82 protein-coding genes (1 of these 82 cut by a window edge) are annotated in these 84368 nt (G+C 71.6%); 43 read left to right on the forward strand and 39 right to left on the reverse strand.

The genetic code is table 11. From position 1 onward, the window contains the following. Both M8H82_RS08995 and M8H82_RS09000 read left to right on the forward strand, forming a co-directional pair. On the forward strand, positions 1 to 762 hold the 3' portion of the coding sequence (locus tag M8H82_RS08995; RefSeq protein ID WP_250071968.1) for an acyl-CoA dehydrogenase family protein. The gene continues 390 nt to the left of window position 1, outside the view; 762 of the gene's 1152 nt are visible here — the last part of the coding sequence; its start codon lies off the left edge, out of view; it ends in the stop codon at positions 760 to 762. Then, complete coding sequence (locus M8H82_RS09000; protein WP_250071969.1) at positions 762 to 1817, forward strand: Zn-dependent alcohol dehydrogenase; 1056 nt, start codon at positions 762 to 764, stop codon at positions 1815 to 1817. The genes M8H82_RS08995 and M8H82_RS09000 overlap by 1 nt, the downstream gene beginning before the upstream one ends. Here the strand turns inward: M8H82_RS09000 and M8H82_RS09005 are convergent. Then, positions 1733 to 2803: a GlxA family transcriptional regulator gene (locus tag M8H82_RS09005; protein ID WP_250071970.1), complete on the reverse strand. Its 1071-nt coding sequence runs from the start codon at positions 2801 to 2803 to the stop codon at positions 1733 to 1735. The genes M8H82_RS09000 and M8H82_RS09005 overlap by 85 nt on opposite strands. Before the next feature lie 38 nt (positions 2804 to 2841). Between M8H82_RS09005 and M8H82_RS09010 the strand changes: the two genes are divergently transcribed. Then, positions 2842 to 4182, forward strand: a complete 1341-nt coding sequence (locus tag M8H82_RS09010) for an MFS transporter (protein ID WP_374211634.1) — start codon at positions 2842 to 2844, stop codon at positions 4180 to 4182. A gap of 130 nt (positions 4183 to 4312) precedes the next feature. Here M8H82_RS09010 and M8H82_RS09015 read toward each other — a convergent pair whose 3' ends face one another. The 4 genes from M8H82_RS09015 to M8H82_RS09030 form a co-directional block, all read right to left on the reverse strand. After that, positions 4313 to 4906 carry a flavin reductase family protein gene (locus M8H82_RS09015; RefSeq protein WP_250071971.1) on the reverse strand — a complete coding sequence of 198 codons (594 nt, stop codon included), beginning with the start codon at positions 4904 to 4906 and terminating at the stop codon, positions 4313 to 4315. A gap of 104 nt (positions 4907 to 5010) precedes the next feature. After that, a complete protein-coding gene (locus M8H82_RS09020) occupies positions 5011 to 5832 on the reverse strand; it encodes an enoyl-CoA hydratase/isomerase family protein (protein WP_250071972.1) in 822 nt (273 codons plus the stop codon). Continuing rightward, positions 5825 to 8059, reverse strand: coding sequence for an acetate--CoA ligase family protein (locus M8H82_RS09025; RefSeq protein ID WP_250071973.1), 2235 nt, complete (start codon positions 8057 to 8059; stop codon positions 5825 to 5827). The genes M8H82_RS09020 and M8H82_RS09025 overlap by 8 nt, the downstream gene beginning before the upstream one ends. Positions 8060 to 8304: 245 nt before the next feature. Then, positions 8305 to 9498, reverse strand: coding sequence for an NAD(P)/FAD-dependent oxidoreductase (locus tag M8H82_RS09030; protein WP_284048670.1), 1194 nt, complete (start codon positions 9496 to 9498; stop codon positions 8305 to 8307). A gap of 168 nt (positions 9499 to 9666) precedes the next feature. On the opposite strand from M8H82_RS09030, the gene M8H82_RS09040 reads away from it, so the two are divergent. The 4 genes from M8H82_RS09040 to M8H82_RS09055 all read left to right on the forward strand — a co-directional run bounded on the left by M8H82_RS09040 (position 9667) and on the right by M8H82_RS09055 (position 12476). Then, on the forward strand, positions 9667 to 10113 hold the full coding sequence (locus M8H82_RS09040; RefSeq protein ID WP_250071974.1) for a DoxX family membrane protein: 447 nt from the start codon (positions 9667 to 9669) through the stop codon (positions 10111 to 10113). Then, positions 10113 to 10547, forward strand: a complete 435-nt coding sequence (locus M8H82_RS09045; RefSeq protein WP_250071975.1) for a Zn-ribbon domain-containing OB-fold protein — start codon at positions 10113 to 10115, stop codon at positions 10545 to 10547. Before M8H82_RS09040 ends, M8H82_RS09045 begins: the two co-directional genes overlap by 1 nt. 356 nt (positions 10548 to 10903) lie before the next feature. Continuing rightward, complete coding sequence (locus M8H82_RS09050; protein WP_250071976.1) at positions 10904 to 11512, forward strand: GNAT family N-acetyltransferase; 609 nt, start codon at positions 10904 to 10906, stop codon at positions 11510 to 11512. An 88-nt stretch (positions 11513 to 11600) separates the two neighbouring features. Further along, positions 11601 to 12476 (forward strand): GNAT family N-acetyltransferase, encoded by an 876-nt coding sequence (locus M8H82_RS09055; protein ID WP_250071977.1) that lies wholly within the window; start codon positions 11601 to 11603, stop codon positions 12474 to 12476. A gap of 10 nt (positions 12477 to 12486) precedes the next feature. Here M8H82_RS09055 and M8H82_RS09060 read toward each other — a convergent pair whose 3' ends face one another. Then, complete coding sequence (locus M8H82_RS09060) at positions 12487 to 13146, reverse strand: pyridoxal 5'-phosphate synthase (RefSeq protein ID WP_250071978.1); 660 nt, start codon at positions 13144 to 13146, stop codon at positions 12487 to 12489. Between the two features lie 10 nt (positions 13147 to 13156). Continuing rightward, positions 13157 to 13582, reverse strand: coding sequence for a pyridoxamine 5'-phosphate oxidase family protein (locus M8H82_RS09065; protein ID WP_250071979.1), 426 nt, complete (start codon positions 13580 to 13582; stop codon positions 13157 to 13159). A 137-nt stretch (positions 13583 to 13719) separates the two neighbouring features. Between M8H82_RS09065 and M8H82_RS09070 the strand changes: the two genes are divergently transcribed. After that, complete coding sequence (locus M8H82_RS09070) at positions 13720 to 14916, forward strand: esterase-like activity of phytase family protein (protein ID WP_250071980.1); 1197 nt, start codon at positions 13720 to 13722, stop codon at positions 14914 to 14916. Here the strand turns inward: M8H82_RS09070 and M8H82_RS09075 are convergent. Then, entirely contained in the window at positions 14913 to 16064 is a 1152-nt protein-coding gene (locus M8H82_RS09075) for an acetyl-CoA acetyltransferase (protein WP_250071981.1), read from the reverse strand. The two genes, M8H82_RS09070 and M8H82_RS09075, sit on opposite strands and share 4 nt — an antisense overlap. A gap of 79 nt (positions 16065 to 16143) precedes the next feature. Here M8H82_RS09075 and M8H82_RS09080 point away from each other — a divergent pair, with 79 nt between their 5' ends. Both M8H82_RS09080 and M8H82_RS09085 read left to right on the forward strand, forming a co-directional pair. After that, entirely contained in the window at positions 16144 to 17331 is a 1188-nt protein-coding gene (locus tag M8H82_RS09080) for an acyl-CoA dehydrogenase family protein (RefSeq protein ID WP_250071982.1), read from the forward strand. Beyond that, positions 17328 to 17804, forward strand: a complete 477-nt coding sequence (locus M8H82_RS09085; protein ID WP_250071983.1) for a nitroreductase family deazaflavin-dependent oxidoreductase — start codon at positions 17328 to 17330, stop codon at positions 17802 to 17804. Before M8H82_RS09080 ends, M8H82_RS09085 begins: the two co-directional genes overlap by 4 nt. Here the strand turns inward: M8H82_RS09085 and M8H82_RS09090 are convergent. Next, the gene (locus M8H82_RS09090) at positions 17799 to 18404 is read right to left on the reverse strand and encodes a LysE family translocator (RefSeq protein WP_250071984.1); all 606 of its coding nucleotides are present in this window, start codon (positions 18402 to 18404) and stop codon (positions 17799 to 17801) included. The genes M8H82_RS09085 and M8H82_RS09090 overlap by 6 nt on opposite strands. Positions 18405 to 18486: 82 nt before the next feature. On the opposite strand from M8H82_RS09090, the gene M8H82_RS09095 reads away from it, so the two are divergent. Next, complete coding sequence (locus M8H82_RS09095; protein ID WP_250071985.1) at positions 18487 to 18939, forward strand: Lrp/AsnC family transcriptional regulator; 453 nt, start codon at positions 18487 to 18489, stop codon at positions 18937 to 18939. 130 nt (positions 18940 to 19069) lie between these two features. Here the strand turns inward: M8H82_RS09095 and M8H82_RS09100 are convergent, their stop codons facing one another. Then, positions 19070 to 19717, reverse strand: a complete 648-nt coding sequence (locus M8H82_RS09100; protein WP_250071986.1) for a TetR family transcriptional regulator — start codon at positions 19715 to 19717, stop codon at positions 19070 to 19072. A gap of 122 nt (positions 19718 to 19839) precedes the next feature. Here M8H82_RS09100 and M8H82_RS09105 point away from each other — a divergent pair, with 122 nt between their 5' ends. The 3 genes from M8H82_RS09105 (at position 19840) to M8H82_RS09115 (ending at position 23715) form a co-directional block, all read left to right on the forward strand. Then, positions 19840 to 20559, forward strand: a complete 720-nt coding sequence (locus tag M8H82_RS09105) for a VOC family protein (protein ID WP_250071987.1) — start codon at positions 19840 to 19842, stop codon at positions 20557 to 20559. A 163-nt stretch (positions 20560 to 20722) separates the two neighbouring features. Beyond that, the gene (locus M8H82_RS09110; protein ID WP_250071988.1) at positions 20723 to 23056 is read left to right on the forward strand and encodes a PQQ-binding-like beta-propeller repeat protein; all 2334 of its coding nucleotides are present in this window, start codon (positions 20723 to 20725) and stop codon (positions 23054 to 23056) included. A 164-nt stretch (positions 23057 to 23220) separates the two neighbouring features. Beyond that, positions 23221 to 23715, forward strand: coding sequence for a hypothetical protein (locus M8H82_RS09115; protein WP_250071989.1), 495 nt, complete (start codon positions 23221 to 23223; stop codon positions 23713 to 23715). A gap of 6 nt (positions 23716 to 23721) precedes the next feature. Here the strand turns inward: M8H82_RS09115 and M8H82_RS09120 are convergent, their stop codons facing one another. Genes M8H82_RS09120 through M8H82_RS09130 form a run of 3 tightly spaced genes read right to left on the reverse strand, consistent with a single transcriptional unit; the run spans position 23722 to position 26063 of the window. After that, a complete protein-coding gene (locus tag M8H82_RS09120) occupies positions 23722 to 24495 on the reverse strand; it encodes an enoyl-CoA hydratase/isomerase family protein (RefSeq protein ID WP_250071990.1) in 774 nt (257 codons plus the stop codon). After that, the gene (locus tag M8H82_RS09125; RefSeq protein ID WP_250071991.1) at positions 24492 to 24908 is read right to left on the reverse strand and encodes a Zn-ribbon domain-containing OB-fold protein; all 417 of its coding nucleotides are present in this window, start codon (positions 24906 to 24908) and stop codon (positions 24492 to 24494) included. The genes M8H82_RS09120 and M8H82_RS09125 overlap by 4 nt, the downstream gene beginning before the upstream one ends. 6 nt (positions 24909 to 24914) lie before the next feature. Continuing rightward, complete coding sequence (locus M8H82_RS09130; protein ID WP_250071992.1) at positions 24915 to 26063, reverse strand: lipid-transfer protein; 1149 nt, start codon at positions 26061 to 26063, stop codon at positions 24915 to 24917. A gap of 85 nt (positions 26064 to 26148) precedes the next feature. Between M8H82_RS09130 and M8H82_RS09135 the strand changes: the two genes are divergently transcribed. Beyond that, a complete protein-coding gene (locus M8H82_RS09135) occupies positions 26149 to 27699 on the forward strand; it encodes a FadD3 family acyl-CoA ligase (protein WP_308293240.1) in 1551 nt (516 codons plus the stop codon). A gap of 33 nt (positions 27700 to 27732) precedes the next feature. On the opposite strand, the gene M8H82_RS09140 is transcribed toward M8H82_RS09135, so the two are convergent. Continuing rightward, on the reverse strand, positions 27733 to 28185 hold the full coding sequence (locus M8H82_RS09140) for a phospholipase (protein WP_250071993.1): 453 nt from the start codon (positions 28183 to 28185) through the stop codon (positions 27733 to 27735). A 227-nt stretch (positions 28186 to 28412) separates the two neighbouring features. On the opposite strand from M8H82_RS09140, the gene M8H82_RS09145 reads away from it, so the two are divergent. Next, positions 28413 to 29078, forward strand: coding sequence for a DUF5701 family protein (locus M8H82_RS09145; protein WP_374211635.1), 666 nt, complete (start codon positions 28413 to 28415; stop codon positions 29076 to 29078). 99 nt (positions 29079 to 29177) lie between these two features. Here M8H82_RS09145 and M8H82_RS09150 read toward each other — a convergent pair whose 3' ends face one another. Next, the gene (locus M8H82_RS09150) at positions 29178 to 29378 is read right to left on the reverse strand and encodes a hypothetical protein (protein ID WP_250071995.1); all 201 of its coding nucleotides are present in this window, start codon (positions 29376 to 29378) and stop codon (positions 29178 to 29180) included. A 222-nt stretch (positions 29379 to 29600) separates the two neighbouring features. Beyond that, on the reverse strand, positions 29601 to 32555 hold the full coding sequence (locus tag M8H82_RS09155; RefSeq protein ID WP_250071996.1) for a BTAD domain-containing putative transcriptional regulator: 2955 nt from the start codon (positions 32553 to 32555) through the stop codon (positions 29601 to 29603). 201 nt (positions 32556 to 32756) lie between these two features. On the opposite strand from M8H82_RS09155, the gene M8H82_RS09160 reads away from it, so the two are divergent. The 6 genes from M8H82_RS09160 (at position 32757) to M8H82_RS09185 (ending at position 40173) form a co-directional block, all read left to right on the forward strand. Continuing rightward, positions 32757 to 33983, forward strand: a complete 1227-nt coding sequence (locus M8H82_RS09160; protein ID WP_250071997.1) for an amidohydrolase family protein — start codon at positions 32757 to 32759, stop codon at positions 33981 to 33983. Further along, a complete protein-coding gene (locus M8H82_RS09165; RefSeq protein WP_250071998.1) occupies positions 33980 to 34894 on the forward strand; it encodes an LLM class F420-dependent oxidoreductase in 915 nt (304 codons plus the stop codon). Before M8H82_RS09160 ends, M8H82_RS09165 begins: the two co-directional genes overlap by 4 nt. Positions 34895 to 34904: 10 nt before the next feature. Continuing rightward, positions 34905 to 35675 carry an SDR family NAD(P)-dependent oxidoreductase gene (locus M8H82_RS09170; protein ID WP_250071999.1) on the forward strand — a complete coding sequence of 257 codons (771 nt, stop codon included), beginning with the start codon at positions 34905 to 34907 and terminating at the stop codon, positions 35673 to 35675. Positions 35676 to 35788: 113 nt separating this feature from the next. Further along, positions 35789 to 36907 carry an LLM class flavin-dependent oxidoreductase gene (locus M8H82_RS09175; protein ID WP_284048671.1) on the forward strand — a complete coding sequence of 373 codons (1119 nt, stop codon included), beginning with the start codon at positions 35789 to 35791 and terminating at the stop codon, positions 36905 to 36907. Positions 36908 to 36997: 90 nt separating this feature from the next. Further along, positions 36998 to 38731: an amidohydrolase family protein gene (locus tag M8H82_RS09180; protein ID WP_250072001.1), complete on the forward strand. Its 1734-nt coding sequence runs from the start codon at positions 36998 to 37000 to the stop codon at positions 38729 to 38731. Next, positions 38728 to 40173: an aldehyde dehydrogenase family protein gene (locus M8H82_RS09185; RefSeq protein ID WP_250072002.1), complete on the forward strand. Its 1446-nt coding sequence runs from the start codon at positions 38728 to 38730 to the stop codon at positions 40171 to 40173. Before M8H82_RS09180 ends, M8H82_RS09185 begins: the two co-directional genes overlap by 4 nt. Position 40174: 1 nt before the next feature. On the opposite strand, the gene M8H82_RS09190 is transcribed toward M8H82_RS09185, so the two are convergent. After that, on the reverse strand, positions 40175 to 40567 hold the full coding sequence (locus tag M8H82_RS09190; RefSeq protein WP_250072003.1) for a nitroreductase/quinone reductase family protein: 393 nt from the start codon (positions 40565 to 40567) through the stop codon (positions 40175 to 40177). A gap of 121 nt (positions 40568 to 40688) precedes the next feature. On the opposite strand from M8H82_RS09190, the gene M8H82_RS09195 reads away from it, so the two are divergent. Beyond that, positions 40689 to 41459 (forward strand): endonuclease/exonuclease/phosphatase family protein, encoded by a 771-nt coding sequence (locus tag M8H82_RS09195; RefSeq protein ID WP_250072004.1) that lies wholly within the window; start codon positions 40689 to 40691, stop codon positions 41457 to 41459. Here M8H82_RS09195 and M8H82_RS09200 read toward each other — a convergent pair. Then, on the reverse strand, positions 41456 to 42967 hold the full coding sequence (locus M8H82_RS09200) for a CehA/McbA family metallohydrolase (RefSeq protein ID WP_250072005.1): 1512 nt from the start codon (positions 42965 to 42967) through the stop codon (positions 41456 to 41458). The two genes, M8H82_RS09195 and M8H82_RS09200, sit on opposite strands and share 4 nt — an antisense overlap. Before the next feature lie 68 nt (positions 42968 to 43035). Between M8H82_RS09200 and M8H82_RS09205 the strand changes: the two genes are divergently transcribed. The 3 genes from M8H82_RS09205 to M8H82_RS09215 are packed head-to-tail and all read left to right on the forward strand — an operon-like array spanning position 43036 to position 47131. After that, positions 43036 to 43884, forward strand: a complete 849-nt coding sequence (locus M8H82_RS09205; RefSeq protein WP_250072006.1) for an LLM class F420-dependent oxidoreductase — start codon at positions 43036 to 43038, stop codon at positions 43882 to 43884. A 38-nt stretch (positions 43885 to 43922) separates the two neighbouring features. Beyond that, entirely contained in the window at positions 43923 to 46508 is a 2586-nt protein-coding gene (locus tag M8H82_RS09210) for a bifunctional FO biosynthesis protein CofGH (RefSeq protein ID WP_250072007.1), read from the forward strand. Between the two features lie 59 nt (positions 46509 to 46567). Continuing rightward, complete coding sequence (locus M8H82_RS09215) at positions 46568 to 47131, forward strand: hypothetical protein (protein ID WP_250072054.1); 564 nt, start codon at positions 46568 to 46570, stop codon at positions 47129 to 47131. Positions 47132 to 47148: 17 nt separating this feature from the next. Here M8H82_RS09215 and M8H82_RS09220 read toward each other — a convergent pair whose 3' ends face one another. Then, positions 47149 to 47646, reverse strand: a complete 498-nt coding sequence (locus M8H82_RS09220; RefSeq protein WP_250072008.1) for a DUF2165 domain-containing protein — start codon at positions 47644 to 47646, stop codon at positions 47149 to 47151. Positions 47647 to 47734: 88 nt separating this feature from the next. Between M8H82_RS09220 and M8H82_RS09225 the strand changes: the two genes are divergently transcribed. Next, on the forward strand, positions 47735 to 50767 hold the full coding sequence (locus M8H82_RS09225) for a tetratricopeptide repeat protein (protein WP_250072009.1): 3033 nt from the start codon (positions 47735 to 47737) through the stop codon (positions 50765 to 50767). Here the strand turns inward: M8H82_RS09225 and M8H82_RS09230 are convergent. Genes M8H82_RS09230 through M8H82_RS09240 form a run of 3 tightly spaced genes read right to left on the reverse strand, consistent with a single transcriptional unit; the run spans position 50755 to position 51958 of the window. Beyond that, positions 50755 to 50943, reverse strand: coding sequence for a DUF397 domain-containing protein (locus tag M8H82_RS09230; protein ID WP_250072010.1), 189 nt, complete (start codon positions 50941 to 50943; stop codon positions 50755 to 50757). The two genes, M8H82_RS09225 and M8H82_RS09230, sit on opposite strands and share 13 nt — an antisense overlap. A 17-nt stretch (positions 50944 to 50960) precedes the next feature. Beyond that, positions 50961 to 51149, reverse strand: coding sequence for a DUF397 domain-containing protein (locus tag M8H82_RS09235; RefSeq protein ID WP_250072011.1), 189 nt, complete (start codon positions 51147 to 51149; stop codon positions 50961 to 50963). Continuing rightward, positions 51146 to 51958, reverse strand: coding sequence for a helix-turn-helix transcriptional regulator (locus M8H82_RS09240; RefSeq protein ID WP_250072012.1), 813 nt, complete (start codon positions 51956 to 51958; stop codon positions 51146 to 51148). Before M8H82_RS09240 ends, M8H82_RS09235 begins: the two co-directional genes overlap by 4 nt. 325 nt (positions 51959 to 52283) lie before the next feature. Between M8H82_RS09240 and M8H82_RS09245 the strand changes: the two genes are divergently transcribed. The 3 genes from M8H82_RS09245 to M8H82_RS09255 all read left to right on the forward strand — a co-directional run bounded on the left by M8H82_RS09245 (position 52284) and on the right by M8H82_RS09255 (position 54802). After that, positions 52284 to 53042 carry a helix-turn-helix domain-containing protein gene (locus M8H82_RS09245; protein ID WP_250072013.1) on the forward strand — a complete coding sequence of 253 codons (759 nt, stop codon included), beginning with the start codon at positions 52284 to 52286 and terminating at the stop codon, positions 53040 to 53042. Between the two features lie 101 nt (positions 53043 to 53143). Further along, entirely contained in the window at positions 53144 to 53491 is a 348-nt protein-coding gene (locus M8H82_RS09250) for a DUF6247 family protein (protein ID WP_250072014.1), read from the forward strand. A 195-nt stretch (positions 53492 to 53686) separates the two neighbouring features. Next, positions 53687 to 54802 carry an ADP-ribosylglycohydrolase family protein gene (locus M8H82_RS09255; protein ID WP_250072015.1) on the forward strand — a complete coding sequence of 372 codons (1116 nt, stop codon included), beginning with the start codon at positions 53687 to 53689 and terminating at the stop codon, positions 54800 to 54802. Here M8H82_RS09255 and M8H82_RS09260 read toward each other — a convergent pair. Together M8H82_RS09260 and M8H82_RS09265 are read right to left on the reverse strand one after the other, a co-directional pair. Next, a complete protein-coding gene (locus tag M8H82_RS09260; RefSeq protein ID WP_250072016.1) occupies positions 54787 to 56355 on the reverse strand; it encodes a sodium:solute symporter family protein in 1569 nt (522 codons plus the stop codon). The two genes, M8H82_RS09255 and M8H82_RS09260, sit on opposite strands and share 16 nt — an antisense overlap. 126 nt (positions 56356 to 56481) lie before the next feature. Further along, positions 56482 to 57267, reverse strand: coding sequence for an SDR family oxidoreductase (locus M8H82_RS09265; protein WP_250072017.1), 786 nt, complete (start codon positions 57265 to 57267; stop codon positions 56482 to 56484). Between the two features lie 77 nt (positions 57268 to 57344). Here M8H82_RS09265 and M8H82_RS09270 point away from each other — a divergent pair, with 77 nt between their 5' ends. Beyond that, complete coding sequence (locus M8H82_RS09270; RefSeq protein WP_250072018.1) at positions 57345 to 58184, forward strand: hypothetical protein; 840 nt, start codon at positions 57345 to 57347, stop codon at positions 58182 to 58184. A 28-nt stretch (positions 58185 to 58212) separates the two neighbouring features. Here M8H82_RS09270 and M8H82_RS09275 read toward each other — a convergent pair whose 3' ends face one another. Together M8H82_RS09275 and M8H82_RS09280 are read right to left on the reverse strand one after the other, a co-directional pair. Beyond that, positions 58213 to 60057, reverse strand: a complete 1845-nt coding sequence (locus tag M8H82_RS09275) for an MFS transporter (RefSeq protein WP_250072055.1) — start codon at positions 60055 to 60057, stop codon at positions 58213 to 58215. A 197-nt stretch (positions 60058 to 60254) separates the two neighbouring features. Beyond that, positions 60255 to 62780, reverse strand: a complete 2526-nt coding sequence (locus M8H82_RS09280) for a D-alanyl-D-alanine carboxypeptidase (RefSeq protein WP_250072019.1) — start codon at positions 62778 to 62780, stop codon at positions 60255 to 60257. Between the two features lie 218 nt (positions 62781 to 62998). On the opposite strand from M8H82_RS09280, the gene M8H82_RS09285 reads away from it, so the two are divergent. From M8H82_RS09285 to M8H82_RS09295, 3 genes are all read left to right on the forward strand, one after another. Then, a complete protein-coding gene (locus M8H82_RS09285; protein ID WP_250072020.1) occupies positions 62999 to 63754 on the forward strand; it encodes a GPP34 family phosphoprotein in 756 nt (251 codons plus the stop codon). 327 nt (positions 63755 to 64081) lie between these two features. Next, complete coding sequence (locus M8H82_RS09290; protein WP_250072021.1) at positions 64082 to 64939, forward strand: helix-turn-helix transcriptional regulator; 858 nt, start codon at positions 64082 to 64084, stop codon at positions 64937 to 64939. Between the two features lie 217 nt (positions 64940 to 65156). Then, positions 65157 to 65348, forward strand: coding sequence for a DUF397 domain-containing protein (locus M8H82_RS09295; protein ID WP_250072022.1), 192 nt, complete (start codon positions 65157 to 65159; stop codon positions 65346 to 65348). A gap of 148 nt (positions 65349 to 65496) precedes the next feature. On the opposite strand, the gene M8H82_RS09300 is transcribed toward M8H82_RS09295, so the two are convergent. From M8H82_RS09300 to M8H82_RS09310, 3 genes are all read right to left on the reverse strand, one after another. Next, positions 65497 to 66366, reverse strand: a complete 870-nt coding sequence (locus tag M8H82_RS09300) for a MerR family transcriptional regulator (protein ID WP_250072023.1) — start codon at positions 66364 to 66366, stop codon at positions 65497 to 65499. 62 nt (positions 66367 to 66428) lie between these two features. After that, positions 66429 to 66938, reverse strand: coding sequence for a glutathione peroxidase (locus M8H82_RS09305; protein ID WP_250072024.1), 510 nt, complete (start codon positions 66936 to 66938; stop codon positions 66429 to 66431). Between the two features lie 663 nt (positions 66939 to 67601). After that, entirely contained in the window at positions 67602 to 68600 is a 999-nt protein-coding gene (locus M8H82_RS09310) for an ArsR family transcriptional regulator (RefSeq protein ID WP_250072025.1), read from the reverse strand. A 95-nt stretch (positions 68601 to 68695) separates the two neighbouring features. Between M8H82_RS09310 and M8H82_RS09315 the strand changes: the two genes are divergently transcribed. Continuing rightward, positions 68696 to 69892 (forward strand): MFS transporter, encoded by a 1197-nt coding sequence (locus M8H82_RS09315; RefSeq protein ID WP_250072026.1) that lies wholly within the window; start codon positions 68696 to 68698, stop codon positions 69890 to 69892. 88 nt (positions 69893 to 69980) lie between these two features. After that, positions 69981 to 71627: a cellulase family glycosylhydrolase gene (locus M8H82_RS09320; RefSeq protein WP_250072027.1), complete on the forward strand. Its 1647-nt coding sequence runs from the start codon at positions 69981 to 69983 to the stop codon at positions 71625 to 71627. A 100-nt stretch (positions 71628 to 71727) separates the two neighbouring features. On the opposite strand, the gene M8H82_RS09325 is transcribed toward M8H82_RS09320, so the two are convergent. Continuing rightward, positions 71728 to 72567, reverse strand: a complete 840-nt coding sequence (locus M8H82_RS09325) for a helix-turn-helix domain-containing protein (protein ID WP_250072028.1) — start codon at positions 72565 to 72567, stop codon at positions 71728 to 71730. Between the two features lie 112 nt (positions 72568 to 72679). On the opposite strand from M8H82_RS09325, the gene M8H82_RS09330 reads away from it, so the two are divergent. Further along, on the forward strand, positions 72680 to 73276 hold the full coding sequence (locus tag M8H82_RS09330; protein WP_250072029.1) for an NADPH-dependent FMN reductase: 597 nt from the start codon (positions 72680 to 72682) through the stop codon (positions 73274 to 73276). 19 nt (positions 73277 to 73295) lie between these two features. Here the strand turns inward: M8H82_RS09330 and M8H82_RS09335 are convergent, their stop codons facing one another. Then, positions 73296 to 73649: a hypothetical protein gene (locus M8H82_RS09335; protein ID WP_250072030.1), complete on the reverse strand. Its 354-nt coding sequence runs from the start codon at positions 73647 to 73649 to the stop codon at positions 73296 to 73298. Positions 73650 to 73953: 304 nt separating this feature from the next. On the opposite strand from M8H82_RS09335, the gene M8H82_RS09340 reads away from it, so the two are divergent. Then, positions 73954 to 74349: a DUF5994 family protein gene (locus M8H82_RS09340; protein ID WP_250072031.1), complete on the forward strand. Its 396-nt coding sequence runs from the start codon at positions 73954 to 73956 to the stop codon at positions 74347 to 74349. A gap of 12 nt (positions 74350 to 74361) precedes the next feature. On the opposite strand, the gene M8H82_RS09345 is transcribed toward M8H82_RS09340, so the two are convergent. Beyond that, positions 74362 to 74613: a hypothetical protein gene (locus tag M8H82_RS09345; protein ID WP_250072032.1), complete on the reverse strand. Its 252-nt coding sequence runs from the start codon at positions 74611 to 74613 to the stop codon at positions 74362 to 74364. A 183-nt stretch (positions 74614 to 74796) separates the two neighbouring features. Then, positions 74797 to 75369 carry a DUF4232 domain-containing protein gene (locus M8H82_RS09350; RefSeq protein WP_250072033.1) on the reverse strand — a complete coding sequence of 191 codons (573 nt, stop codon included), beginning with the start codon at positions 75367 to 75369 and terminating at the stop codon, positions 74797 to 74799. A 472-nt stretch (positions 75370 to 75841) separates the two neighbouring features. Here M8H82_RS09350 and M8H82_RS09355 point away from each other — a divergent pair, with 472 nt between their 5' ends. Further along, positions 75842 to 77200, forward strand: coding sequence for a helix-turn-helix transcriptional regulator (locus M8H82_RS09355; protein ID WP_250072034.1), 1359 nt, complete (start codon positions 75842 to 75844; stop codon positions 77198 to 77200). 297 nt (positions 77201 to 77497) lie between these two features. On the opposite strand, the gene M8H82_RS09360 is transcribed toward M8H82_RS09355, so the two are convergent. After that, positions 77498 to 77905, reverse strand: a complete 408-nt coding sequence (locus M8H82_RS09360; protein WP_250072035.1) for a hypothetical protein — start codon at positions 77903 to 77905, stop codon at positions 77498 to 77500. 35 nt (positions 77906 to 77940) lie between these two features. Continuing rightward, the gene (locus M8H82_RS09365; RefSeq protein WP_250072036.1) at positions 77941 to 78696 is read right to left on the reverse strand and encodes a GntR family transcriptional regulator; all 756 of its coding nucleotides are present in this window, start codon (positions 78694 to 78696) and stop codon (positions 77941 to 77943) included. A 54-nt stretch (positions 78697 to 78750) separates the two neighbouring features. Between M8H82_RS09365 and M8H82_RS09370 the strand changes: the two genes are divergently transcribed. Next, positions 78751 to 79227: a UTRA domain-containing protein gene (locus M8H82_RS09370; RefSeq protein ID WP_250072037.1), complete on the forward strand. Its 477-nt coding sequence runs from the start codon at positions 78751 to 78753 to the stop codon at positions 79225 to 79227. A gap of 33 nt (positions 79228 to 79260) precedes the next feature. Here the strand turns inward: M8H82_RS09370 and M8H82_RS09375 are convergent, their stop codons facing one another. The 3 genes from M8H82_RS09375 to M8H82_RS09385 all read right to left on the reverse strand — a co-directional run bounded on the left by M8H82_RS09375 (position 79261) and on the right by M8H82_RS09385 (position 81104). Beyond that, positions 79261 to 79704: a hypothetical protein gene (locus M8H82_RS09375; protein ID WP_250072038.1), complete on the reverse strand. Its 444-nt coding sequence runs from the start codon at positions 79702 to 79704 to the stop codon at positions 79261 to 79263. Positions 79705 to 79751: 47 nt separating this feature from the next. Then, positions 79752 to 80390 carry a hypothetical protein gene (locus M8H82_RS09380; RefSeq protein WP_250072039.1) on the reverse strand — a complete coding sequence of 213 codons (639 nt, stop codon included), beginning with the start codon at positions 80388 to 80390 and terminating at the stop codon, positions 79752 to 79754. Between the two features lie 387 nt (positions 80391 to 80777). After that, positions 80778 to 81104 (reverse strand): hypothetical protein, encoded by a 327-nt coding sequence (locus tag M8H82_RS09385; protein WP_250072040.1) that lies wholly within the window; start codon positions 81102 to 81104, stop codon positions 80778 to 80780. A gap of 223 nt (positions 81105 to 81327) precedes the next feature. Here M8H82_RS09385 and M8H82_RS09390 point away from each other — a divergent pair, with 223 nt between their 5' ends. Both M8H82_RS09390 and M8H82_RS09395 read left to right on the forward strand, forming a co-directional pair. Then, positions 81328 to 81828, forward strand: a complete 501-nt coding sequence (locus M8H82_RS09390; RefSeq protein ID WP_250072041.1) for a YfbM family protein — start codon at positions 81328 to 81330, stop codon at positions 81826 to 81828. A 695-nt stretch (positions 81829 to 82523) separates the two neighbouring features. After that, positions 82524 to 82745: a hypothetical protein gene (locus tag M8H82_RS09395; protein WP_250072042.1), complete on the forward strand. Its 222-nt coding sequence runs from the start codon at positions 82524 to 82526 to the stop codon at positions 82743 to 82745. A gap of 275 nt (positions 82746 to 83020) precedes the next feature. Here the strand turns inward: M8H82_RS09395 and M8H82_RS09400 are convergent, their stop codons facing one another. Further along, positions 83021 to 83494: a Pycsar system effector family protein gene (locus tag M8H82_RS09400; RefSeq protein WP_250072043.1), complete on the reverse strand. Its 474-nt coding sequence runs from the start codon at positions 83492 to 83494 to the stop codon at positions 83021 to 83023. 298 nt (positions 83495 to 83792) lie between these two features. Here M8H82_RS09400 and M8H82_RS09405 point away from each other — a divergent pair, with 298 nt between their 5' ends. After that, positions 83793 to 84074 (forward strand): hypothetical protein, encoded by a 282-nt coding sequence (locus tag M8H82_RS09405; protein ID WP_250072056.1) that lies wholly within the window; start codon positions 83793 to 83795, stop codon positions 84072 to 84074. The last annotated feature ends 294 nt before the right edge of the window (positions 84075 to 84368 follow it).

The raw sequence follows: 84368 nt of genomic DNA on the forward strand, positions 1-84368 counted from the left end.
ACCATGGCCGTGCGGGACGCGCACGGCGGGTACCGCGTCACCGGCCAGAAGATCTGGACGTCACTCGCGCACGAGGCGGACTGGTGCTTCGTGCTGGCCCGTACCGAGCCCGGCTCCCGGCGCCACCAGGGGCTGAGCTTCCTTCTCGTGCCGATGGACCAGCCCGGCCGCATCGACGTCCGGCCCATCCGGCAGCTGACCGGCACCAGCGACTTCAACGAGGTCTTCTTCGACGGAGCGCACGCGCGCGTGGAGCACGTCGTCGGCGGCGAGGGCCAGGGCTGGCGGGTGGCGATGCGCCTGCTCGGGGTCGAGCGCGGGGTGTCCACGCTGGCCCAGCAGATCGGCTTCGCACGGGAGTTGGAGCGGGTCGTCGGGGTCGCGGTGGAGACGGGCGCGGCGGCGGACCCGGTCCTGCGGGACCGGCTCGTGCGGTTGTGGGCCGAGCTGCGCACGATGCGCTGGAACGCCCTGCGCACCCTGGGCGGCGGCGGGGACGCGGGCGCCTCCAGCGTGGCCAAGCTGCTGTGGGCCGGGTGGCACCAGCGGCTCGGGGAGGTGGCCGTCGCGGTGCGGGGCGCCGGGGCGGCGGTCGGGCCGGCCGACTGGACGCCTTCCGCGCCGTACACCCTCGACCCGCTGCAGCATCTGTTCCTCTTCTCCCGGGCCGACACCATCTACGGCGGCTCGGATCAGGTGCAGCGCACGATCATCGCCGAGCGGGTGCTCGGTCTGCCCAGGGAGCCCAAGGGGGTCGTCTGATGCGCGCAGTGCTGTTCGACGGGAAGCGGGCCGAGGTCGTGGACGACCTGGAGGTGCGGCAGCCGGGGCCGGGCGAGGTGCTGGTCGCCGTCGCGGCGGCGGGGCTCTGCCACAGCGATCTGTCCGTGGTGGACGGCACCATCCCCTTCCCCGTTCCGGTGGTGCTCGGCCACGAGGGCGCGGGGGTCGTCGAGGCCGTGGGGGCGGGGGTCGCGCATGTCGTGCCCGGGGACCACGTGGCGCTGTCCACCCTCGCCAACTGCGGGGCCTGCGCGGACTGCGACCGGGGGCGGCCGACCATGTGCCGGCAGGCGATCGGGCGGCCCGGGCAGCCCTTCCTGCGGGACGGGAGCCCGGTGTACCAGTTCGCGTCCAACTCCGCCTTCGCCGAGCGGACGGTGGTCAAGGCCGTACAGGCCGTGCGGATTCCGCGGGAACTGCCGCTGGTGTCCGCCGCGTTGATCGGGTGCGGGGTGCTGACCGGGGTGGGGGCCGTGCTCAACCGGGCACGGGTGGACCGCGGGGACACGGTGGTGGTGATCGGGACCGGGGGAATCGGGCTCAATGTCATCCAGGGCGCGCGGATCGCGGGCGCCCTGCGGATCGTCGCCGTCGACTCCAATCCGGCCAAGGAGGAGATGGCCCGCCGGTTCGGTGCGACCGACTTCCTGACCTCCGTCGAAGGGGTGCGGGACCTGCTGCCCACGGGCGCCGACCACGCCTTCGAGTGCGTCGGACGCGTCGAGCTGATCCGCGCGGCCGTCGATCTGCTCGACCGGCACGGCCAGGCCGTCCTCCTCGGCGTGCCCCCGGCCGCCGCCGAGGCGTCCTTCCGCGTCTCCGACCTCTACCTGGACAAGTCGATCCTGGGCTGCCGCTACGGCTCCGCACGCCCGCAGCGGGACATCGCGCTCTACGCCGAGCTGTACCGGGCGGGCCGGCTGCTCCTCGACGAACTGGTCACCCGGACCTACCCGGTCGAGGACTTCGCGAAGGCGGCGGCCGACGCGGAGGAGGGGCGGGTGGCCCGGGCGGTGCTCACGTTCTCGGCCTGACGGAAGGTCCGCCGGTAGGCCGTCGGCGTCACCCCGAGCGCCGCCTGCACGTGCTGCCGCATCGACTGCGCCGTACCGAAGCCCGCGTCCCGGGCCACCTGGTCCATGGACAGGCCGGTGGTCTCCAGCAGTTGCCGGGCCCGCTCCACGCGCTGCTGGGTGAGCCACTGGCCGGGGCTGACCCCGACCTCCTCGCGGAAGCGGCGGGTGAAGGTCCGCACCGACATGGCCTCCCGCGCCGCCATGTCCCTCAGCTGGATCGGCTCGTGCAGCCGGCCCAGCGCCCAGGCGCGGGCCCCGGTCGTCGTCGCCTGCTGGGGGTCGGGGACCGGGCGGTGGATGTACTGCGCCTGGCCGCCGTCGCGGTGCGGGGGGACGACCGTGCGGCGGGCGATGTCGTTGGCGACGGCCGTGCCGTGGTCGCGGCGGACCATGTGCAGGCACAGGTCGATGCCGGCGGCGACACCCGCCGAGGTCAGCACGTCGCCGTCGTCGATGAACAGGACGTCCGGGTCGACGTCGACGGCCGGGAAGAGGCGTTGCAGCTGGTCGGTCTCCGCCCAGTGCGTGGTGGCCCGGCGTCCGTCGAGATACCCGGCGGCGGCGAGGACGAAGACGCCGGTGCAGATCGAGGCGAGCCGGATGCCGGGGCGGATGTGGGCGAGCGCCGCGGCCAGCTCCTCGGTGAGCACGCCCTGCTCGAAGACCGGGCCGAGTTCGTAGGAGGCCGGGACGATCACCGTGTCGGCGGTGGCCAGGAGTTCGGGGCCGTGCTCGACCATGACGGCGAAGTCGGCGTCGGTGACGACCGGTCCCGGGGGCCGGACCGAGCAGGTCAGGACCTCGTACAGGTGCCGTCCCCGGGCGTCCTTGGGGCGGCCGAAGATGCGGTGCGGGATGCCCAGCTCGAAGGGGAGCAGGCCGTCGAGGGCGAGCACGACGACACGGTGGGGCCGGAACTCGGGTGCCTGCGGGCCACGGCTCATGGCCCGATCCTAACGAACGCTGACCTTCGGGCCACTCGATGGGGCTGATCCCGGACGCGATCATCTACGACGTGAACCGGACAACCGAGATCGCGGCCACCGCCGAGGACATGCCGACCCGCCGCAGGCGCCGCATCCACCGCGCCTGGTTCGTCGCCGCCGTCACCTTCGTGACGATCATCGGCGCGGCCGCCTTCCGTTCCCTGCCCGGGCTGCTCATCGACCCGCTGCACGAGGAGTTCGGCTGGTCGCGCGGCACGATCAGCGCGGCCGTCTCCGTCAACCTCGCGCTCTACGGGCTGACCGCGCCCTTCGCGGCGGCGCTGATGGACCGCTTCGGCATACGCAGGGTCGTGGCGGTCGCGCTGACCGTGATCGCCGTCGGCTCCGGACTGACGTACTGGATGACGGCGGCCTGGCAGCTGCTGCTGTGCTGGGGTCTGCTGGTGGGTCTCGGCAGCGGTTCCATGGCGCTGGCCTTCGCGGCGACCGTCACCAACCGCTGGTTCACCGAGCGGCGCGGACTGGTCACCGGCATCCTCACCGCCGCGTCGGCCTCCGGCCAGCTGATCTTCCTGCCGCTGCTGGCCTGGATGGTCGACGAGCACGACTGGCGCCCGGCGGCCGTGACGGTGGCGCTGGCGGCTCTCGCGGTCGTCCCCTTCGTCTGGCTGCTGCTGCGCGACCACCCGGCGGACGTCGGCCTGAAGCCGTACGGCGCCACGGAGTTCGTGCCGAAGCCGCCGCCCGTCACGGGCGCCGCCCGCCGTGCCGTGCGGGTCCTCCTGGACGCGGCCCGCACCGGCCCCTTCTGGCTGCTCGCCGGCACCTTCGCGATCTGCGGCGCCTCCACCAACGGCCTGATCCAGACCCACTTCGTGCCCGCCGCCCACGACCACCACATGCCGGTCCAGGCCGCGGCGTCGCTGCTCGCCATGATCGGGGTGTTCGACGTCATCGGCACGATCGCCTCCGGCTGGTTCACCGATCGCTACGAGGCGCGGCGGCTGCTGGCGGTCTATTACGCGTTGCGGGGCGTCTCGCTGCTGTTCCTGCCGATGCTGCTGGCGCCGAGCGTGCGGCCGCCGATGGTCTTCTTCATCGTGTTCTACGGGCTCGACTGGGTGGCCACGGTGCCGCCGACCGTGGCGCTGTGCCGGGAGCACTACGGGGAGGACAGCGCGATCGTCTTCGGGTGGGTGCTCGCTTCCCACCAGGTGGGGGCGGCGCTGGTGGCCTTCCTGGGCGGGGTGGCCCGGGATGTCTTCGGGTCCTACGACGTGGTCTGGTACGCGTCCGGGGCGCTGTGCGCGGCGGCCGCGCTGATGGCGCTGGTGATCCGGCGGCGGCCCGGAGGCGCGGTGCCGGCGGTCGCGTGACGGGTCCGGGGCGCCCGGGTATCTGCGGCCCGGAGCCGTGTGCCGGGGGCCCCTTGTTCAGGTGTTCAGGGGAAGCGGCCTCCGTGCCGCAGGGAGGCGGCCGCCATGTCGCAGGGAGGCGGCCGCCGGGTCAGAGGAAGCGGCCTCGGTGGAACAGCAGCGGCGGCGCGTCCTCCTCGGGCGCCCCCAGCGCGTCCACCCGGCCTACCACGATGAGGTGGTCGCCGCCCGTGTGGACGGCGTGGACCGTGCAGTCGACCCAGGCGAGGGCTCCCGCCAGACGCGGTGAGCCGGACACCGGTGCCGCGTCGTGGGCGACCCCGGCGAACTTGTCGCCGCCGCTGACCGCGAAGCCGCGGCACAAGTCGCCCTGGTGCGCGCCCAGGACGTTGACGCAGAAGACGCCCGCGCGGGCGATGCGCGGCCAGGTCGTCGACGCCCGGCCGACCATGAAGGCGACCAGGGGCGGGTCGAGGGAGAGGGCGGAGAAGGACTGGCAGGCGAAACCGGCGGGGGAGGCCTCGCCGTCGGCGGCCGGTGAGGTGACAACGGTCACCCCGGTCGCGAAGTTCCCGAGCACCCGCCGGAACTCCGCCTGCCCGACCGGCGCCCGCTCGTCCTCGCCGACACACCGCAACTCCGGCCGCGGCAGCGGCTCCACGCGCGGGGCGTCGGCCGACCTGAGATAGCGGACGGCGGCTGCGGCCATCCCTGCGTGTCCCATCACACGGACCATTAGATCTGATGGCCCGTCAGATCGGAAGGTGTGGGGATCCTCGGATCCGGACGCCTTGGGCTTGTGACGCCGGGCCGATCCGAACCGGGGGGTCAGCGCCCCCGGTACACAGGACTTCTCCGCTCGATGAAGCTCGCCACGCCCTCCTGGGCGTCCCGCGTCGTCATGTTGATCTCCTGCGCCGCCGCCTCCGCCGCGAACGCGGCAGCGCGGTCGCTGTCGAGGGAGGCATTGAGGAGCTGCTTCGTCAGCGCGAGGGCACGGGTGGGGCCGGCCGCCAGGCGCTCCGCCCAGGCGCGGGCCGTCTTCTCCAGCTCCGCGTCCGGGACGACCCGGTTGACCAGCCCGAGCCGTTCCGCGTCCGCCGCGGTCAGCGCGTCGCCGAAGAACATCAGCTCCTTCGCCCGCTGGGGTCCGATCAGCCGGGGCAGGAGATAGGCGCCGCCGCCGTCGGGGACGAGACCCCGGCGGACGAACACCTCGACGAACCGGGCCGATTCCGCGGCGAGCACGAGGTCGCAGGCGAAGGCCAGATGCGCGCCGAGGCCCGCCGCCGTGCCGTTCACCGCGGCGATCACGGGTTTCTCGCAGTCGAGGACGGCGGAGATCAGTCGCTGGGCACCGAGCCGGAGCATGCGGGCCACGTCGCCGGGGATCCGGTCGCCGGTCGTGCCCGCCGCCCGCAGGTCCGCGCCCGCGCAGAAGCCGCGGCCGGTTCCGGTGAGCACGACCGCTCCGACCGCCGCGTCCGCCGACGCCTCGGCGAGCAGGTCGATGAGGCGTTCTCGCTGGTCAGGAGTAAGGGCGTTGAGGGTCTCGGGGCGGTTGAGCGTGATGCGGCAGACCCGGTTGTCAGTGGCGTGCGGTACCAATGACTCAACGGCATTTCCGGGCACACGGGGGGATTCAGTCATGTTCGCGACACACCGCCAGCGCGTCCAGCGCCACCGCGCCCTGCCCCCGCTCCAGCACCATCAGCGGGTTGATGTCCAGCTCCGCCAGCTCGTCCCCCAGCTCCAGCGCCATGCGCTGCACCCGCAGGACGACCTCGACGAGCGCGTCCGTGTCCGCGGGGGGCCGCCCCCGGACCCCGTCGAGCAGGGCCCGCCCGCGCAGTTCCCGGAACATGTCCCGCGCCTGCTCCTCCCCGAAGGGCGGCACGCGTACGGCGGTGTCGCGCAGCAGCTCGACCAGCACCCCGCCGAGCCCGACGGTCACCGTGGGCCCGAACAGGTCGTCGTGCGTGACACCGACGACCATCTCGACGCCCCGCTCGACCATCTGGCAGACCAGAATGCCGTCCAGGGAGACGTCCTCGTAGCGGGCGATGTCCGTCAGCTCCCGGTAGGCGTCGCGGACCTGGCTGGCCGAGGTGAGACCCACCTTGACCAGGCCCAGCTCGGTCTTGTGGGCGATCCGCGCGCCGGACGCCTTCATCACCACCGGGTAGCCGACGAGGCCGGCCGCCCGTACGGCCGCCGCCGCGCTGGTCACCAGCTGCTCGCGCGGTACGCGAATGCCGTACGCCCGCAGCAGCTGCTTCGCCGCGTGCTCGCTCAGCTGCTGTCCCGGGCGCATCAGGGCCTGCGCCTTGCGGAAGGAAGGGGAGGGGGTGCGCGGGGCGCGGTCGAAGGGGGAGCGGTAGGCCGCGGTGAAGCGATGGTGGTCGAGGTAGGCGCGGACGGCGGTGATGCAGTTGGCGACCGTGCGGAAGGTGGCCACCCGGGAGGAGCCCAGCAGGACCTCGCGGTAGGCGGGTTCGGTGCCGACGGGCGACCCCCACACCACGCACACCAGCTTGTCGGTGTGCTCGGCCGCGTCGACCAGGTCCTTCACCAGCCGGTCGCTGAGGGGCGGGAAGGGCCCGGTGACCGGGCAGATCAGCACCCCCACCTCCGGGTCGTCGAGCAGGGCGTCGATGATCTTCCGGCCGCGTCGGTCGCCGACCGGATGCCCGCCGTTGTCGACCGGGTTGGCCACGCTCAGATAGCCGGGTATCCACTGGTGCAGCTCGGCCTGCTTGGCCTCGGACAGCACCGGCAACCGCAGTCCGGCCTCGGTCGCCAGGTCCGCGAAGTGCGCGCCTGTGCCGCCCGAGATCGAATAGACCACGACGCCCTCGGCGCGCGGGGGCCGCGCCCGGGCCAGCAGGGTGGCGGTGTCCTGGAGTTCGTCGAGACCGTCGACGCGGATCACCCCGTACTGCCGCATCGCCGCGTCCACCACCGCGTCCGCGCCGGTCAGCTTGCCGGTGTGCGAGGCGGCCGTGCGGGCGCCGGTCTCGGTGCGGCCCACCTTGACCGCGACGACCGGCACCCCGCGCCGTGCGGCCCGGTCGGCGGCGAGGAGGAAGGAGCGGCCGTCCTTCAGGCCCTCCACATAGCAGGCGATGGCGCCCACCTCGGGGCGCTCGGCGAAGTAGGAGAGGAAGTCGGAGGTCTCCAGGTCGGCCTCGTTGCCGGTGGGCGCCCAGTGGGAGAGGCGCACGCCGAGCTGCTGGAGGGCGAAGACGGGCCGGCCCTGGTGCCCGGACTGCGTGATCAGGGCGATGGCGGGTCCTTCGAGGTCGGTGCGGATCTCCTCGAAGGCGTTGAGGTTGGTGTTCGGGCCCAGCAGCCGCAGCCCGGACCGCTCGACGGCGGCGGCGAGCCGGGCCTGCGCGGCGGCGCCCTGCGCACCGGTCTCCGCGAAGCCGGAGGCGAAGACGACCGCGAACTTCACCTTGGCCTCGGCCAGTTCCTCGATCACCGGAAGGGGGTCGGCGACCAGCAGTACGGCGAGATCGACCTGCTCGGGCAGGTCGGCGACGGAGGGGGAGCAGGGGATGCCGAAGACGGACGGGCGGTTCGGGTGCACCGGGTGGAGCCGGGCGCCGACCCGTTCGGACCAGGCGAGCAGTTGCCGGGTGACACCGGTGTTGGGGCGGCCCTCGGCGTCCGAGGCGCCGATCACGGCGACCGACTCGGGGCGGAAGAAGCGGTCCAGATCGGGGACGTCCGCGTACAGGGGACGGCCGCTGACGTCGAGATCGTCGACCTCGGCCGGCCGGCCGTGGACGGCGGGCCCGGGCTGTTCACCGCAGGCGATGACCCGGGTCCGTCGGGAGTCGGTGGTGAGGGTGCCGTGGGTTGATCCAAGCATCGGTCCGCCCGCTCCTGTGTGACAGCGATTAACTGACGCAGTGTCAGATTACTGAACTGACACTCCGTCAGGAATGGCTGTGCAGGCAAAGTTGAACGGAGGGCCGACCCGCGGACCGCCCGTCAGGGTCCTGCGGACCGGCCGTCAAGCCCTCTCGGACCGGCCGTCAGGCTCCTGCGGACCGGTAGTCAAGTGCCCTCGGACCGCCCGTCAAGCCCCCTCGGGCCTCCGGTGGACCGAGCGTCTCAGGTGACGGGCAGTCGGGACAGGCGGTCTCCGGCCCTCTTCGCCACGGCCTTCGCGATCCTCTCGGCGTCCATGGCGAGTTCCCGCAGCATCCCGCTGATCGGGTTGGTGAAGCCGGTGAAGTACAGGCCGGGGGCGTGGGACGGGGTGCGGGCGCCGTGGGCGACGGGTCTGCCGCGGTCGTCGAGGACGTCGAGGTGGCCGACCAGACCCTCCAGGGCGCGGACGTAGCCGGTCGCGGCGATGACCGCGTCCGGTTCGAGGAGGGTGCCGTCGGCGAGGGTAACCTTGCCGTCGTCGAAGCGGTCGACGGCGGCCACCACTTCCACCCGGCCCGTGCGTACGGCGTCGATGAGGCCCACGTCCTGCACCGGGACGGCCCCTTCGAGCACCCGGCTGTACAGGCCGGTGTCCGGGCGGGGCAGCCCCTGCGCCGACAGGTCCGGCACGCTCAGCCTCGCCAGCGGGCGGGAGAGCCGGTCCACCAGGCCGACCGGCAGGCGCCGGCACAGCACGCCCGAGTACTGGGCGGCCCAGCCGGCCGTGGAGCGGCGCACGATGTGCGGGACGGTGCGCACCGACAGCCGTACCCGGGAGGCGCCGCCCTCGACCAGGTCGACGGCGATCTCGGCGCCGGTGTTGCCGACGCCGACGACGAGGACGTCACGGCCGGCGTAGGGCCGGGGGCTGCGGTAGGCGGAGGCGTGCAGGAACTCGCCGGTGTAGGTGTCGCGGCCGGGCCAGTCCGGGAGCCGGGGGGTGTGGTTGTAGCCGGTGGCGACGACCACCGCGGCGCCGGTCAGTTCGCGGCCGCCGGTGGCGTGCAGGAGCCAGCCGTCGCCGTCGGGCGCGCGGTCGACGCGGGAGACCTCGACGCCGGTGACGATCTCCAGCTCGTGGTGCTCGGCGTACTTCTCCAGGTACCGCACCACGTCGTCCCGGGACACCCAGCGCCCGAACCGCCGGGGTATCGGCAGCCCGGGCAGGGACGAGAGGCGGCGGGTGGTGTGCAGGCGCAGCCGGTCGTAGTGGCCGCGCCAGGAGGCGCCGACGCGGTCGGACTTCTCCAGGACGACGGCGCGTATGCCCCGGGCGCGCAGGGAGTACGCGACGGCGAGCCCGCCGGGACCGCCGCCGATGACGTACACCGGGCGGTCCGCGTCGGCTGGTGAGTGCGCTGTGGAGTCGGCCATGAGCGCGAGCGTAATCACGCACCCCGTTGATGGGTCTCGGTCAAGACCGGAATTGGTTGCGGATTGATCACGCCTGTGGGGGGAGTGGGTGGGACCGGTGGCGTAGGGCGTCCGGTGACGAGCGGAGGGGGTTCCCGCGCGGCGACTGTCTGACGTACCGTCAGATCCATGGACACGATCTGGCTCAGCGGCGCGGAATGGCTGGCCGTGCTCCGCACAGGCCTCGGCCTGTGGTGGCTGGAGAGCTGGCGGCACAAGGACAAGAGGACCTGGTTCGAGGGCGGCGGTATCGCCTGGGCGGCGGACGTGGCGGCCAAGCACCGCTGGACCGCCGTACGTTCCGGCTTCGACGTGGTCGTGGCGCCCCGCCCGCGGATCATGGCGTACGTGGTGGCCTACGCCGAACTGGCCCTCGGGCTCGGCCTGATCGCCGGTTTCCTGACCCCCGTCGCCCTGGTCGGCGGGCTGCTGCTGAACGTCGTCTACTTCACGCTGATGATCCACGACTGGGCCGAGCAGGGCCAGAACGCGATGATGGCGCTGATCTCCCTGGTGGCCCTGTTCGGCATGTCCTGGCAGACCTGGTCCCTGGACAGCGCGCTGGGGCTCTTCTGATGGCGGCCCGGGCGCGTCATGACCTTCCCGAGCCCGACGCCTTCACCCGCCCCTACTGGGAGGCGGCGGCCCAGGGACGCCTGCTCCTGCGTCGCTGCCGGGACTGCCGCCGGGCCCACCATTACCCGCGCGAGTTCTGCCCGTACTGCTGGAGCGAGGACGTGGTCTGGGAGACCGCGAGCGGCCGGGCCGCGCTCTACACCTGGTCGGTCGTCCACCGCAACGACCTCCCGCCCTTCGGGGAGCGCACCCCGTACGTCGCCGCCGTCGTCGACCTGGCCGAGGGTCCCCGGATGATGACGGAGATCGTGGAGTGGACGGGGCCGGCGGGACAGCCGCCGCTGCGGGCCGGGATGGAACTGGAGGCGGACTTCCGGGACGGGACACCGGTGTTCCGGCCACGACCGTCCACACGCCCTGCCCCCTCACGCTGATCCACCCGCGCCCGCCCGCACGCCGTGCCCCCGGTGATCGACCCCCCGCCCGCGCGAGCCTCGTCGTACCCGGCGCAGGGGTCCACCCGGGCCCTCGCCGCAAGCCGTGGCTCCCACGGTGAACCACCCGCGCCCGCGCGAACCCCGTCGTACCCGCCGCTGATAGTCATCCGCGCCCGCCCGCAAGCCAAGGCCCCCCGGTGATCTACCCGCGCCCGCCCGAGCCTCATCGCACCCGCCCCGGTGATCCACCCGCGCCCGCCCAGGTAATCCCCCCAAGCCCCGCCCTACCCCCCAAGCCCCGCCCTACCCCCCACCCCCATGCGCGCCGACGGGCAACCGGTTTCAATGGCCGCATGGCCCTCGACGATCGGCGTTACAAGGCGGCGCGCCTTCCCGACCTGCGGACCCCGGAGCTGTGGCTGCGGCCCTGGGATCCGGGGGCGGACGACGATGTCGAGGCCTGGCTGCGGGGGCGGGCGGATGCCGAGTTCCGGCGGTGGAACACCCCCCTGCGGACCGCCACGGACGAGGAGAGCGCGCGCGAGCAGCTCCGGGCGGCGGCGCGGAACGCGGCGGAGGGCGGGGCGGCGCCGTACTGCATCGCGGACCCGGTGACCGGGCGGCCGCTCGGGCACATCGGCGTCAACGCGATCGACCGCGTGATGAACACGGCGCGCGTCGGCTACTGGGTCCTGCCCGAGGCGCGCGGCCACGGCGTCGCGACCCGCGCCCTCGCCCTGGCGACGCGCTGGGCGCTCACCGATCTGGGCCTGTACCGCATCGAACTCGGTCACGCCGTGGGGCACGATTCCTCCTGCCACATCGCCGAGCGCTGCGGGTTCCGGTACGAGGGAACCCTGCGCGGCGCCATGTGGGAGGCCGGCCGGCAGGACGCCTACCGGGACGCGCACCTGCACGCGCGGCTCGCCGACGATCCGGATCCGGATCCCGACGCGTCATGAGGACGAGACTCTAGCGTCGATGTGACGGCCGTGTTGTTCACCCCGACAAAGCATGGCCAAGTCCCGCACAGAGGCGGGATCATGAGACATGCGCTCGGACGACTGGTACGTCACCGAAGACCTCGACCGCTTCCTGGGCCACGCCGGTGGCTTCCTGCGGTCGCGCCCCGACCTGCACACCGTCGCCCTGACGGTGACGGAGTCACTGCGCACGCGCGGCCTGCGCGCGTACGGCGGTGACGAGCCGCCCGTGTTCGGGGTGATGGAACGGGACGGTCAGGTGCGCGGAGCCTATTTCCGCACCCCGCCCTACCGGCTCAACGTCACCCCCCTCACCGCCGACGAGACCGACGCCCTCGCCGCCCATCTGGTCGCCATGGGCCACTCGGTACCGGGCATCATCGGCACCCGCGAGACGACCGCGGGCTTCATCCGTTCCTGGCAGCGGCACACCGGCGCGACCTCGGCCCTGCGCCAGCGCCAGCGGCTGTACCGGCTCGGCATGCTGATGATGCCGCAGCCGGTCCCGCCGGGAGCGGCACGCGTGGCGGGCGAGAAGGACCGGGACCTGCTCATCCGCTGGTACGGCGAGTTCACCGAGAGCGTCGGCGATCTCGCGGCCTCGGAGGTCGAGGCGTGGGCCGACCACCGCATCGCCTACGGCGGCGTCACCCTCTGGGAGGACGCCGACGGCACCCCCGTCTCCATGTGCGGGGTGACCCCGATGGTCGCGGGTCAGGTCCGGATCGCCCCCGTCTACACCCCGCCCCACCTGCGCGGACGCGGATACGCCGGCGCCGTGACGGTCGAGGCCAGCCGCGCCGCCGTGCGCGCCGGGGCGGAGGAGGTCCTCCTGTTCACCGACCTGTCCAACACGACCACCAACGTCCTCTACCAGCGGCTCGGCTATCGCGCGGTGGCCGACTTCGAGGTGCACGACTTCTCGGGCGGCGCGGTCCCGTAGGCCCCCGGGGCTAGGGCCAGAGCAGTTCGCGGGCCCAACCGCCGTCGGTGCGGCGGTAGTTCAGCCGTACGTGCCGCCGCTGCTGCTCGCCCTGGAAGAACTCCACCTCCTCCGGGAGCAGGCGGTAGAGGGTCCAGGTGGGGACCGGGACGTCCGGTTCCCGGTGGGCCCGCGCCCAGGCCTCGGCCGAGACGCGCGCCAACTCGGGCAAGGAGCCCAGCACTTCGCTCTGCCGGCCGGTGAGGGCCGCCGCCAGCGCCCCCGTCGACCGGGCGTGCAGATCCGCCTGGCTGTCGGTCGACGCGGCCGCCGTCACCGGCCCCCGCACCCGCACCTGCCGCCCCAGCACCGGCCAGTAGAAGCCCAGCGCGGCGAACGGCCGTGCCGCGAGCTGCCGCCCCTTGGCGCTGCTGACGTGCGTCGCGAAGGACCAGCCGGACGCGTCCGCCCCGTGCAGCATCACGGTCCGTACGTCCGGCCTGCCCTCCTCGTCCGACGTCGCCAGCGACATGGTGTGCGGCTCGGTCTGCCCCGCCGCGACCGCGTCCGCGAACCAGCTCGCGAACAGCGGCAGCGGCTCGGCCGGCGCCGACTCCGGGTCGAAGGGCGGCAATGCGGTCACCTCCGGGTCCCACACCCGCAGTGACCTCAGCAGATCATGAAGTTCCATGCACCGATTGTCAGACGGATCCCAGGTCCGAGGAGACCCAACGCTCGGGCCGCATCCGGACGATCACCTGCGTGCCGTGGTTCTTCCAGGCGAAGTCCACGTACCCGTCGACCTTCTCCGCGGGCAGGTACCGGGCCGAGATCTCCCGCAGGTCGTCGATCGTCGCGGGCACCGTCTCCACGACCGGGCCCTCCACCGACACGTACCGGATCGTCGGCTCCAGCCGGTCCACCATCAGCGAGTACCGGCCCGCCGCGCTGATCAGCTGGTTCTTCCGGGAGTCCAGGCCGGTCATGATCCACACCTTGCCGTCGTCCTCGACCTGGTACCAGATCGGCACGGTGAGCGGGCCGCGTCCCTCTCCGGCGTGCACCGACAGGGCGGCGACATGGGGTTCGGCGAGGAACTGCTCGCGCTCTTCGCGGGTCAGGGCCATCTTCGGTCTCCTCCTGCGCATCGACGAGTCGTCCTGTGCTGTGGTGCACAACGAAGGCCGACGGGTACCTGTTCCCCACCGGCCGGCGTCGCCTGCCGTTGTCCCGTACGTCACCGAGCGTCCCTACCGTGCCCGCCATGAGAAGAACCGCGATCATGCTCAGCGCCGTCGCCCTGACGGCCGCCCTCGCCGTGCCCTCCGCGCTCGCCGGCGAGCGGCACACCGACTTCGGGCGGGCCACGCTGACCGGCTGGGCCTCGCTCCCGGCCGAGACGTTCGTGCCGGGCAGCGAGCCGTCCGGTGCCGCGATCGGCGCGGGGCCGTTCAACGGCATCTCCGCGCCCTTCGCCGACCAGCCCGTCCAGGGCTTCTCCGGCATCGTGAACCGGCACGACGGCACCTATGACGTGCTGTCGGACAACGGCTACGGCGGAAAGGCCAACAGCGCCGACTTCCTGCTCCGGGTCCACCGCGTCGAGCCGGACACCCGCACCGGCGCGGTCGAGGTGCTCGGCGGTTTCCACCTGACCGACCCCGACCACAAGGTGCCGTTCGCGCTGACCCGCGCCGACCGCACCCTCACCGGCGCCGACTTCGACGTCGAGTCGATCGTGAAGGCGTACGACGGCACGTACTGGATCGGGGACGAGTTCGGCCCCTTCCTGCTGCACTTCTCGCGCACCGGCAAGCTGCTGGAGGCGCCGATCCCCCTGGAGGGCGTCAAGGCACCGGAGAACCCGTACCTGAACGGCGGCACGCCCACCCTCGGCGGCAGCAAGGGCTTCGAGGGCATGGCCCGTTCCGTCGACGGCCGGTACCTGTACCCCCTGCTGGAGGGCACGGTCGCCGGCGACACCCCCGGTGACCTGCGCTTCAACCAGTTCGACCGGAAGGCCGGGAAGTACACCGGCAAGCGCTGGACGTACCGGCTGGAGTCCCCGGCCCATGCGATCGGTGACGCCATAGCCGTCGACAAGCACCGCTTCCTCGTCATCGAGCGGGACGGCGGCCAGGGCGAGACGGCCCGGTTCAAGCGGATCTACCTCGCCGACACGCGGGACCGCAACGGCGACGGCGCCATGGACAAGACCCTCGTCGCCGACCTGATGGACCTCGCGAACCCGAGGAAGCTCGGCGGCTTCGGCACGACCTTCACCTTCCCGTTCCAGACGATCGAGGACGTCGTCCTGCTCGACGACCGCACCCTCGCCGTCCTGAACGACAACAACTTCCCCTTCTCCTCCGGCCGTACGGCAGGCAAGGCGGACGACAACGAGTTCATCACCGTCCGTCTCGGCGAGCGCCTGCACGCCGATCCGCGCGCGTTCTTCTAGCCGCGCCCCAGCACCACCGTCCCCGACGAGCAGAACCACCCGCCCGTACCGGACGCCACAGCGAGGCGCGGCAACCCGCCGTGGGATGTGCGCACTTGCCGCGCCTCGCACTCTCCGCGGAGCTGCCGCACCGCCTCCACCAGCAGGAACAGCCCTCGCATCCCGGGATGCTGGGCGGACAGCCCGCCCCCGTCCGTGTTCACCGGCAGCTCCCGCGCCTGCACGAACGCCCCGCCCTCGCCCTTCTCGCAGAACCCCAGATCCTCCAGGGTCACGAGCGTCATGTAGGTGAACGCGTCGTAGATCTGCGCCACGTCGATCTCGCCGGGCCGCACCCCCGCCCGCCGGAACGCCAGCCGTCCGCTCACCGCCGCCGGTGACACCGTGAAGTCCTGCCACTCGGACATCGTGGCGTGGGAGACGCACTCGCCGCTGCCCAGCACCCACACCGGGGCCGTGCGGCAGTCGGGTACGTACTCCTCCGCCGCCAGCAGCACCGCCGCCCCGCCGTCGGACCGCAGGCAGCAGTGCAGCTTGGTGAAGGGGTCCGCGATCATCGGTCCCGACAGGACGTCGTCGACCGTGATCGGGTCCCGGTACATCGCCTGCGGGTTCAGCGCCGCGTGCTGCCGCGCCTGCACCGCCACCTCGGCCAACTGCTCGACGGTCGTACCGAATTCGATCATGTGGCGGCGGGCGGCCATGGCGTACTTGGCGACGAGGGTGTGGCCGTACGGCACCTCGAACTGGAGCGGGCCCCGGGCGCCGAAGGACAGGTTGCCGGTCCTGCGGCCGGCCCGGATGTCCGCGCGGGCCGTGGAGCCGTAGACCAGCAGGACCGCGTTCGCGTGCCCCGCGGCGATCGCGTCCGCCGCGTGTGCCGCCATGACCTCCCAGGTCGAGCCGCCCACCGAGGTGGAGTCGACCCAGGTTGGGCGCAGGCCCAGGTACTCGGCCACCTCGACCGGGGCGAGGGTGCCGGTTCCGGCGGACGCGAGGCCGTCGACCAGGGCGCGGTCGAGACCGGCGTCCGCGAGCGCCCGGCGGGCCGCCTGGGCGTGCAGGGTGTAGGGGGTGGCGTCGTCCACCCGGCCGCAGTCGGAGAGGGCGACCCCGACCACGGCGACTTTCCGGTTTCCGGCAGTCATGACAGGGCTCTCCCTCTGGGCATCTCGATCCGGCCCTCATAATATGACGGACCGTCAGATCCGGAGGGAAGGGGCAGCGATGGACGCCGGTTTCACCGCCGAACAGGTCGAGATCCGCCGCACGCTCCGCGAACTGCTCCACAAGCGGTGCGGCTCGGAGGAACTGCGCGCCGCGGTCGACACCCCGGCGGGTCACGACCCCGCCCTGTGGACCGCCCTCTCCGGACAACTCGGCCTGCCGGGCCTCGCCCTCCCCGAGACCTACGGCGGAGCCGGCTGCTCGGCGACCGAACTCGCCCTGGCAGCGGAGGAACTGGGGCGTCTGCTCACCCCGTCCCCCTTCCTCGCCACCGCCGTCCTCACCGCCCCGCTGATCCTCGCCCTCGGCACCGACGGCCGGCGCGCCGAGCTGCTGCCCCGCATCGCCGACGGCTCCCTCACCACCGCCCTCGCCGCCCCCACCGCCTGCCTCGCCCTCACCGGCGGCAACGACGGCGACTGGGCGGGCGGCGGACGCGCGGGAGGCGTGCAGGCCCGGCGCGCATCGGCCGCCGCGTGCAGCGACGGCTGGCGCCTGTACGGAGAGATCCCGCACGTCCTCGACGGCCACAGCGCCGGAATCCTCCTCGTCGCCGCCCACACCGGCGGCTTCGCCCGCTCCCGCACCGACCTCTTCCTGGTCCGCGGGGACGCCGACGGACTCGTCCGGACCCGGCAGACCGCCCTGGACTCCACGCGTCCGTTGGCCCGGCTCCAACTCCGGGACACACCGGGCCGGCTGCTGGGGGAGGAAGGCGCCGACGTCCTCGCTGAACTCGCCCGCCTCGGAGACACCGTCGCCGCCGTCCTCGCCTGCGAGGCCGTCGGTGCCGCCGACCGGGTGCTGGAGCTGACCGTCGACCATGTGAAGCAGCGGGAGCAGTTCGGCCGCCCGATCGGCTCCTTCCAGGCCGTCAAGCACCGCCTGGCCGATGTGTACGTCCAGGTCCAGGCGGGCAGGTCAGCGGCCTACTACGCGGCCTGGGCCACCGCGCACGAGGAACGCGTCGGCGGGCTCGCCCTGGCCCAGGCACTGGAGGCTCTGCGGAGTGCCGCGGGGGAGGCGGTTCAGTTGCACGGGGGGATCGGTTTCACCTGGGAGCACGAGGTTCACCTGTACTTCAAGCGGGCCGCGGGCGACGAGCTGCTGTTCGGGCCGGTGCACCGGCTGCGGGCGCACGCGGCCGGGGCGGCGCGGCTCTTCGGGGCGCGGGAGGTGCGGATGTGATCGGCGTCCGGCTGGTGCAGAAGGTGTCCTCGACGCGCGGCTTCGCCAAGGTCGCCCCGCATGTGGTCCCGGCGCTGGACCGTGCCGTGCACCGGCTCACCCGGGGCCGGGTGCTGCTCAGCGCCCGGCTGCTGCCCGGGGTGATCCTGACCTCCACCGGCGCCCGCAGCGGACTGCCCCGCCGCACGCCCCTCGCCTGCATGCCGGAGCCGGAGAAGGGGACCTGGATCCTCGTCGGCTCCAACTTCGGCCGGCCCGGCCATCCCGCCTGGACCGCCAACCTCCTGGCCCGTCCCGACGCCGAGATCAACTGGAAGGGCGCCGACATCCCCGTGACCGCGCGGCTGCTCCAGGGCGAGGAGCGGGCGGCCGTATGGCGGTCGGCGCTCGCCTTCTGGCCGCCCTACGCCACGTACCAGGCGCGGGTGGAGCGGGAGATCCGGCTCTTCAGGCTCGTACCGCGGGACTCATAGCGTGTGCTGGACCAGCAGGAACGCCCCGATGCCGAGCATCGCCGCCCCGGAGGTCCGGGTGACCGCCCGGGCCGCCGCCGGGCGGGCGCCGAGGAGCGCGCGGGCACCGAGGCCGACCGCGAGGTAGACGGCGGCGCAGCACGCCATGTGGAGCAGTCCGAGCGCGGCGGTCTGCGCCGGGACCGGCAGCCGGCCGCCGTCGGTGACGAGGAACTGCGGCAGCACCGACAGGTACAGCAGCAGCCCCTTCGGGTTCAGCCCGCTGATCATGGCCCCGCGCAGGAACACCCGGCCCTCGGTGCCGGCCGCCGCCCCGGGCACCCCCGGTCGGCGCAGCACGCTCCAGCCCAGCCACACCAGATACGCCGACCCGGCCACCGTCAGCCCGGTCAGCAGCGCGGGTGAGCCCGCGACCAGGACGGCGAGACCGGCGGCCGCCAGCACGGTGTGCAGGGCGTACCCGCTCACCAGTCCTCCCACGGCCCGGCCCACCGAGCCGCCGCGCAGTCCCGCCGAGATCGCGTACGCCCAGTCGGCGCCCGGCACACAGACCAGCAGCAGGTCGAGCGCGAGGAAGGAGAGGAGGGTTCCGGAGTCCATGCCGGGCAGATTAGGCGGGAATGGCCCGAAAGTGTTGTCGAAGTTTGCTCGACATCCCATGGCGTGAGGGAAGATCTGCCCCATGGACGACGTAGACCGGAAAATTCTTGCCGAGCTCCAGCAGGACGGACGGCTGACCGTGACCGAGCTGGCCGGACGGGTGCGGCTGAGCGTCTCGCCCTGCCACCGGCGGCTGCGCGAGCTGGAGCGGTCGGGGGCGATCAGCGGCTACCGGGCCGTCGTGGAGCCGACGGCCGTGGGGCTGACCTTCGAGGCGCTGGTCTTCGTCTCCATGCGGCAGGAGGACCGGGACACGGTCGCCGGGTTCGAGCGGGCCATCGGCGAGATCGAGCACGTACTGGACGCCCAGCGGCTGTTCGGGGAGCCGGACTATTTGCTCCGGGTGGCCACCGCCGACCTCGCCGCCTTCCAGCGGCTGTACGACGAGCGGCTCGCCACCCTGCCCGGGGTGCAGCGGCTGACCTCGACGCTGGTGATGAAGCATGTCGTCCGGGACCGGCCGCTGCCCGCGTAAGAGCCTGAGAGCCGCTGCCCGCACACAAACACGGCAGGCGGCGGTCCACCCGGTGCCCACCGGGATGAACTGCCGCCTGCCTGACAGGACGTGGGGCCTGGAGAGACCGAAAAAGAGGGTTCCGGCGCCGCTACTTGGACGGCTTCTTGCCGGTCACGCCCAGATGCACCAACAGGGCCAGATTGGGCTTGAGTTCGGCCTGCTTGACGCCCCAGGACTGGAAGCCCTTCTGGTGCGAGGCCACCGCCGCGAGCATCGCGACGAGCGAACCCGCGACCGCGGCCGGGTTGACGTCCTTGTCGACCTTGCCCTTGGTCTGCAACTCCGCGACCGCGTCCGCGAGGGAGTTGTTCACCGAGTTGAGGATCTTCATCCGGATCTTGTAGAAGCGCTTGTCGCCCTCGGCGGCGCCGAGGTCCACCACGCGCAGGATGGCGTCGTTCTTCCGCCAGAACTCCAGGAAGCCGTCGACGAGTTCCTGCGCGGTCTGCCAGCCGGACTTGCCGACCCACGACCGCCCCGCGAGGAGCTCGGTCAACCCGGCGCCCTCCGCGGCCATTTGCTCGGCGACCTCCAGGACGGCGCCCTCGACGTCCGGGAAGTACTGGTAGAAGGTGGCGGGCGAAGTGCCCGCCTTCCGGGCGACATCGATGACTTTGACGTCCCGGTAGGGAGAGGAGCTGAGCATCTCGCTGAGGCAGTCGAGCAGCTTCTGCCGGGTCGCCTGCCCACGCCGGCCGGCCACGCGGCCGTCGACGGTACGCACTTGTCCTGTCATGCCGTCAGCTTACCGAGGGGTGATCGGAGCGCGATTCGGCCGACTGCAAATGGGGTGCCCGGCTGCCCGGAGCCTGGTGTGCCTGGTCTGCGGCGTGCACAAGGGGCCGTTACTTTGGCGACATGGCCGAAAACAGGGCATCCGGGTATGTCGAGGGCGTCCCCTGCTGGGTGGACGCCCAGCTCCCCGACGTCGAGGCGGGCAAGCGGTTCTACGGTGAGCTCTTCGGATGGAGCTTCGACGAGCGGGGGTACGCGCTCAAGGACGGCGAGCCGGTCGCCGCGCTCGTCCCCAAGACGGACGGACGGATGCCGACCGTCTGGACGGTCCATTTCGCCACCCCCGACGCCGGGGCGCTGGTCCGGCGGATCCGGGAGGCGGGCGGCCAGATCGTCACCGCCCCGGTCGAGGCCGGCGCCGGGGACGGGGTGACCGCCCTGGTCACCGACCCCGAGGGCGCCGTCTTCGGCCTCTGGCAGGCGGGCAGCCACCCCGGCTTCGGGCGCCGCCACGAACCGGGCACCTTCGCCTGGGCCGAGCTGTACGCCCGGGACACCGAGACCGCCAACGACTTCTACGGCGACCTCTTCCACGAGGCCCTGTTCGGCCCCGGCGCCCGGCCCGACTTCGGCCGTGCCCCCGTCTCCGACGTCTTTCCCGCCGAGATGCCGCCCCACTTCCTCGTCCACTTCGCCGTCGAGGACTGCGCGGAGGCCGTCGAAGCCGTGCAGGGACTGGGCGGACGTGTCCAGGCTCCACCCTTTGAGACGTCGTACGGCACGGTGGCCGTCGTCACCGACAATCAGGGGGCGTCGTTCGCGCTGCTCCAGCGCTCGAACTGAGGCTTTTGTCCGGAGACACCCCGATCTGGCCCCGGGTTCGCAACCATGCCCGCGGACAGGAAGAATCGGGGTGCGTGCCGCCATGGCGGTTCGGTGGTGAGACGCTGCACGGGGTCGCGTACATACGTGGGTGACGCGGCCCGTACGGGGAGGTGGCAGGCAAGTGGTGGATCAGCTGACACAGCACGATCCGCGGCGTATCGGGCCGTTCGAGGTGCTGGGACGGCTGGGGGCCGGCGGCATGGGGCTGGTCTATCTCGCGCGCTCGGCGTCCGGGCGACGGGTCGCGATCAAGACGGTCCGCACGGAGCTCGCCGAGGACCAGCTCTTCCGCGTCCGCTTCACGCGCGAGGTCGAGGCGGCCCGGGCCGTCTCCGGCTTCTACACCGCGGCCGTGGTCGACGCCGACCCGCGCGCCGCCGTGCCGTGGCTGGCCACCGCGTACGTCCCCGCGCCCTCCCTCGAAGAGATAGTGAACGAGTGCGGGCCCCTGCCGGCCCAGGCGGTGCGCTGGCTGGCGGCGGGCGTGGCGGAGGCGCTGCAGTCGATCCACGGCGCCGGCCTGGTCCACCGCGACCTCAAGCCCTCCAACGTCCTCGTCGTCGAGGACGGCCCCCGGGTGATCGACTTCGGTATCGCCTCCGGCGTCTCGAACACCCGTTTGACGATGACGAACGTCGCCGTCGGCACCCCCGCCTACATGTCCCCCGAGCAGGCGAAGGACTCCCGCAGCGTCACGGGCGCGAGCGATGTCTTCTCGCTGGGCTCGATGCTGGTGTTCGCGGCCACGGGCCACCCGCCCTTCCACGGCGCCAACCCGGTGGAGACGGTCTTCATGCTGCTCCGGGAGGGCCCGGACCTCGAAGGCCTCCCGGACGAACTGCGCCCGCTCATCGAGTCCTGCATGCAGATGGAGGCGACCGCCCGCCCCAACCCCGCCGACCTCCAGGCCCAGCTCGCACCGCACCTGTTCGGCTCCGGCTCGGACGACAGCGGTACGGCGTCGGCGTGGCTGCCCGAGCGGGCGGTGAGCCTGATCGAGGCGCGCCGCAACGGCCGCCCGCCGGCCAGGACGGGCCCCGGTTCGGGCCGCAGCGCCGGCCGCGCGGTACCGCCGCCGCCCCCGCACGCGCCCCCCGTCCCGGTCGGCGCCCCCGACACCGGCCCGGTGCGCCTGGCGGGCGCCCAGGTCCCGATCGGACCGGGACCGCGCGTCGCCGACGCCCGTGCCGCCGCCGTGAAGGCGCCGCCGCCGGAGGCCGGGCTGGTCGCCTCCTGGTCCAAGCCGCGCCCGGGAGTCAACGGTACCGATGCCGCCGTGGGCCCCGCCGTGCCCCCGGCACCGGCCGCGGCCCCGGAGGCGGCGAGCGGCTGGCGCCCCTGGCGGTTCCGCATGTCCAACGACGTGTGGGGCACGCCCGCGGTCTCCGGCGACCTGGTCTACGTCACCTCCTTCGAGGTGCACGCGCTGGACGTCGGCACCGGACGCCGCCGCTTCAAGACGAGGGACGTCGCCTGGTCGATGGCGGTCGCGGACGGCCGTATCCACGCCTCCGACGGACCCACCCTCTTCGCCCTGGACTGCCGCGAGGGCGGCGACTTGTGGCGGCTGCCGACGGACGCCTGGGTCTACTCCCTCAAGGCCGAACGCGGCACCGTCGTCACCGGCACCCGCGGTGGCGGGGTGCAGGGCTGGGAGGCGTCCACCGGGCAGAAGCTGTGGGAGCTGACCGGCGCCCAGACCGACTTCGAGACCCCCGAGGCGGGCCCCGCGCTCCACGAGGGCACGGTCTACGTCTGGCAGGACGCCCGGCTGCGCGCCCTGGACGCCCGCACGGGCGACGAGCGCTGGTCGTACCCCATCGGCGACGCGGCGTCCTGCGGCGGTGTCCCGGTCCGGGTCTCGCAGGCGGTGGACGGCTATGTCTACGTCTCCGCCGGCACCCGGGTCCTCGCGCTCGACGTCACCTCGGGGCAGGTCCGCTGGCACTTCGAGGCCCCGGCGGTCTTCCTCTGCCCGCCGGCCTTCGTGCCGGGCCCGGCGGTGACCGGCGGGGGCGTGTACCTCGCCGACTACCTCGGCACGGTGTACGCCCTGGACGCGACCGACGGCCGCGACCGCTGGCGGATCGCCACGGAGGCCAGATCCTCCATCGAGCCGGTACTGGTGGCCGCGGGCCATGTGCACGTGGGCAGCGGCAAGGGGCTGTACACGCTGGACGCGGTCACCGGCACGCCGAAGTGGCGGTTCCAGGCGGGCGGGGAGATCGTGGGGGCGCCGTCGGTGGCGGAGGGCCGCATCCACTTCGGCTCCACCGACCATCTGCTCTACACCCTCAAGGCCGACGACGGCCGCCTGCGCTGGAAGCTGGCGACCGGCGGCGAGATCACCGGGTCGCCGCTGGTGCGGGACGGGGTGGTGTACGCGTGCAGCAAGGACCGGTGCGTGTACGCGCTGGACGCGGAGAAGGGCACGGGCACCGCGCGCACGGCGTGAGGCGGGGGACGGCCGTCGTGCCGGGGCACGGAAAGGGGTCCGGACGGCGGCCGCCGCTGCCGGGAGCGGCCGGGAGGCCGCTCTCCACCCCGACGCTACGCCGGGGACGACCCGGTCGCCACGCGGTGACATGATCGTGACAGGTGGTCAGTAGGCTCGCCGTCATGGATCTTCGGGGGCGCAAACTCAAGTTCGCAGCGGTGACGACCATGGTGGTGCTGGCGCTGTCCGGCTTCTCGTCGGGCCGCGGCACCGGCGGCAGCGGCGGGGACGGTGACTCGGGCGGCGGGTGCAGCAGCTCCGGCCAGGACCACGACGGTTCGTCCTCGCGCCAGGACGACGACCACGACGGCTCCGGCTCGGGCGGCTCCGGTTCCGCCGAGGTGGTCCAGGACAGCACGGTGGAGCTGGTGAGCTGCGCGACCGAGGCGGACCCGTACGCGGTCGTCGAGGTCAGCAACCCGAACGGCGTCAGCGACCGGGTCACCGTTGTCGTCCACTTCCTGGACGACCGGTCCGCCGTGGTCGATCTGCGGACCGTGGAGCAGGTCGTCCCCGCTAACGAGACGGTGTCGGTGCAGGTCGACCTCCCCGACGCGGCCGTGGCGGCCCGGGTCGACCACTGCGAGGCCGACCTGATGCCCGGCACGACCGGTTGACGGCCCTCACCTCACCCGAGGGCTCCCGGTCCGTCGCCCCGCGAACAGCTCCGCCTGCCGCTCGGCGGGCGCGTTCCCGAGCGCGATGAGCTGCGGGGCCTGGGCGAAGGCCGGGGCGCGGGCCGCCTCCTGGGCCGCCCACAGGGCACGGACGGTGCCCTGGACGGCCTCGGTGGGGTGGCCGGCGATGACACCGGCGCACTGCAGTGCGGCAGCCAAGTGTCCGCCCTCCTCCGTGACTTCGGAGACCAGACCCACCTCGTGGGCCCGCCGGGCGGAGATCCGCTCGGCGGTGCCCATGAGCATCATCCGCGCGACCTCGCCCGCGGGCATCCGCTGCGCCATCAGCGCCGACTCGTAGGCGCTGACCATGCCGTAGGTCGTGTGCGGGTCGAAGAAGGCGGCCGTGGGGTCGGCGACCACGAAGTCGCACTCGCCCAGCAGGTAGAAGGCCCCGCCGCAGGCCATCCCCCGCACCGCCGCGACGACCGGCTTCCACAGGTCGTTGGACTTGGGCCCGATCCTCAGCAGCGGATCGTCCTGCGAGTACGGCGAGTTCGGCTGCGGCACCACGGCATCCCGGTCGATCCCGGTGCAGAAGGCCCGCTCCCCGGCGCCGGTGAGCACCAGCGCGCGCACGGAGTCGTCGAACCGGAACGCCCGCCAGGTGTCGGCGAGTTCCCGTGCCGTGGCCAGGTCGATGGCGTTGAGCCGCTCGGGCCGGTTCAGGGTGACGACGGCGACGCCGCTGTCCGGGTCGGCGCGGACGCGCAGGTTCACGGCCGCTCCAGGACCCACTGCGGAAGCCCGCCGGGAGCGAAGACGACCTGCACCCGGGCCCCGATGCGCACCCGCTCCGGCGGCAGGGAGCCGAGCGGCTCACCGGCGCGGCCGACGAGGTTGCCGACGAGGCGGATCCGGGGCGCGTCGACGAGTTCGACGAGCACGACGTTGTACGGCGCCCGCGCCGCGTACTCCGGCAGCAGGGGCGGGTGCGGGACGACGTAGGACCAGATGCGGCCGTGTCCCTTCACGGGCCGCCATTCGCTCCCGAAGGACCGGCAGTGCGGGCAGCACGGCCGGGGCGGGAAGCGCGGCTCGCCGCAGTCGGCGCAGGTCTGCACGCGGAGTTCACCGCGGGCGGCGTACCGCCAGAAGGGGGCGCCGTCGGCGTCGGTGACGGGGGAGAGCATCCTGGATCAACTCCTCAGGAGCAGCGCGGAGGTGGGCACGCCCTCGCCGGCGGTGACGAGGCAGGCGGCGGCGCCGGGTACCTGGGCGGTGCTGGTGCCGCGGAGCTGCTTGACGCCCTCGGTGATGAGGTTGAAGCCGTGGACGTACGCCTCGGAGAGGCCGCCGCCCCCGGTGTTCAGGGGCAGCCGTCCGCCGATCTCCAGGGCGCCGCCCTCGGTGTACGCCCCGCCCTCCCCGCGTCCGCAGAAGCCGTAGCCCTCCAGGGAAAGCGGGACGAGCGGGGTGAAGGCGTCGTAGATCTGGGCGACGTCGATGTCCTGCGGGGTGAGGTCGGCGTGCTTCCACAGGTGCCGGGCGGCGGTCCAGGCGGGGCCGGTGAGGGGGTCGTCGTTCCAGTAGTTGACCATGCCGTGGTGCTGGGCGGGCAGGCCCTGGGCGGCGGAGTGGACGTAGACGGGCCGCCGGGCGCAGTCCCGGGCCCGCTCGCTGCTGACCACGACACAGGCCAGCGCGCCGTCCGTCTCCAGGCAGTTGTCGTAGAGGCAGAGGGGTTCGCTGATCCAGCGGGAGGTCATGTACATCTCGCGGGTGAGCGGGCGGTCGTACATGATCGCGGCCGGGTTCTGGTTGGCGCGGTTGCGGCAGGCCAGGGCGACGTTGAACAGGTGGTCGCGGGTGGTGCCGTACTCGTGCATGTGGCGGCGCGCCAGCATGGCTATCTCGTCGACCGGGCGCAGCAGCCCGAAGGGCCGGGTCCACTGCGCGGGGGTGGGGAGTTGGACTCGGGTGTCGGTCCAGGGCCTCGGCCCGCTGCCCCGCTTGCGTGAGCGCCAGGCGACGCCGACCGTGGCCTGGCCGGCCGCGATGGCGGCGGCGAGGTGGGCGACGGTGGCGCACGAACCGCCGCCGCCGTAGCCGACCTTGCTGAAGAAGGTGAGGTCACCGAGGCCGACCGCCTTGGCCAGCTCCACCTCGTCCGTCTCCTCCATGGTGTAGGAGGCGAGCGCGTCGACCTCGCCCGGCGCGATCCCGGCGTCGTCGAGCGCGGCCAGGACGGCCCGGCAGGCGAGGGTGCGCTCGTCCTCGGGGAGTTGCTTGGCGAAGGCGGTCTGCCCGATGCCCACGATGGCGGTGGCGTCCTTGATCCCGGCCATGCTGCCCCTCCCGTTCGGCGTCGCTGACAGGTCGTCAGGTTATAGCTAATCTGACGGGTAGTCAGCTAGTGGTGGGGAGGCCGTTGTGCGCGGTGACATGGAGTGGGGCAGCATTCCGGGGCTCGTCCGGTACGCGGCCGAGCGGTACGCCGACGCCGAGGCGGTGGTGGAGGGCCGTACCCGGATCTCCTACGCCGACCTGGGCGAGCGGGTCTCGCGGTCCACGGCGGCGTGCCTCGCGCACGGCATCCGGCCGGGGGACCGGGTGGCGATCTGGGCGCCGAACTCCCTGGACTGGATCGTGGCGGCGCTGGGCGCGGTGTCGGCGGGGGCGGTCCTTGTGCCGCTGAACACCCGGTTCAAGGGGACCGAGGCGGCGGACGTGCTGCGGCGCAGCGGGGCGCGGCTGCTGTTCGTGACGGGGACCTTCCTGGGGACCTCCTACGTCGCCTCGCTGCGGCGGGCAGGGCCGGCGTCGCTGCCCGCGCTGGAGCGGGTGGTGGTGCTCGCGGACGACGCGCCGGACTTCTTCACGACCTGGAAGGACTTCCTGGCGGCCGGGGAGGGGCTGGCGGGCGACCCGGCCGACGTGGGCCCTTCGTCGCCGTCGGACATCGTCTACACCTCCGGTACGACGGGCAGCCCGAAGGGGGCGGTGATCACACACGGCCAGACCCTGCGGGCGTACGGGATCTGGAGCGACCTGGCGGGGCTGCGCCCGGGCGACCGCTATCTGATCGTGAACCCCTTCTTCCACACCTTCGGCTGGAAGGCCGGGGTGATCGCCAGCCTGATGCGCGGGGCGACGATGATCCCGCAGCCGGTGTTCACCGTGGACACGGTGCTGGCGAACGTGGCGGCGGAGGGGGTCTCGGTGCTGCCGGGCCCGCCGACGCTGCTGCAGTCCCTGCTGGACCACCCCTCCCGCGGGGCCTTCGACCTCTCGGCGCTGAGGCTGGTGGTGACGGGGGCGGCGGTGGTCCCGCTGCGGCTGGTGGAACGGCTCCGCTCCGAGCTGGGCGTGGCCACGGTGCTGACCGCCTACGGCCTGTCGGAGGCGAGCGGGATCGTGACGATGTGCCGCCGGGGGGACGACCCGGCGGTGATCGCCTCGACGTCGGGCCGGGCGATCCCGGGGACGGAGGTGCGGGTGGAGGCCCCGCCCGGGGAGCCCGGCGAGATCCTGGTCCGCGGATTCAACGTGATGCGGGGGTACTGGCAGGACACGGCGGCCACGGCGGAGGCGCTCACGCCGGACGGCTGGCTGCGCACGGGGGACGTGGGCGTCCTGGACGCGGCGGGCAACCTGCGGGTGACCGACCGCATCAAGGACATGTACATCGTCGGCGGCTTCAACGCCTATCCGGCGGAGATCGAGCAACTCCTCGGCCTGCACCCGGACGTGGCGGACGTGGCGGTGGTCGGGGTGCCCGACGCGCGGCTGGGGGAGGTGGGGCGGGCGTACGTGGTCCGGCGGCCCGGTTCCGTGCTGACGGCGGACGACCTGATGGCGTGGTCGCGCCGGGAGATGGCGAACTACAAGGTGCCGAGGTCGGTGGAGTTCGTGGCGGAGCTGCCGCGGAACGCGAGCGGGAAGGTCGTCAAGAGGGCGCTGCGGGGGACGCCGGAGACGTGATCCGGCGTCCCTGGTGCGTGCGTGCGGCCCGGCTCAGCCGAAGGCGCGAACGGCCTGGTAGTAGGTCCAGGCGGTGCTGTTGCAGGCGGTCTTCGTGGCGCCGCCGTAGTTGTTGCACACGCGCTTGAGGTCCTCGTAGAAGGCGCTGTCCAGGCGGGACTTGTTGGCGCTGAAGGTGCCGGCGGCCTTGTAGTTGCGGTAGCCGAAGTCGTGGCGGGCGCAGGACATCTGGAACGGGAAGCCGAAGGGGTTGTCCGGCGAGGTGGAGCAGTAGTCGGTGGACCAGTCGAAGCCGTAGGCCGCCCAGGCGCCCTGGTTGGCCCGGGCGGAGGCCCACGCGTTGTAGCTGCTTGCGCTGGTCTGGGTCCAACTGGACAGGACCTGCGGCTTGTCGGCGGGAGCGGCGTCGGCCGCGGTCGCGGTGGCGACGGCGGTGACGAACGCCAGGGACGAGGTTGCCAGTGCGGTACCGAGTCTGCGGTGCATCCCACACCTCCATGAGGCTGCCACCCGACTGTCGGGAGGCAGGTTCATGTCATGAGGATGCTCACGTTCTATGCGCGTTCACACCGGGCGGGACCAAATTGCTTGCGAACGGCGGGAGGTGAAGGGTGATCAGGTGGTGAACGAAGGGACCGAGTGCGCGGGAACAAACGTCCGCCGTCCGTCGTTTGACCCGAGCCGACATGATCCCTTCCTCCCCGAGGAGTACCTTGCCCTCTTCCACCGACAGCCCTGCCGTCCTGCCGGGGCTCGTGACACAGGCGGAGCGCCTGATCGAACTCGGCGTGCACACGGTCGCGGGAATCACCGCCGACGAGATGCGGGCCTATGCCGAGAAGGCCGAGGGCGCCCCGGGTGCCGCCGCGGCGGAGGGCGCCCTGCTGGCCGTCCACCCCCGCCGGGCCCCCGCCTCGGCCCTCGCCCCGCTCCTGCGCCGCGACGGCAAGCCCGGGTTCGTCGTCACGGACATGCCGGACGTCGACGAGTTCGCCCCGTGCGCCGTCGAACTCCCGGACGCCCCGCTCTACCTGGTCCACGGCGTCGACCGCGGCGACGACATGGCGAACTGGAGCCCGGAGGAGGCACTGCCCGCGCTCACCGAGCGCACCCGTACCCCGCTGGTGCTCACCGAGGGCATCCACTGGATCCTCCAGCAGCCGGCCGTCCTGGAGCGCAACCGCTGCTTCATGACCATCGGCTCCCGGCTCCGCAAGCCCAACGGCACGCTGGACGCCCGCACCCCGGCGATCTGGATCAGCAACGGCACGGGCCGGGACGGCAAGGAGCGCCGCAACGCCCCCAAGGTCGGCTGGTGCTGGTGGGGCAACCGCCACACCTGGCTGGGCTTCGGCTCGGCCACCACCCGCACGTCCTAGCCGCCGTCCCGGCCCCGGACACACCTCGGCCGCGACGGCTCCCCCTCCGCGCCGCCGCGGCCGATCCCCCTGCGGGTGAACGTGTGGTGGTGCGGGCCGTCAGGCCGGGTTGTCCGTGGCGTGGACGTTCTCCGTGGACGCGTCGCCCGTGGCCTCGGCCTTGAGCTTGAGCGGCTCGCTCGTGGCGTGCACGTTCTTGGTGACGATCGGCTCGCTGGTGGCGTGGACGTTGTCCGTCGTGGCGTCGCCGGTCGGCTCGTCGGTCGCGTGGACGTTCTCGGTGCTCGTCTCTTCGGTCATTTCGCTTGCTCCCCTGCAAGAAAGAACATGGTCCGGAAGTACAAGATCCGCCCGGCAACTCCCCCGTGGACTGCCGGGCGGATCTTGCAGGGCCGGTTCACCCTAAGGGGTTTCGGCCCCGGTCGTTCCGCCTGCCCCCCGACGCGACGGCCCGACACCACTGAGAGTGCCGGGCGGGGATAAACGAACGATGAACGTCCCTTCCCGGCCCTGCAACCGGGCTCAGGCCGCGGCCGTGGGAGCCGGCAGCAGAGCCCTGACCCCGTCCGCCTCCGGGGCGCCCAGCGCCTCGAAGATGTCGAGCGCCTCGCGCCAGCACACCCGGGCCCGGTCCAGCTGGCCGATGCCGTTCAGGGCGCGGCCGAGCACGGTGAGCACGTTCCCCCGCCGCCACTCCCCGCCGATGCCGCGCAGCACCGTCAGCGCGACCTCGGCGTTGGCCGCGGCCCGAGCGGGCCGCCGGGCGGCGATGTCCACTTCGGCGAGGCGGAACAGGGTCATGCCCTCCCACAGCCGCTGCCGGCTGTCCCGGAACACCTGAAGGGCCTGGTGCAGGCAGCCCGCCGCGTCGTTCAGCTGCCCGCTCTGGGTCAGCGCGAGACCGAGCGCGTACCGGCCGTTGGCACCCTTCAGGGCGTGCCCCATGTCGTCGTACATGGCCGCGCCCTGCCGGGCCAGCGCCACCGCGCTCGCCGTGCGGCCGGTGGCCAGGTGGATCCGCGACAGGTTGCACAGGGCGCTCGCCTCGCCGGGCCGGTCGCCCAGGGCCCGGAAGTCGTCGATGGCGCGGGTGAAGTGCGCCTCGCCCTCCTCGTGCCGGTTCTGGTAGAGCGCGACCACCCCGCTGATGTTCGACGCCCAGCAGCCGGTGAGCGGATCACCGGCGGTGGCGGCCAGCCGGACGGCTTCCTCCGCCTCCTGGAGCGCCACGTCGAACCTGCTGCCGGAGATGTGGTGCACGAAGGCCAGCCCGGTCAGCGCACGCCCCTCCGCGTGCGGGTCCCCGGCGTCCCGGGCCGCGTTCCGCAGCAGCGCGGCGACCGCCTCGTACTCCTTGGAGTTGGCGCCCGACTCCGCCAGGTCCACGGCGGCCCAGAGGACGTCGACGGCGCGGCGCAGCGCCCCCGTCCGCGCGGCCTGGCGGACGCAGGCCAGCAGGCATACGGCCTCCGCGTACAGCCAGTCCTGAGCGGCCCGCCGCGTCGCGAACGTCAGCCCCGGGTACCGGCTGCGCTCCAGGTGGTCCACCAGCCGGTCGCCGGGCCGCTCGATCAGGTACACCTCGCCGACCGTCGCCAGGTAGAAGTCCAGCAGCCGCGAGAGCGCGGCGTCCCGCTCGCCAGGTGGCTGTTCGTCGCGTTCCGCGCACGCACGCGCGTAGAGGCGGACCAGGTCGTGGTAGCGGTAGCGGCCCGGGGCCGCCGATTCCAGCAGGGACGTGTCGACCAGGGACTCCAGCAGGTCCTCCGTCTCCTCCACCGGAAGGTCCAGCACCGCCGCGGCCGCCGCCAGGGAGATGTCCGGGCCGTCCGCCAGACCGAGCAGCCGGAACGCGCGGGCCTGGGCCGGCTCCAGCTGGCCGTAGCCCAGCTCGAAGGTCGCCTTCACCGCCAGGTCGCCCGCCTGGAGCTCGTCCAGCCGGCGCCGCTCGTCCGCCAGCTTCGCCGCCAGCACCGACACCGTCCAGGTGCGCCGGGCCGCCAGCCGGGAGGCCGCGATGCGGATCGCCAGCGGCAGGAAGCCGCACGCCGCCACCACGTCCAGCGCCGCCTCGCGCTCCGACGCCACCCGCTCCCCGCCCACGATCTTCGTGAACAGCGACAGCGCCTCGTCGGGGGACATCACGTCCAGGTCGACCAGGTGCGCCCCGGCCAGGTCCACCATCCGGGCCCGGGACGTCACCAGTGCCGCGCACCCGGAGGTGCCGGGCAGCAGCGGCCGCACCTGCGCCGCGTCCCGCGCGTTGTCCAGCAGCACGAGCACCCGCCGGCCGTCCAGGACCGAGCGGTACAGGGCCGCCCGCTCCTCCAAGGAGTCCGGGATCGCCGAGTCCGCGGTGCCGAGGGCCCGCAGGAAGGATCCGAGGACCGTCTCCGGGTCCGCGGCCCGCGCGCCCGCGCCCTGGAGGTCCACGTACAGCTGACCGTCGGGGAAGGCGCCCCGGGCCTGATGGGCCACGTGCACCGCCAGCGTCGTCTTGCCGACCCCGCCGATCCCGGCCAGCGCCGAGACCGCCATCACCCGGCCCTCCGCCGACGCCAGCACCGCGCTCAGCTCGGACACGAAGGACGAGCGGCCGGTGAAGTCCGGGACCGTGGCCGGGAGCTGGGCCGGGCGGACCGGCACCGCGGGCGGCTCCGCGAGGGGCGCGGAGGGTTCCGCGAGGCCCGGGTCCGCCTGGAGGATGCGCTGCTGCAGCTCCCGCAGTCCCGGCCTCGGGTCCACGCCCAGCTCGTCCGCCAGCAGGCGCCGGGTGTCCGCGTACACCGCCAGCGCCTCCGCCTGGCGTCCGGAGCGGTACAGCGCCAGCATCAGCAGCTCGCGCAGGCGCTCGCGCAGCGGGTGGGCGGCGGTGAGCGCCGTCAGTTCCGAGACCGCCTCCGCGTGGCAGCCCTGTTCCAGGTCCATGTCCAGGCGGGACTCCAGCAGTTGGAGCCGCCATTCCTCCAGGCGGACGCGCTGCGCCTCGGCGTAGGGGCCGGGGACGCCCGCCAGCGGCTCGCCGTCCCACAGCGCCAGCACCCGGTTCAGTACGTCACGGGCATGGCACAGGTCCCCGGCGCCGCGCGCCTTCTCCGCCTCCGTCGCCCACTCCTGGGCCAGCGACAGGTCGAGCGCGCCGTCCCCGAGGCCCCGGACCGCGTAGCCGCCGGACTCGCTCACCAGGACACCGGGGTCCAGCACCTTGCGCAGCCTGGAGGCGTACGTGCGCAGCGCCGCCAGTGCCTGGGACGGCGGTTCCTCGCCCCACAGGGCGTCGATCAGCTCCGCCGCCGTGGCCGTGCGGCCCTCGCGCAGCAGCAGGGCCGCGAGCAGGGCGCGCTGCTGGGGCGAGCCGGTGCTGAGCAGCTCCTCCCCGCGCCAGGCACGCACCGGCCCGAGCACGCCGAAGCGCAGCCCCACCGGCCCCTGCGAGCCGCTGCGCCGCTGCTCCGGCACCCGCGGTACACCGTCCATCGCCGTCCCCCTGGAGAACGTCCTGACAACCAGGCCAGTTTGCCTTGTTCATGGCGGATGCGTCAGCCGTGCGAGACACCACTCACAGCCGGACGCGCGGTACACCACAAGGCCCACACAACCTCGTCGCACGGTTCCGCTCGGAGCCGACCGCCCGCACGGGAGCTGACGGGCCGTCAGATCGGCGCTACCGTGAGGCCCATGGAGACCAAACCGACCTTTCCCCTGATCATCTCCGTCGACGACCACACGGTGGAGCCCGCGCAGGTGTGGCAGGACCGGCTCCCGAAGAAGTACCTCGACATCGGGCCCCGCGTCGTCCGTGCGCCCCTGAAGGAGATGACCTTCCTCGGGGGCCGCTTCAAGCCCGTCATGGGCGAACCGGGGGACGACGGCCCGATCGGGGACTGGTGGGTCTACGAGGACCTGCGGCGGCCCCTGACCCGGCTGGACACCGCCGTGGGGTACGACCGCGACGAGATCAAGCTGGAGATCATCACCTACGAGCAGATGCGGCCGGGGTCGTACGACGTCCCCGCCCGCCTCGCCGACATGGACGTCAACCACGTCCAGTCGGCCCTGTGCTTCCCCACCTTCCCGCGCTTCTGCGGCCAGACCTTCACGGAGGCCGCCGACCACGAGCTCGGGATGCTCTGCATCCGCGCCTACAACGACTGGATGGTGGAGGAGTGGTGCGGCCCACAGGCGCGGGGGCGGCTCCTGCCGCTCACCCTCGTCCCGCTGTGGGACGCCGGACTGGCGGCGGCGGAGGTGCGCCGCAACGCCGCCCGCGGGGTCCGTGCCGTGGCCTTCTCCGAGATACCCCCGCATCTCGGGCTCCCCTCCGTCCACACCGACGACTGGGACCCCTTCCTCGCCGCCTGTGACGAGACCGGCACGGTCGTCGCCATGCACATCGGCTCCAGCAGCCGGATGCCGTCCACCTCCGCGGACGCGCCGCCCGCGGTCGGCTCCACCATCACCTTCGCCAACTGCTGCTTCTCCATGGTCGACTGGCTGATGAGCGGCAAGTTCGAGCGCTTCCCGAACCTCAGGGTCATGTACGCCGAGGGCCAGATCGGGTGGATCCCCTACATCCTGGAACGCGCGGACGTGGTGTGGGAGGAGAACCGGGGCTGGGGCGGGGTCGCCGACAAGGTGCACCGGCCGCCGTCCGAACTGTTCGCCGAGCATGTGTACGGCTGCTTCTTCGACGACGCCTTCGGGCTGCGCAACCTCGACTCCATCGGCGTCGGCAACGTGCTCTACGAGACCGACTACCCGCACTCCGACTCGACATGGCCGAAGTCCCGCGAGGTCGGCGAGGCGCAGATGGGGCACCTGGACGCGGACGTCGTCGAGCGGATCGTCCGGCGCAACGCGATCGAGCTGCTCGGGCTCACCCCCGACGGGCTCTGGTCGCCGTGAGGTACGGCATCCAGCTCCCGGTCCAGTCCCAGAGCACCCTGTACGCCGAGCCCTGGGAGGCCGGTGCCGGGCCCGGGGACCTGCTCGCCGTCGCCCGCGCGGCGGAGCGCGCCGGCTTCGGCTACCTCGCCTGCTGCGACCACGTCGCCATTCCGCGCCGCCTCGCGCCCGCGATGAGCACGGTCTGGTACGACCCCGTCGCCACCCTGGCCCATCTCGCCGCCGTCACCGAGCGGGTGCTGCTGCTCAGCCACGTCGCCGTGGTCGGCCTGCGCCACCCCCTGATCACCGCCAAGCAGTACGCCACCGTCGACCACCTCTCCGGGGGCCGACTGATCCTCGGGGTGGGCGCCGGACACGTGGAGGAGGAGTTCACCGCGCTGGGGGCGGACTTCCGCCGCCGGGGTGCCGTGCTCGACGAGACCATCGACGCGCTGCGGGCCGCGCTCGGACCGGAGGAGTTCCCCGAGCACCACGGCAAGCTCTACGACTTCGAAGGGCTCGGCCAGCTCCCCAGGCCCGCCCAGGAGCACGTCCCCGTCTGGGTCGGCGGCTCCTCGCCCCCCGCGGTGCGCCGGGCCGCGCTCAAGGGGGACGGCTGGCTGCCGCAGGGGGACCCCAGGGACCGGCTGCCCCCGCAGATCGCCCGGATCCGGCAGCTGCGCGAACAGGCGGGGATCGAGGCCCCCTTCACCGTCGGCGCCATCGCCGAGCCCCTCTACGTCGGCACCCCCGCCTGGCACGTCGGCCGCCGCACGCTCACCGGCGGCCCGGACCGGCTCGCCGAGTCGCTGCGGGCGTACCGGGCGATGGGCGTGGACCAGATACAGGTGCGATTCCGCAGCCGGAGCCGCAGCGAACTCATCGACCAGATCGCGGCGTTCGGCGCCGACGTGGGACCCCACCTGTGAGGAGTCGGCAATGGGCAAGCTGGACGGACGGGTCGTCATCGTCACCGGCGCGGCGCGCGGCCAGGGGGAGCAGGAGGCGCGGCTGTTCCGGCAGGAGGGGGCGTCGGTCGTCGTGGCGGACGTCCTCGACGACCGGGGCAAGGCCCTCGCCGAGGAGATCGGGGCGCTGTACGTCCGTCTCGACGTGGGCGAGGAGGAGCAGTGGCAGGCGGCCGTGCGGCACGCCAAGGAGGCGTACGGACGGATCGACGGGCTCGTCGCCAACGCCGGCATCCTGCGCTTCAACTCCCTGGTGGACACTCCCCTCGACGAGTTCATGCGGGTCGTCCGGGTCAACCAGGTCGGCTGCTTCCTCGGCATCAAGACGATCGCGCCCGAGATGGAGGACGGCGGCACGATCGTCACCACCGCCTCCTGCACCGGGCTGACCGGGATGGCGGCCGTCGGGGCGTACGCGGCCACCAAGCACGCCGTCCTCGGGCTCACCCGGGTCGCCGCGCTGGAGCTCGCCGCCCGCGGCATCCGCGTCAACGCCATCTGCCCCGGCGCGATCGACACCGCGATGTCGAACCCGGCCCAGCTGGACCCGTCGGCGGACGCCGAGGGGGTGACCCGGGCCCTGGACGGGCTGTACCGCAAGCTCGTGCCGCTCGGCCGGATCGGGCGACCCGAGGAGGTGGCCCGGCTCGCCCTCTTCCTGACCTCGGAGGACTCCTCGTACATCACCGGGCAGCCGTTCGTGATCGACGGCGGATGGCTGGCCGGGGTGGCGGTCGGCTGACGGTTCGTCAGCTATTGACGCCTCATGCGTGCGGTGCCAGAGTCAGCAATCTGACGGTCCGTCAGAAAAGTAGGGGCAGATCAGGAACTCCAGACCGGGGACGGTGAACCGCCTTGGAATTCGGGCTCTTTGTACAGGGATACGTGGGCAAGCGCGCAGAGACCGATCCGCTCGCCGAGCACAAGGCGCTGATGGAGGAGACCGAGTACGTGATCGCGGCGGACCGGGCGGGCTTCAAGTACGCCTGGGCGTCCGAGCACCACTTCCTGGACGAGTACTCGCATCTGTCGGCGAACGACGTCTTCCTCGGGTACCTGGCCCACGCCACCGAGCGGATCCACCTCGGCTCCGGGATCTTCAACCCGCTCGCCCAGGTCAACCACCCGGTCAAGGTCGCCGAGAAGGTGGCCATGCTCGACCACCTCTCCGGCAACCGCTTCGAGTTCGGCAGCGGACGGGGTGCCGGGTCGCACGAGATCCTTGGCTTCCTGCCCGGCATCACGGACATGAACGACACCAAGGAGATCTGGGAGGAGACCATCGCCGAGTTCCCCAAGATGTGGCTCCAGGACGAGTACGCCGGCTTCCAGGGCAAGCACTGGTCGCTGCCGCCGCGGAAGATCCTGCCGAAGCCGTACGGCAAGTCCCACCCCGCGATGTGGTACGCCGCCGGATCGCCTCCGTCGTACTCCATGGCCGCGAGGAAGGGGCTCGGGGTGCTGGGGTTCAGCGTGCAGAAGGTCTCCGACATGGAGTGGGTGCTGGAGCAGTACAAGACGGCCATCGTGGACGCGGAGCCGATCGGGGACTTCGTCAACGACAACGTGATGGTGACGACGACGGCGATCTGTGCGCCCACGCACGAGGAGGCGGTGCGGGTCGCCGTGAGCGGGGGGCTGCACTATCTGCCGTCGCTCGTCTTCCGGTACCACGACACGTTTCCCCGGCCCGAGGGGTTTCCGGTGTGGCCGGAGACGCTGCCCGAGTACACCGAGGAGTTCGTCGAGGTGCTCATCGAGGAGGAGCTGCTGATCTGCGGGGACCCGGACGAGGTGCTGCGGCAGTGCAAGCGGTGGGAGCAGGCGGGGGCGGATCAGCTGAGCTTCGGGCTGCCGGTTGGGGTGCCGAAGGAGGAGACGCTTCGGACGATCCGGCTCATCGGGGAGCACGTGATTCCGAAGATCGATACGGATCCCGTTCATCGGACCACGCGTTTCCGGTCGGGTGTCTGAGGCCGGACGGCGGCTGCGGTGGGGGCTTGTCGCGCAGTTCCCCGCGCCCCTAGGGAAGACACGGCACCCCTAGTCCAGGAGGTGAACCCCATGCTCGATCACGTCATTCACGGGGCGTCCGTTGTTGATGGCACCGGCGCCCCCGCCTACACCGCCGACGTCGGCATCAGGGACGGGCGCATCGCCGTCATCGCCCCCGGTGTCACCGAAGATGCCCGCAGCCGCGAGGACGCCGCAGGGCTCGTGCTCGCCCCCGGGTTCGTGGATCCCCACACCCACTACGACGCCCAGCTCTTCTGGGACCCGTACGCCACGCCCTCCCTCAATCACGGGGTGACCACCGTCGCCGCCGGGAACTGCGGGTTCACGCTCGCGCCGCTGCATCCCGAGCGCCCCGGGGATGCCGACTACACGCGGCGCATGATGTCCAAGGTCGAGGGGATGTCGCTGGTCGCGCTGGAGGAGGGGGCGCCCTGGAGCTGGCACTCCTTCGGGGAGTACCTGGACGCCCTGGAGGGGCGGATCGCCGTGAACGCCGGGTTCATGGTGGGGCACTGCGCGCTGCGCCGGTACGTGATGGGGGAGGAGGCCGTCGGGGGGCAGCCGGACCGGGAGCAGCTCGACGCCATGCTGCGGCTGCTGCACGACGCCATGGACGCCGGGGCCTGGGGGTTCTCCACCACCCAGTCGTCCACGCACTCCGACGGGGACGGGCAGCCGGTCGCCTCCCGGCATGCGCGGCCCGCGGAACTGCTCGCGCTGTCCAAGGCGGTCGGGGAGCACGAGGGGACGCAGATCGAGGCGATCGTCGCCGGCTGCCTCGACCAGTTCAGCGACGCCGAGATCGAGCTGTTCGCCGAGATGAGCGCGGCGGCCGGGCGGCCCCTGAACTGGAACGTGCTGACCATCGACGCCGCCGTGCCCGAGCGGGTGCCCCGGCAGCTCCTCGCGAGCGAGCGGGCCCGCAAGGCAGGCGGCCGGGTCGTCGCGCTGACCATGCCGATCCTGACCCCGATGAACATGTCCCTGGGCACCTTCTGCGCCCTGAACCTGATCCCCGGGTGGGGGCCGGTCCTCGGGCTGCCCGTCCCCGAGCGGATCGCCAGGCTCCGGGATCCCGGTGTCCGGGCCGACATGCTGGAGCGTGCCGCCTCCAAGGAGGCCGGCGTCTTCCGGCGGCTCGCGGACTTCGGGCGGTACGTCATCGGCGACACCTACAGCGAGGCGAACCGCGGGCTCACCGGCCGGGTGGTGCGGGACATCGCGGCCGAGCGGGGGCAGGACCCGTTCGCCTGCCTGGTCGAGATCTGCGCCGACGACGAGCTGCGGACCGTGCTGTGGCCCATGCCGCCGGACAACGACCCCGACTCCTGGGCGCTGCGGGCCCAGACCTGGCAGCACGAGGACGTCCTGCTCGGCGGCTCGGACGCGGGGGCGCATCTGGACCGGATGTGCGGGGCGCCGTACACGACGCGGTTCCTCGGCGACTGCCTGCGCGGACGGAAGCTGGTCGGCCTGGAGCAGGCCGTGCGGATGCTGACCGGCGACCCGGCCCGGCTCTTCGGGCTGCGGGAGCGGGGGCGGGTGCAGGAGGGGTTCCATGCGGATCTGGTGCTCTTCGACCCGGAACGGATCGGCGCCGGTACGGCCACCCTGGTGCACGACCTGCCGGGTGACAGCCCGCGCCTGGACTCCAAGGCCCTCGGGGTGCGCGCCGTGTGGGTCAACGGGGTCGCGGCGATCCGGGACGACGTGGTGACCGGCGCGGTGCCGGGGAAGGTGCTGCGCTCCGGGCGGGACACCCGGACGGTGAGCACCCGGTGAGGCCCCGGCTGTTCCTCGGCGGGTCGTGGGCGGAACCCGAGGGCGGTTTCTACGACGTCGTCGACCCGGCGACCGAGGGGAGCGTCGGTCCGGCTCCCGAGGCCTCGCCGGAGCAGGCCCGCGCGGCCTGTGCCGCGGCCCGCGAGGCCTTCGGGCCCTGGTCGCGGACGGCACCCGAGGAGCGGGCCGCGATCCTCGGGCGGGCCGCGCGGCTGATCCGGGACCGGCTGGTGCCGTACGCCGAACTGGCGCAGGCCGAGACCGGCGCCACGACCGCCACCGCGCGCGGGATGCAGGTCGGGGTGGCCGCCGCCCGCTTCCAGCGGTACGCGCGCGTGGAGCCCGCCGAGTGGGCCCTGCCGCCGCAGATCAACGAGGCCGGGCCGATGGGGAGGGCCGGGGTGATGGGCGCGCTGGCGGTACGGCAGCCCGTCGGGGTCGTCGCCTGCATCTCCTCGTACAACAACCCGTGGGCCAACGCGGCGGGCAAGATCGCCCCCGCGCTGGCGATGGGCAACACCGTGGTGGTGAAGCCCGCCCCGCAGGACCCCCTGTCCGTGTACCGGATGGCGGAGGTGCTGGAGGCGGCCGGGGTGCCGCCGGGGGTGGTCAACGTGGTCTCCGGGGCCTCGGTGGAGGTGGGGGAGGCGGTCGTCGCCTCCGAGGACGTCGACATGGTGAGCTTCACCGGCTCCACGGCCGTCGGGCGCCGGATCGCCGAGGTGTGCGGGCGGGGGATGAAGCGCCAGCTGATGGAGCTCGGCGGGAAGGGCGCGGCGGTCGTCTTCGACGACGCGGACCTCGGCTCGGCGGTCGCGGGGATCGGGACGACGTTCTCCTTCTACAGCGGGCAGATCTGCACGGCACCGACCCGGGTGCTGGCGCAGCGGGGGGTGTACGACCGGCTGGTCGAGCAACTGGCCGCCTACGCGCGGCGGTTGAAGGTGGGTGACCCCAGGGAACCGGACACGGTGGTCGGACCGGTGATCTCGGCGGCGCACCGGGAGCGGGTGGAGGCGTATGTCGAGACCGGGCGCAAGGAAGGCGCGGTCGTCGTGACCGGCGGTGAACGGCCGCTGCTGGAGCGGGGGTTCTACGTCGGCCCGACGCTTCTCGCGGACTGCTCCAACGACATGACCGTCGCCCGCGAGGAGATCTTCGGTCCCGTGGTCGCGGTGATCCCCTTCGACGAGGAGGACGAGGGGATCGCCCTCGCCAACGACTCCGACTACGGGCTGATCGACTACGTCTGGTCGGGCGACGTGGCGAGGGCCTTCCGGGTCGCCCGGCGGCTCAGGGCCGGAGGCGTGGGCGTCAACACGGTCGGCCGGAACATGGAGGCACCCTTCGGCGGGTTCAAGAGGAGCGGTGTCGGCCGGGACGTCGGGTCGTACGCCCTGCACGCCTACAGCGAGGTGCAGTCGATCGTCTGGCCCGGGTAGCTCAGTCCGCCAGGTCCACCCGCACGGTCAGCAGGCGCGCGCCGATCAGGCGTACCGCCGCGCTGTTGACGCGGGGCAGGGTCCGCAGCCGGGCCACCGGGTCGTCCTCCGGCAGCAGATGGGCCGTGCCCTCGTGCCAGCGGCCGCGGATGCGGACCCGTACCTTCGGGTCGGCGAGGATGTTGCGCACGTACTGCGACCGGTCGCCGAACTCCGAGACCAGCCAGAAGGAGTCACCGATCCGGCGTCCGCCGACCGGAGTGCGGCGCGGCAGGCCCGAGGTGCGGCCCGTGGTCTCCAGCAGGGTGTGGTGCGGCAGGCGGCGCACGACGGCGTTGAGCCGGCGCTGAACCATCCTGGCGGCCCGGTACTGGCGCTCGATGCTGCGGGACATGATGGGCGGGACTCCTGTCATCGGCCGGTACGGCGGTGTGCGGGCGCGTTCACCTGTGCTTCGCGAGTCCGTTGACCCACGGTTCAGCCGCGCCCCCTTTAATGGTGCCCTTGACGGTGCCATGACCGAGGGGTGGGTGGCCGTGCGCGTGGTGACCTGGAACCTGTGGTGGCGGTTCGGGCCGTGGCAGGAACGGCAGAAGGCGATCCGCTCCGTGCTGCGCGACCTGCGGCCCGATGTCGTGGGTCTGCAGGAGGTGTGGGCCGCCGACGGGGAGAACCTCGCGGAGTGGCTGGCGGACGAGCTGGGCCTGTACTGGACCTGGGCGGCCTCCCCGGCCCCCGAGCGCTGGCGGGGGCGGATCGGCGACCCGTCGGTGGACATCGGCACCGCCGTGCTGAGCCGCTGGCCGGCCGAGGAGACGGAGGTCCTGCGGCTGCCCGTGCCGCCCGAGCTCGACGACGGGCGGCTCGGCCTGTATGCGCGCACGGGCCCGGTGTCCTTCGTCACCGCGCACCTGACGTCCGTGCCGACCGCCGGGGCCGTACGAGGCGAACAGGCGGCGGCCCTGGCCGAGTTCGCCCGCCGGGAGGGCACCGTGATCGTCACCGGTGACTTCAACGCCGAGCCGGACGCCCCCGAACTGAGCCTCCTGCGCGGCGACTTCCGCGACGCCTGGACGTGGGCCGACCCGACGGCCCCGGCCGCGACCTGGGCCTGGGACCCCGAACTCCCCTACATCCAGGGCGCGCCGCGGCAGGGGGCGCGGATCGACTACGTGCATCTGGGCGGACCGGGGTCCGTGCGGAGGGCGCGCCGGGCCGGCGACCGGCCGGTGGACGGAGTCTGGCCCTCGGACCACGCGGCCGTCGTGGTGGACATCGAGCTCTAGTCGCGCCCCAGGAACACGGGATTGGTGAACGCCGCCAGCGCCCCCGGCAACGGCGCCAGGACCGCCTCGTGCCGCACCTCCGCCCGCACATAGGCCGCGTACGCGGGCGTCGTCCGCCACTCCACCGTCCCGGCCCCCGTCACCGGCAGCGGCTCGCTGGTGAACAGCACCCCCTGGTCCGTGACGAAGCGGACGTGGCACCGGGGCGCCCCCGTGACCCCCAGCCGCACCGTGACCGGAGTGTCCCGGTCCACCCGCAGCCGCTCACCGATCCCCGCGTGCCGCCCCCGCCCGCCGGCCGCCGTGAAGGACAGGGACACGCGCCGGGACTCGGCGACATAGGACCGCCCCGCGCGGATCCCCGCCAGGATCGCCTCCCGGCTCAGCTCGTCGGCGAGCACCACCGTCTGCGGCGAGCCCACGGGGTCCGGGTCCCGGTGGGCGTCGCTGTTGCCCATGGCCGGGATCCAGTCCCGCCCTTCCCGCACGGACGCCACCAGCATCCCGTCCCAGTCGGCCAGCGCCACCTCGTCGTCGGGGGTGTACGGGCCGTTCCACACCTCGACCGCGTCCGCCTCGCCGAAGCCGAACTTCCAGTTGCAGCCGATGCAGGTGGCGTGCGGATGGGCGGGGACCACCAGGCCGCCCGCCTTGCGTATCCGGCGGGCGAACCTGCCGAAGCGGTTGTCGCGGGCCCGGTAGCGCCAGTCGACGAAGGTGCCGGGATCCGTGCCGAGCGCCAGGACGTGCCCGTTGCGGGTGGTGACCTCCTCGCCCAGCAGCACCAGCAGGTCGTCACCGGCGGCATCGGCCCAGTGGGCGTGCGCGGAGTGCGTGTTGTGCTCGGAGCTGTTGATGAAGTCCAGGCCCGCGGTCCGGGCGAGCCCGGCGATCTCGGCGGGGGTGCGGCGGCCGTCGGAGTACCAGGAGTGCAGATGGCAGTCGCCGCGGTACCAGTCCCGGCCGCGCCCCCTGGCCCGCTCGGGCGGGTACACCGGCTCGGCGACGGCGCCCCGCTCGCCGTAGGAGAGGGTGATGGTGAGCTCGTAGGCCAGGCCCTGGGGGGCGACGGTGTAGGGGCCGAGGGCGATGTGCCAGGTGCCCTCGTTCACCGGGCCGGGGAGATACCCGGGGGTCGCGTCGTCGGCGCGGACGAAGAACTCGGTGCGGGCGCCGCCGGACCAGCCGCGGAAGCCCTCGCCGCCCAGCGCGGTGCCGTGTTCGTCGAAGAGGCCGATGTCGAGGGCGTTGCCGGGGGTGCCGGCGGGGACGGCCGGTCGGTCGTAGGTGTAGGAGACCCTGATCTCCCGGACCCCGCCCGGGACTTCGACGGGGACGTACACGAAGTCGGGCGAGCCGGGGGGCAGGGTCCCGCGGACCGTCCGGGTCTCGGTGTGCTGCATGTCGTCCGCTCCTCTCGCGAAGGTCACGCTCCCCACCGTGAGCGCCGCCGCGGCACCGCTCACGAACAGGGCGCGTCTGCCGAGCCTTGCGTCGTCGTCGCACATGCCCGCAGTCTTCCCCGGGGGCGTGAACGCGCATCGACTTCTCGGGGCACCCCCGGTACAGATGGGACATGCGCCTCTCCGTCACGATCTTCCTCACCGACGAGACGATCACCCCGACCCGGCTCGCCCGCGAGCTGGAACAGCGTGGCTTCGCCGGGCTGTACCTGCCCGAGCACACCCACATCCCCGTCGAGCGGACCACCCCCTACCCGGCTGGCGGCGAGCTGCCGCCCGAGTACGGCCGCACCCTCGACCCCTTCGTCGCGCTCGGCCAGGCCGCCGCCGTGACCGAGCGGCTCGGCCTGGGCACCGGCATCACGCTGGTCGCCCAGCACGACCCGGTCGCCCTGGCCAAGCAGATCGCGACCGTCGACCATCTCTCCGCGGGACGTCTCACCCTCGGCGTCGGCTTCGGCTGGAACGTGGAGGAGGCCGCCGACCACGGCGTCGAGTGGCGCACCCGGAGGGAACTCGTCCGCGACCGGATGGCGTTGATGCGCGCTCTGTGGTCGGAGGAACCCACCGCCTACGAAGGGGAGTTCGCAAGCGTGCGGGCCTCCTTCGCCCACCCCAAGCCGGTGCGGAAGCGGCGCGGCCCGGTCGTCGGCCCGCACACGCTCGTCGGCGGCGCCGCCGGGCCCAAGCTCTTCACGCACATCTGCGAGTACGCCGACGGCTGGATGCCCATCGGCGGACGCGGACTGTCCCAGTCGCTGCCGGTGCTGCGCGGCGCGTGGGCCGACGCGGGCCGCGACCCCGCGGCGCTCCAGGTCGTGCCCTACGCGATCCACCCGAGCCCGGGCAAGCTCGCGCACTACGCGGACCTGGGCATCGAGGAGGTCGTGGCGCAACTGCCGCCGGCGGGGGAGAGCGAGGTGCTGCGGGCGCTGGACGGGCTCGCGGGCTTTCTCGACTGACCCGCGAGCGTCGATCAAGGCGACCGTATGCTCGAAGGATGACGACTGCGGCGACCTCCGGAACCGGCCCGACCGAGAACTCCCTGCGCCGCGCCCTGAAACGGGCCCGGGACGGCGTCGCCCTCGACGTCGGTGAGGCGGCCGTCCTCCTCCAGGCCCGCGGCGAGGCCCTCGACGACCTCACCGCGTCCGCGGCCCGGGTGCGGGACGCGGGGCTCGAGGCGGCGGGCCGTCCCGGCGTGATCACCTACTCGAAGAGCGTCTTCATCCCGCTGACCCGGCTGTGCCGGGACAAGTGCCACTACTGCACCTTCGTCACCGTGCCCGGCAAGCTGCGCCGGGCCGGGCACGGGATGTTCATGTCCCCGGACGAGGTCCTCGACATAGCCCGCAAGGGCGCCGCGCTCGGCTGCAAGGAAGCCCTGATCACCCTCGGCGACAAGCCCGAGGACCGCTGGCCCGAGGCCCGGGAGTGGCTGGACGCGCACGGCTACGACGACACCATCGCCTACGTCCGCGCCATCTCCGTCCGCATCCTGGAGGAGACGGGCCTGCTGCCCCACCTCAACCCGGGCGTCATGAGCTGGACCGACTTCCAGCGCCTGAAGCCCGTCGCGCCCTCCATGGGCATGATGCTGGAGACCACGGCGACCCGGCTCTGGTCCGAGCCCGGCGGCCCGCACCACGGCTCCCCGGACAAGGAACCCGCGGTCCGGCTGCGGGTGCTGGAGGACGCGGGCCGTTCGTCCGTCCCGTTCACCTCCGGAATCCTGATCGGGATCGGCGAGACGTACGAGGAGCGCGCCGAGTCCCTCTTCGCGCTCAGGAAGATCTCCCGCGCCTACCACGGCATCCAGGAACTGATCATCCAGAACTTCCGCGCCAAGCCGGACACGGCGATGCGGGGCATGCCGGACGCCGAACTCGACGAACTGGTCGCGACGGTGGCCGTCGCCCGGCACCTCATGGGCCCGAGCGCCTGCCTCCAGGCCCCGCCCAACCTGGTCGACTCCGAGTACGAGCGGCTGATCGGCGCCGGCATCGACGACTGGGGCGGCGTCTCCCCGCTGACCATCGACCATGTGAACCCCGAGCGCCCGTGGCCGCAGATCGAGGAACTGGCCGAGCGGTCCCGCACGGCCGGGTTCGAGCTGCGCGAACGGCTGTGCGTGTACCCGGAGTTCGTGCGGCGCGGCGAGCCCTGGCTGGACCCGCGGCTGCGCCCCCACGTGGCGGCGCTGGCGGACCCGGGCACCGGGCTCGCCCGCCCGGACGCCGTCGTCGAGGGGCACCCCTGGCAGGAGCCGGACGAGGCGTTCGAGGCGTCGGGCCGTACGGATCTGCACGCCACGATCGACACCGAGGGCCGTACGTCCGACCGCCGCGACGACTTCGACGAGGTGTACGGCGACTGGGGAGCCCTGCGCGAGGCCGCCGCCCCCGGGATGGTGCCGCAGCGCATCGACACCGACGTCCGGGCCGCCCTGGCGACGGCGGCGGACGACCCGGTGAAGCTGACCGACGAGGAGGCGCTGGCGCTGCTGCACGCGGACGGCCCGGCGCTGGACGCGCTGTGCAGGATCGCCGACGACGTCCGCAAGGCGGCCGTCGGCGACGACGTGACGTACATCGTCACGCGGAACATCAACTTTACCAACGTCTGCTACACCGGCTGCCGGTTCTGCGCGTTCGCGCAGCGCAGGACGGACGCCGACGCCTACACGCTCTCCCTCGACCAGGTCGCCGACCGGGCCCAGCAGGCCTGGGAGGTGGGTGCGGTGGAGGTCTGCATGCAGGGCGGCATCCACCCGGACCTGCCGGGGACCGCCTACTTCGACATCGCGCGGGCGGTGAAGTCCCGCGTCCCCGGCATGCATGTGCACGCCTTCTCCCCGATGGAGGTGGTGAACGGCGCGAGCCGCACCGGCCTGTCGATCCGCGAATGGCTCACCGCGGCGAAGGAGGCCGGCCTGGACTCGATCCCCGGCACGGCCGCGGAGATCCTCGACGACGAGGTCCGCTGGATCCTCACCAAGGGCAAGCTGCCCACGGCCACCTGGATCGAGGTGATCACCACGGCGCACGAGCTGGGCATCAGGTCCTCGTCGACGATGATGTACGGCCACGTCGACCAGCCGCGCCACTGGCTGGGGCACCTGCGGACCCTGGCCGGCATCCAGCAGCGGACCGGCGGCTTCACCGAGTTCGTGACGCTGCCGTTCATCCACACCAACGCACCCGTCTACCTGGCCGGTATCGCGCGGCCCGGCCCGACCGTCCGCGACAACCGGGCGGTGACGGCGATGGCCCGGCTTCTGCTGCACCCCTGGATCCCCAACATCCAGACCAGCTGGGTGAAGCTCGGCTCGGTGGGCGCGGCGGAGATGCTGCGCTCGGGCGCCAACGACCTGGGCGGCACGCTGATGGAGGAGACGATCTCCCGGATGGCGGGCTCCTCCTACGGCTCCTACAAGTCGGTCAAGGACCTGATCGCGGTGGCCGAGGCGGCCGGACGCCCGGCCAGGCCCCGCACCACCCTCTACGGGGAGGTCCCGGAGGAACGGCAGCGGGCGGCGTCGGCCTCGGACGGGCACCTGCCCGAACTGCTGCCGGTGCTGGACTGAGGGCTGGGCGCCGCACGGCTGGCAGTACGATGATCCGACCCTGTCGGTGAGCTGAGGAGATCCGTGCCGTGCCTGCCCCGAAGGTCTGGGTGACCTCTCTGACGGTAGGGGCGACAGCCGTGGTCGTCGCCCTCGCCGTACAGGCGGACAAGGGCGCGAAGCCCACGGCCGGCCCGCCGGGCGCCTCCGCCACGGCGACGGCCACGGCCACGCCGAAGGCGACCGAGTCCGCGCGGCCGACCCGGGTGCCGGACGGTTCGGGCACCGGCCGCCGGATCGTGTACTCGCTCGGCCAGAAGCGGGTGTGGCTGGTGGACGCGAGCGAGGCCACCCGCCGCACCTTCACGGTGTGGCCCGGCACGGTCGCCCCCGACCCGGGCAGCTACCAGGTCGGCACCCGCACCGAGGCGACGACGGGCTCGGACGGCGTGGAGATCGAGCACGTGGTGTACTTCGCCGCGAAGTCCGGGGTGAACGTCGCCTTCTCCAACGCCGTGGACGGCTCCTCACCGCCCCCGCCCGAGGCCGGCGCCCAGACGGGCGGGGTCCGGATGAAGACGGGGGACGGCTCGGCGCTGTGGGCGTTCGCGACGGCGGGGACGACCGTGACGGTCGTCGAATAGGGAACCGGGGGCCGGTACTAGGGCTCGGTGGGGCCGGGCAGGTGGTTGACGAGCAGGACGATTCCGCTGAACACGAAGACGCGCGTCGCCGCGTCCAGGCCGTTCCAGTCGCCGGACTGCCACATCGCGAACCACTCGCCGCCGATCGCGATGAACCCGGCGCCGAACAGCAGCATGACCATGAGCAGGCCGTACGTCGACCAGCGCCGGGCATCGCGGTCGCCGCGGCGGAACCAGAGCCAGGTGCCGTAGATGAGGGCGAGCGCGGCAAGGGTCTCCCAGACGATGATCGCGACGTACGCGGTGTCCTGAAGTCCCTTGCTGGTGATGGCCCGCCACATCAGGTCGTCGTCCTTGAACGTGGTGTCCATCGCGAGGACATGCCGGACGAACTGCTGATTCGTCCCGAAGTCCGTGATGTTCCCGAAGGCGACCAGCGCCATGTAGAGCGCGACGCTCGCGGTGAGCAGGGTGGCGGTGAGGTGGAGAGCTGTGCGCGGGGGTGTCGATGCCATGACGGCCATCTTCCCCCGGATGAGGCGCTGTGATCCAGAACGCCCTTCTGCAAAACTTGAGTTGAGGCCGATTCGAGGGTGAGGCGGGATGAGGCCAACGCGGCCGTCGATGCAGAAACTGATGGAGCGGCGCAGACGAGCCGGGTTCGTGGGCCGCGTCGGCGAACGGGCCGCGTTCCGGGAGAACCTGGACCTGCCCCCCGAGGACGAACGGCACCGGTTCCTGTTCCATGTGCACGGCAACGCCGGGGTCGGGAAGACCTTCCTGGTCCGTGAGCTGGAGCAGCTGGCGCGGGAGCGCGGGGCGCTGACGGCGTACGTGGACGAGGGCGTCGGCAGCGTGCCGGAAGCCCTGTCGGCGATCTGCCGGCAACTGGCCGCCCAGGGACACCGGTTGAAGAAACTGGAAGAGGCGCTCACCGCCCATCGTGAGCGGCGCCACGAGGCGGAGGCCGAGGTCGCCGCCCTGGAACCCGCCCCGGAAGGCCCCTCCCCGCTGGCCTCGACCGCGGTCCGGCTCGGCTTGGCCGGGTTCGGCCTGGCGGTCCCGGTGGCCGGACCCTTCATGGGCGCCGTCGACTCCGACCGGCTGGCGGAGGGCGCGGCACGTCTGAAGGCCCGCCTGAGCGCACGCTTCCGCAACCAGGAGGACCTGCAGCTGGTGCTCGCCCCGGAGCGGGTCCTCACGCCCACGTTCCTGGACGAGCTGGCGGACATCACCTCCGCGGCACCCTGGCTGGTCCTCTTCCTCGACACCTACGAGCGCACCGGGGCGTTCCTCGACGGCTGGCTGCACGACCTGATGACCACCGACCGGTACGGCGAACTCCCCGCCAATGTCGTCGTGGTGACCTCCGGGCAGCGCCCCTTCGACACCGGCCGCTGGGGCGGCTTCGCGGACTTCATGACCGACCTGCCGCTCGGCCCCTTCACGGAGGCGGAGGCGCGCACTCTGCTCGCCGACCGGGAGGTCAGGGCCGAGCCGGTGGTCGCCGAGGTGCTGCGGCTCTCCGGCGGTCTGCCGGTACTGGTGTCCACCCTCGCCGAGTCGCGCCCGGCCGACCCGGACGACGTGGGAGACCTGAGCGCGACCGCCGTGGAGCGCTTCCTGAAGTGGGAGCCGGATCCCGCACGGCGGCGGGCGGCGGTGGAGTGCGCGCTGCCCCGCTTCCTGGACGCCGATGTGTTCCGTGCCGCCGTGGACTGCCCGCCCGACGAAGCTCTCGCGCTGTACGACTGGCTGCGCAAGATGCCGTTCGTCCGCGAGCGGGGAGAGCGGTTGCAGTACCACGACGTCGTACGGGCCCCGATGCTCCGCCTGGAGCGCCGCCGGTCACCGCGCGGCTGGGCGGAACGGCACGAGCGGCTTGCGGGGACCTTCGCGGACTGGCGGGAGGAACGACAGGGCGGCCTGAGCGACCCGTGGACGGACAAGCGCTGGCGGGAACTGCGGCTGGCGGAGGCGTATCACCGGCTGTGCGCGCGGGAGCAGGCGGCGTTGCCCGGCGTGCTGCAGGACGTGGTGCCCGCCTGTGTGCTGGGTCCTGAGGAAGCGCGGCGGTGGGGCCAGATGCTGGCCGAGGCGGGGGAGGACGCCCAGGCCGCGGCGGTGGCCCGCTGGGGCCGGGACCTGCTGGACGCCCTGGAGGACGCGAACACGGAGGCCGCGCTGGGGCTGCTGATCGACCGGGCGGACCTCGATGCCGGTCTCCGGGCGGTCGCGCACGCGACGCGCGGCAGGATCCTGCGGACGGACGGCCTGTACGAACGGGCGGTGCAGGAATGCGACCGGGCGATCGCCCTGGACGGTGAGCTGGCCTCCGCCTACTTCGGCCGGGGGAGCGCCCGCGCTCACCTCGGCGACTACGCGGCGGCCGTCGAGGACCTGGACCGAGCACACGCACTGGACCCCGAAGGCGCCGAAATCCTCGCCGTACGCGGCGACTACCACCGCATCCTCGGTGACCACGAGGCCGCCCTGCGCGACCTGGACCGGGCCGTCGAGCTGGACCGGACCCTGAGCACCGCCTGGGCCGCGAGGGGCGTCACCCACCATGCCCTGGGCCGGAACGATCTCGCGCTCGCGGACCTGGACCACACCCTCGCCCTCGCCCCCGACTTCGTCTGGGCCCTCGTCCGCCGGGCGCGCGTACGACGCTCGCGCGACGAACGCGAGCTGCAACTGGCCGACCTGAACCGGGCGCTGGCACTCGCGCCCGACACCCCGTGGGTCCTGTGCGAGCGCGGCGACGCGCTGAGCGCGGCCGGCCGGGAGCGGGAGGCGCTCGCCGACTACCAGCGGGCCGTCGACCTGGACGACACCTACGCCTCCGTGTACGCCAGCCGGGGCGTCCTGCACGCCAAGCACGGCCGCTACGAGGACGCCGTCGCCGACCTGGACAAGGCGATCGAACTCTTCCCGGAGTATCTCTGGGCGCTGGTGCACCGCTCCAAGGCGCAGTGCGGTCTGGGCAGGTTCGAGGCAGCGCTCGCCGACGCGCACCATGCGGTGGAACTGGCCCCGGACGACGGGTGGGCCCTCGCCAACAGGATCACCATGAACCTTGCCGTCGGCCGCCTGGAACAGGCGAGCTCCGACCTCGATCGCTACCGGACGATCGGCTCCGATCCCGCGTGGGCCCGTCGGCAATCGGCCCGACTGCACATCTGGAGCGGCAGGTTCGAGGAGGCGCTGGAGGAACTGGACGACGACTGCACCCGCTGCGAAGTGCACCTGCGGACGGGGGACTGGACGCGCGCCCGGCAGGAAGCCGAACGGCTCTGCTCGCTGGACGAGTTCGGCGGCGCGCTGAACCTCGCCCTGGCTGTGAGCGGAGAGACGGGAGTGGCGGCCGCCCGACCACTGTGGAGGCGCTGCGCCCCCTCGGCCCGCGGCACCGCCGAGGCGGTCATCTGCGCCGGACTCCAGGACTGGCCCGAGCTGGACACCCGCCTGGAGCGAGCGCTCGCCGTACCGCATGAGTGGGCCGACCTCATGGACCTCTCCGAGTGCCTGGAGATCCTGCTGCACAGCGACGGCATCGACCGGACCAGGCTTGCGGCCGGGCTGGCCAGGGTGGTCGCCGCGCGGGACGCGATGCGGGCGCGTTACGCGGAGTAGGCGTCGAGGAACGTGGACCAGGCGTGGTCGGTGAAGGCGAGGCGGGTGCCGTCGGGGTCCTTGGAGTCACGCACGTGGATGGCGGGGGTGGTGGGGGATATGGCTACCTCGACGCATTCCGGGCCGTCGTTGCTGCTGTAGCTGCTCTTGAACCACGTCAGCGGGGTGAGGGGCATGTGTCCTCCAGCCCGATTCAGGCGGAGTAGATGTCGACGAACGCCGACCAGGCGTCGCCGGTGAAGGCGAGGCGGGTGCCGTCGGGGTCCTTGGAGTCACGGACGTGGATGGCGGGGGTGGTGGGGGATATGGCTACTTCGACGCAGTCGGGCTCGTCGGCGCCGCTGTAACTGCTCTTGAACCACGGCAGTACCGGGGTGGTCATGTCTCTTCTCCCAGAAGTTTCTCGATGAAGGCCAGTGATTCCCGTGGGGAGAGGGCCTGCGCCCGGATCATTCCATAACGCATCTCCACGACCTGGGCTTCCCGTGGATCAGTGATCACCCGGCCGTACTGTTCTGCCGCCAAGTACCCCAGCGTTTTGCCGTCCCGGAGTTTCAGTACGCGGAACGAACCGGACACGTACGCGTGGTCCGCCCGGACTGTGGGCATCACCTGGATCTTCACATGCCGCAACCTGCCCACCTCCAGCAGGTGTTCGAGCTGTTGCCGTAGCACCATCCTGCCCCCGACCGGCCGCCGGAGCGTGGCCTCTTCCTGGACGAAAGTGAGGAACGGCCGGGGCACTCGCTCGAAAACGACCTTGCGCGCCATGCGTGCGGTGACGCGCCGGTCGATCTCGTCCTCCGTGTACGCGGGCAGCCGTGCCTCGTTCAACGCCTGTGCATACTCCGGAGTCTGGAGCAGACCGTGGATATGAAGGGCGGTGTAGGCGCCCATCTCGACGGCGTCATCCTCCAGCTTCGCCAAGTCCCGCACGTTCTTCGGGTACCGCGCCTCCTCCACGTCCTTCTTCATCGCGGAGACCTTGCCCCCCGCCCCGGTCACCTCATCCGTCCTGTCCAGGAAGTCGGGCTTCGGGATCCGCGTCCCCCGCTCCACGGCGGAGACCATGTCCCCGCCGTACCCGATCGCGTCCCCGAGTTCCGTCTGCTTCAGTCCGGCGGCCTCGCGCCACAACTTGATCTGCCGACCGACCGTCTTGAGTACGGCCTCGGCCTCCTCGTCCTCCACGGCTTCCCCTCCCGACCTGTTGCGGTTCTCGACTTGCCCGGGTCCCGCAGATCCACGACCCGGTTGCCGACGGCGTGACCCTGGAGCGCGGGAACCCACGACCCGGTGGTGCCCGACGCAAAGACCAAAGAACCGGGGAAAGAACCCAACCAGCCCCCACCGCCCCCAGCGATCACCCGCGAGAGTGAATATGCCCAACTCGGTTGGCGTGGCGGGGACTTCATGGTGCAGCCTCAGCCGCAACAACCGCAGACATGCATCGGCCCTCGCCGGGACTGGCATCCCAGTGCGAGGGCCTGATCACCAAGGAAGAAGCCACTTCCCGATGACTGACGAGCAGCCTAGCGCGCCCTCGCGCGCCAAGACCGGCCATTCCCGCACCGGCGTCACCCACGTGAACGAAACCCACCACGACAACTTCACCGTGGTCGGCAACCACCTCGCCCAGCACCCGGACCTGTCCCTGACGGCGATCGGCCTGGCGGTGCACATCCAGTCGCTGCCCGCGGGAGCCCCCATCGGGATCAAGGTGCTGACAGGGAAGTTCCCCGAGGGGGAGATCCGGATCGCCGCCGCGCTGCGGGAGTTGGAGGAACACGGGTACCTGGCACGCATCAAGGAGCGTCTTCAATCGGGCCGATTCGTGACCCGGACGTACTCGTACAACTTGCCGCGGCGTACGACGCTCAGGGCGGCGGCAGCGCCCGAACCGCGCCCGATGGCGGCACCGCGGCCCGCCGCCGACCTCCTCGCCGGCCTACGCGCCCAGGACTCCCGCCTGCTGCTGACCGAACGGGACGTGCACCGCCTCGCCCCGGCCGTAGAGGCCTGGCTGGAACGGGGAGTGCCCGCCACGGCCGTACAACACACCCTGACGTCCGGCCTCCCTCAGGAACCCATCCGCCATCCCGCGGCCTTCCTGGCCAGCCGCCTGACCGCCCTCCTTCCACCGCACCTCCCGACCGCCCCGGAACCTCTCCGCGCGGCCCCACTCCAGACCTGCGACGCCTGCGACCGCGCGTTCCGCTCCCCTCACCCGGGCAGATGCCGCGACTGCCGGTCGACCGAGCGGAGCGTGGCGTAACCATGTCGGAGGCGCGTCGTGTGGTCTGCGCTGTCCCCGCGGCACGGCGGAGTTTCCGCCGGTACGGTACGAGGAGCGAACCACCAGCACCGGAGGTCACCGTGAGTGCTCAGAGCGACGGCCCGTACGGACCGCTGATCCCGATGCCGGAGCTGACCCCCGACGCGCTTCGGAGCGCGGTCGGGAGGATCGCCCCCAGCAGGCTGCCGGCGCTCACCCAGCACCTCTTTGAGGCGACGACCAACGCCCAGCAGGCCCAGAGCCTCGCTCCTCTCCGGGCCTTCGTACATTCCTGGGCCGTGTTCGTCGCGATCGAACGTCACCCGGCGCGTGCCGCGCGACTGCACGAACTTGAGCGCATCGTGGACGCGGGCGAGCAGGACCCGTCCGATGCCGTCGCCGAGATCTGCGCGATCCGGGAGGCGGCCGAGTCCGAGGCCGGGCTGTGACCGCCGCCTGGTCCGCGGGGGTCGCGGATTCATCAGCTTTCTTGCCGTGCCACGCCATGACTGCGTCTACGTCTGCAACGTCACGTGGTACGGGTGAAACCGAACACTCGGGCTCAATAACGGCCACTCACCGCACACTCCGCATACCATTCCGCCCCCTGAACCGACCGTTCCTGGTCGATTACAGTGCTGAACGTGGGTGCGACAGCCGGTGCCGTCTGGGGCCGCTCCGAACAGCAGGACTTCCGCAGCCGGGTGCGCGGCACCCTGCTCGGCGTCGCCGTGGGCGATGCGCTGGGCGCGCCCGTGGACGACATGAGCCTGGCGGAGATCAGGCAGGCGTACGGCACCGAGGGCCTGCTCGACCTGGGGCTCGGGTACGGCCGCCGGGGAGCGGTCACGCACCGCACCCAGCTCACGCTCTTCTCGGTGGACGGGCTGATACGGGCGCAGGTCCGCCGGGACACCGGGGCCTGGCATCCGCCGACGGATCTGCACCGGGCGTACTTGCGGTGGGCGGCCACGCAGCGCGACTGGGGTCCGGACGAGCGGCGCAAGGAAAACGGCTGGCTGGCCCTTGAGGAGTGGCTGTACGCCCGCCGCGACCCCTCCCGGTCGCTGCTGATCGGCTTCGGCGACGAGATGATGGGCACGCTGGAGGCGCCGAAGAACCTGGGTGAGGCGGGGCCGGAGGCGGCGGCGCGGTCGGCGCCGTTCGGGCTCCTGGTCGGCTGGGAGCCCCAACTGGTGGCCCAGCTGGCGATCGAGTGCGCGGCGCAGACGCACGGCCATCCGGTGGGTTACCTCTCGGCGGGCGCGTACGCCGTCATCGTGCATGCCCTGGCCTGCGGCGAGAGCCTGGACGGGGCCGTGCAGCGGGCGCTGGCGCTGCTGGCGGCCCGCCCCGGCCATCAGCCCGTCTCGGACGCGCTCCAGCACGCGCTGGGGGCGGTACGGCAGGGGATCCCGACGCCGGCCAGGGTCGAGGACCTGATGGGGGAGGGGACGGCGGACGGGTTGCTGGCGGTGGCCGTGTACTGCGCCCTGGTCGGCGAGGACGTCCGGCACGGCCTGTGCCTCGCGGTGAACCACGACGGCCCGTCCGGCGCGACCGGTGCCCTGACCGGCGGCCTGCTGGGCGCCCTGCACGGTGAAACGGCCCTCCCCCCGGCCTGGCTGGCCGAGCTGGAGGGCCGCCCCACGATCCTGGAACTGGCCGACGACTTCGCCATGGAGATGACCCAGGGACCGGCCCTGCACGGACCGGCGGGGTCGTCCCCGGGCTGGCTCGCCCGCTATCCGCGCGGCTGAGCCACCTCGTCCAGAGGGCCGGCCGGAGCCGGGACCGCCGCGGCGGCCGACCCGTCGTCGTCCGAGTTCACCTTGTCGATGATCGCCATCCGCTCCGGGGTGTCCTCCGGCTTGATGAAGCCGATCAGGATGTACAGCACCAGCGACACGGCGAGCGGGATGGACACCTGGTACTGCAGCGGCACCCCACCCTCCACGTTCCAGTTGATCGGGTAGTTCACCAGCCAGAACGCCAGCAGACCCATCGACCAGCTGGTCAGCGCCGCCGTCGGCCCGGAGCGGCGGAACGGCCGCAGCAGGCCGAGCATCATCGGAATCGCCATCGGGCCCATCAGGCCGGCCACCCACTTGATGACCACCGTGATGATGTCCCCGAACGTGGGCGAGTTGACCTGGGTCGCCGCCGCCATGGACAGGCCCAGGAAGACCACGGTCGCGACCCGGGCCACCCGCAGGCCCTGCCCCTCGCTCCAGCTGCGCGCCCGGCGCCAGATCACCGGGGCGCAGTCCCGGGTGAACACCGCCGCGATGGCGTTGGCGTCGGAGGAGCACATCGCCATGGTGTGGGAGAAGAAGCCGACGATGACCAGGCCCAGCAGGCCGTGCGGCAGGAGCTGTTCGGTCATCAGGCCGTAGGAGTCCGAGCCGTCCGGCTTCTGCGACTCCACCAGCAGCGGCGACATCCACATCGGGAAGAACAGCACCAGCGGCCAGACCAGCCACAGGATCGCGGACAGCCGTGCCGACCGCTCCGCCTCCCGTGCGTTGCGCGTCGCCATGTACCGCTGCGCCTGGTTGAGCATGCCGCCGTTGTACTCGAACAGCTTGATGAAGAGGAAGGCCAGCAGGAAGACGGTGCCGTACGGCCCCACCAGCGGCTCACCGTGGCCCTGGAGCTCCGGCTCGTCCCAGGCGCCGAAGAAGCCGATGCCCTTGTCGTTCAGTTCCATGACCACGGCCACGAACATCGCGACACCGGCCAGGAGTTGGATGACGAACTGGCCCAACTCCGTCAGCGCGTCCGCCCACAGCCCGCCGATCGTGCAGTACACGGCCGTGATGGAACCCGTGATCAGGATTCCCTCGTTCAGTGATATCCCGGTGAACACCGACAGCAGGGTGGCGATCGCCGCCCACTTCGCGCCCACGTCCACGATCTTCAGCAGCATGCCGGACCACGCCAGCGCCTGCTGGGTCTTCAGGTCGTACCGGTTCTTCAGATACTCCAGCGGAGAGGCCACGTGGAGCCGTGAGCGCAGCCGGTTGATGCGCGGCGCGAACAGCTTCGACCCGATGGCGATGCCCAGGGCGATCGGGAAGGACCAGGTGACGAAGGACGTGACTCCGTAGGTGTAGGCGATGCCCGCGTAGCCCGTGAACATCACCGCGCTGTAGCCCGACATATGGTGCGAGATGCCGGAGAGCCACCACGGCATCTTCCCCCCGGCCGTGAAGAAGTCGCTCACGTTGTCCACGCGCTTGTGCGACCAGATGCCGATCGCCACCATCACGCCGAAGTAGCCGATGAGCACGGCCCAGTCGAGACCGTTCATGTGCGCCCTCCCAGGGTTCAGCCCGGCGCTCATCGTGGGCGCTGGCGCGTGAACACGACAAGCAGGCGGAAGGTCAAAGGGAGGTAAAAGTATTCGGCATGGTGGTTCTGATTCAGATACATGAACTCATCGCATCAGCTCCCCTGCGTTGACCAGCAACGACTGTCCGGTGATCGCGCGGGCGCGGTCCGACACCAGGAACACCGCCGCGTCCGCCACATCCCCGTCCGTGGCCAGCTCGGGCAGCGCCATCCGATCCGTCAGCCGCTTCAGCACGGCGGCCTCCGGCACCCCTTCGGACTGCGCCGCGAACCGGACGTACGCCTGCACCGGCGGCCCCCACATCCACCCCGGCAGCACGGTGTTGACCCGGATCCGGTACGGCCCGAGCTCCCGGGCCAGCGAGTACATCGCGCTGGTCAGCGCCCCCTTGGACGCGGCGTACGCGGCCTGCCGCACCTGCGAGGGCGCGGCCACCGCCGACTGGGTCCCGATGAAGACCACCGAGCCGCCCTCCTCCTTGAGCGCTGGCAGGCAGGCGCGGGTCATCCGCAGGGAACCGAGCAGGTTCACGTCGAGCACCGCCTGCCAGGTGGCGAAGTCCGCGTCCTCCAGGCCCCCGAAGTGGCTGTCCCAGGCGGCCACATGGACGACCGCGTCGATCCGCCCGAACCGCTCCCGCGCGAGCGCCGCCAGCGCCTCGCACTGCGCCTCGTCGGTGATGTCCGTCGTCCGGTACGCCGTGTGCGCCGCGTCCGGATCGATCCCGGCCGCGCACTTGGCGAGGTTGGCCTCCGTCCGCGCTCCGAGTACGGCGTTCCCCCCGTCGCGCATCACCGCCGCGGCGACCTGGTGACCGAGGCCGGGACCGACTCCCGAGACGACGACGGTCCTTCCGGAGAGCAGTGGCATCGGCGGCCTCCCTGGCTCTGGCGCAATATCTGACGGGGCGTCAGAGTATGGGCGAGGCGCCGAGGAAGGGGAAGGGCATGGGCGAGGAGACCCGCAGCGAGACATACGCCGAACTGGCCGCCGTAGGACCCTACGGAGTCCGGCCCGGCCACGCGCTCATCACCCTGGTCGAACCGCACCCGGGCCACGAGTACGCCTACAACCGCTGGTACGAGGACGACCACTACTACGCCGGCGCCATGGCCATGCCCTGGATGTACGCGGGCCGCCGCTGGGTCGCCACCCGGGACCTGCAACTCCTGCGCGTGCCCGAGAAGTCGGCCGTCGCCCGGCCCGTCACCGCCGGCTGCTACCTCTCGACGTACTGGATCACGGCAGGGCGCTACGACGACCACATGAAGTGGACCGTCGCCATCAACAAGCGCCTGAACCGCGACGCCCGCGTCTACCAGGACCGCACCCACGTCTTCACCGCCTTCCAGGACCACGAGGCGACCGTGTACCGGGACGGGGCCGCGGGCCCCCGCGACCTGCACGCGCTGGACCACCCCTACGCGGGCCTGGTGCTGGAGGTGATCGACGCCGAGTCGCCCGAGCGGCGCGCGGAGCTGCTGGAGTGGCTGCGCTCCCGCCACCTGCCGAGGCGCCTCGCGGGCTCCCCGGCGGCCATGGTGACGGTCTTCCGGCCCACGCCGCTGCCTGGCGACCGGATGACCTACGTCAAGCAGGTCGAGGGCGTGGACACCCGGCTGACGCTGCTGTGGTTCCTGGAGGCGGAGCCCCGGGAGTGCTGGGAGCCGTGGTTCACGGGCATCGACACCCAGGTCGCCGAGTCGCGCCTGGGCACGCTGGAACTGCTCGCGCCGTTCGTGCCGACGGTCCCGGGCACCGACCGGTACGTGGACCGGCTGCGCTGAAGGGGACGGGGGCGGGGGCGGGGGCGGGCTACTTCAGTTCGTCGGGACACGGCGTGCCCCGCGGCACGTCGTAGGGCGCCGCCAGCCGGTACGTGCCCGCCTTCGGGGCCACCAGCATCGTCCACTTGTCCCCGAGCGCGTCCTCCTCGGTCTCCATCAGGCAGCCGTGGACGTTGTCGTACGCCTTCGGCTCGCCGTCGGGACGGTCCTCGGAGGCATCCGTCTCCTCGGGCGGGTCGAGCTTCCTGCCCTCGGCGTCGACGATGCTCAGCCACGGCGAGTACGGGATCCGGATCAGCACCCGCCCCGGCTTGCTCACCCGCATCGTCCACTCGCCCTGCTCGGCCCGCTCCACCACCGTGTTCGGCTCGGCCAGCGGCGCCGGGTCGAGCACCCGGAACAGCTGCCAGTTCGCGTCGCCCCACACCTGCTTCAGATACGGCATCCCGCGCTGCACCAGCTGCCGCTCCCGCTCCCCGCCGTCCCCGTCCGGCTCGTCCTTCGGCAGCACGACGTAGTGCACGGCCCACCGCTTGAGCCACTCCAGATAGTTGGCCGAGTTCAGGGTGTCGTCGTAGAAGAGCGGGTTGCGCTCCATGTCGGCCTGGCGGTTCCAGCCACGGGCGAGGTTGACGTACGGCGCGAGCGCGGAGGCCTCACGGTGCGAGCGGGCCGGTACGACCTCCACCCGGCCCTTCTCGGCGCCGACCTCCTGCAGCTCGTTGACGAGGGGGGCCAGCTCGCGGGCCCAGGAGGCGGCGGGCGTGGTGTGCACGATGTCGACGACCGACTTCACACCGATCCACACGTTGAACCCGACGACCGACAGGACGATCGCGTACCACTTGCGCGAGCGCGGCACCGTGAACGGCAGCGCCGCCACCAGCGCGACCCCCGCGAACAGCATCGACAGCCGGGTGATGTTGGAGCCGATCTGCGAGCTGATCAGCCACACCAGGACCACCGACAGCGCGTAGACCGCCGAGGTCAGCCGGACCGTCGTCCACTCCTTGGGGACGAGCAGCAGGGCCAGAACCGCGGAGACGAACGGCAGCAGCACCGAGAACACGTTCATCGGCTGCGTCCCGGAGAACGGGAACAGCCACGCCGACACCGCCACCACCGCGGCCGGCGCGAGCCCCAGGGCCCAGGCCCCCGGCCGCCGCTTCTGCAGGAACAGGGCCACCGCGACCAGCCCCACGAAGAGACCGGCCACCGGCGAGGCCATCGTCGCGAGGGCGGCCAGCGGGGCCGCGCACAGCGCCTTCGCCCAGCGCTTGTAGCGCCAGCGGTACGGCCAGCAGAACACCACCGCCACCGCGCCGAGCGCGAACATCATGCCGAGCCCGAAGGTGACCCGCCCCGAGGCCGCGTTGCACAGCAGCGCGAACACCCCGGCCAGCGCCGCCCACAGCGGATTGCGCACGGACCGGCTGCGGATGAGGACGAGCGTGAGCAGCCCGGCGGACACGGTCCCGGCGATCATCATCGTCGTACGGACGCCGAGCACCGACATCAGATACGGCGAGACCACGCTGTAGGACACCGGGTGCATGCCGCCGTACCAGGCGAGGTTGTACGCGGAGTCAGGGTGGCGGCCGACGAACTCGGCCCAGGCGTCCTGGGCCGCGAGGTCGCCGCCGCTGTTGGCGAAGGTGAAGAACCAGACGATGTGCAGGACGCCGGCCAGGGCGGTGACGGACAGGACCGGGTGCCGCAGCAGGCGCTCACGCACGGTGAGGAAGGCGGCCATTATCGAGGAGGGAGGGTCCTCCTGGCGGTCCTGCGGGGAAGCTGCGGGTACGCGTATTCGCGGGCCGGCTTCCGGGCCCGGATCGGCGTCGTCGGCGTGTTTCGGCTCGGCGGTGGCCACCGTCAAGGCACTCCCGTGGTGTCCTGGCTGCTGTTCTGGCCGCTTCCCGTTTCCCGCGTGTTGTCGGCCCTGTCCCTGAGGGTTCCCCGGTCGCGCCGTGTGAACGACGACCTGACCCGATTCGTGACGCTAGCACGCAGCCCGCCGGGCGTCCCCCGGGGTGGGGGGCGGCCCGACGGGCTGCGCTGACCGGCGGATCAGCCGATGCGGGTCAGCCGGTCCGTGAAGGCCGGCTCCGCGAGGTCCGTCTTGAGTGCCACCGGCACCTGGACCGCGCCCGCGGTTCCGCCGTCGCCCACGGTCAGCATGCCGACCTTGGTGCCCGCCTTCGCCTCGTGCGGTACGGCGTCGGCCTTGAAGTCCAGCTCCACCTTCAGGCCCGCCCAACCGGCCGCCTTCACGTCTTTGGTCGCCACGACGGGAGTACGGCCGCCTAGGCCGTCGTCGACGTAACCGACGACGTCGCCCTTCTTCAGCAGCGTCGCCGACTCCAGCGCGCCCTGGGCGGCCCGGATCAGCCGGTCGCCGGAGTCGAGCGCGGCGGCGAGGATGCCGCCGCCCGTGTCCGGCTGGCGCACCACGGCGCCGACGATGGTCCGCATCTCGCCGCCGACGTCCTGCTTCGCGGCGAACACCAGGTTGCCGAGGGCGGAGGTGGTGGTGCCGGTCTTGATGCCGACGACGTTGCTCTTGCCGACGAGCTGGTTCCAGTTGCCGTGGTTCTGGCCCTTGTAGTCGTCGTAGGACATCATCGCGGAGACCTCGCGGAAGGCGGGGAACTCCATCGCGGCCTTGGCGAGCTTGACCTGGTCCACGGCCGTGGAGACCGTCGTGTTGTTCAGGCCCGAGGGGTCCGTGTACGTCGTGTTGGTCATGCCGAGGTCCTCGGCGGCGGCGTTCATCTTCTCGACGAACCCCTTCTCCGACCCGGCGTCCCAGCGGGCCAGCAGACGCGCCACGTTGTTCGCGGACGCGATGAGGATGCTCTCCAGGGCCTCGCGCTGGGTGATGGAGTCACCGGCGAAGACGTCGACGGTGGACTCCTGGCCGGCGTCCGACTGCTCCTCGGCGGCCTGGTCGATCTCGATCTTCGGGCCTTCCGCGCCGCTCTTGAGCGGGTGGTCGCGGAGGATGACGTACGCCGTCATGACCTTGGCGACACTGGCGATCGGGACGGGCTTTTGGTCACCGGAGGAGCCGAACGAGCCGATGCCCTGCACGTCGAGCGCGGCCTGTCCGTCGGCGGGCCAGGGGATCTCGACCCGGGAGCCGTCGAAGGTGTACGTCGACTCCGCGGTGAGGTCCAGGGTGGGGGTCGGGAGCGGACGTACGGCCTGCACGATCGCGAACACGACGATCAGCAGCAGGACGAGGGGGGTCCAGATCTTGACCCGCCTGACCAGAGTGCGGACAGGGGTCTCCGGCGGCGGCGGAGTGTTCGTCAGCTCGGCGAGCAGGTCCAGCGGGGGCTTGGGCGGCAGCGGCTGCTGCGTGGTGCGCTCGGGCCCGACCTGCGGAACGGCGGTCGTCACCTCCGACTTCGCCGGGAGGTCCGGCTTGAGGGCGACGAACTTGCCGGTCGGCTGATCGACGGCGGGCCGGGGCCGGGGCTGGGGCTGCACGGCACGGAAGGCAGTGGTGGCCTGATCCACGCCGGCGGCGGCGCCGCCCTTCCCGGTGTCGGGTTGTGCGGGCTTGCCTGCGGCGGCGTCCTGTTTCCCACCCGCACCACCCGTGCGGCTCTCGTCGTCGCCTGCGGGTGGCCCTGGCGGGGCGACCTCGCCGTCGGCGGCTGCGGCTGCGGCGGTGTCCCGAGGGTCGGCCTTCCCGGCGACGGAAGCGTCCTCGGCTTCGGGGGCCGCGGGGGTGTCCTGAGGGTCGCTCTTCCCGGCGACGGGGGAGTCCTCGGCGCCGGGGGCCGCGGGGGTGTCCCGAGGGTCGGCCTTCCCGGCAACGGGAGCGTCCTCGGTGTCGGACTGGGCGTCGGCCGGCTGCTGCTCGGCGTCGGGGGTGGGCTTCGCGTCAGCGGGGGCGTCCTCGGGGCCATCAGGCTCGGCGTCCGGCTCCGCGCCGGGCTTGGCGTCGGTGGCCGTCTTCGCGTCCGTCCCCGGCTCGGGGGCAGGGGTGCTGCTCTCGGAGTCCGTGGACGCCTCCGGGGCGTCCTCCTCGGTGGCCGCAGGCGCGTCCCGTTCCGGGGTGTCGTCCTCCGGGGCCGCCTCGGCGCTGCCGCTCTTCGGCTGAGCCTCAGGCGTCTTGCTAGCGGCTTGCGCCGCCTCCTCGGCCTCGCCGTCGGCGTCCGTCGCGGCTTCGCCGCTCTCCTCGGCCGTACCGGCCGTCTCCTGTGCCGCGTCCGGCGCCTCGGCGCTTGCCCCGGCCGTACCAGGCGCCTCCGTCGGCTCCTCGGTCGTACCCGGCGCCTCCGCCGTACCCTTTGCCCCCGCCGGGCCCTCCGTGTCCGTGGCGACCCATGCCGCGACCGCGGCGCGCAGGCGGTCGTCGCCGGTCTTGGCGTCGGGGGTCTCCGGATCCGGCGCGGACTTCCTGGCGTTCGCCAGTTCGCGGGCCGACAGGACCCGGGTCGCCGTGTCCACGGCCGCGCGGGCCATGGCGAGACGGGGGTCGGTGGATTCGTTCCGCGCCTCCGGAACCGGACCCGCGCTCCCCGACGTCGGTTCTTCCGACGACTCGCGCTGCTTCGAACTGTCGGGGGACTCGCCCGCCACCGATGCCTCCTAAACCGTGCTCCGTCTGAACCGCCGCCGCCCGGGACACCGCTCCGCAGCGCTGTCCGAACCATGTACCAGTGTCCTGTGTGCGGGCTTGACCGACGCGTTAGACGAGAACGACATACCTACTGGTTCCCTTACAAACAGGTCACGCACCCTCGACAGACCAATGTGAGAGGGGTCACCCTGTCATTCATCCACGCGGGGAGGCATGGATGGGCAGGAGCCGCAGAACAATTCCGGAGGAGCTTCTGCTGCTGGCACTGGACCCGGCCACGGGTACCACTGCACAGCCGCAGTCGCTCGACCTCGGTCTGGCCGGAGCACAGCTAGTGGAGCTGGCGCTGGCCGGACGGATAGCCCCAGACGGGGATCGTATCGCCGTGGTGGTACCACGGCCGACTGGAGATCCGACTTTGGACTGCGCATTGGAGTTGCTGCGAAGGCGTGGCGCTCCCGTGCGTGCCGTCCACTGGATCGGCGGGCCCCGCCTGGGGCTGCGCCAGACCTACCTCTCGCATCTGGAACGGTGCGGCATGGTGCATGCCGTGGCGGGACAGATGTGCGGGGTACTGCCGACGACTCGCTACCAGGCGAGCGACAACGAGATCAGCCGGGAGATCAGATCCCGGCTGGACTCCGCGATCCGCACCGGCGTACCGCCGGACCCGCGGACCGCGGCGCTCGCCGCACTGGCGCACGCGGTCGGACTCGGCAAGCACCTGTATCCGGGCAACGAGGGCCGTTCCTCTCGCTCCCGGCTGCGGGACCTGATCAGACACGACCCCATGGGCGGTCTCGTCGCGCACGCCGTGATGGACGTCCAGAACGGCGTGGCGGCCCAGCCGCGCCGCAGCCCGGCACCGGTAGGCCGTCAGCCGGCCGCCGGAGGCAGGGCCGCACCGGAACCCGCCCGCGGTGTTCCGATGCAACCGCGCCGAGGCCCGATGGCGCGTGTCGTGGCGCACTGAGCCGCAGCTCCACGACGTACACCACCGCAGTCCGCACGACCGAGCGCCGCACCGCAGTCCGCCGAGACCCGGTACGGGAGCCGCTGGTCCGCGCGGGGTGGCGGGACCGTATGTGTCCGGACGACGACACGGTCCCGCCGCCCCGCGCGGCCGCATGTGCGGAAGGGAGGCCCCGCCACGCGCGGCCACGCCCGCCCGGTCCCGAACTGGCCTGTACGCAGCGCATATCCACCGTTTCCCAGCGGTAGAAAGCACCTTGGTGGCAATCTGCTCAACAGCAGATACGCAAAGTCGCAAGCAGTACTTGCAGCCGGAGGTGCGCGTCCCGTGGCGTCCAATGTCAATCCCACTGTCAGGCGCCGCCGTCTGGGTCAGGAGTTGCGCCGGCTCCGCGAGCTCAAGGGCATGACGGCCGAAGAGGTGGCCGAGCGGCTGCTGGTCTCCCAGTCGAAGATCAGCCGGCTGGAGAACGGCCGGCGCAGCATCAGCCAGCGCGACGTCCGCGACCTGTGCGGGGTCTACGAGGTCGAGGACGTCCGGATCGTGGACTCCCTGATGCAGATGGCCAAGGACTCCCGCCAGCAGGGCTGGTGGCACTCCTTCGGCGACATCCCGTACAGCGTCTACATCGGCCTGGAGACGGACGCCGCGAGCCTGCGGGTGTACGACCCCCAGGTCGTCCCGGGCCTGTTGCAGACCAAGAGCTACGCCGAGGCGCTGATCTCGGGCGCGCTGCCGGAGGTCGCGCCGACCGACGTCGACAAGCGCGTCCAGGTGCGCCTGCGCCGACAGGAACGTATCTCTGCCCCGGAGAACCCGCTCCGCCTGTGGGCCGTCCTGGACGAGGCGGCGCTGCGCCGCGAGGTGGGCAGCCGGCACGTGATGATCGAGCAGCTGGAGCACCTCATCGAGATGTCCCGGCTGCCCCATGTCACCGTGCAGCTGATCCCGTTCACCATGGGCGCCCACCCGGGCGTCAGCGGCCAGTACGCGATCCTGGAGTTCCCGGACGCCGCCGACTCCAGCGTGGTCTACATCGAGGGCGTGACCAGCGACCTCTATCTGGAGAAGGCGCAGGACGTGCAGAAGTACAGCGTGATGTACGAGCACTTGCGCGCCCAGGCGCTGAACGCCGACCAGAGCCGGGAGTTCATCGCGAACGCGGCCAAGGACTACGCCCGCTGATCTGCGGCGCCGGAAGATACACCTTCGGCCAGTCCCGGCGGAAGTCCCCACTGGAATATGCCATCCAGTCGAGTGAATAGTCGCTCCGCACATCGATGTTGGCGAGTAGCGTCGATCACGCCACCGAACAACACCGTTGGCGAAAACGTGCCGTGCGGACTTCGAGACGACCGTCCGGCACGCGGACAGCACTCAGCAACTGGTTACCGGAGCGAACATGGCAATCAAGCAGGGCGTCACCGACACGTGGGTCAAGTCCTCGTACTCGCAGGGCAACGGCGCCTGCGTCGAGATCAAGTCCCCGGTCCTGTCGGCAATGGCCGTCCGGGACTCGAAGGTCACCGAGGGTCCCGTCCTGGCGTTTCCCGCGACCGCGTGGAACGCCTTCGTGGCCTCGGTCAAGGCGTAGGGGAGGCTGCTTCCCTGAGCCTCGACCGACGACGAACGACAACTGCACAAGCATCACCCAAGAGCCCTCTCGACGAGCCCGCCGTCCTTGCCGAGGGGGCTCGGCTTGTGCCCGGCAGCCGCACACCGCACCTGCCGGGCACGGCCGTTCACCTCACCGGGAAGGCGACATCGCACACCGGGTCCCCGGCGCCCGCCGCGTCCCAGTCCGCGAAGTACACCTCGCGGCAGGGGCCCGCCTGCGACAGCTCCTGCTTCTGGATCCACTGCTCCACCGCCTCGAAGGCGGCCAGGATCTGCGGATGGGCCACCTGCGCCTTGCTGATCCGGGTGTACGCCAGCCGCCGGGCCGGTTCCACCCGCACCGTCGCTCCATGCGTACGGCCCTGCCGCTCGGCCCACGCCCGGGCAGCCGCCCCGTCCGCCACCGGCACGCACGACTCGGCCGGTCCGTCGCTCTCCATCGACACCTCGGCGTGGTACACGACGAACGGTGCCCCGGTGATGCCGCCGCACTCCGTCGCCGCCTCCATCAGCCGTCCCAGCGACGCCCCGATCCACGCGGGCAGCTCGCCCGCCAGCACGTGCCGGGTCTCGGTGAGCAGCACCTGCTCGGGCACGTCCACCGTCTCGACCACGAAGTTCTCGTACATCTCGGAGTTCCTTCCCGACAGCCGTCCACGGAGGTACTCGGCGAGCGTGCGCTGCCCCGCCACCCGGGCCTCGACGTCCGCCCAGTACGCGCCGAGCCGGTCGGCGGCCTCGGTCCCGTCCGGCGCCTCGACGATCTCCGCGACGCGGGCGAGCGGCATGTCGAGCTGGCGCAGGAGCGCGACCGTGCGGGCGCGTTCGATCTGGCCGACGCGGTAGTAGCGGTAGCCGCTGACCTCGTCGATGTGCGCGGGGGTCAGCAGTCCGAGGCGGTCGTACAGGCGCAGTGCCTTGGCCGAGAGCCGCGCGCGTGCGGCGAACGCGCCGATGGTGAGCAGGTCGTCGTCCACGGCCTCATCCTCCGTCACCGGGCGGCTCTTCCGCCCGGCACGAAGGACGCTCGACCCTGCCCCAGGGGCAAGGTCAACCGCTACTGCCCGAGGGCCCTCTCGACCGCCGCCACAACCTCCGCCGCGTCCGGCTCGGTCTGCGGGGAGAAACGGGCGACGACCTCGCCGTCCCGTCCGATCAGGAACTTCTCGAAGTTCCAGCGGATGTCCCCGCTGTGCCCCTCGGCGTCGGCGAACCCGACGAGCCGCTCGTACAGCGGATGCCGCCCTTCCCCGTTCACCTCGACCTTCTCGGTCATCGGGAAGCTCACGCCGTACGTCGCCGAACAGAACTCGGCGATCTCCGCGGCGCTGCCCGGCTCCTGCCCGAGGAACTGGTTGCAGGGCACCCCGAGCACGGTGAACCCACGCTCCGCGTACTGCTCCTGCAGCCGCTCGAGCCCGGCGTACTGCGGGGTGAGCCCACACTTCGAGGCCACATTCACCACCAGCACAACCTGCCCGCTGTACTGCTTGAGCTTCGCGTCCCCTCCCTGAAGCGCACCGATCTCCACATCGAGAGGAACACCATTACCGCTGTCGACAGTCATACCGCGATGCTAACCGCCCCCCTCCCGGCCCCCCGCACCACCAAAGACAACAGCCACCACCGCGGACGCCCAGCCGAGGACAGCGGCCCGCAGACCGGCGATGCCGTCGGCAGAGGCCGGCCCGCCCACGGCCGCGACCCCCCGCGCGTAGCCCCGTGGCCGCGCAGCCCTGCCCGGGCAGTCGGGGGAAGTGGGCCGAAGCCCGCCGGCCAACGGCCGCCGCCTCGCGCGCGTACCCGTAGCCGCCCGGCCGCGGACAGCGGACACCAGGGCAGCGGTGCCGCTGACGGAGGGCCCGCCCGGCAACGGCCGCCGGCCAGCCGCGCAGCCCCGACGCCGAGAAACCCCGTAGCCGCGTAGCTCGGTAGCCGCGTAGCTCGGTAGCCGCGCAGCCGCGCAGCCGCGCAGCCGCGCAGCCGCGCAGCCCTGCAGCCGGGCAATCGGGGGGAAGTGGGCCGGGTCCCGCCGGCCAACGGCCGCCGCCCCGCGCGCGTACCCCCTGGCCGTGCAGCCCCGTAGCCGCGGGCAGTCGTGCCGCAGGGCGGCACGGGTGGGCGCGGCGGCACCCTGCCAGCGCGGGCAAGCGGGCCCACCGTCCTGCCCAGCCCCGGTACCGGCCGGCCTCACCGCCCGCTTCACCCAGCGGCGGCACCCACAGCGCCGTCAGGGCCGGGGAGCCGGACCCGGCACAGCCCCCGCCCGGGGCCCCGCCTCCACCAACACCTCCCCCGCCGCCGTGCGCACGTACAGCACCGACCGTCCCGCTCGCCGTCGTTCCACCAGCCCCGCGTCCCGCAGCACCCGCAGGTGCCGTCCGACCGAGCCGAGCCCCTGCCCCGTCACCGCGACCAGCTGGCTCGTGCTCATCGGGGCCCCGAGCAGGACCAGGACCCCCGCCCGGGCCGTACCCAGCAGCGCCCCGAGCCCGGCCGGCACGGGACGACGGTCGTGGAGTTCGGCGAGGACACCGGTGCAGGGGTACACCACCGCGTACCGTTCGCGCCCCTCCCACGACACCCACCCCGTCTTCGGCGTCACCGGCACGAAGACCAGTTCCGCCCCCGAGATCTCCCGCGGCGGATACTCTTGCCGGTTCACCTGGAACCTGCTCTCCCCGAGCCACCGCGTCCCCGGCCGCAACGAGTCCAGCACCGCCGCCCAGCCGCTCCGGCTCACCTGCACCGTCCGGGCGACCACATCCGCCTCCAGCACCCGCCGGCGCCGGTCCCAGTCCGGCCGTACGGTCTCCTCCCACACGTAGCGGAGCAGCGCGGCCGCCCGCTCGGGCAGGTCGTCGCGGTCCAGCCCGGCGGGGAGCGGGCCGGCGAGGGAGAGGACGAGATGGTCGCGGGCCTGCTCGGGGCGGGCCGCACGCACCCGGGCGACGCCCTCCTCGAAGCTCTCCCCGTCCCGCGGCGTGGGGGTCAGGAAGTCGGCGATCCAGTCCCGCCCGAGCCCGGCCCGCACCAGCAGTCCGGTCACCGGGTCGGAGGCGAGCAGCGCCCGGTAGCCGGGCAGATGCGCGCGCAGCCAGTTCCGTTCACCGGGATGCGCGCCCACCCCCGCGTGCAGCAGCTTCAGGCACGCGAAGGTCTCCGCGAGCGGCGACAGCACGAACCGGCTGCGCGCGAGCGTGTCCGCGTTGACCTGCCACCAGCCCATGACCCCTCCCCTCCCGTCCCGGTCACCGTCCCCGTGCTTTCGCGCCCGCGCGAAACATTAACGGCCCCTCCGAGCACCGCCCGAGACTCCCGCCCATGCGCAGCAACAGCTACCAAGCCCTCTTCCGCACTCCCGAGTTCACTCCCCTCTTCCTGGCGTCCTCCGCCCAGATCGCGGCCCAGACGGTCGGCGGTCTGGCGCTCGGCACGCTCGTGTACCGCGCGACCGACTCCCCGCTGCTGTCCGCGGTGAGCATGTTCGGCCCGTCGCTCGCCCAGGTGCTGGGCGCCTCCCTCTTCCTCTCCGGCGCCGACCGCCTCCCCCCGAGGGCGACCCTGACCGGCCTCTCGACGGTCTTCGCCGCGGTCTCGGCACTCCTCGCGGTACCGGGCCTGCCGATCTGGGCCGTCTTCGTCATCCTCCTGGCGCAGGGCCTGATTGCGTCCCTCGGCGGGGGAGTCCGCTGGGGCCTGCTGAACGAGATCCTCACCAAGGACGGCTACCTGCCGGGGCGTTCGGTCTTCAACATGATGAACGGGATCATGCAGATCGCCGGATACGCGACGGGCGGAGTACTCGTCGCGGCCCTGTCCCCCCGCCCGGTCCTGTTGCTCTCGGCCGCCCTGTACGCCCTCGCGGCGGCCGGAGTCCGCCTCGGCCTCACCCCGCGGCCCCCGCGCGCCTCGGGCCGCCCGTCGGTCGCGGCGACCTGGCGCACCAACGCCCTGCTGTGGTCCTCCCGCCCCCGCCGCACGGTCCTCCTCGCCCTGTGGATCCCCAACGGCCTGGTGGTCGGCTGCGAATCGCTCTACGTCTCCTACGCCCCCGAATCCGCCGGCACCCTCTTCGCCTGCGCCGCCCTCGGCATGCTGGCCGGCGATGTGGCCGTGGGCCGCCTGATCCCGCCCGCCCGGCGCGCCCGGCTCGGGGTGCCGCTGCTGGTGCTGCTGGCCTCGCCGTACCTCCTGTTCGTGCTCGGCCCGCCCGTGCCGCTCGCGGCGGTCGCCGTGGCGCTGGCGTCGGTCGGGTTCGGGGCGAGCCTGGTCCAGCAGGAGCGGCTGATGGTCCTCACACCGGACGAACTGAGCGGCCACGCCCTGGGATTGCACTCGGCCGGGATGCTGACCTTGCAGGGAGTGAGCGCGACGCTGGCCGGTGCCGGGGCCCAGCTGACCTCGCCCGCGACGGCGATGACGGCGATGGCGGCGGCCTCGCTGGCGGTGACGGGGTGGCTCGCGCGAGGCCTGCGCGCACCGGTGACGGAGGAAAGCGAGGAGCGCGCGCTGTCTTGACGTGTCCCTGGCGGAGTGGATACATGTGTGGGAGCGCTCCCACATTTTCCTTCCGAAGCTTTCCGGTGCTCATTTCTCAGGAGTCGCAGTGAGAACACGCAAGAGCTCGGTGACGGCCAGGCTGCTGACGGCGCTGGCCACCCTGTTGGGTCTGCTGGTCCTGGGCGCGACCCCGTCCGGGGCCGCCGAACCTCAGGAGGTACAGCCGCAGGCCGTGGGCCTGCACATCAGCAACGGCCGCCTCCTGGAGGCGAACGGCAACGACTTCGTGATGCGCGGTGTGAACCACGCTCACACCTGGTACCCCGGCGAGACCCAGTCGCTGGCCGACATCAAGGCGCTGGGCGCCAACAGCGTCCGGGTGGTCCTGTCCAACGGCCACCGCTGGACCCGTAACACGCCCGAGGACGTGGCCGCGGTCATCGCGAGCTGCAAGGCCAACCGCCTGATCTGCGTACTGGAGGTGCATGACACGACCGGCTACGGCGAGGAGGCGGCGGCCGCCACGCTCGACTCGGCGGCGGACTACTGGATCGGCCTGAAGGACGTACTGGCCGGCCAGGAGGACTACGTCATCGTCAACATCGGCAACGAGCCCTGGGGCAACACCAACCCGGCGGGCTGGACGGACCCGACCATCGCCTCGGTGAAGAAGCTGCGGGCGGCCGGCCTGGACCACACGATCATGGTGGACGCGCCGAACTGGGGCCAGGACTGGCAGAACGTGATGCGGACCAACGCCCAGGCGGTGTACGCGGCGGACCCCACCGGCAACCTGATCTTCTCCATCCACATGTACAGCGTGTACGACACCCCGGCGGAGATCACCGACTACCTGAACGCCTTCGTGGCGGCGAAACTGCCCATCCTCATCGGCGAGTTCGGCGGCCCCGCGGACCAGTGGGGCGACCCGGACGAGGACACCATGATGGCCGCGGCGCAGCGGCTGGACCTCGGCTACCTGGCCTGGTCCTGGAGCGGCAACACCGATCCCATCCTGGACCTGGCCATCGGCTTCGACCCGAACCGGCTGAGCTCCTGGGGGCAGCGCATCTTCCACGGCGCGAACGGCATCGCCCAGACGTCCGAGGAGGCCACGATCTTCGGCGGCGGGGGCACCGACACCCAGGCGCCGACCGCCCCCGGCACCCCCACGGCGTCCGCGGTGACCTCGACGTCGGCGACGCTGAACTGGCCGGCGGCGTCTGACAACGTTGGCGTCACGGCGTACGAGATCGTCCGGGTCACGGGGACGACGGAGACGGCCCTCGCTGCCTCGACGACGACCTCGGCGGCCCTCACCGGCCTGTCCCCCAACACGGCGTACACGCTGGCGGTGTACGCGAAGGACGCGGCGGGCAACCGCTCGGCCCGCTCGGCGACGACCACGCTGACGACGACCAGCCCGCCCGCCGGAACCTGCGCGGTCGCCTACCGCGTGGTCAACGAATGGCCGGGCGGCTTCCAGGCGGACCTGACCGTCCGCAACACCGGCACCGCCCCGGTCAACGGCTGGACCCTCGGCTTCTCCTTCCCGGCGGGCCAGACGGTGACCAACATGTGGGGCGGCGTGCCGACCCAGACGGCGGCCGCGGTCCGGGTGGCCCCGGCGTCGTACACCACGACGATCCCGGCATCGGGTTCCGTCACGATCGGTTTCACCGGCACACGGGGCACGACGAACCCGTCCCCGACCGCCTTCACCCTGAACGGCGCGAACTGCACGACGAGTTGACCGGGTAATCCCTCCGGAGGGGCCCGCGGCCGGCGCCGCGGGCCCTGCCGCATGCCGTTGCGAGGCCCTGCCGCAGGCCGTCGTCGGGCCCTGCCGCACGTCAGGAGATGGCCCGCAGCCGACCGCCACCGGGCGGCCGCAGAAGCCCTGCGACAGCCCCGGCCGTGGCCTCGTCGGCCGGCAGGAAGACGATCAACTGCTGGCCGTCCTCCGACAGTTCGAGGATCTCGCGGCGCAGCCGCAGTTCGAGCCCGGACGGGTGGTTCAGGCGCAGCTCGCCACGGCGCGGAACGGTGTGCCGGTTCAGCCGGCGCGTGAAGTCGGGTCCCGCGACGGGGGCGAGCTCCGAGGTGAACCACTCGGAGTTCTCGACGGACGGCGCGAGCCACAGATCGAAGACCTGCTCGTCCGCGACGGCGTCCCAGTCGGCGAAGAACGCCCGGGCGCGGGGGTCGGTGAACAGGTACCGGGTGAGGTTCGGGGCGTCGGAGTCGAGCAGCCCGGTCCCCCTGGTGACCGCCTCGTAGCCGCTGGTACGGGCGAGCAGGTCCCCCAGCCTGTTGGTCACCACGGCGACGCCCGGTTCCAGGAGGCGCAGGGTCTCCAGGACCGTCGCACGGACCTCCCGGCGCGGGGGCGCGGGCCGGCTGTGCGCGGAGCACTCACCGCCGGTGATCTTGGCGAGGTAGCGCAGGTGGTTGCGTTCGGCGGGGTCGAGGCTGAGGGCGTCGGCGAGCGCGTTGACGACCGCGATGGAGGGATTGCGGTCGCGGCCCTGCTCGATACGGGTCAGATACTCGACGCTGATACCGGCCCGGGCAGCGAGATCGAGCCGCCGCAGCCCCGGTGACCGGCGGCGACCGCGCTCGGGCAGCCCCAGCGACGCGGGCTCGATGCTGTCGCGCTTGGCTCGGACGAAGTCCCCCAGTGGTGTGCCCATACCGGGAGCATAGGTCGCCGCCGCCCGCCCGCGGAGGGCTGAGCGTGGCCCTGCGGGGGCCAGCCTGAACACGGCCTGGTTGGGTTCGGCGCGCGCCCTGATGGTGGTGTCCATGGAGACGAACAAGCACAAGCTGGTGGTCATCGTGGGCAGCGTCCGGGACGGACGGTTCGGCCCGGTCGTAGGTTCATGGGTCGCCGAACAAGCCGCGACGCACGGGGGTTTCGATGTCGAGGTCGTCGATCTGGCCGACATCGAGCTCCCGCTGGCCCTGCCGGCGGCCCCGCCGAAGTTCGCGGGCGACGACTATCCCCGTCCGGCCGGGATGGCACCGCTGACGGCGGCGCTGGAGAGCGCGGACGCGTTCATCGTGATCACACCCGAGTACAACCACAGCTACCCGGCCTCGCTGAAGGCGGCCATCGACTGGCACTTCACCCAGTGGACGGCCAAGCCGGTCGCCTTCGTCAGCTACGGCGGAGCGGCGGGCGGCCGCCACGCGGTCCTCCACCTGGAGAACGTCCTGACGGAACTCCACGCGGTGACCGTCCGGGACGGCCTGGCCTTCCCCATGTACTTCACCACCTGGCAGGACGGCCGCCCCCTGGACCCGGAGACCCCCGGCTACGCCAAGACCCTCCTGGACCAGCTGTCCTGGTGGGCCGGGGCCCTGCGCACGGCACGGGAGGCAACCCCCTACCCGGGCTGACCCCTGCCCCCTGCTTCCGCTAGAGCTGGAGCAGCCGCTGGGTGATCTCCCGGTACTGCCGCAGCGCTTGCCGGAGATCGTCGGCCTGCGCCTCGGGGTCCTGCTCCTGCCACCCGGCGCGCAGGACATCTCGCCGTTCCGCGAGGGCGCTCACGAGCTTGGCGGTGGCCTCGTCGTAGGCGCTCTCGGCCTCTTCCAGCGCCTCGCGCGGATCGTCGGCGAAGGTGTTCATGGCGTGCCGGAGGCGCGTGAGGACCTCGTCCCGCTCGGCCGACGGCAGCAGCGGTTCGGGGCCGGTGGTACGCCGCTGGGCGGAGCCCTGGCCCTGGCCCTGCCCCGCGGGCTGCTGGGCGCGTGTCTGGTCGTACATCATCAAGGACTGCTTCCGTTCCGCCCGAAGGCGCCCTCGGTCTGCGCACCGGCCTGTACCCGGCACACGAAGACCCTGTCGACCCTGCCTCGGCACCGCGCTCGCCCGGTGGCGGAGCCCTGGCACCGTCCGGTCAGTCAACGTCCGACGGCACTGCATGTCAACGCGGCAACCCCGCGACCGGTCCGTCTCGTTCGACAGCGGACGAGGGTACGGTGGAGAAGCGAGGGCTCTTCGTGCGCCTCGGACGTCCCATTCGGCGACCACACGCCCTGTTGCCGTTGCACGGCAGTCGACAGGAGCTTTGATGACCACCCCGACGCAGCCCTCGCCGCCCTCCCCTCCCCCTCTCCGGCTGCGCCTGGTTCCCCACGGGGGAGTGCCCCGGCCCATCGACGGAGGGTGGTGGCCCCGTTCGTACGACCTGCTCACCGAACTGCCCCTGCTGCTGGCCGGGTTGCCGCGCGCGTGGGGCCACATCACCAACGTCACCGTCAACGGGTCGGTGTGGTCCCCGGCGCCCGGCCGCATGCTCGTCCACAACCAGGTCGTACGACTGCACCGGACCCAGGCGGCATCGGCCCCCCACACCATCGTCCTGCTCACCCCCGGCCGGGGCCGCTGGGACCTGCTGATCATCCCCCCGGATACGACCGAGGAGGCCGCGGAACCGCTCATGGCGGCGGCCGGCGCCCACACCTGATCCACGCCGCCCCTACTCCGGCCCGCGGTCGTCCTCCCCGGAGCGGCTGCTCTCCAGCCAGGACCGGGCCGGTTCCGCGGGGCGGGTGGTGTCCACGGTGAGCTGGAGGCGGGTCCCTCCCTTGCTGTCCGCGGGATAGCTGCGCTGCTCGGTGGCGGCGAAGCACTGCCGCAGCACCTCCGCGACCCGACGGGCGACCTCGGGGGAGGCCGCGACGATACCTACCTCGGCGTACCCGTCCGGGGGTGTTTCCGTGGACTGCATGGCAACCTCGACATGACGCACTGCTCAGCGGGAAGGATCTTTCACTCTACTCCCGCCCACCCCGCGGGCCCGCACACGTGACCAGCGCGCTTGGGGCCCCGGACCAAGATCGGTCCGGGGCAGGTGTTCAGTAGCCGGGTGAGCGCTCTGGTCGGCCGCTGGGAAGCGGTTCCGATCGGGGTCTCACTTCGACATGATGAAATCCAGGGCGTAACCGGGAGAAGTCGTCCAATAGGTGACCCGCTGACCGTCGTTGGCGTACAGCGTGTCGACGGGCATGGGGACATCGATCGGCTTGCCCGCGCTGCTGCCGGGCTTACGGCCCTGGAGGCTGAGGGTGATGCTCTTCGCCTCGTACTCATCCATGGGGCCGTTGACGAGCAGGGCGGCATAGGCCTCCTCGCCCGGAGCGAGGGTGACGGGCACCCCGGGGTTCGGGTCGCTCTCCTTGATCACAGGGGCTGTGGTGCGACCGGCACCAAGCCGCACGAGAGGGTAGCGGTAGAGGTTGCACTTCTTTCCGCCGGCGTTCTGGACGGTGAGGAGGAGGTGCCTGGCGTCCTTGCTGTCTGCGGGCTCCTTCACGGCGGACACCCCGAGGACCTCCTGGGAGCAGGCGGCGACGGTGCCCTTGTCGTCACTGCCGCCCGCCCGCGGCCCGGTGGCGGAGGCCTGTGCCGACACACCACACCCAAGAGCCAGGACGAGACCCACGGCCACGGCCACACGGTGGGTCGTAAGGGACTTCACGTTCATATGCGTGTTCCTCTTCTGATCGGTATGAGGTCGCGTGCTGGGCTGTCGCGGCCGCACGGTAGGGCGCCCCCTGGAGCGTCCGCCCCCTGCACCGGGGTGCCCGAAGAGAGTGGGTGTCCCAGAGGACGGGTGAGTCGGGGGGCGTGGTGCTGCCGTGCGGTCGGCCGCTTCAGCCGGTGCGACAGCCATAGCGTCGGGTGCCAAGTGGGCCGGGGACAACGGCTCCCCCCAACCTGCAACGGAGGGACGATCCCACCCCCGACCACCTGCACGGACAAGGAAGCCTGGGATGCCTGTCTGGGATGGGAAACCGCCCCAGGGCCGCGAGTGGGAGTGGTCTCGAGGAGAGGGGTGGCGCAACCCTGCAACCATCCCAGCCGTCTCGACGTGCAGGTATGGGGAGTGCCTGGGATGCCGTCCAGGATCAGGACATGACGGCACAGGCCAACGGACGGATGTGAGTACGGACCACATGGACGCAATCGACGATGACGTAGCGGAGTTCGCGCTACTGCTGACGCGTCTGAAGGAGCGCACAGACCGCAGTTACGCGGCGCTGGCCCGCCGTCTGGGCATGAATGCCTCCACGCTGCACCGCTACTGCGCCGGTGACGCGGTTCCCATGGACTTCGCCGGGATCGAGCGGTTCGCCGCACTGTGCGGAGCCTCCCCCGAGGAACGCGTGGAGTTGCACCGCTGGTGGATCCTGGCAGTCGCGGCACGGCAACGACCACGCCCATCCGATGGCCGGCGGACACGGACGCCCCACGACACCACGAGCACCGCGGCATCGGCCGCATCCGCGAGCCACAGCGGCCCGGCGGACAAGGCACCCGAGCCGACCGCACCGGTCGACCGGCGGCCCCCTGCTGGGCGCCCATGGCGACGGCCTGTGCGCTCGACAGCACTGGCGGCCTCGCTTGCCATTGCGCTCGCCGGCCTCACCGCATCCGCTGCCGGACCTCTCTCCAGTGGCGGTGAGTCGTCGGCCTCCGCCGGCAGGCCGCCCGCCGGCACGACACCGGTGCCCTCGGCGTCGGCCACGCACAGCCAAGGCAGCCCGCAGGAGAACCGGGCGAGCGCCGGCACGACACCGGTGCCCTCGGCGTCGGCCACGCACAGCCAAGGCAGCCCGCAGGAGAACCGGGCGAGCGTCGGCACGGCCCCGCCGCGGGCCCCGCTCACCTGGACGGCCAACTCCCAGCTCTGGCAGCTCGACTGCGACCATGACTACGTCATCGCCAAGCCACCGCAGCAGGTCCCACCGCCGCCGATCCCGGCGGACGCCGCGGTGTGGGCCGCGTCCCAGGGGGCGGTGCACGGACACACCACCAATGTGCGGATCTCGGTGCAGGGACGCGGCTCCGCCGCCGTCGTACTGGAGGCACTGCATGTGCGCGTCGTCAACCGCACCACCCCCGCCGCCCGCCGGGGCATTGCCTACTCCACGTATGAAGGCTGCGGTGCCGTCCTTGTCCCCCGCTACTTCTCCGTGAACCTCGACGCGCGCCGGCCCCTGGCCCGTTCGATGCCCGGCAACGAACCGGACAGACCGACCCCCGCGATCGACTTCCCCTACCAGGTGTCCCTGCGGGAGCCGGAGGTCCTGCTGCTCTCCGCGCGCACCGAGTCCTGCACCTGCGACTGGTACCTCGACCTCGAGTGGTCCTCACAGGGGCGAACCGGCATGGTGCGCATCGACGACCACGGCCGCCCGTTCCGCACCACCAGCATCAAGGGGCTACCGCACTACTGGTACCAAAACCCCCGTGGCTGGGTCCCCATGGCCGCCGCTCACGACGAGGCGGAAACCGGCGACTCCGGCGGCTGACGAAGCAACAGGCCGCACAGCCCCGACAGCAGGACCGGCCGGGGTAGGGAGAGGGGCGATGGAGCGCCTGCCTGGGGCAGAAGCCCCAGGCCACGGCTTGACGCGTTGTGCCCCCGGCAGGATTCGAACCTGCGACACCCGCTTTAGGAGTTCGATCTACGCCCGCCTCTGGCCTTGTCGACGGCTGGTCCGGCGGTCAGGCGAGGGCGCTGCTGTGTGCCGCTGTCCGGGCTCGTTGATGTCAGCCGTGGATGTCAGGGACCGGACGATCCACCAGCTCGCGCACCCCGCTTCCGGTCACCAGTCGCGCCAGGCGTCAGTGATCTCGGCCCGGTTGATACCTCTTCTTGCCGCCAGAGCTGCCACGTCCACACCGTGCTCGCCCAAGGTGAGGTCGATGTACTCGCACAGCTGCTCGCGCTCTTCCGTGCAGTAGCCGGCGCCCCCATGGCTGTCGTCCTCGTCGACGGCATTGAGCGCGAGAACAACCCGCTCGACTGTCCCGAAGACCTCCTCGTCGGAGGGCTCCACGAGTCTACGTACGTCCGCCTCGAACGCCTCCAGTGCCGCGTCCGTCGCCCTCAGCAAGGACTCGGGGTATACCTCAGCCGAACCGGCGCACTCCGGTTCCAGCTTTCCGGCTGCCACCGCGTCAGCCACAGTCGCCATCCATGCACGCCAGTTCTCAGGGGGTCTGTTTGCCACGGCGACAAGGTACGCCGGAGCACTGACATCCCTGCCTAGCGGCTGACGGGCACCTCGTACACGATCTCGCAGAGGGCAGCTGGCACGATGATGTCAGCAGTCTCCACCGGCCGCCCCTGATCGCTGTAGTACGTCCGTCGGATGTGCGTGACGAGTGCGGCCTTCTGGATGCCCAGGAGCGACGCCTCTTCGGCGGTCGCCTGCCTCGGCTCCGGCTGCTCCACGGCGTGGCTGACGGTGATGCCGATCTCCGCCATGCGGTTCACGACACCGGCTCCGGCGTGCGGCCCTCCCTCGGGGAGGACGACGAGAGTGCCGGCGGTGAGGTCGTACGGCTCCCAGCTCGTCGACAGCTGCACGGGCCGACCGTCGGCGAGGAACTCGTACTCGGTCCGGACGCACAGATCACCCTCGGCGATACCGAGACGCGCTGCGACGTCCGCCGGCGCCGGGACCTTGGCGTCGGTCCGGCTCTCCCAATCGCCCTGCCTGCCCAGGGCCTTCATGTCCGCGCGAAACGGGGAGCCACTGGGCTGCTCACGCGCCGACGAGCGGACAACCCGCACCCGCTGGCGGGGCTCGGCGACGTAGGTCCCAGACCCGGCCCGTCCCTCCAACAGCCCTTGGGAGATCAGCAGCTCCTGAGCGCGGCGCACCACGTTGTCGCCGACGCCATACTCCTGGCCGATCTGGGCGCGTGAGGGCAGTCGGTCCCCTGGCTCCCACACGTGGTCCGCGATCCGCCGCCGAAGTTCGTCAGCGATGCGGAGATAGGGCGGCTGCTCAGGCATATGGAAGATCTAGTCCACTAGCTCTAATCTAGTTAACTAGCTTTACTCAAAGTGATGACCGGTCCTTTGACTGAGTTCAGCTTTCTCATCCACGAGGACAAGAGACCGCACAGCCTGGCTCGGATCTGCGTCCCTTTCGACCTGGTGCCGGCCACCGGGCCCTGCGGGTCGCCCTCGTTCGATGGGATGGTGCGGCGGCTGCTGGAGCTCCGTCCGCCCCTGGCTGAGGTCCGAGAGAGGGTCAGTGTCCGCCTCCCGACCCCTGAGGAGGCATCCACCCTTCGGATCAGCTCGGCGCTCGCAGTCCTCGCCATACAGCCGATACCGCTGGACGTGTCGTCGAGGCCGCGATCGAGTAGCGCCGACCCAAAGTGGGGCAGCTCGGATGGAGATCCTTCCGAGTTGCCCCGCTCTCGGTGCCTTCGGACGTCACTGAGTGCCCTCGGATGCCCTTACGCAGGCCGGTGTTCGGCCCCCCCAAAGCCGATGGGGGTCACTGGCGCTTCACGCACTGCCTTGCGGGATGGCTAAGGCGCAGCGATGCCGAGACAGTATCTTTCCGGATCAGAGGGCGTCGATCTGCCAAGCGATCACGCCTGTTGATCCCTTAGCGCCGTCCACGTTGATCCGGACCGGCTTGTCCCCGGTGATCCGTTGCTGTACCACTGATTCGTCACAAGGCACCGATGCTTCCGTGCCTGCCTTAGCGGGCACGAACTCCAGTCGCGCGCTGCCGCTGCCGACGCAGACCAGGTTCAGCCGGTAGGCCTTGTCCTTGCTCAACCCGGGCTCGGTGTGGATGCCGTCGCTCACCCGCTCCACACCGGCTTCGACCAACGACCCGCTCTGGACTGCGGCAATGGCTGCTTGAGCCCGCTCGGTGAGGTCCTTTTCCGATGGCTCGTTCGCCGTTCGGGTCGGGTTCGACGAAGGCGACGTCGGTCGCGGATCAGCCGGGTCCTCACCACTGTCAGAGGTCGTGCACGACGTCAGCAGGAACGCCGACATCACCACAGCACACCCGGCGAGCCGGGACAACCTTGGGAGTGAATGGGTCATGAGGCGGTTTCCCAGAACTTCCAGCCGGTTTCCTTCGTGGGCAGCGTTGCCGTACCGCGGCCGATCTCGCGAGGGGTGCCACACCCGTTGCCGATGGACTTGTACCTCTTCCAGTGCACCTTGTAGCCCCAAGAACCGTACTGCATGTGGCCGTACTTGTTCCTGCCAATGTCGCGGGAGTAGGTGTGCCCGGTGGTTACAGTCACAGTGGCGGTGACCTTGGCGGAGATTGTGGCCTTGGCCTTGGCGATGAGCGCCCCGGCCGAAAACTCACCTTGGCCCGAGACTTCGAGGGCAATGGAGCCGCTCTTGGTCACGGACACCGTCATCGTGCCGCCAGGCCCGTCCTTGTATTTGGTGCCGTTCCACCCTGAGGGCACGTGATAGTTCTTCTTGGAAGTGAATTCGTACCAGGTGTCCGGACCGGTACATCGACGCGCCTCTCTCTCGTCGATCGGCTGATCGATCTCGTCTTCCCAGCCCTGTCTGTCGTTGATGTCCGTCGTCTGATCATCAGAAACGGCCGTGTCGTCGGCTGGCACTTCCTCTGCGGCAGCAGTGCCGAGAGTCCCAAGGCAGGCAAGGAGTGCGGCGGTGGCAGCGCTGGTCAGTGCGCGCCGTGTACCGATGCCCATGTGACACCTTTCCGGTGGACCGCCCCCGTGGCGATCTAGCGCTTCGACACTATGTGCAGGGCATGCACGCGACAAGAAGGTGATCACTTCTCTGAGGAGAACCTGAGAGTCCAGTTGCTGACGGTCGGCGCCCTCCATCTGGTGCGGCAACACGAGCCAAAGCCTTCGACTAGGGAGTCGCGTTGGGAGGCGGCACCAGATTGAAATTCGCACCCTCAGCTTGGGAAGCTGCGATCATTTAAGGCCTGTTCGGGTGCTGACCTGGGCGAAGGCCTGCGCTGTGGGGTCGTCGGGCTTGGCTGCTTTCACTGTGGCTCCCTCTGCTCCCTGCCATATCTGGTGCGCTTGTGGTGCGTTCGCCGACGCCTCGCGCTACTCGGCGCACCTCTACAGATCCACACGTGTCTCGCTGTCGCCACGTCTGAGAAGGACGTGCGCCGGCCGGAACGGCAGACTGCGCAGAGTCGGCTCCAGGACCTTGAATAGAGCATCGGCATCGGGGCCGTAGGCGTACACGACGGCTTCGCCTCCTCCGAACTCGTTCCCGTCGACCTCCCCGACGCCGGCCGTCTCGGTCGCTGCCTCCATCGCCTGCTCGGCTTCGTAGATTCGCTCGCGCTGGTCGACATCGCCGAAACCGTGACTGGCAAGCCGGAAGTGTGCGATGACGGCGTGCTCCTCATCCCTGCTGTCAGGGGCATTGGGTGTCTCCATGCCGGACACATTGTCATCGGGGTCTGACACTCTCACCGTTGTGTCCGAGTCGGATCCGCCTCGCCAACACGCTCTCCATTCACCGGCGTTCACTGGCGGATGGCCACCAGGCTGGGATCGGCTCTAGGTCTTGGCTGAACGGCGGTGAACCGGGCTGAATGAGACGGAAGCTGAGACGGCCCGTCCGGTGACCGTTGTCAGTGGCCTCCCTTAGTCTCCAGCCATGAGCATGATCGGTGAGTATCTGCGTGTCACGGCTGCGGAGCTTGACCGGGCGATCCGAGACCCAGACTGGGCTTTGGACTTCGTCGAAGAGGTCCAGGACGCCGAGGAGGAGACGGAGCCTGCGCCGGCCGAAGCGCGCCACTTCAGCACGTACAAGACCTGGGACATGCTCCGCTTCCTCCTGGCGCGCGCCGAGTTCCCCGTGAACGTGATCCACGGTGAGGAGCCATTCGCCGAGGATGAGGACTGGGGGTACGGGCCTCCGAGGTACCTGCGACCTGAGCGGGTCCAGCTCGCGGCGGAAGCTCTGCGGGCTACCAGCTATGCCGAGCTGATCAGTGATGTGGATCCTGCTGAGCTGAGCAGCGCCGAGGTGTATCCCCTCGGGTGGAGTGAGCCTGGTGCGCTGGAGTGGGGGCGCCCCTGGTACGACGGCCTCACACAGTTCTTCGAGGCTGCTGCCAGGGCGGACGACGCGATGCTCGTCTGGCTGGACTGACGGGCGAAGATAACGGTGAGATCTCAGGTTGGGAAGCTGCGGTCATTCGAAGTTCACTTGAGGGCTGACCTGGGCGAACGGCGGTCGGATGGCCTGATCGATCCCGGTCGCTTTCACCGTGGTTCCCCGCTGGTCCCTGCTCGATCTGGTGCGCTTGCTGTGCGCTCCGTCCGCTGACCCACTTGGCGCCTGACCGGAGACAAAGGTTCAGCTGCCGATTCTGCTGCTCCTTGAGGCCCGGTGGTCACTCGGCGAGTGCTACCGCTGCCAGGGGCGAGGCCCCCAACCGGGACGCTGGGCGTCAGTGCAATCTCAACTCAACGGAAGGCGGGCTAACTTCTGTTGGATTATTTCTCATCGGTGTGCGCTAGCATTGCGGACCAGGGACACACGGTGTCCCTTCACACCTGGGTGAAGCTGGCACATGGTGCCGGTACCAGGATGCCGCCCCGTTGGAGCTGGCAAGCCCCCTGGAAATGAGCATATGAGGGCTTGGACGCACCAGGCTGTGAAGACGGGGCCGATTTCCCGAAGGATGTACTACCTGCAAGATCTGGGTTGACGTTAAGTCAGCTCAACCGAGAACACTTCTGCGCCTAGTGCGTCCGTGCAGGTGTCTCGGTCCAAACCGTACGGGTTTGGATCGAGGCTGCCTGCGCCCCCGATCCGACCCATGACAGGGAAGGTAAGGATCGGTGGACGGCACAGCCATCCTCTTCATTCTCGCCGTCGCTGGCGTGGCTTCGATCTCGCTCTTCACTCTTAAGGGGCTGCTCGACCAGGTCCCGGACGTGATTGACTCCGCCGGGAACGTACGCGACGCGTGGGACCGCTTCAGGAACAAGGGTAACGGGGAGCTCGGGCCGGGCGAGGAGCCACCACTAGTGGATGACCAGGAGCCGCCGACCGCCGCGTAGGTCATCAGATTTCGTCGTTGCTGTTGACCCACAAGGACCACCCGCGTGATCCTTCTCGGGCTTGCTGTGACAGCCAGTTTGGCTGAGCTGGACGAACCTGGTCAGTTACGGAGAAGCACTGAGCTTGGGAAGCTTGGGTCCTTGACGGACGATTCGCGGGCTGACCAGCGGCGGAGCTGCTGACGGAGCCGGACGGTCGGAGGATGCTCTCCGCGATTCCCCGTGGTCCCCCGCACAACCTGGCATGAGTCTGGCACGGGGCTTGGGCCTCGGCTCTACAGGACCAAGCTCAGCACAGTCGCAGCACATAGCAGGCCTACTCCGGCCAGGATGAGGTTGACTCCAAGACGGAGCCGGCGGAACTTGATCTCGACGGTGCGAGAGAGGAAGGAAACCCGCTCAGCTCGCAGGTCCGCGCGCATGTGGTCGCGCACCGCGTCGGGCTCCAGGGTCACCCAACGGGACCAACCTTCAGCGGTCAGAGTGTCAATGTGGACTGGCCGGACAGTGATGAGCAGAACCACGATGGCAATCACGAGGCACGTCGCGCCGACCGAGCCGACGGCCAACACAGCGGCTCCCTGATGCCTGGAGCTCTGTGTCACCACGAAGCCGAGGCCCACGCCAGTCATCGCCAACACGATGCTTGCTTTGGCGTCAGCCCGTGTGAGTTTGCTGGTGAGTGTCCTAAGCGCCTCATTCAAGTTGTCGGACGAATGGTCCGCACCACTGTTTGATCCCTGTGCCATGAGGCCTCCGTCTCTTGGCACTGACACGTTGACGAGGGGCCCGTTGGTTCGTCCGCGCCGAACAGGGCCGATGGCCCTTAGCTCGCCGACCGCTTCGTCCCGAAGCAACTTGGGTGCGGGCGCTCCCTTGGGCTGTTGTACCTCTCACCTGCGCTGATGGTCCGCCGACGTCCGCACTCGTCCGCCGGTGTTCGTCTGCGTTGTCACGCAGATAGACACTCACTGCGGTTGGTCTTCTTGTGCGGGACACCTTGATGCGGACGTGCCGAGCTGTCAGTACGGTCGACTGGTGATCAACATGAACGTGCGTATAGGCCTGGGGCAACCCATAGCTCGTGCCCAGGTCGGACTGGAATGGACGGACCTCTTGCCCGCGCTGGACTCGGTGCACTTCCCGATGTTGTGGGCCTTGGATCCCTACGGGGATGCGGTCTTCAATGAGCGGCAGGTGCCGTTGCTGCTGGCAGAGCTTGATCGACTTCCTGAAGCCTACTGCGGTGAGTGGGTGGGCCAGGCTCGGGAGTTGTGCCAGGTCGTTCAAAGTGGAACACACCGGTTCCTTTGTTTCGTCGGTGACTAAATAGTCTTGAAAACCGTCGTGGCGCGAGTCACCGTGGGTTCAAATCCCACACCCACCGCCAGGCAGAGCGGCCTCCGACCAGCAAATACGGTCGGGGGTCGCTTTCGTATCTCCTCACCTTGAGTAGCCGGTGCTCCCCGTGGCTTCCCGCTCGATCGGGCACGTGAGGGGCACACGATCAAGCTGCTGGTGTACTCGGCTAGCCTGCGGGCGTGCGTGCTGAAGAGATCTCCCACTGGATCGCTGATCATGGTGCCTCGATAAGCACCGTTGAGCTTGCGGCAGCTTTCGATG

This window comes from Streptomyces sp. YS415, assembly GCF_023544665.1.
GTDB lineage: Bacteria > Actinomycetota > Actinomycetes > Streptomycetales > Streptomycetaceae > Streptomyces.

Coding starts and splice junctions, on each gene's coding strand:
- M8H82_RS09000 (WP_250071969.1), top strand. CDS start 762: ATGCGCGCAGTGCTGTTCGACGGGAAGCGGGCCGAGGTCGTGGACGAC.
- M8H82_RS09005 (WP_250071970.1), bottom strand. CDS start 2,803: ATGAGCCGTGGCCCGCAGGCACCCGAGTTCCGGCCCCACCGTGTCGTC.
- M8H82_RS09010 (WP_374211634.1), top strand. CDS start 2,842: ATGGGGCTGATCCCGGACGCGATCATCTACGACGTGAACCGGACAACC.
- M8H82_RS09015 (WP_250071971.1), bottom strand. CDS start 4,906: ATGGGACACGCAGGGATGGCCGCAGCCGCCGTCCGCTATCTCAGGTCG.
- M8H82_RS09020 (WP_250071972.1), bottom strand. CDS start 5,832: ATGACTGAATCCCCCCGTGTGCCCGGAAATGCCGTTGAGTCATTGGTA.
- M8H82_RS09025 (WP_250071973.1), bottom strand. CDS start 8,059: ATGCTTGGATCAACCCACGGCACCCTCACCACCGACTCCCGACGGACC.
- M8H82_RS09030 (WP_284048670.1), bottom strand. CDS start 9,498: ATGGCCGACTCCACAGCGCACTCACCAGCCGACGCGGACCGCCCGGTG.
- M8H82_RS09040 (WP_250071974.1), top strand. CDS start 9,667: ATGGACACGATCTGGCTCAGCGGCGCGGAATGGCTGGCCGTGCTCCGC.
- M8H82_RS09045 (WP_250071975.1), top strand. CDS start 10,113: ATGGCGGCCCGGGCGCGTCATGACCTTCCCGAGCCCGACGCCTTCACC.
- M8H82_RS09050 (WP_250071976.1), top strand. CDS start 10,904: ATGGCCCTCGACGATCGGCGTTACAAGGCGGCGCGCCTTCCCGACCTG.
- M8H82_RS09055 (WP_250071977.1), top strand. CDS start 11,601: ATGCGCTCGGACGACTGGTACGTCACCGAAGACCTCGACCGCTTCCTG.
- M8H82_RS09060 (WP_250071978.1), bottom strand. CDS start 13,146: ATGGAACTTCATGATCTGCTGAGGTCACTGCGGGTGTGGGACCCGGAG.
- M8H82_RS09065 (WP_250071979.1), bottom strand. CDS start 13,582: ATGGCCCTGACCCGCGAAGAGCGCGAGCAGTTCCTCGCCGAACCCCAT.
- M8H82_RS09070 (WP_250071980.1), top strand. CDS start 13,720: ATGAGAAGAACCGCGATCATGCTCAGCGCCGTCGCCCTGACGGCCGCC.
- M8H82_RS09075 (WP_250071981.1), bottom strand. CDS start 16,064: ATGACTGCCGGAAACCGGAAAGTCGCCGTGGTCGGGGTCGCCCTCTCC.
- M8H82_RS09080 (WP_250071982.1), top strand. CDS start 16,144: ATGGACGCCGGTTTCACCGCCGAACAGGTCGAGATCCGCCGCACGCTC.
- M8H82_RS09090 (WP_250071984.1), bottom strand. CDS start 18,404: ATGGACTCCGGAACCCTCCTCTCCTTCCTCGCGCTCGACCTGCTGCTG.
- M8H82_RS09095 (WP_250071985.1), top strand. CDS start 18,487: ATGGACGACGTAGACCGGAAAATTCTTGCCGAGCTCCAGCAGGACGGA.
- M8H82_RS09100 (WP_250071986.1), bottom strand. CDS start 19,717: ATGACAGGACAAGTGCGTACCGTCGACGGCCGCGTGGCCGGCCGGCGT.
- M8H82_RS09105 (WP_250071987.1), top strand. CDS start 19,840: ATGGCCGAAAACAGGGCATCCGGGTATGTCGAGGGCGTCCCCTGCTGG.
- M8H82_RS09115 (WP_250071989.1), top strand. CDS start 23,221: ATGGATCTTCGGGGGCGCAAACTCAAGTTCGCAGCGGTGACGACCATG.
- M8H82_RS09125 (WP_250071991.1), bottom strand. CDS start 24,908: ATGCTCTCCCCCGTCACCGACGCCGACGGCGCCCCCTTCTGGCGGTAC.
- M8H82_RS09130 (WP_250071992.1), bottom strand. CDS start 26,063: ATGGCCGGGATCAAGGACGCCACCGCCATCGTGGGCATCGGGCAGACC.
- M8H82_RS09140 (WP_250071993.1), bottom strand. CDS start 28,185: ATGCACCGCAGACTCGGTACCGCACTGGCAACCTCGTCCCTGGCGTTC.
- M8H82_RS09150 (WP_250071995.1), bottom strand. CDS start 29,378: ATGACCGAAGAGACGAGCACCGAGAACGTCCACGCGACCGACGAGCCG.
- M8H82_RS09155 (WP_250071996.1), bottom strand. CDS start 32,555: ATGGACGGTGTACCGCGGGTGCCGGAGCAGCGGCGCAGCGGCTCGCAG.
- M8H82_RS09160 (WP_250071997.1), top strand. CDS start 32,757: ATGGAGACCAAACCGACCTTTCCCCTGATCATCTCCGTCGACGACCAC.
- M8H82_RS09170 (WP_250071999.1), top strand. CDS start 34,905: ATGGGCAAGCTGGACGGACGGGTCGTCATCGTCACCGGCGCGGCGCGC.
- M8H82_RS09180 (WP_250072001.1), top strand. CDS start 36,998: ATGCTCGATCACGTCATTCACGGGGCGTCCGTTGTTGATGGCACCGGC.
- M8H82_RS09190 (WP_250072003.1), bottom strand. CDS start 40,567: ATGTCCCGCAGCATCGAGCGCCAGTACCGGGCCGCCAGGATGGTTCAG.
- M8H82_RS09195 (WP_250072004.1), top strand. CDS start 40,689: ATGACCGAGGGGTGGGTGGCCGTGCGCGTGGTGACCTGGAACCTGTGG.
- M8H82_RS09200 (WP_250072005.1), bottom strand. CDS start 42,967: ATGTGCGACGACGACGCAAGGCTCGGCAGACGCGCCCTGTTCGTGAGC.
- M8H82_RS09205 (WP_250072006.1), top strand. CDS start 43,036: ATGCGCCTCTCCGTCACGATCTTCCTCACCGACGAGACGATCACCCCG.
- M8H82_RS09210 (WP_250072007.1), top strand. CDS start 43,923: ATGACGACTGCGGCGACCTCCGGAACCGGCCCGACCGAGAACTCCCTG.
- M8H82_RS09220 (WP_250072008.1), bottom strand. CDS start 47,646: ATGGCATCGACACCCCCGCGCACAGCTCTCCACCTCACCGCCACCCTG.
- M8H82_RS09225 (WP_250072009.1), top strand. CDS start 47,735: ATGAGGCCAACGCGGCCGTCGATGCAGAAACTGATGGAGCGGCGCAGA.
- M8H82_RS09230 (WP_250072010.1), bottom strand. CDS start 50,943: ATGCCCCTCACCCCGCTGACGTGGTTCAAGAGCAGCTACAGCAGCAAC.
- M8H82_RS09235 (WP_250072011.1), bottom strand. CDS start 51,149: ATGACCACCCCGGTACTGCCGTGGTTCAAGAGCAGTTACAGCGGCGCC.
- M8H82_RS09245 (WP_250072013.1), top strand. CDS start 52,284: ATGACTGACGAGCAGCCTAGCGCGCCCTCGCGCGCCAAGACCGGCCAT.
- M8H82_RS09260 (WP_250072016.1), bottom strand. CDS start 56,355: ATGAACGGTCTCGACTGGGCCGTGCTCATCGGCTACTTCGGCGTGATG.
- M8H82_RS09265 (WP_250072017.1), bottom strand. CDS start 57,267: ATGCCACTGCTCTCCGGAAGGACCGTCGTCGTCTCGGGAGTCGGTCCC.
- M8H82_RS09270 (WP_250072018.1), top strand. CDS start 57,345: ATGGGCGAGGAGACCCGCAGCGAGACATACGCCGAACTGGCCGCCGTA.
- M8H82_RS09285 (WP_250072020.1), top strand. CDS start 62,999: ATGGGCAGGAGCCGCAGAACAATTCCGGAGGAGCTTCTGCTGCTGGCA.
- M8H82_RS09295 (WP_250072022.1), top strand. CDS start 65,157: ATGGCAATCAAGCAGGGCGTCACCGACACGTGGGTCAAGTCCTCGTAC.
- M8H82_RS09305 (WP_250072024.1), bottom strand. CDS start 66,938: ATGACTGTCGACAGCGGTAATGGTGTTCCTCTCGATGTGGAGATCGGT.
- M8H82_RS09310 (WP_250072025.1), bottom strand. CDS start 68,600: ATGGGCTGGTGGCAGGTCAACGCGGACACGCTCGCGCGCAGCCGGTTC.
- M8H82_RS09315 (WP_250072026.1), top strand. CDS start 68,696: ATGCGCAGCAACAGCTACCAAGCCCTCTTCCGCACTCCCGAGTTCACT.
- M8H82_RS09325 (WP_250072028.1), bottom strand. CDS start 72,567: ATGGGCACACCACTGGGGGACTTCGTCCGAGCCAAGCGCGACAGCATC.
- M8H82_RS09330 (WP_250072029.1), top strand. CDS start 72,680: ATGGAGACGAACAAGCACAAGCTGGTGGTCATCGTGGGCAGCGTCCGG.
- M8H82_RS09335 (WP_250072030.1), bottom strand. CDS start 73,649: ATGATGTACGACCAGACACGCGCCCAGCAGCCCGCGGGGCAGGGCCAG.
- M8H82_RS09340 (WP_250072031.1), top strand. CDS start 73,954: ATGACCACCCCGACGCAGCCCTCGCCGCCCTCCCCTCCCCCTCTCCGG.
- M8H82_RS09345 (WP_250072032.1), bottom strand. CDS start 74,613: ATGCAGTCCACGGAAACACCCCCGGACGGGTACGCCGAGGTAGGTATC.
- M8H82_RS09350 (WP_250072033.1), bottom strand. CDS start 75,369: ATGAACGTGAAGTCCCTTACGACCCACCGTGTGGCCGTGGCCGTGGGT.
- M8H82_RS09355 (WP_250072034.1), top strand. CDS start 75,842: ATGGACGCAATCGACGATGACGTAGCGGAGTTCGCGCTACTGCTGACG.
- M8H82_RS09365 (WP_250072036.1), bottom strand. CDS start 78,696: ATGCCTGAGCAGCCGCCCTATCTCCGCATCGCTGACGAACTTCGGCGG.
- M8H82_RS09370 (WP_250072037.1), top strand. CDS start 78,751: ATGACCGGTCCTTTGACTGAGTTCAGCTTTCTCATCCACGAGGACAAG.
- M8H82_RS09375 (WP_250072038.1), bottom strand. CDS start 79,704: ATGTCGGCGTTCCTGCTGACGTCGTGCACGACCTCTGACAGTGGTGAG.
- M8H82_RS09380 (WP_250072039.1), bottom strand. CDS start 80,390: ATGGGCATCGGTACACGGCGCGCACTGACCAGCGCTGCCACCGCCGCA.
- M8H82_RS09385 (WP_250072040.1), bottom strand. CDS start 81,104: ATGGAGACACCCAATGCCCCTGACAGCAGGGATGAGGAGCACGCCGTC.
- M8H82_RS09390 (WP_250072041.1), top strand. CDS start 81,328: ATGAGCATGATCGGTGAGTATCTGCGTGTCACGGCTGCGGAGCTTGAC.
- M8H82_RS09400 (WP_250072043.1), bottom strand. CDS start 83,494: ATGGCACAGGGATCAAACAGTGGTGCGGACCATTCGTCCGACAACTTG.
- M8H82_RS09405 (WP_250072056.1), top strand. CDS start 83,793: ATGAACGTGCGTATAGGCCTGGGGCAACCCATAGCTCGTGCCCAGGTC.